This window comes from Thioclava sp. GXIMD2076, assembly GCF_037949795.1.
In the GTDB taxonomy this organism is placed as follows: Bacteria; Pseudomonadota; Alphaproteobacteria; order Rhodobacterales; family Rhodobacteraceae; genus Thioclava; species Thioclava kandeliae.
Genome location: NZ_CP149933.1, coordinates 57,672 through 171,373, shown reverse-complemented (window position 1 = coordinate 171,373; position 113,702 = coordinate 57,672). Strand labels below are relative to the sequence as shown.

103 protein-coding genes, 1 tRNA gene and 1 pseudogene (2 of these 105 cut by a window edge) are annotated in these 113,702 nt (G+C 63.2%); 64 read left to right on the top strand and 41 right to left on the bottom strand.

Annotated elements, in window-relative coordinates; translation table 11 throughout:
* The 6 genes from WDB91_RS14715 to WDB91_RS14690 form a co-directional block, all read left to right on the top strand.
* Window positions 1–29 carry the 3' portion of a transporter substrate-binding domain-containing protein gene (locus WDB91_RS14715; RefSeq protein WP_339114951.1) on the top strand. Its footprint begins 820 nt before the window's first position, so 29 of the gene's 849 nt are visible here — the last part of the coding sequence; the start codon falls outside the window, past its left edge; it ends in the stop codon at window positions 27–29.
* Window positions 30–103: 74 nt separating this feature from the next.
* Entirely contained in the window at window positions 104–781 is a 678-nt protein-coding gene (locus tag WDB91_RS14710; RefSeq protein ID WP_339114950.1) for an amino acid ABC transporter permease, read from the top strand.
* Between the two features lies 1 nt (window position 782).
* Entirely contained in the window at window positions 783–1,457 is a 675-nt protein-coding gene (locus WDB91_RS14705) for an amino acid ABC transporter permease (RefSeq protein ID WP_339114949.1), read from the top strand.
* Window positions 1,458–1,466: 9 nt separating this feature from the next.
* Window positions 1,467–2,489, top strand: a complete 1,023-nt coding sequence (locus tag WDB91_RS14700; RefSeq protein ID WP_339114948.1) for an NAD(P)-dependent oxidoreductase — start codon at window positions 1,467–1,469, stop codon at window positions 2,487–2,489.
* On the top strand, window positions 2,476–3,231 hold the full coding sequence (locus WDB91_RS14695; protein WP_339114947.1) for an amino acid ABC transporter ATP-binding protein: 756 nt from the start codon (window positions 2,476–2,478) through the stop codon (window positions 3,229–3,231). The genes WDB91_RS14700 and WDB91_RS14695 overlap by 14 nt, the downstream gene beginning before the upstream one ends.
* Entirely contained in the window at window positions 3,228–4,007 is a 780-nt protein-coding gene (locus WDB91_RS14690) for an SDR family oxidoreductase (RefSeq protein ID WP_339114946.1), read from the top strand. Before WDB91_RS14695 ends, WDB91_RS14690 begins: the two co-directional genes overlap by 4 nt.
* Before the next feature lie 69 nt (window positions 4,008–4,076).
* Here WDB91_RS14690 and WDB91_RS14685 read toward each other — a convergent pair whose 3' ends face one another.
* Window positions 4,077–5,447 (bottom strand): aminotransferase, encoded by a 1,371-nt coding sequence (locus WDB91_RS14685; RefSeq protein ID WP_339114945.1) that lies wholly within the window; start codon window positions 5,445–5,447, stop codon window positions 4,077–4,079.
* 284 nt (window positions 5,448–5,731) lie between these two features.
* Between WDB91_RS14685 and WDB91_RS14680 the strand changes: the two genes are divergently transcribed.
* From WDB91_RS14680 to WDB91_RS14670, 3 genes are all read left to right on the top strand, one after another.
* The gene (locus tag WDB91_RS14680) at window positions 5,732–6,799 is read left to right on the top strand and encodes an AbrB family transcriptional regulator (RefSeq protein WP_339114944.1); all 1,068 of its coding nucleotides are present in this window, start codon (window positions 5,732–5,734) and stop codon (window positions 6,797–6,799) included.
* Between the two features lie 71 nt (window positions 6,800–6,870).
* Window positions 6,871–8,355, top strand: coding sequence for an aldehyde dehydrogenase (locus WDB91_RS14675; RefSeq protein ID WP_339114943.1), 1,485 nt, complete (start codon window positions 6,871–6,873; stop codon window positions 8,353–8,355).
* Between the two features lie 18 nt (window positions 8,356–8,373).
* A complete protein-coding gene (locus WDB91_RS14670) occupies window positions 8,374–9,324 on the top strand; it encodes an NAD(P)-dependent oxidoreductase (RefSeq protein WP_339114942.1) in 951 nt (316 codons plus the stop codon).
* Here the strand turns inward: WDB91_RS14670 and WDB91_RS14665 are convergent.
* Complete coding sequence (locus WDB91_RS14665; RefSeq protein WP_339114941.1) at window positions 9,321–10,079, bottom strand: IclR family transcriptional regulator; 759 nt, start codon at window positions 10,077–10,079, stop codon at window positions 9,321–9,323. The two genes, WDB91_RS14670 and WDB91_RS14665, sit on opposite strands and share 4 nt — an antisense overlap.
* A gap of 180 nt (window positions 10,080–10,259) precedes the next feature.
* On the opposite strand from WDB91_RS14665, the gene WDB91_RS14660 reads away from it, so the two are divergent.
* The 7 genes from WDB91_RS14660 to WDB91_RS14630 all read left to right on the top strand — a co-directional run bounded on the left by WDB91_RS14660 (window position 10,260) and on the right by WDB91_RS14630 (window position 17,278).
* The gene (locus WDB91_RS14660) at window positions 10,260–10,877 is read left to right on the top strand and encodes a hypothetical protein (RefSeq protein ID WP_339114940.1); all 618 of its coding nucleotides are present in this window, start codon (window positions 10,260–10,262) and stop codon (window positions 10,875–10,877) included.
* A complete protein-coding gene (locus WDB91_RS14655; RefSeq protein ID WP_339114939.1) occupies window positions 10,792–11,427 on the top strand; it encodes an extracellular solute-binding protein in 636 nt (211 codons plus the stop codon). The genes WDB91_RS14660 and WDB91_RS14655 overlap by 86 nt, the downstream gene beginning before the upstream one ends.
* Window positions 11,428–11,510: 83 nt before the next feature.
* The gene (locus tag WDB91_RS14650) at window positions 11,511–12,626 is read left to right on the top strand and encodes an ABC transporter ATP-binding protein (RefSeq protein WP_339114938.1); all 1,116 of its coding nucleotides are present in this window, start codon (window positions 11,511–11,513) and stop codon (window positions 12,624–12,626) included.
* Entirely contained in the window at window positions 12,623–13,630 is a 1,008-nt protein-coding gene (locus WDB91_RS14645) for an ABC transporter permease (protein WP_339114937.1), read from the top strand. The genes WDB91_RS14650 and WDB91_RS14645 overlap by 4 nt, the downstream gene beginning before the upstream one ends.
* Window positions 13,627–14,493 carry an ABC transporter permease gene (locus WDB91_RS14640; protein WP_339114936.1) on the top strand — a complete coding sequence of 289 codons (867 nt, stop codon included), beginning with the start codon at window positions 13,627–13,629 and terminating at the stop codon, window positions 14,491–14,493. Before WDB91_RS14645 ends, WDB91_RS14640 begins: the two co-directional genes overlap by 4 nt.
* A gap of 32 nt (window positions 14,494–14,525) precedes the next feature.
* Entirely contained in the window at window positions 14,526–15,860 is a 1,335-nt protein-coding gene (locus WDB91_RS14635; protein WP_339114935.1) for an FAD-binding oxidoreductase, read from the top strand.
* Between the two features lie 176 nt (window positions 15,861–16,036).
* A complete protein-coding gene (locus WDB91_RS14630) occupies window positions 16,037–17,278 on the top strand; it encodes an FAD-dependent oxidoreductase (protein ID WP_339114934.1) in 1,242 nt (413 codons plus the stop codon).
* Between the two features lie 7 nt (window positions 17,279–17,285).
* On the opposite strand, the gene WDB91_RS14625 is transcribed toward WDB91_RS14630, so the two are convergent.
* On the bottom strand, window positions 17,286–18,674 hold the full coding sequence (locus tag WDB91_RS14625; RefSeq protein WP_339114933.1) for an MFS transporter: 1,389 nt from the start codon (window positions 18,672–18,674) through the stop codon (window positions 17,286–17,288).
* Window positions 18,675–18,811: 137 nt separating this feature from the next.
* On the opposite strand from WDB91_RS14625, the gene WDB91_RS14620 reads away from it, so the two are divergent.
* Window positions 18,812–19,744, top strand: coding sequence for a LysR family transcriptional regulator (locus WDB91_RS14620; RefSeq protein ID WP_339114932.1), 933 nt, complete (start codon window positions 18,812–18,814; stop codon window positions 19,742–19,744).
* Between the two features lie 4 nt (window positions 19,745–19,748).
* Here WDB91_RS14620 and WDB91_RS14615 read toward each other — a convergent pair whose 3' ends face one another.
* The gene (locus tag WDB91_RS14615) at window positions 19,749–20,324 is read right to left on the bottom strand and encodes a cupin domain-containing protein (RefSeq protein ID WP_339114931.1); all 576 of its coding nucleotides are present in this window, start codon (window positions 20,322–20,324) and stop codon (window positions 19,749–19,751) included.
* 121 nt (window positions 20,325–20,445) lie between these two features.
* On the opposite strand from WDB91_RS14615, the gene WDB91_RS14610 reads away from it, so the two are divergent.
* The 3 genes from WDB91_RS14610 to WDB91_RS14600 all read left to right on the top strand — a co-directional run bounded on the left by WDB91_RS14610 (window position 20,446) and on the right by WDB91_RS14600 (window position 25,824).
* The gene (locus WDB91_RS14610) at window positions 20,446–21,738 is read left to right on the top strand and encodes a 4-aminobutyrate--2-oxoglutarate transaminase (protein ID WP_339114930.1); all 1,293 of its coding nucleotides are present in this window, start codon (window positions 20,446–20,448) and stop codon (window positions 21,736–21,738) included.
* On the top strand, window positions 21,731–23,206 hold the full coding sequence (locus WDB91_RS14605; RefSeq protein ID WP_339114929.1) for an NAD-dependent succinate-semialdehyde dehydrogenase: 1,476 nt from the start codon (window positions 21,731–21,733) through the stop codon (window positions 23,204–23,206). The genes WDB91_RS14610 and WDB91_RS14605 overlap by 8 nt, the downstream gene beginning before the upstream one ends.
* Window positions 23,207–23,442: 236 nt before the next feature.
* A complete protein-coding gene (locus WDB91_RS14600) occupies window positions 23,443–25,824 on the top strand; it encodes a nitrate- and nitrite sensing domain-containing protein (protein WP_339114928.1) in 2,382 nt (793 codons plus the stop codon).
* A gap of 33 nt (window positions 25,825–25,857) precedes the next feature.
* On the opposite strand, the gene WDB91_RS14595 is transcribed toward WDB91_RS14600, so the two are convergent.
* Complete coding sequence (locus WDB91_RS14595; RefSeq protein WP_339114927.1) at window positions 25,858–26,193, bottom strand: hypothetical protein; 336 nt, start codon at window positions 26,191–26,193, stop codon at window positions 25,858–25,860.
* Window positions 26,194–26,406: 213 nt separating this feature from the next.
* On the opposite strand from WDB91_RS14595, the gene WDB91_RS14590 reads away from it, so the two are divergent.
* Both WDB91_RS14590 and WDB91_RS14585 read left to right on the top strand, forming a co-directional pair.
* Window positions 26,407–27,426 carry an LLM class flavin-dependent oxidoreductase gene (locus WDB91_RS14590; protein ID WP_339114926.1) on the top strand — a complete coding sequence of 340 codons (1,020 nt, stop codon included), beginning with the start codon at window positions 26,407–26,409 and terminating at the stop codon, window positions 27,424–27,426.
* 78 nt (window positions 27,427–27,504) lie between these two features.
* The gene (locus tag WDB91_RS14585; protein WP_339114925.1) at window positions 27,505–28,437 is read left to right on the top strand and encodes a glyoxylate/hydroxypyruvate reductase A; all 933 of its coding nucleotides are present in this window, start codon (window positions 27,505–27,507) and stop codon (window positions 28,435–28,437) included.
* A gap of 31 nt (window positions 28,438–28,468) precedes the next feature.
* Here the strand turns inward: WDB91_RS14585 and WDB91_RS14580 are convergent, their stop codons facing one another.
* The 4 genes from WDB91_RS14580 to WDB91_RS14565 all read right to left on the bottom strand — a co-directional run bounded on the left by WDB91_RS14580 (window position 28,469) and on the right by WDB91_RS14565 (window position 33,227).
* Window positions 28,469–29,491, bottom strand: coding sequence for an AraC family transcriptional regulator (locus tag WDB91_RS14580; protein ID WP_339114924.1), 1,023 nt, complete (start codon window positions 29,489–29,491; stop codon window positions 28,469–28,471).
* A 169-nt stretch (window positions 29,492–29,660) separates the two neighbouring features.
* On the bottom strand, window positions 29,661–31,025 hold the full coding sequence (gene eat / locus WDB91_RS14575; RefSeq protein WP_339114923.1) for an ethanolamine permease: 1,365 nt from the start codon (window positions 31,023–31,025) through the stop codon (window positions 29,661–29,663).
* 39 nt (window positions 31,026–31,064) lie between these two features.
* Complete coding sequence (gene eutC, locus WDB91_RS14570; RefSeq protein ID WP_339114922.1) at window positions 31,065–31,826, bottom strand: ethanolamine ammonia-lyase subunit EutC; 762 nt, start codon at window positions 31,824–31,826, stop codon at window positions 31,065–31,067.
* 9 nt (window positions 31,827–31,835) lie between these two features.
* On the bottom strand, window positions 31,836–33,227 hold the full coding sequence (locus tag WDB91_RS14565) for an ethanolamine ammonia-lyase subunit EutB (protein WP_339114921.1): 1,392 nt from the start codon (window positions 33,225–33,227) through the stop codon (window positions 31,836–31,838).
* Between the two features lie 284 nt (window positions 33,228–33,511).
* On the opposite strand from WDB91_RS14565, the gene WDB91_RS14560 reads away from it, so the two are divergent.
* Genes WDB91_RS14560 through WDB91_RS14540 form a run of 5 tightly spaced genes read left to right on the top strand, consistent with a single transcriptional unit; the run spans window position 33,512 to window position 38,550 of the window.
* A complete protein-coding gene (locus tag WDB91_RS14560) occupies window positions 33,512–34,642 on the top strand; it encodes an ABC transporter ATP-binding protein (RefSeq protein ID WP_339114920.1) in 1,131 nt (376 codons plus the stop codon).
* Entirely contained in the window at window positions 34,639–35,550 is a 912-nt protein-coding gene (locus tag WDB91_RS14555) for a sugar ABC transporter permease (protein WP_339114919.1), read from the top strand. The genes WDB91_RS14560 and WDB91_RS14555 overlap by 4 nt, the downstream gene beginning before the upstream one ends.
* Window positions 35,550–36,368: a carbohydrate ABC transporter permease gene (locus WDB91_RS14550; protein ID WP_339114918.1), complete on the top strand. Its 819-nt coding sequence runs from the start codon at window positions 35,550–35,552 to the stop codon at window positions 36,366–36,368. The genes WDB91_RS14555 and WDB91_RS14550 overlap by 1 nt, the downstream gene beginning before the upstream one ends.
* Before the next feature lie 38 nt (window positions 36,369–36,406).
* On the top strand, window positions 36,407–37,696 hold the full coding sequence (locus WDB91_RS14545; protein ID WP_339114917.1) for an ABC transporter substrate-binding protein: 1,290 nt from the start codon (window positions 36,407–36,409) through the stop codon (window positions 37,694–37,696).
* 53 nt (window positions 37,697–37,749) lie between these two features.
* Window positions 37,750–38,550: a phosphodiesterase gene (locus WDB91_RS14540; RefSeq protein ID WP_339114916.1), complete on the top strand. Its 801-nt coding sequence runs from the start codon at window positions 37,750–37,752 to the stop codon at window positions 38,548–38,550.
* A gap of 27 nt (window positions 38,551–38,577) precedes the next feature.
* On the opposite strand, the gene WDB91_RS14535 is transcribed toward WDB91_RS14540, so the two are convergent.
* From WDB91_RS14535 to WDB91_RS14525, 3 genes are all read right to left on the bottom strand, one after another.
* Complete coding sequence (locus tag WDB91_RS14535; RefSeq protein ID WP_339114915.1) at window positions 38,578–39,306, bottom strand: haloacid dehalogenase type II; 729 nt, start codon at window positions 39,304–39,306, stop codon at window positions 38,578–38,580.
* Window positions 39,307–39,417: 111 nt separating this feature from the next.
* Window positions 39,418–39,969 (bottom strand): hypothetical protein, encoded by a 552-nt coding sequence (locus WDB91_RS14530; protein WP_339114914.1) that lies wholly within the window; start codon window positions 39,967–39,969, stop codon window positions 39,418–39,420.
* Between the two features lie 39 nt (window positions 39,970–40,008).
* The gene (locus WDB91_RS14525; RefSeq protein WP_339114913.1) at window positions 40,009–40,821 is read right to left on the bottom strand and encodes a helix-turn-helix transcriptional regulator; all 813 of its coding nucleotides are present in this window, start codon (window positions 40,819–40,821) and stop codon (window positions 40,009–40,011) included.
* A gap of 149 nt (window positions 40,822–40,970) precedes the next feature.
* On the opposite strand from WDB91_RS14525, the gene WDB91_RS14520 reads away from it, so the two are divergent.
* From WDB91_RS14520 to WDB91_RS14510, 3 genes are all read left to right on the top strand, one after another.
* Window positions 40,971–42,395, top strand: a complete 1,425-nt coding sequence (locus WDB91_RS14520; protein ID WP_339114912.1) for an alanine/glycine:cation symporter family protein — start codon at window positions 40,971–40,973, stop codon at window positions 42,393–42,395.
* A 153-nt stretch (window positions 42,396–42,548) separates the two neighbouring features.
* Window positions 42,549–43,775, top strand: coding sequence for a putative DNA modification/repair radical SAM protein (locus tag WDB91_RS14515; RefSeq protein ID WP_339114911.1), 1,227 nt, complete (start codon window positions 42,549–42,551; stop codon window positions 43,773–43,775).
* Window positions 43,775–45,217, top strand: coding sequence for a UdgX family uracil-DNA binding protein (locus WDB91_RS14510; protein ID WP_339114910.1), 1,443 nt, complete (start codon window positions 43,775–43,777; stop codon window positions 45,215–45,217). The genes WDB91_RS14515 and WDB91_RS14510 overlap by 1 nt, the downstream gene beginning before the upstream one ends.
* Here WDB91_RS14510 and WDB91_RS14505 read toward each other — a convergent pair.
* Complete coding sequence (locus tag WDB91_RS14505; protein WP_339114909.1) at window positions 45,191–46,573, bottom strand: trehalose-6-phosphate synthase; 1,383 nt, start codon at window positions 46,571–46,573, stop codon at window positions 45,191–45,193. The genes WDB91_RS14510 and WDB91_RS14505 overlap by 27 nt on opposite strands.
* A gap of 240 nt (window positions 46,574–46,813) precedes the next feature.
* Between WDB91_RS14505 and WDB91_RS14500 the strand changes: the two genes are divergently transcribed.
* The 3 genes from WDB91_RS14500 to WDB91_RS14490 all read left to right on the top strand — a co-directional run bounded on the left by WDB91_RS14500 (window position 46,814) and on the right by WDB91_RS14490 (window position 51,400).
* Window positions 46,814–48,529 (top strand): thiamine pyrophosphate-dependent enzyme, encoded by a 1,716-nt coding sequence (locus WDB91_RS14500; protein ID WP_339114908.1) that lies wholly within the window; start codon window positions 46,814–46,816, stop codon window positions 48,527–48,529.
* Window positions 48,530–48,649: 120 nt separating this feature from the next.
* Window positions 48,650–49,672, top strand: a complete 1,023-nt coding sequence (locus WDB91_RS14495; protein WP_339114907.1) for a LacI family DNA-binding transcriptional regulator — start codon at window positions 48,650–48,652, stop codon at window positions 49,670–49,672.
* A gap of 321 nt (window positions 49,673–49,993) precedes the next feature.
* A complete protein-coding gene (locus WDB91_RS14490) occupies window positions 49,994–51,400 on the top strand; it encodes a sugar porter family MFS transporter (RefSeq protein WP_339114906.1) in 1,407 nt (468 codons plus the stop codon).
* A 262-nt stretch (window positions 51,401–51,662) separates the two neighbouring features.
* Here WDB91_RS14490 and WDB91_RS14485 read toward each other — a convergent pair whose 3' ends face one another.
* The 9 genes from WDB91_RS14485 to WDB91_RS14445 are packed head-to-tail and all read right to left on the bottom strand — an operon-like array spanning window position 51,663 to window position 63,519.
* Complete coding sequence (locus WDB91_RS14485; RefSeq protein ID WP_339114905.1) at window positions 51,663–52,364, bottom strand: GntR family transcriptional regulator; 702 nt, start codon at window positions 52,362–52,364, stop codon at window positions 51,663–51,665.
* 47 nt (window positions 52,365–52,411) lie between these two features.
* Window positions 52,412–53,824: an amidase family protein gene (locus WDB91_RS14480; RefSeq protein WP_339114904.1), complete on the bottom strand. Its 1,413-nt coding sequence runs from the start codon at window positions 53,822–53,824 to the stop codon at window positions 52,412–52,414.
* Window positions 53,821–55,431 carry a gamma-glutamyltransferase gene (locus WDB91_RS14475; protein ID WP_339114903.1) on the bottom strand — a complete coding sequence of 537 codons (1,611 nt, stop codon included), beginning with the start codon at window positions 55,429–55,431 and terminating at the stop codon, window positions 53,821–53,823. The genes WDB91_RS14480 and WDB91_RS14475 overlap by 4 nt, the downstream gene beginning before the upstream one ends.
* Before the next feature lie 24 nt (window positions 55,432–55,455).
* Window positions 55,456–56,868 carry an amidase family protein gene (locus tag WDB91_RS14470; RefSeq protein WP_339114902.1) on the bottom strand — a complete coding sequence of 471 codons (1,413 nt, stop codon included), beginning with the start codon at window positions 56,866–56,868 and terminating at the stop codon, window positions 55,456–55,458.
* Between the two features lie 3 nt (window positions 56,869–56,871).
* The gene (locus tag WDB91_RS14465) at window positions 56,872–58,401 is read right to left on the bottom strand and encodes a M81 family metallopeptidase (RefSeq protein ID WP_339114901.1); all 1,530 of its coding nucleotides are present in this window, start codon (window positions 58,399–58,401) and stop codon (window positions 56,872–56,874) included.
* A gap of 11 nt (window positions 58,402–58,412) precedes the next feature.
* Entirely contained in the window at window positions 58,413–60,032 is a 1,620-nt protein-coding gene (locus WDB91_RS14460) for an ABC transporter ATP-binding protein (RefSeq protein WP_339114900.1), read from the bottom strand.
* 12 nt (window positions 60,033–60,044) lie between these two features.
* Window positions 60,045–60,956: an ABC transporter permease gene (locus WDB91_RS14455; protein WP_339114899.1), complete on the bottom strand. Its 912-nt coding sequence runs from the start codon at window positions 60,954–60,956 to the stop codon at window positions 60,045–60,047.
* Window positions 60,957–60,977: 21 nt separating this feature from the next.
* Complete coding sequence (locus WDB91_RS14450; RefSeq protein WP_339114898.1) at window positions 60,978–61,919, bottom strand: ABC transporter permease; 942 nt, start codon at window positions 61,917–61,919, stop codon at window positions 60,978–60,980.
* Window positions 61,920–61,926: 7 nt separating this feature from the next.
* The gene (locus tag WDB91_RS14445; RefSeq protein WP_339114897.1) at window positions 61,927–63,519 is read right to left on the bottom strand and encodes an ABC transporter substrate-binding protein; all 1,593 of its coding nucleotides are present in this window, start codon (window positions 63,517–63,519) and stop codon (window positions 61,927–61,929) included.
* A gap of 220 nt (window positions 63,520–63,739) precedes the next feature.
* Between WDB91_RS14445 and WDB91_RS14440 the strand changes: the two genes are divergently transcribed.
* From WDB91_RS14440 to WDB91_RS14410, 7 genes are all read left to right on the top strand, one after another.
* A complete protein-coding gene (locus WDB91_RS14440; RefSeq protein WP_339114896.1) occupies window positions 63,740–63,958 on the top strand; it encodes a hypothetical protein in 219 nt (72 codons plus the stop codon).
* Window positions 63,959–64,066: 108 nt separating this feature from the next.
* Complete coding sequence (locus WDB91_RS14435; protein ID WP_339114895.1) at window positions 64,067–65,563, top strand: amidase; 1,497 nt, start codon at window positions 64,067–64,069, stop codon at window positions 65,561–65,563.
* Between the two features lie 9 nt (window positions 65,564–65,572).
* Window positions 65,573–66,931 carry a hypothetical protein gene (locus WDB91_RS14430; RefSeq protein ID WP_339114894.1) on the top strand — a complete coding sequence of 453 codons (1,359 nt, stop codon included), beginning with the start codon at window positions 65,573–65,575 and terminating at the stop codon, window positions 66,929–66,931.
* An 18-nt stretch (window positions 66,932–66,949) separates the two neighbouring features.
* Window positions 66,950–68,020 carry a phosphotransferase gene (locus WDB91_RS14425; RefSeq protein ID WP_339114893.1) on the top strand — a complete coding sequence of 357 codons (1,071 nt, stop codon included), beginning with the start codon at window positions 66,950–66,952 and terminating at the stop codon, window positions 68,018–68,020.
* Window positions 68,021–68,041: 21 nt separating this feature from the next.
* A complete protein-coding gene (locus tag WDB91_RS14420) occupies window positions 68,042–69,409 on the top strand; it encodes an aspartate aminotransferase family protein (RefSeq protein WP_339114892.1) in 1,368 nt (455 codons plus the stop codon).
* Between the two features lie 167 nt (window positions 69,410–69,576).
* Window positions 69,577–71,763: an excinuclease ABC subunit UvrB gene (uvrB, locus tag WDB91_RS14415; protein WP_339114891.1), complete on the top strand. Its 2,187-nt coding sequence runs from the start codon at window positions 69,577–69,579 to the stop codon at window positions 71,761–71,763.
* 129 nt (window positions 71,764–71,892) lie between these two features.
* Window positions 71,893–73,320, top strand: a complete 1,428-nt coding sequence (locus WDB91_RS14410; protein WP_339114890.1) for an alkaline phosphatase D family protein — start codon at window positions 71,893–71,895, stop codon at window positions 73,318–73,320.
* Window positions 73,321–73,662: 342 nt separating this feature from the next.
* On the opposite strand, the gene WDB91_RS14405 is transcribed toward WDB91_RS14410, so the two are convergent.
* On the bottom strand, window positions 73,663–75,069 hold the full coding sequence (locus WDB91_RS14405) for a PepSY domain-containing protein (RefSeq protein WP_339114889.1): 1,407 nt from the start codon (window positions 75,067–75,069) through the stop codon (window positions 73,663–73,665).
* Window positions 75,070–75,177: 108 nt separating this feature from the next.
* Complete coding sequence (locus tag WDB91_RS14400) at window positions 75,178–75,528, bottom strand: hypothetical protein (protein WP_339114888.1); 351 nt, start codon at window positions 75,526–75,528, stop codon at window positions 75,178–75,180.
* A 466-nt stretch (window positions 75,529–75,994) separates the two neighbouring features.
* Between WDB91_RS14400 and WDB91_RS14395 the strand changes: the two are divergent.
* Window positions 75,995–76,329 (top strand): annotated as a pseudogene (locus tag WDB91_RS14395) (transposase); the annotation flags it as partial.
* 851 nt (window positions 76,330–77,180) lie between these two features.
* On the opposite strand, the gene WDB91_RS14390 reads toward WDB91_RS14395, so the two are convergent.
* The 4 genes from WDB91_RS14390 to WDB91_RS14375 form a co-directional block, all read right to left on the bottom strand.
* Window positions 77,181–78,185 (bottom strand): aldo/keto reductase, encoded by a 1,005-nt coding sequence (locus tag WDB91_RS14390; RefSeq protein WP_339114887.1) that lies wholly within the window; start codon window positions 78,183–78,185, stop codon window positions 77,181–77,183.
* Window positions 78,186–78,429: 244 nt separating this feature from the next.
* On the bottom strand, window positions 78,430–79,449 hold the full coding sequence (locus WDB91_RS14385; protein ID WP_339114886.1) for an HWE histidine kinase domain-containing protein: 1,020 nt from the start codon (window positions 79,447–79,449) through the stop codon (window positions 78,430–78,432).
* A gap of 157 nt (window positions 79,450–79,606) precedes the next feature.
* Window positions 79,607–80,227 carry an SOS response-associated peptidase gene (locus WDB91_RS14380; RefSeq protein WP_339114885.1) on the bottom strand — a complete coding sequence of 207 codons (621 nt, stop codon included), beginning with the start codon at window positions 80,225–80,227 and terminating at the stop codon, window positions 79,607–79,609.
* 5 nt (window positions 80,228–80,232) lie between these two features.
* The gene (locus tag WDB91_RS14375) at window positions 80,233–80,403 is read right to left on the bottom strand and encodes a DUF2256 domain-containing protein (protein ID WP_339114884.1); all 171 of its coding nucleotides are present in this window, start codon (window positions 80,401–80,403) and stop codon (window positions 80,233–80,235) included.
* Window positions 80,404–80,809: 406 nt separating this feature from the next.
* On the opposite strand from WDB91_RS14375, the gene WDB91_RS14370 reads away from it, so the two are divergent.
* Both WDB91_RS14370 and WDB91_RS14365 read left to right on the top strand, forming a co-directional pair.
* Window positions 80,810–80,899 (top strand) — tRNA-Ser (locus WDB91_RS14370).
* Window positions 80,900–81,374: 475 nt separating this feature from the next.
* Complete coding sequence (locus WDB91_RS14365; RefSeq protein WP_339114883.1) at window positions 81,375–82,583, top strand: MFS transporter; 1,209 nt, start codon at window positions 81,375–81,377, stop codon at window positions 82,581–82,583.
* 33 nt (window positions 82,584–82,616) lie between these two features.
* Here WDB91_RS14365 and WDB91_RS14360 read toward each other — a convergent pair whose 3' ends face one another.
* The gene (locus WDB91_RS14360; protein WP_339114882.1) at window positions 82,617–83,507 is read right to left on the bottom strand and encodes a LysR family transcriptional regulator; all 891 of its coding nucleotides are present in this window, start codon (window positions 83,505–83,507) and stop codon (window positions 82,617–82,619) included.
* A gap of 281 nt (window positions 83,508–83,788) precedes the next feature.
* Here WDB91_RS14360 and WDB91_RS14355 point away from each other — a divergent pair, with 281 nt between their 5' ends.
* Genes WDB91_RS14355 through grxC form a run of 3 tightly spaced genes read left to right on the top strand, consistent with a single transcriptional unit; the run spans window position 83,789 to window position 84,887 of the window.
* Window positions 83,789–84,112 carry a thioredoxin domain-containing protein gene (locus tag WDB91_RS14355; RefSeq protein ID WP_339114881.1) on the top strand — a complete coding sequence of 108 codons (324 nt, stop codon included), beginning with the start codon at window positions 83,789–83,791 and terminating at the stop codon, window positions 84,110–84,112.
* A 34-nt stretch (window positions 84,113–84,146) separates the two neighbouring features.
* Window positions 84,147–84,584 carry an OsmC family protein gene (locus WDB91_RS14350; protein WP_339114880.1) on the top strand — a complete coding sequence of 146 codons (438 nt, stop codon included), beginning with the start codon at window positions 84,147–84,149 and terminating at the stop codon, window positions 84,582–84,584.
* Window positions 84,585–84,629: 45 nt separating this feature from the next.
* Window positions 84,630–84,887: a glutaredoxin 3 gene (gene grxC, locus WDB91_RS14345; RefSeq protein ID WP_339114879.1), complete on the top strand. Its 258-nt coding sequence runs from the start codon at window positions 84,630–84,632 to the stop codon at window positions 84,885–84,887.
* A 207-nt stretch (window positions 84,888–85,094) separates the two neighbouring features.
* Here grxC and WDB91_RS14340 read toward each other — a convergent pair whose 3' ends face one another.
* On the bottom strand, window positions 85,095–86,075 hold the full coding sequence (locus tag WDB91_RS14340) for an MDR family oxidoreductase (RefSeq protein WP_339114878.1): 981 nt from the start codon (window positions 86,073–86,075) through the stop codon (window positions 85,095–85,097).
* A 4-nt stretch (window positions 86,076–86,079) separates the two neighbouring features.
* Complete coding sequence (locus WDB91_RS14335) at window positions 86,080–86,751, bottom strand: TetR/AcrR family transcriptional regulator (RefSeq protein ID WP_339114877.1); 672 nt, start codon at window positions 86,749–86,751, stop codon at window positions 86,080–86,082.
* 239 nt (window positions 86,752–86,990) lie between these two features.
* Between WDB91_RS14335 and WDB91_RS14330 the strand changes: the two genes are divergently transcribed.
* The 6 genes from WDB91_RS14330 (at window position 86,991) to hydA (ending at window position 92,608) form a co-directional block, all read left to right on the top strand.
* Window positions 86,991–87,779: a glucose 1-dehydrogenase gene (locus WDB91_RS14330; RefSeq protein ID WP_339114876.1), complete on the top strand. Its 789-nt coding sequence runs from the start codon at window positions 86,991–86,993 to the stop codon at window positions 87,777–87,779.
* A gap of 151 nt (window positions 87,780–87,930) precedes the next feature.
* The gene (locus WDB91_RS14325) at window positions 87,931–88,326 is read left to right on the top strand and encodes a VOC family protein (RefSeq protein ID WP_339114875.1); all 396 of its coding nucleotides are present in this window, start codon (window positions 87,931–87,933) and stop codon (window positions 88,324–88,326) included.
* 49 nt (window positions 88,327–88,375) lie between these two features.
* On the top strand, window positions 88,376–88,906 hold the full coding sequence (locus WDB91_RS14320) for a hypothetical protein (protein ID WP_339114874.1): 531 nt from the start codon (window positions 88,376–88,378) through the stop codon (window positions 88,904–88,906).
* Window positions 88,903–90,483, top strand: coding sequence for a GMC family oxidoreductase (locus WDB91_RS14315; protein ID WP_339114873.1), 1,581 nt, complete (start codon window positions 88,903–88,905; stop codon window positions 90,481–90,483). Before WDB91_RS14320 ends, WDB91_RS14315 begins: the two co-directional genes overlap by 4 nt.
* 49 nt (window positions 90,484–90,532) lie before the next feature.
* On the top strand, window positions 90,533–90,916 hold the full coding sequence (locus WDB91_RS14310; RefSeq protein ID WP_339114872.1) for a ribbon-helix-helix domain-containing protein: 384 nt from the start codon (window positions 90,533–90,535) through the stop codon (window positions 90,914–90,916).
* 258 nt (window positions 90,917–91,174) lie between these two features.
* Window positions 91,175–92,608: a dihydropyrimidinase gene (gene hydA / locus WDB91_RS14305; RefSeq protein ID WP_339114871.1), complete on the top strand. Its 1,434-nt coding sequence runs from the start codon at window positions 91,175–91,177 to the stop codon at window positions 92,606–92,608.
* Window positions 92,609–92,719: 111 nt separating this feature from the next.
* Here the strand turns inward: hydA and WDB91_RS14300 are convergent, their stop codons facing one another.
* The 6 genes from WDB91_RS14300 to WDB91_RS14275 form a co-directional block, all read right to left on the bottom strand.
* Window positions 92,720–93,577, bottom strand: coding sequence for a peptidase (locus tag WDB91_RS14300; RefSeq protein ID WP_339114870.1), 858 nt, complete (start codon window positions 93,575–93,577; stop codon window positions 92,720–92,722).
* Window positions 93,578–93,731: 154 nt separating this feature from the next.
* Window positions 93,732–94,454, bottom strand: coding sequence for an SDR family oxidoreductase (locus tag WDB91_RS14295; RefSeq protein ID WP_339114869.1), 723 nt, complete (start codon window positions 94,452–94,454; stop codon window positions 93,732–93,734).
* Window positions 94,451–95,215 (bottom strand): amino acid ABC transporter ATP-binding protein, encoded by a 765-nt coding sequence (locus tag WDB91_RS14290; RefSeq protein ID WP_339114868.1) that lies wholly within the window; start codon window positions 95,213–95,215, stop codon window positions 94,451–94,453. The genes WDB91_RS14295 and WDB91_RS14290 overlap by 4 nt, the downstream gene beginning before the upstream one ends.
* Window positions 95,212–95,931: an amino acid ABC transporter permease gene (locus tag WDB91_RS14285; RefSeq protein WP_339114867.1), complete on the bottom strand. Its 720-nt coding sequence runs from the start codon at window positions 95,929–95,931 to the stop codon at window positions 95,212–95,214. Before WDB91_RS14285 ends, WDB91_RS14290 begins: the two co-directional genes overlap by 4 nt.
* 62 nt (window positions 95,932–95,993) lie before the next feature.
* Entirely contained in the window at window positions 95,994–96,803 is an 810-nt protein-coding gene (locus tag WDB91_RS14280; protein ID WP_339114866.1) for a transporter substrate-binding domain-containing protein, read from the bottom strand.
* 229 nt (window positions 96,804–97,032) lie between these two features.
* A complete protein-coding gene (locus WDB91_RS14275; RefSeq protein WP_339114865.1) occupies window positions 97,033–97,986 on the bottom strand; it encodes an NAD(P)-dependent oxidoreductase in 954 nt (317 codons plus the stop codon).
* A 63-nt stretch (window positions 97,987–98,049) separates the two neighbouring features.
* On the opposite strand from WDB91_RS14275, the gene WDB91_RS14270 reads away from it, so the two are divergent.
* Window positions 98,050–98,832 carry a GntR family transcriptional regulator gene (locus WDB91_RS14270; protein ID WP_339114864.1) on the top strand — a complete coding sequence of 261 codons (783 nt, stop codon included), beginning with the start codon at window positions 98,050–98,052 and terminating at the stop codon, window positions 98,830–98,832.
* Between the two features lie 1,036 nt (window positions 98,833–99,868).
* Here the strand turns inward: WDB91_RS14270 and WDB91_RS14265 are convergent.
* Together WDB91_RS14265 and WDB91_RS14260 are read right to left on the bottom strand one after the other, a co-directional pair.
* On the bottom strand, window positions 99,869–100,681 hold the full coding sequence (locus WDB91_RS14265; protein WP_339114863.1) for a sugar phosphate isomerase/epimerase: 813 nt from the start codon (window positions 100,679–100,681) through the stop codon (window positions 99,869–99,871).
* A complete protein-coding gene (locus WDB91_RS14260) occupies window positions 100,678–102,360 on the bottom strand; it encodes an FAD-dependent oxidoreductase (RefSeq protein WP_339114862.1) in 1,683 nt (560 codons plus the stop codon). The genes WDB91_RS14265 and WDB91_RS14260 overlap by 4 nt, the downstream gene beginning before the upstream one ends.
* Window positions 102,361–102,474: 114 nt before the next feature.
* Between WDB91_RS14260 and WDB91_RS14255 the strand changes: the two genes are divergently transcribed.
* From WDB91_RS14255 to WDB91_RS14235, 5 genes are all read left to right on the top strand, one after another.
* On the top strand, window positions 102,475–103,395 hold the full coding sequence (locus tag WDB91_RS14255) for a LysR family transcriptional regulator (protein ID WP_339114861.1): 921 nt from the start codon (window positions 102,475–102,477) through the stop codon (window positions 103,393–103,395).
* Between the two features lie 116 nt (window positions 103,396–103,511).
* Window positions 103,512–104,516, top strand: coding sequence for a tripartite tricarboxylate transporter substrate binding protein (locus WDB91_RS14250; protein WP_339114860.1), 1,005 nt, complete (start codon window positions 103,512–103,514; stop codon window positions 104,514–104,516).
* A 106-nt stretch (window positions 104,517–104,622) separates the two neighbouring features.
* On the top strand, window positions 104,623–105,198 hold the full coding sequence (locus tag WDB91_RS14245) for a tripartite tricarboxylate transporter TctB family protein (RefSeq protein WP_339114859.1): 576 nt from the start codon (window positions 104,623–104,625) through the stop codon (window positions 105,196–105,198).
* Window positions 105,198–106,694, top strand: a complete 1,497-nt coding sequence (locus tag WDB91_RS14240; protein ID WP_339115102.1) for a tripartite tricarboxylate transporter permease — start codon at window positions 105,198–105,200, stop codon at window positions 106,692–106,694. Before WDB91_RS14245 ends, WDB91_RS14240 begins: the two co-directional genes overlap by 1 nt.
* Entirely contained in the window at window positions 106,691–107,521 is an 831-nt protein-coding gene (locus tag WDB91_RS14235) for a shikimate dehydrogenase (protein ID WP_339114858.1), read from the top strand. Before WDB91_RS14240 ends, WDB91_RS14235 begins: the two co-directional genes overlap by 4 nt.
* Window positions 107,522–107,741: 220 nt before the next feature.
* Here WDB91_RS14235 and WDB91_RS14230 read toward each other — a convergent pair whose 3' ends face one another.
* Both WDB91_RS14230 and WDB91_RS14225 read right to left on the bottom strand, forming a co-directional pair.
* On the bottom strand, window positions 107,742–108,200 hold the full coding sequence (locus WDB91_RS14230) for a hypothetical protein (RefSeq protein WP_339114857.1): 459 nt from the start codon (window positions 108,198–108,200) through the stop codon (window positions 107,742–107,744).
* Window positions 108,201–108,336: 136 nt separating this feature from the next.
* Window positions 108,337–108,519 carry a hypothetical protein gene (locus WDB91_RS14225; RefSeq protein ID WP_339114856.1) on the bottom strand — a complete coding sequence of 61 codons (183 nt, stop codon included), beginning with the start codon at window positions 108,517–108,519 and terminating at the stop codon, window positions 108,337–108,339.
* A 310-nt stretch (window positions 108,520–108,829) separates the two neighbouring features.
* Here WDB91_RS14225 and WDB91_RS14220 point away from each other — a divergent pair, with 310 nt between their 5' ends.
* The 6 genes from WDB91_RS14220 to WDB91_RS14195 all read left to right on the top strand — a co-directional run.
* The gene (locus WDB91_RS14220; protein ID WP_339114855.1) at window positions 108,830–109,708 is read left to right on the top strand and encodes a LysR family transcriptional regulator; all 879 of its coding nucleotides are present in this window, start codon (window positions 108,830–108,832) and stop codon (window positions 109,706–109,708) included.
* Window positions 109,709–109,797: 89 nt separating this feature from the next.
* Window positions 109,798–110,613, top strand: a complete 816-nt coding sequence (locus tag WDB91_RS14215; RefSeq protein ID WP_339114854.1) for a putative hydro-lyase — start codon at window positions 109,798–109,800, stop codon at window positions 110,611–110,613.
* A gap of 68 nt (window positions 110,614–110,681) precedes the next feature.
* Window positions 110,682–111,716, top strand: a complete 1,035-nt coding sequence (locus WDB91_RS14210; RefSeq protein WP_339114853.1) for a TRAP transporter substrate-binding protein — start codon at window positions 110,682–110,684, stop codon at window positions 111,714–111,716.
* A 14-nt stretch (window positions 111,717–111,730) separates the two neighbouring features.
* Window positions 111,731–112,273 carry a TRAP transporter small permease gene (locus WDB91_RS14205; protein ID WP_339114852.1) on the top strand — a complete coding sequence of 181 codons (543 nt, stop codon included), beginning with the start codon at window positions 111,731–111,733 and terminating at the stop codon, window positions 112,271–112,273.
* On the top strand, window positions 112,270–113,553 hold the full coding sequence (locus tag WDB91_RS14200) for a TRAP transporter large permease (protein WP_339114851.1): 1,284 nt from the start codon (window positions 112,270–112,272) through the stop codon (window positions 113,551–113,553). The genes WDB91_RS14205 and WDB91_RS14200 overlap by 4 nt, the downstream gene beginning before the upstream one ends.
* A gap of 12 nt (window positions 113,554–113,565) precedes the next feature.
* A protein-coding gene (locus WDB91_RS14195) for a DUF2848 domain-containing protein (RefSeq protein WP_339114850.1) crosses the window boundary here: on the top strand, window positions 113,566–113,702 show its start. It continues 532 nt past the right edge of the window; 137 of the gene's 669 nt are visible here — the first part of the coding sequence; it begins with the start codon at window positions 113,566–113,568; its stop codon lies beyond the right edge, outside the window.

The following is a 113,702-nucleotide window of genomic DNA, read 5'->3' as shown; positions in this document are numbered from 1 at the left end:
AGAAACCCCACGAGCTGGACTGCAAGTAATCGCGCAGACCTTATGGCCAGAGCCCGTCAGGCTCTGGCCCTCCCCCCACAAGACTGGCGACGACTGAAAACCAATGGATAAACTCGCGCAAAATTTCTTCAATACCGAGGTGATGCTCGCGGCGCTGCCATCGGTCTTCCAGGGCTTCCTCATCACGATCGAGGTTTCTTTCGCCATCATCGCCATCGGGCTTGTGCTCGGCATGGCGCTGGCCCTGTTACGTCTGACCGGATCGCGGCTGCTGAGCGCGCTGGTTACGGCGTGGATCGAGATCTTCCGCACCCTGCCGCAGCTCGTGATCCTGATCTTCCTCTTCTTCGCGCTGCCCTATGCGGGGATCGCGCTCTCGCCCTTCGTGGCTACGGCCTTTGCGCTCGGCTTCGTGCTCTCGGCCTTTTGCGCCGAGATCTTCACCGCCTCCATCATGGCGCTGCCCAAAGGTCAGTGGGAGGCCGCCCATGCCTTGGGCTTCGGCACCTTCCGCACGCTCTGGCTGATCATCCTGCCGCAATCGGTGCGGCTCGCCACGCCGCTTGTGACGAACCGCGTGATCGCGGTCACCAAAGGCTCGGCGCTCGGCACGGCGGTCTCGCTCAATGACACGCTGGGCTCGGCCGAGAGCATCATGTCGATCACCGCGAACCCCTCCCCGCTGATGCTGGCCGCCGCCTTCTATCTGGCGTTCTATATACCGCTCGTCGCCTGTTCCCGCTGGCTCGAACGCCGCGCCAGCTCGCACAAAGGAGCCTGATATGGAACTCTTCCTCGCGAATTTCGCCAATATCGACTCCCTGAAACAGACATGGCCGCTTCTGGCCCAGGGCCTTGTGGTGACCATGCAGCTGGTGCTTGTCTGCCTGCCGCTTGCCGCGCTATCGGGTCTTCTGGTGGGGGTGCTCTATTCCTTCGCCCCGCCTGCCGCCCGCCGTATTCTGGTGATCGTGATCGACCTTCTGCGCTCGTTCCCCGTGCTGGTCCTGCTGATCGTCATCTATTACAGCCTGCCCTCGGTCGGCATCAAGATCTCGGCCTTCTCTGCCGTGGTGCTGGCACTCGTGCTCAACAATACTGGCTATTTCGGCGAGATCTTCCGCGCGGGGCTTGTCTCACTCGACAAGGGCCAGACCGAGGCCGCGCAGGCGCTCGGTTTCGGTCCGATCCGCATGATGATCTGGATCCTGTTGCCGCAGGCCCTGCGCCGGGTGGCTGCCCCTTGCGCCTCCAACGCGCTCGAGCTGGCCAAAGGCACCTCGATCGCCTCGATCGTGGCGCTGCCGGAACTCCTGCGCTCGGCCAATGTGGCCCAGCAACAGGTCTATAACCCGACGCCGCTCACCGCGACCGCGATCATCTTCTTCGTGCTCCTATGGCCCTTCTCGCGCTGGGTGTCGGTGCTCGAACGCCGCGCGATCATCCGTCGGGGCTGAGCGATGTCTATGCCGATAACGCCCCGGACACCGGCCATTGCCATCATCGGCGGCGCAGGCTTCATCGGCCTCGCCTGTGCCGAGGCGGCACGCGCCATGGGCTGCCGCGTGGCCCTGCTGGATCTGGCGCCGCCCCCCGCCGGATGGCTGGCCCATCCCGCGCTGGCGGGTGCCAGCTTCCATCCCTGCGATCTGCACGACCCGGCCTCCGTGCAGACGGCGTTGGCCGAGGCACAGCCCGATCTGGTGCTCCATCTCGCGGCCCTCACCCCCGATGCGGCCCAGATCCGCCAGAGCGCGGACCGGATCGTGGCGCTCAATGTCGCGGGTATCGCCACCGCGATGACGGCGGCCGCCGATCTCGGGATCCCCCGCTTCGCAATGACCTCCTCCGTCGCGCTTTACGGCACCAAAGGCCCCTGGCCCGAACAGAGCACCCTCACGGAAGACGGCCCGCTCTGCCCCGACAGCCTTTACGGGCTGACCCGCGGTGCCGCCGAGGATCTGGCCCGCCTTCTGGCGCCCGAATTCGGCCTCTCGCTGCAGATCCTGCGGCTCGGTCCGGTCTTCGGGCCTTGGGAACGGGCGGGGGCCACGCGCCCCAATCTCTCGCCCCATGCCCAAATCGAGGCGCTGGCACAGGACGGCCTCCCCGCCACGCTGCCCCACGAGATGCGCGCCGACTGGCTCTATTCGCGCGATGCGGGCGAGATCATTGCCGGCCTCCTGTGCCTCTGGCCCGAAACCGGAACGGACGGGACCGTCTTCAATATCGGCGCGGGCCAGCTCTCGAGCCCTGCCGACTGGGCGGCGCTCACCGGCCTGCCGCCCGTGCGGATCGATGCGCATGCGCCCAGCGTGACCGCGCGCATGGCCCAAGGCCGCCCGCCCCTCGACACCGCCCGCAGCCTGCGCGCCCTCCAGCGCCCCGCCGCGAGCCGCTCCCTTGCCGCCGCCGCCGAGGATTACCTCCGTTGGCGCGCGGACTTCCCCGACACCGACACTCCGGAGACCGTATATGCCCGCTTCTGATACCGCGACAGACCCGCTCATCAAGGTTCAGGGCCTCTCGAAGTTCTATGACAAGTTCCAGGCCCTCAAAGAGATCACCCTCGACGTCCCGAAAGGCCGCAAGGTCGTTATCTGTGGCCCCTCGGGCTCCGGTAAATCGACACTGATCCGCTGCATCAACGGGCTCGAGAAATTTCAGGACGGGCTCATCCGCGTCGGCGATAACGAGCTGACATCTTCGGGGCGCGGCGTCGACAAGGTGCGCCGCCGCGTGGGCATGGTGTTCCAGCATTTCAACCTCTTCCCGCATCTGAGTGTGCTCGACAATCTCACCGTCGCCCCGCGCCGGATCGGCAAGGTGCCCAAAGCCGAGGCCGAGGACCGCGCGATGTATTATCTCGAACGCGTCCGCATCGCCGATCACGCGTATAAGGTTCCGAGCCAGCTTTCGGGCGGCCAGCAGCAGCGTGTGGCCATCGCCCGCGCCCTGTGCATGGAGCCCGAGGCGATGCTGTTCGATGAGCCGACTTCGGCGCTCGACCCCGAGATGATCGGCGAGGTGCTCGATGTGATCACCGATCTGGCCGCGGGCGGGATGACCATGATCTGCGTCACCCACGAGATGGGCTTTGCCCGCAAGGTCGCCGACGAGATTGTCTTCATGGATCAGGGCGCCATTCTCGAACGCCGTCCGCCCGAGGATTTCTTCACCGCCCCGCGCCATCCCCGCGCGAAGGCCTTCCTCGAACGGATCATCCGGTGAGCCGCCTGAACGGGCTGACCGCCCTTGTGACCGGTGCCTCATCGGGGATCGGTCGCGCCATCGCGCTGCGTCTGGCCTCCGAAGGCGCCACCACCATCGCCGCCGATGTGACCGAGCATGTGGTCGAGGGCGGCGATCCCGTGCGCGCGCCCCTGCGCGCCCTGTCACCGGCCAATGAGTTCGCACGCCTCGATGTGCGCGATCCCCTGGCCACACAGGATCTGATCCGCGGGATTGCCGCGCGTCACGGACGGCTCGATATCGTGGTGACCTCGGCCATGGTGCCGGGGGGACGGGCGCTGCCCGATACCGATCTGGCCGAGTGGGAGCGGGTCACCTCGGTCAATCTGACGGGTGTCTATGTCACGCTGCAGGCCAGCCTGTGCCAGATGCTGGCGCAGGATCCGCGTGGCCCCGAGGGCGAGCGTGGACGGATCATCAATATCGGCTCGCAGCACGGGATGATCGCCTCGCCGCGCTCCTTCGCCTATGGCGTCTCGAAAGCGGCCGTGCTGCAGATGACCCGCCAGATCGCGGCCGATCATGCCACCGACGGCATCGTGTGCAACGCCGTCTCGCCGGGCAAGATCCTGACCGGCAAGAGCGGCCCTGCGGTCAGCGAGGAGGCGATGGCCTATTCGCGCGCCCGCACGCCCTCGCCCCGTCTGGGCCAGCCGCGCGATGTGGCCGAGGCCGTGGCCTTCCTCGCGGCGCCCGAGACGCAATTCATCAACGGGCATAACCTTCTGGTCGATGGCGGCTGGATGGCCGCCTGACCCCCAACGGTTTCTCCGTCATCCCCTACGCCCGCCGCACGGGCGGGCGTAGGGGCGTTTCCTGTGCGCTCAGAGCGCGGCATGCGCCTCGTCGAGCGCGGCCTTGAGACGGGTAAACATCTCGCCCACCTCGGCTTCGGTGATGATCTGCGGCGGGGCGAGTGCGATCCGGTTGCCGATCAGGCGGGTGATCAGCCCGTGTTTGCGGGTCAGCCGGTCGAGCATCGGCATCACAGCCAGCGCCGGATCATGTATCGCACGGGTCTTCTTGTCGGCCACCACCTCGAGCGCACCGATCAGGCCGACACCATCGATATTACCGACCAGCGGATGGTCTTCCAGCGCCTTGAATCCGCCAAGGAAGGCGGGCTCGAGCGATTTCACATGGGCCACCAGATCCATTTCCTCGTAGATCGTCAGCACCTCATGGGCCACGGCGCAGGCCACCGGATGTCCGCTATAGGTATAGCCATGGGTGAAGCTGCCACGCTTGTCGGACTGGGCCATCATCCCCTCAAACACGCGCTCGCCCACGATCACCGCCGAGATCGGGATTACCGCCGCCGAAAGCGCCTTGGCGCAGCAGATCAGGTCAGGCTTGATCCCGTAGGTCTGGCTCCCCCACATCTCGCCTGTGCGGGCAAAGCCGCAGATGACCTCATCGGCCACGAAAAGCACTCCATATTTGTCGAGAACCGCCTGAACCTTCTCGAAATATCCGGCGGGCGGGGTGATGGCGCCGCCCGAGCCCATGACCGGCTCCGCCCAGAAGGCCGCTACCGTCTCGGGGCCCTCGCGCAGGATCAGCTCCTCGATCTCGTTGGCAAGGCGGGTGGAAAACTCCTGCTCGCTCTCGCCCTCTTCGGCCTTGCGGTAGTAATAGGGTTGGGTGACATAGTGGAACTCGCTGAAGGGCAGCCCGTAGCCCTCATGGAACTTCACCTTGCCGGTCAGGCAGGAGGTCAGCGTGCCAGTGCCGTGATAGCCCTCGTGACGCGAGATGATCTTGCGGCGCTGCGGGGCGCCCATCGCATCCCAGTAATACCACACGAGCTTGAGTGCGGTGTCATTGGCCTCCGTGCCCGAGGATTGCAGCAGGATCTTGTCCATGCCGTCGGGCGCGATATCGGCCAGTTTCGAGCAAAGCTGGGCCGCCTGCGGCGTGCCTGAGCCGCGGAAGTTGTGGTAATAGCCCAGATCGGTGATCGCCTGCTTGGCCACCTCGGCCAGACGCGCGTTGCCAAAGCCCAGCGACGAACACCAGAGCGCCGCGGCCCCTTCGATATAGCCCTTGCCCGTCTCATCAAAAACCTGAATGCCCTCGCCACGCACCAGCAACTCGTTCGGGCCGGTTTCCAGATGTTTACGCAGGTTGGTATGCGGGTGGATCTGATGGGCCGCATCCATCGCGGCCACGGAATTCAGCAGGGGTTTATTCATCAAGACAGCCTTTCAACACTGTGCCGGAATCGGGGGCGACGCGTCAGGATATGGCGCGAAAACGTTTAGTATTATTCTATTGGGCAGAACACTATTTCCATAAATAGAACATCGCCCTTTTCGTTCGTCAAGCAGCATGGCGCCTTTCCGGTGCAGGATATTCGTCACTGCCTCGAAGTTAGGCTCTTGTCAGCCCAAGGGAATATTGTTCTATTTAACATAACTAAGTTCTATCTAGTAGAATATTTCCAGTAACGACGCCCGCGCGGCGCAGGAGACGCTTCGTGGTGACATTCTGGAAGATCCTTCTGGTTCTGACGGCTGCAGGTGGCGGCGGCGCATTGGCGACCGCCGCCCATATCCCGCTCGGCTGGCTGATCGGCGCCTTGCTTGTCAGCACGGGATTCACGCTGGCGGGGATGACGATCCGCATCGACCGTATCCGCGCCTACGGGCTGGTGGTGCTGGGGCTCTCGCTGGGTCAAAGCTTCACTCCCGAGATCATGGCCCAACTGATTGCCTATCTGCCGCTGATCCTCGCCTGTGGCCTCTTCACGCTGCTCTCCGGCCTGCTGTTCACGGGCCTGTTCACAAAGGGCGCGGAGCTTGATGCTTCGACGGCGTTTTTCTGCACCATACCGGGGGGCGTCGTGCTGATGGCCGTGCAGGCACAGCGGGCGGGCGCATCGGAGGCGCATTTGGTGCTCGCACAGACCGTGCGGCTCGGCGTGGTCGTGCTCAGCTATCCGGTGCTGCTGCATGTCTTCCTGCCCGATCACACCCGCGACGCGGTTGCGGCCGCGGTGGGCGGAACACAGGCCTACACACCGGCCGATCTCCTCTGGGTCGCCCTCCTGCTGGCAGGCGGGGTGGGCGTGGCGCATCTGGCGCGCCGCAGCTTCCTGCCCAACCCGTGGATGATCGCGCCCTGCCTCTTCGCCATCGCGCTGCAGCAGACGGATCTCGATCCGGTGACCCTGCCGCATTGGATCGTGACCGTCTGCCAGATCATTCTCGGTGTCTCGCTGGGCGCGCGGATGGTCCCCGATTTTCTGCGCCGCTCCTTGCGGCTGGTGGTGGTCTCGGCGGTCTCCACCCTCTGTCTTACCGTGCTTCTGGTCCTGGCCGCGCTGGCGATGGCGCGGATAAGCACCATGGACGAGGCCGCGCTGCTCTTCGGCATGTCCCCAGGCGGCATGCCGGAAATGACGGTGGCCGCGCGCGCCATGGGGGTCTCGGTGCCACTGGTGCTGAGCTTCCACCTCACCCGCATCCTGCTGGCCAATCTCATGCTCGAACCGTTCTGGCACATACTGAGCCGCCTTCTGGCACGTTGTGGCGCTAAGCCCTGACCCCGTTTGACATTCCGCTCTTGCACGGAGCCTCACATTCCTGCCCCATAGGGCACATGAAGGACGATGACATGACCCTGCTGACCGTTGAGAACTTTATCGATGGCGCATCCTGCCCCGCGCAATCTGGCGCGTGGCTCGAATGCGACAATCCCTATGAAGCCGCGCCTTGGGGTCGCATTCCGCGCTCGGATGCGGCGGATGTGGAACTGGCCGTGGCCGCCGCGCACCGAGCGTTCAAAGACCCCGCATGGGGCGGGCTGACCGCCACGAAGCGCGCGGCACTCATGAACCGTATGGCCGATGTGATCACCGCCCATGCCGAGGAACTGGCGCGCATCGAGACCCGCGACAACGGCAAGACCTACAAGGAGATGCTGGCGCAGCTCAGGCGCATCCCCGAATGGTATCGCTTCTATGCGGGGCTCTGCGACAAGATCAACGGCGCGGTCCTGCCCACCGAGAACCCCGATATGATGAACTATACCCGCCACGAGCCGCTGGGGGTCATCGCGATGATCACGCCGTGGAATTCGCCGCTGATGCTACTCAGCTGGAAGCTGGCACCGGCGCTGGCGGCGGGCAATGTGGCAGTGGTGAAACCGTCGGAATATACCTCTGCCTCTGCCGTGCGCTTTGCCCAGATCGTGACCGAGGAGGCCGGGCTTCCGGCGGGCGTGCTGAATATCGTGACGGGTCTCGGGGCCGAGGCCGGTGCCGCGCTGACTCGCCATCCCGGGATCGCCAAGGTGGCCTTTACCGGCGGCATTGGCGGCGGGCGTCAGGCCTATATGGCCGCCGCCCATAACCTGCGCCCCGCAACGCTGGAACTGGGCGGGAAATCCCCCAACATCGTCTTCGCCGATGCCGATCTCGAGCAGGCCGCCCGCGGCGTGGTGCAGGGCATCTTCGGCTCGGGCGGGCAAAGCTGTGTGGCGGGCTCGCGGGCACTGGTGCATGTGTCGGTCTATGACCGCGTCCTGACACGCATCACGGAGTTGGCGGACAAGATCCGCCTCGGCGATCCGATGTCGCCTGACACCGATATCGGCCCTGTCGCCAACAGGGCGCAATTTGACCGCATCATGACCTGTATCTCTTGGGCAAAGGAAGATGGCGCCCGCCTTCTGTGCGGGGGCGGGGCGGTGGCCGACCCGAAGGGCGGTGCGGCGCTGTTTGTCGCCCCCACCATTTTCGCCGATGTCGATCCCGCCTCGCGCATCGCGCAGGAAGAGGTCTTCGGCCCGGTCCTGTCGGTGATCCCCTTCGAGACCGAGGCGCAGGCGGTCGAGATCGCCAATGGCACGGCCTTCGGTCTGGGCGCCGGCCTCTGGACCCGCGATATCGCACGCGTCCACAAGATCGCCGCCCGGATCGAGGCTGGCACCATCTGGGTCAACAGCTATAAAGGCGGCTCGCATATCTCGCCCTTTGGCGGCTTCAAAGCCTCCGGCATCGGTCGCGAAGGCGGTGTCGAGATGATCCATGACTATCTCCAGACCAAGAGCGTTTGGATCAATCTCGCCGATGAGGCGCCCTACCCTTTCCCACTCTGAACCCTTGAAAGAAAATCCATGACAGCCGATCGCCACCCCGTTATCGCCAACCAGATCGATGCCGAATTCGGCCGCTTTCTGGCCGCTCTGCCGCAAGCACCACAGGTGATCGATTGTCTGGATGCCGACCGCCCCTTCGATGTGCCCACCGAGGCGGAAATCCTCGTCACGCGCAATATCCCAGGCTGGAAACAGGCCCCCGCCCACCTGGACCTGCCCGCACTGAAATGGGTGCAGACCTTCTCGGCGGGGGTCGAGGTCTATCCCGACTGGTTGAAAAAGGACCGGATCGTCAGCTGCGGGCGCGGGCTGACCGCACCCCAGATCGCCGAATATGTAATGGCGGCGATGCTCCTGATGGTGAAGGATCTGGCCGGTGCGGTGGTGCATGGCCCATCCGACTGGGGGCCGCGCAATCTTGGCACACTCGAGGGCGGCAGTGTCGGTATCATCGGCTACGGCGCTATCGGCTCGGAGATCGCGCGACGCGCGCTGGCCTTCGGCATGGAGGTGCGCGCCTGCCGCCGTGGCCCGTGGGACAGCCCCGAGGAAGGGGTTATCGCCTGTGCCTCGCCACAAGAGGTGGCGCAAGCCTCCGATCATATCGTGCTGGCCGCGCCACTGACGCCCGAGACGGAAGGCATGGTCAACGAAGCCTTTCTGGCAGGGGCCAAGAGAGGCTGTCATATCATCAATATCGCACGCGGCGGGCTCGTCGATGACGCAGCCCTTCTGGCCGCGCTCGGGGATGGCACGGTTGCGCGTGCCACGCTGGATGTGACCACGCCCGAGCCCCTGACGGATGGCCACCCCTATTACGGCCATCCCAATGTGCTGCTGACCCCGCATCAATCCTTCAGGGGCGGGTCCGAGCGTGCGCGGTTCGAGCGCAAGATGGCCTTCAATCTGGCGGCCTATCTGTCAGGAAACCCGATGAGGGATGTGGTGGATCTGGTGCGCGGCTATTAGAGCCGCCCTTCCCAGAGTTCATAGAACCGCGCGCCGAGCGAGGCGCAGGCCGTGGCGGCCCCCGCCATGAGGATCGGCTGGATCTCGTCGATCTTGGCCTCGGTCAGCCGCGCGGCGGGCCCCGAGACCGTCATCGCTCCGAGCATCGCCCCGTCCGCCCCGAAGATCGGCACCGAGAGCCCCGCGATCCCCGGCCCGCGCTCGCCCACCGAAACGGCAGGCAGCTCGTTGAGGATATCCAGAGGCGCGGGCTCGTCGCCGCGCATCATGTCATAGTCGATGAAAACATGGCTGGGAGCGCCCTTGCCGATATCCACCGCATCGCCCTCCGCGACATGTTCGCGCAGCAGTTCATTGCAGTCCTCGCGGAACAGACAGACCCGCTTCTGCCCCTCGCGCCGGAAGAAGGAGGCGCTCTCTCCTGTCACTGCCACGAGCTTTTGCAGGACCGGACGGATCTCGCCCTCGAGGCTGAAGGTCGACTGGTAGATCCGCCCGACGCGGAAGGCCTCGGGACCGATGACATAGGTCTTGTCGGCGCTGATACGCAGATAGCCCGCCGATTGCAGCGACACCAGAAGCCGCAGCACCGAGCTTTTCACCAGCCCCGTGCGAGCGCTGATATCGCCCAGAGACAGGCGCTTTGTCGTCGAGTCGAAGAGGCTGAGGATACGCAGCGCCTTGTCCACCGCCTCCACGCCTTTCGTCTTCAGCTTGGCGGGTGCCTGATAGCCACTTTTTTGATCCCCTGACACTTCCGATCCTCCGACATGAGAGAAATTGCCGATTTCGCTTCCGGCAAACTTGACGTGCTCACTTCCATTTTTCATCATTCTATTAAGCAGCAAGACATTTCACCAGATAGAATATTATAATACCGCAAAATAATCGCCCTCAACGGCTCCGGTGCTTGCTGTTCCAACATGGAGATATTGATGACCAAGACGCACACTCCCACCAGCACCTCCCTCACCGCCGCCGCCGCGCGCAGTTTCAACCGCCGGACCCTCCTGAGCACGGCGCTTGCCGCAGGTGCCGCCACGATAGCCGCGCCGCTTTACGTCAAACGTGCCTTTGCCGCCAGTGGCGAGCTGAACCTTCTGTGCTGGTCCGACGAGCTGCCCGAGGAGGTGATGTCGGGCTTCACGGAAGCCACCGGCATCAAGGTGAACAAGACCCCCTTCTCCTCGAACGAGGAAGCCATCAACAAGATGCAATCGACCTTCGGCGAAGGGTTCGATCTTGTGATGCCGTCGTTCAACCGTGCTTCGGAGTTCAAGTATATCGAAGCGCTTCAAGCCTTTGATGAAGATCGCATAGATCTGTCGGCCTATCAGCCGTCGATCCTGAAAGCCTCGACCGGTCTGTGGACGTGGGACGATGGGCTTTATCACATCCCCCATGTCTGGGGCACCGAGGGGCTGTCCTTCAACACTTCGACCGGCATCGATTACGCGCAAGCGAGCTATGGTCTGCTGTGGGAGCCCGACTTATGCGGGCAAGGCGCAGGTTCGCCCGACCTCGGCGCTTCTCGGTCTGGGCCTGTGGCTTGATGCGACAGGCCAGGTGCCCTCGAACCGCATGCTCGATTGCTACAAAGATCAGGAGACGATGCGCAAGATCTACGACCAGATCTTCGCCTATGCGGTCGAGCGCAAGGGGAATTTCAAGCAGTTCTGGGACAGCGCGGACAGCATTCGTTCGGGATTTGCGCAAAATGGCTGCGTGATTGGCCAGACATGGGATGGTCCGGTGAAATCCATGGCCAAGGATGGCGAGCCGGTGGTATTCATGGCGCCACAGGAAGGCGCACTGACATGGATGGACGGCTTCGCGATGTCGGCTGCGGCCCGCAATATCGACGAGGTCTATGCCTTCTTCGACTATATCCTGAAACCCGAGACTGCAGGCAAGATCGCCTCTGATGGCGGCTACAGCCCCTCGGTGGCGGGCGCGGATGAATATATGACCGCCGAGGACAAGAAGCTGTTCCAGGCCGCCTATCCCGAGGACGCACTCGACAAGCTCTGGTGGTATCCGGCCAGCCCCGAATGGTTCAACCCGATCCGCAACGACTATGCGGAACGCTTCAAGGTCTCCTGAGCCACTCCCCGTCCCCAGACTGGCCGATCCGTCGCAGACCCTGCGGCGGGCCGGCATCTTTTTCCTCAAAGAGAGCAGACCCCATGACGAGTGCAATCGAACTCGAGCAGGTGGAGATCACCTTCGGCAGCTTCACCGCCGTCCATAAAACCGACCTCCAGATCCATGATGGCGAGTTCTTTTCCTTCCTTGGTCCGTCGGGCTGCGGCAAGACCACCCTGTTGCGCACGATCTCCGGTTTCGTGCAGCCGACCTCCGGTCAGGTGCGGATCGGCGGCAAGGATATGGCCGGGATCGGCCCCAACAAACGCCCGACCGCGCTGATCTTCCAGAACCTCGCGCTCTTCCCGATGATGACCGTGGCCGAGAATGTGGCCTATGGCCTGCGGGTGCGCGGTATGGGCAGATCCGAACGCGAGGCGCGGGCGCTGAAGCTTCTGGATCAGGTCGCCCTTTCGCCCCACGCGCATAAGAAGGTCAGCGCGCTTTCGGGCGGGCAGAAACAGCGTGTGGCGATCGCGCGTGCGCTTGCGGTCGAGCCGAAGGTGCTGCTGCTGGACGAGCCGCTTTCGGCGCTGGACCTGAAGCTGCGCCAGCATATGCGCCGCGAGCTGCGCGAGATCCAGCAGCGCGTGGGCATCACCTTCATCTATATCACCCATGATCAGGGCGAGGCGCTAAACATGTCCGACCGGATCGCGGTGATGAATGCAGGCCGGATCGAGCAGGTCGGCTCGGGCCGCGAGATCTATGCCAATCCGCGCAGCGCTTTTGTTGCTTCCTTCGTGGGCGAGAGCAATATGATCCCCGGCCGCGTGGCCGCGGTCTCCGATGGGCTCGTGCATGTCGATACGCAGGTGGGCCAGCTGACGGGCCGCATCGGTCTGGGCATGGATGGCGTGACCCCGATTGCGCTGGATGTGGGCGATCAGGCCTCGCTTTTCGTCCGCCCCGAACAGCTGAGACTGGTGCCCGCAGGGGCCGCGCGGCCCAATTGCGGTTTCGGCGCCAGGGTGCGCGATCTGTCCTTCGAGGGCTCGATGACCCATCTGGAACTCGATGCGGGTCTGCCCCGCAAATGCGATGCCACCATCATGACCTCGAATGCAGGCACCCTGCCCGAGATCGGCACCGAATTAACGTTGCAATTCGATCCGCTCGATGCCGTGGTTCTCAAGCATGAAGGGGTGGCCGCGTGAACAACCTGCCGATCACCTTTATTGTAACGGCGCTGATGCTGGCGCTGTTTTTCTTCCTGATCCGCTATGATCGCCTGCGCGCAACAACCGGTCATATCGGCTTTTTCAAGCGCAATGGCGGCATGGTCGGAACCTATCTGATTGTCGGCGTGGGCTTCTGGATGCTGATGACATTCCTGATGCCGATGGTGTTCATGGTGGATCTGTCCTTCCACCACAAGCTGCCGCCCTCCAAGGTGGGCGGGCCGGAAGATGTCTACACACTCGACAATTACCGGATGTTCCTCTTCGGCTCGAAGACCAGCATGGACAGCCTCAACTGGCTGCATCTGCGCAGCTTCTTCATGACCATCGGGATCTCGATCCTGCTGACGCTGCTGACCTTCGCCATCAGCTATCCGCTGGCCTATTATATGGCGCAGGCGGCACGGATGCAGGTGCTGCGCCTTTTGTTGCTGCTTCTGATCATCCCTTACTGGGTCAATGACATCCTGCGCGCATTTGCCTTCCGCATTGTGATGGCCGAGAACGGATTTCTCAATACGCTGCTGCAGGGGCTGGGACTGACGGGCGGGCCGATCGACTTCCTCGGCCAGAATATCGCACTCTATGTGGCGCTGTGCTATTCGCATCTGCTGATCATGATCTTCCCGCTCTATAACGCGATCGAGGCGCAGGATCACAACCAGATCGAGGCCGCGCGCGACCTTGGCGCGCCGTGGTGGCATATCCACCTCTTCGTGGTCATGCCCCATGCCAAACCGGGCATCGCCTCGGGGATGACGCTGACCTTCATGCTGACGGCGGGTGCTGTTGCTACACCCATGGTGCTTGGCGGGCCGAATTCGCTGTGGTTCACGCCCATCGTCTATGACCGTTTCTACCAGCTCTTCGACTGGCCGCAGGGGGCCGCCTACGCCATCGTCCTGCTGATCGCCTGTATGACCTTCGTCTTCGGTGTGTTGAAGATTTCCGGTCTCAAACTCGGGGAGATCACCAAATGAACCAGCAGAAAATCAATTCCGCTCTGGTCGGCATCTATCTTGTGGTGTTCTTCATCTTCCTGCTCGGGCCGCTTCTGGTGATGGCTGTCTCGGCCTTCAACACCCCGAACTACCCGCAGGTCTGGCCGATAGAAGGCGTCACACTGGACTGGTTCAGGGAGCTACTCCACGATCAGGAGATGCTCGAGGGCCTGCGCACCTCGGTGATCATCGGGATCAGCGTCTCGATCCTGTCGGTGGCAATGGGGCTGGCCGGCGCGCTGGTAATGACCCAGCTCTTCGGCACATCGCGCGCCTATTACTATTTCCTCGTTGTGGCACCGGTGCTTATTCCGGGGATCGTGCTGGGGATCGCAACGGTCGTCTTCTGGCGCGATTTTACGGGGCTTCTGGGGCTGCGCAGCCTGCTTTACAACGGGACAGTTCTGACCATTCTCGCGCAATCGAGCTTTGTGTCTTCCTATTGCATGCTGATCATTCTCGCGCGGCTCCAGCGGTTCGATATGTCGCAGGAGGAAGCGGCGCTCGATCTGGGGGCCAGCTATCCGCAGGTCTTCCGGGATGTGCTCCTCCCCTATCTGCGGCCTGCGATCCTGTCCTCGATGATGCTGGGGTTCCTCACCTCGTTCGAGAACTATAACGCGACCACTTTCGCCATCCTCGCCGACAAGACCCTGACCACCGTGCTGGCCTCGCGCGTGCGGATGGGCTCCTCGCCTACCATCTCGGCGCTGGCAACCGTCATCGTCGTTCTGACGATCATCGCGGCGCTGATGTTCGAATGGGTCAAACGCCGCGAGCAGACGCGCCAGTGGAAGTTGCAAAAGGACGCACAGGCCAGTGACCAGCTGGAAACGGCCTGAAGCCTCTTCACAAGGAATGGAAGGAACGGGACATGTCTCCCAAGGTAGATCGCGTCACCACCTCTGACGTGCTTCCCGAAAGCGCCGATGTGGTGGTTGTCGGTGCAGGGATTGTCGGCGTCACAAGCGCGCTGTTTCTGGCAGAGCGCGGCCTGAAGGTCGTGGTGCTCGAGAAGGGCCGCGTGGCGGGCGAACAGTCGGGCCGCAACTGGGGCTGGGTGCGCGAGCAACTGCGCTCGCCGGTCGAACAGGAGCTGGCGATCCTGTCGCTGCGGCTCTGGCGCTCGATGGACCAGCGGATCGGACAGGATGCGGGCTTCCGCAAGACCGGCATGATGGTTGTGTCGAAAGACCCAGGGGAACGCCAGCGCTGGGAGGCATGGGCGCGCAGCATGGCCCATCACAACCTCCCCGGCGGTATTCTGGAGGCCGATGAGGTCAAAGCCGCCCTGCCCGACACGGCCGAGGACTGGCATCATGCCATCCACTCTCCCGAGGATGGCTGGGCCGAGCCACAGATCGCCGTGCCCGCGATGGCGCGTGGCGCGCAGGCCAAAGGCGCCATCATCGTGCAGAATTGCGCGGTGCGCGGCTGGGAAACCTCTGCGGGCCGGATCTCGGAGGTCGTCACCGAGCGCGGCACGATCCGCTGCGCGAAGGTGCTGGTTGCGGGCGGGGCATGGTCGTCGATGCTCCTGCGCCCTCAGGGCATCCGGTTCCGCCAGTCGGGTGTCTTCGGCACCGCCTTCCGCACCAATGCAGGGGCCGAGCTCTATGCAGGCGGGGTGGGCAGCCCGCTCTTTTCCTATCGCCGCCGCGATGATGGCGGCTATACGGTGGGGCTGCGCGGACGTGGCCGGATCGAGCTGTCCCCGATGGGGGTGCGCGATGCATGGGCCTTCCGCAACCTCTTCTTCCTGCGCCGCGACCAGCTGACCTTCGCGCTGACGAAATCGACGCTGAACGGGCCTTTCGCCTTCCGGTCATGGAAGAATTCCGGCCCCTCACCCTTCGAGGAAGACCATGCCCGCATCTATGATCCCCCCGCCGATCCCAAGCTGGTCGCGGGCGGAATGGCGGCGTTCGAGGCGGCCTATCCGGTGCTCAAGGGCGTGGGCGTGGCCGAAAGCTGGGGCGGTGTGATCGACGCCACCCCCGATATGGTGCCGGTGATCGGCGCCGTGCCGCAGCAGGCGGGTCTCTTTGTCGCCAGCGGTTTCTCGGGGCATGGTTTCGCCATCGGTCCGGGGGCGGGCTATCTGATGGCGCAGATGATCGCGGGCGAGCCCCCCGAGATCGACATAACAGGCTTCCGCTTCGAGCGCTTCGATCAGGGCCGCGCGCATCCGGTGCATCACTGGATCTGACACCGTCGCGATCTGCGGCCCCTGACACCCCCTCGGGCCACAGATCGGGTCTTACCATTGCGCGCCCGAGCTGGCATCCTGCGCCGACAAACAGACAGTTTTACCGGATACTGATCGCGCATGGCCTCCTCTCTCGCACCCTGCCCTGACACAAACGGCCCCAAGAGGCCGCACCCATGAGCCCCACAGCCATTGTCCTCGGGGCCGGAATGGTCGGCACCGCCACGGCGCTGGCGCTTCAGGCACGCGGTTGGGAGGTCACGCTGATCGACCGGCGGCCTGCAGGACAGGAGACCAGCTTCGGTAATGCAGGCATCATCGAGGCCGAGGCCGCCGAGCCGTTCGCCATGCCGCGCGATCCGGCCAGCCTCTGGGCCATCGCCACCGGCCGCAATAACGAGGTGGCATGGGATCTGCGCGGGGTTCTGGCGCAGGCGCCCGCGCTCTGGCGGTATTTCCGCGCCTCTGCCCCCGCACGCCATCTTGCGCTCTCGCGCCATTACGCCGCCCTGACGCGCCGCGCCACGTCAGATCACGCGCCCCTGATCGCCGCTGCAGGCGCTGACCCCCTGATCCGGCGCGACGGGTTCTATATGGTGATGCGCGATCCGCGCGCGCTCGAAACCGCCTGGACGGAGGCGCAGCGCCTGCGCGAGAGCTACGGGGTCGCCTCGGACATTCTCGACAGCACGGCCCTGCGCGCCGCCGAGCCGGTTTCCGCGCGGGCCGCAGGGGCGATCCTGTGGCCGGAGGCGTGGTCCTGCCGTGATCCGGGAGCACTGGTGAGCGCCTATGCCGCTCTCTTCACCGCGCGGGGCGGGCGCATGATGCACGCGGATGCGACACAGCTGCAGCGCAAAGGATCGGGCTGGGAGCTTGGCGGGGCTGAAGCCCAGCATGTGGTGCTGGCCCTCGGCCCGTTCAGCAATGCCCTTCTTGCGCCCCTGATCGGGCTGTCCCTGCCGATGGTGCTCAAACGCGGCTATCATTGCCATATGGAGGGGGCGGCGCTCCCCTCGCGTCCGGTGCTGGATGCCGATTACGGTGTGGTTGCCGCACCAATGGTCCGCGGCCTGCGGCTCCTGACCGGTGCCGATCTCTGCGCGCATCCCGCCCGCGCGCCGCGCCAGCTGGCCCGAGGCGAGGCGGCGCTGCGGCAGCTGCTCGATCTCGGGCAGCGCAGCACGGATCCCGTCTGGACCGGTCAGAGGCCCTGTATGGCCGATATGCTACCGGTTCTGGGGCCGGTCACCGGCCAGCGGGGAATGTGGATCCATACCGGCCACGGGCATCAGGGCTTCACGCTGGGGCCGACCACCGCCGCATTGCTCGCCGATGCCATGACCGAGGGGCGCCCCCTGCCCGACGCGCTCTTGCTCTCACGCGCGCGGGGCCATCGGTGGCACGGTGCCCGCTGAGCGCCCCTCAGCCCGCGATAACAGAACGGGCCACAGCGCTCCGGCGCAGGCTCATCAGCCCGCCCGCAATCGCGGCAATGGCGGCAAAGGCCAGCCCGAGCTGCGGCACCTCTCCCTCGGGCAGCAGCGCGAACATGATCGACAGTGCCAGCCCGCCAACCGTCTGGCCGAGCAGCCGCGCCGTGCTCTGGCAGCCCCCCGCCGCCCCTGCCCGCACCCGCGGCGCCGTCATCAGCATATTGCGGTTATTGGGCACCTGCACGAAGCCGAAGGCCGCCCCCGAGATCACCATGCCGAGGATCAGCGGCACCAGCGATGTCGACCAGACCGAGGCGATCGCGAACCCGAGCGCCATGACGAGCGCCCCGATAGCACAGAGCCGCGCGCCATCGATCCGGTCGGCCATCCGCCCCGCCCATGCGCCGGTCGTCGCCAGAGCCAGCGGCCATGCGCTCATCGCGAGCCCCATTTCCAGAGGCGACATCGAGAACCCGCGCATCAGCAGGAAAGGCAGCGCCACGAACCCCGCCATCTGGCCCGCGAAGATCGTCACGGAGACGATGATCGATAGCCGGAATGCGGGACGGCGCAGTAGATCGAGCGGGATGACGGGGGTCTCCTTGTGCCATTCGCGCCGGATCAGCGCGGCAAAGACCAGCACGCTCGCCGCCAGCATCGCCCAGCCCTGCCACGGCACGACCGCCACCCGCCCTGCCCCGAGGATCAGCGCGGCAAACCCCAGCGCATTCATCACCATCGCCGGAATATCGGCGCGGCGCCCCGTGCCCCGCGGCCCGATCAGCGCCACCGATGCCACAAGCGCCACGATCCCCACCGGCACGTTGAGCGCGAAGAGCCACGGCCAGCCGGTCACCGACAGGACCGCCGCGCCAAGCGCGGGCCCCGCCGCCGTCGCCAGCGCCACCACCATCGAGTTGAACCCGATCACCCGCCCCAGCATTCCCGCAGGCAGGCTGTAGCGCAAAAGTGCGATGGTCAGCGACATGATGGGCGCCGCGCCGATCCCCTGCAGCACCCGCGCCGCAATCAGCCAGTCGATGCTGGGCGCCAGCGCACAGAGCCCCGAGGAGAGCGTGAACAGGATGACCCCACCGGTAAACAGCCGTTTGGGACCGATGGCCTCGCCCAGAAACGCCATCGGCAGGAGCCCCATGACGAGGGTCAGCTGATAGGCGGTGACCACCCAGACCGTTTTCGAGGTCGAGGCATTCAGGCTCTCGTGGATCGCCGGAAGCGCGACATTGGCGATGGCCCCGTCGAGCACCACCAGCGTCAGCGTCACCAGCAGAGCAAAGAGCGCGAAATAGCGGCGCGGCACGGGCAGGCCGTCCTCGTAAACGGTGGTTTGCGTGGCCGCAGGATCGGCATGGGTCATCGGGATCATCCTTTCGTCATGCCGCCAGATCTATCATCTCTGGCGAAATGCAGAAGACGCAGCCATTGCATTTAATAGTTGCACCAAACGCCATGCCACGGCTGGCGCGCGCGCGGCAGGTGCCTTAGGCTGGACCGATGGATATGCGTGATCTCAACCTGCTGCGGGCGCTCGATGCGCTTCTGGCCGAGGGGAGTGTGGCTGCGGCCGCACGGCGGCTGGGGCTGTCGACCTCGGCCATGAGCCGGACGCTTGCGCGTCTGCGCGAGGCCACGGGCGACCCGCTTCTGGTGCGGGCGGGGCGCGGAATGGTGCTGACGCCGCATGCCGAGGCCCTCAAGGAGCGCGTGCCGCATCTGGCCGCCGAGGTCGAGACCGTACTGAGGCCGGCCGAGACCCTCTTGGACCCCGCCCATCTGCAGCGTGATTTCGTCATCCGTGCCAATGACGGGTTCATCGCCGCCTATGGCGCGACATTACTGGGGCTGGTGCGCGAACGCGCCCCCGGTGTGCGGCTGCTCTTCGCGCAGAAAGAACCCAACCCCGCGCGGGCGCTGCGCGACGGGCTGTGCGATCTGGAGCTGGGTATCCTGCGCGACACCGCGCCCGAGCTGAAAGTCCAGCGCCTGACCCGTGATTATTTTGTGGGGGTGACACGGCCCGGACACCCTCTGGCCGCGCGACCGATCACCGCGCGCGATTTTGCCGAGAGCGACAGCATCGTCTCCACCCTGCACCAGCCGGTGAATTTCACGCATGTGGTGGATCGGGCACTTGCCGAGATCGGGCTGAAGCGCCGCCGGACCTTTCAGGTGCCATCCTTTCTGGTGGCGCTCTCCATTTCCCAGCAGAGCGATCTGGTGGCGATCCTGCCCCATTCCTATGCCATGATGGAAAAGCGCCGCCTGATGGCGCTCGGCCTTGAGGGGCCGGAGATCTTCGATCTTCCCTTCGAGACGGGCGAGATCGTGATCTCGCTGATCTGGCACCCGCGGATGGACCGTGATCCGGCCAACCGCTGGCTACGCGAACTGGTGCGCGAATGCACGCGGATGGTGGGCGCGGGTTGAGCGCTCAGAAGGTCGGCGGCGTGCAGGCGCTGAACACCACACAGGGCTCGGCGCCCACTTGACGGAACCGGTGCGGCAGTCGGCTGTCGAAGTAGTAGGCATCGCCCGGGCCGAGCACCTTGCGCTCCTCGCCCACGGTGATCTCCACCCGCCCCGAGAGGACGATCCCGCCCTCCTCGCCCTCATGGCCATACATCACGCGGCCCGTATCGGCGCCCGGCCCGTAGGTTTCCTGCAGGATCATCATCGCGCGGCCAAAGAGCGTGCCGCCGATCTGGCGCAGCGACAGCTTCCCCTTGCCGATCTCGGTCAGCTCGTCCGCGGCATAGAAAATCTGGCGCTCGGCATCGGGCTGGAACTCGAAGAAAGCCGAGAGACTGATCGGGATACCATCAAGGATCTTGCGCAGCGCCCCCACCGAGGGGTTCATCTTGCCCGATTCAATCAGCGAGATCGTCGAATTGGGCACGCCCACCTTCTTGGCCAGTGCGCGCTGCGACAGCCCCGCCCGCTCGCGAATCACGCGCAGTCGGTGTCCCAGCTCCTTGTCCTGGGAGGTCGTGTTATGAGTGTTCACCATAGATCAAACACCTCCATTCCATGACGCTTATACAACGACTTACAGCCAATAAGAAACAGACTATTTAACTTTCCAAATCCCGCTAGGCTTCTCTCAAATCAGCTCTTCAGGGATACTCCTCATGGCAAATGCAGATATCGAAACCCGCCGCAAAGCAGCCCTCGCCCGTGGCGTCGGCGTCCTCACCTCGCATTACGCAGTCCGCGCCGAGAACTCGGAAATCTGGGATGCCGATGGCAACCGCCTTCTTGATTTCGGCTCGGGCATCGCCGTGCTGAACACCGGCCACCGCCATCCGAAAGTGGTCGAGGCGGTCAAGGCGCAGCTCGACGCCTTCACCCATACCTGCCATCAGGTCGTGCCCTACGAGAACTATGTCCGTCTGGCCGAGCGTATCAACGAACTGGCGCCCGGCGATTTCGCCAAGAAGTGCCTCTTTGTCACCACCGGTGCCGAAGCGCTTGAAAACGCGGTCAAGATTGCCCGTGCGCATACCAACCGCTCGGCTGTGATCACCTTCCAGGGCGGCTTCCACGGCCGGACCTTCATGACCATGGCGATGACCGGCAAGGTTGCGCCCTACAAGATCGGCTTCGGCCCGCTGATGGGTGATGTCTTCCACGCGCCCTACCCCTATGAGGCGCATGGTGTTTCGGTCGATGACAGCCTGAATGCGATCGAGAAGCTGTTCAAAGCGGATGTCGATCCGGCCCGTGTCGCGGCCATCGTGCTGGAACCCGTGCAAGGTGAAGGCGGCTTCGTGCCCGCGCCGAAAGAGTTCACCGCCCGTATCCGCGCGCTGTGCGACAAACATGGCATCGTGATGATCGCCGATGAAGTCCAGACCGGCTTCGCCCGCACCGGCACCGTTTTCGCGATGGAGCAACATGACGCCCATGCCGATCTGATCACCATGGCGAAATCGCTGGGTGGTGGCTTCCCGATCGCGGGTGTCGTTGGCCGCGCCGAGATCATGGATGCGGCAGGCCCCGGTGGTCTGGGCGGCACCTATGGCGGCAACCCGCTGGCGATTGCCGCGGCCAATGCCGTGCTCGATGTGATCGAGGAAGAAAAGCTCTGCGCGCGCGCCAACACGCTGGGCGCCAAGCTGAACACCAAGCTCGAAGAGCTGAAAACCCTCGTGCCGGAACTGGCCGAGATCCGTGGTCCGGGCTTCATGGTCGCGGCTGAATTCATGAATGCCGATGGCACCCCCGCGACCGAGCTGACCAACAAGATCCGTCTGGCAGCGCTGGAGCGTGGCCTGCTGCTGCTGACCTGTGGCGTCTATGGCAATGTGATCCGCTTCCTCGCGCCGATCACCATTCCGGAGGCACAATTCGACGAGGCGATGGATATCCTGACCGCCGCGATCAAAGAGGTCAAAGGCATCAAGGAACTGGCCGATGCTTGATCACACCGATCTGGCTGCCAAACTCAAAGACGCGTCTCTTCTGGAGACGCGCGCCTATATCAATGGTGAATGGGTGGGGTCGGAGACGCGTTTCGCGGTCGAGAACCCCTCGACCGGCGAGACGCTGGCCGAGGTGCCGGACCTGACCGTTACCGATACCAATCGCGCGATCGACGCGGCCTATGCGGCCAAAGCCGCTTGGGCTGCCAAGACCGGCAAGGAGCGCGGCGCGATCCTGCGCAAGCTCTATGATCTGATGGTTGCCAACGCCGATGATCTGGCCACTATCCTTACCGCCGAGATGGGCAAGCCCTGGGCCGAGGCCCGTGGCGAGGTGCTTTATGGGGCCTCCTATGTCGAATGGTTCTCGGAAGAGGCCAAGCGTCTTTATGGCGATTTCATCCCCGGTCATGCGACCGACATCCGCATGGTTGTCGTCAAGCAGCCGGTGGGTGTGGTCGGCGCCATCACACCGTGGAACTTCCCCAATGCGATGATCGCGCGCAAGCTAGCGCCGGCGCTCGCGGCGGGCTGCACCATGGTCGCGCGTCCGTCCGAATTCACTCCTTTGTCCGCACTGGCGCTGACGGTCCTGATCGAGCGCGCAGGCGTGCCCGCAGGTGTGTTCAACATCGTGACCGGCCTCGATGCGGCAGGAATCGGCAAGGCGCTATGCGATAGTCCCAAGGTCGCCAAGATGACCTTCACCGGTTCGACCCGCGTGGGCAAGATCCTGATGCGTCAGGGCGCCGATACGGTGAAGAAGATCTCGCTCGAACTGGGTGGCAATGCGCCCTTTATCGTGTTCGACGATGCCGATGTGGATGCGGCGGTCCAGGGCGCGATGATCGCCAAGTTCCGCAATAATGGTCAGACCTGTGTCTGTGCCAACCGCATCTATGTGCAGGCCGGTGTCTATGACGCCTTTGCCGAGAAACTGGCCAAAGCCATGGGCGCATTGACCTTGGGCGATGGGTTTGCGGAAGGCACGACCACCGGCCCGCTGATCAACGCGGCAGCGCTGGCCAAGGTCGAGGACCATATCGCGGATGCTGTGGCGAAGGGCGCGACCGTTCTGACAGGCGGTAAACGCTCGGCTCTGGGCGGAACCTTCCACGAGCCCACCCTGCTGACCGGCGTTACGCAAGAGATGAAGGTGGCCTCCGAAGAGACGTTTGGCCCGCTGGCGCCTCTGGTAAAGTTCGAGACCGAGGCCGAGGCGATCGCCTTTGCCAATGACACCGAATTCGGGCTGGCGAGCTATTTCTACACGGGCGATCTCAAGCGCGCATGGCGCGTGGGCGAGGCGCTCGAGACGGGGATGGTCGGCATCAATACCGGTGCCATCTCCTCGGAAATCGCGCCGTTCGGCGGGATCAAGCAATCGGGACAGGGGCGCGAGGGCTCCAAATACGGCTGCGACGACTATCTCGAGATCAAGAATCTCTGCTTCGGCGGGATAAGATAATGCCAGATGCCTCCGGTTAGGCCGGAGGCATTTCCCTTTATACGGCTTTCCCGATTTACCCTAGATTTTACGCTAAATTTCGGTGCATCGCGGATAATCGGAATTTGCCCCAATATTTCATAAGGATGCGGCTGCAGAAATAATTTCTGCATATGAAAATACACGCCTTGAGGGAAAGTAGCTCTTAATAAATCACGCTTAAGACTATGCTCACTGTCAATAAGGTGAGCCGCACAATGTCCGCACCCTCGCGTCCTGTCTTCCTGCATCAGAAGGTCTCGCGCCTGATCATGGTTCCGCTTTTCGCCGTGGTCGTGTTCTCAGCCGCAATGATCACACAGCGGATCTCCAACGCGCTCGATGCGCAGACCCTGACCCATCTCATGCGATTTGCCTCCTCTCTCTCCAATCTGGTGCATGAGCAGCAAAAAGAACGCGGCGCGACAAGCATCTATCTCAGCAGCAAGGGCGCGACCTTTGCCGAGGAACTGGCCGCACAACGCGCCTTGACGGATGAGCGGGTGCGCGAGGTCGCACAGGTCGGGTCCGCCGTGGCAGATGGCCTGCCGCCCGAGCTGGCCAGCTCCTATGCCGAGATCCAGGCGCAGATCGCGAAGCATGATGCGGTGCGGGCGCAGGTCGATGATCTCGCCATTCCGGTGCCCGACGCTTTGGGACATTATACCAAGATCAACGGCGACACGATCGCGATGCTGGGCCAGCTCACGGAAATGGGGCTGAACGCAGATATGGCCAAACGTCTGAGCGCGTTCACCTCCTTCATGGCGGCCAAGGAACGCGCGGGTATCGAGCGGGCTATCGGCTCGGGCGGCTTCGCGCTCGGGCGCTTCGATACGGCACGGCTGGGGACATTGCACCGGCTGATCTCCCAACAGGATATGGGGTTTGCTTTCTTCCGCCAGTTCGCAACACCGGAACAGGTGGCGGCCTTCGCGACGCTGGAAAATGGCTCTGCATTTACCCGCGTGAACGAGCTACGCGCGATCGCCTTCGCCTATCCGGATACGGGTTCGGTAGAGGGCATCACTCCCAAGGAGTTTTTTGACGCGACCACGACCCGCATCGGCCAACTCAAGACCTTCGAGGACAGTCTGGGGAGCAATATCAACGAGGTCGCCACGGCATATCGCAACCATCAGCTATGGCTGCTGCTGCTCAACACGCTCGCCATGCTTGCCGCGACAGCTGTGATCCTCGTTATTGCCCGGCGCATAACGAGAAGTATGGTTCAGGAGGTTACCAACATATCGCAGCGGGCGGCAAAAATGGCGACCGGCGATCTCGAGAGTGACATGCCGATGACAACCATCGTCGAATTCGACCGCATCAACGAAGCGATCGAGGCCTTCCGGAGCAGTATCCTCACGGCACGGGCCAAGGAAGAGACCCATGCCAAGGAAGAGCTCGCCCGCGAACATGCCGAGCGCGAGAGATCCGAGGTCCTGCGCCTTGAAGAGCGCCGCGCCTCAGAACAGGCTTTGGCCGAAACGACCGCCAAACGTGCGGCCGATGAGGCGATTGCCAAGGACGTTAGGGATGTCGTCAATGCCTGTGCCAGCGGAGATTTCACCAAACGCATCCCGCTCGAGGGTAAGGACGGCATCATGGCCGATCTGTGTCAGGGCCTGAACGAGATCGGCGCCAGCGTCGAACAGGGTCTGGGCGAGGTCGAGAGGTCGATGCAGACTTTCGCACGCGGCGATTTTACCTATCGTATGCCCGAAACCCTTCGCGGCAGCTTCCGCCGCATCGCCCAGTCAAGCAATCAGGCGGCAGAGGCCCTCTCGGCGACAATGCAGAGCATCGCAGCCTCGTCGCAGCGCATCGAAAGCTCGACCCGCGAGATTTCCGACGCCTCGGCGGATCTGGCCCGCCGGTCCGAGAAGAATGCCGCCGTGCTGGAAGAAACCACCTCGGCGCTGACCGAAATGTCGGCCTCCGTCAGCAGTTCGTCACGGGAGCTGGACGAGACCCAGAAAACCGTCACCGATATCAACGAACGGGCCGAGCGCGGGCACGAGGTCGTGGTCGATGCGATCGCCGCCATGAGCAGCATCGAGAACTCCTCGGCCAAGATCGAACGTGTGCTGCAGGTGATCGATGATATCGCCTTCCAGACCAACCTTCTGGCGCTCAATGCCGGCGTCGAGGCCGCGCGGGCGGGGGAAGCGGGCCGTGGGTTTGCGGTTGTGGCCTCCGAGGTGCGGGCTCTGGCGCAGCGCTCCGCCGACGCCTCGCAGGAAATAGGCACCATGATCTCGACATCCAGCGCCGATGTGCAACGTGGGGTCTCGATGGTCAATTCCACCGGTAGGGCACTCGAGGAAATCGTGCAAGGCGTGCGTGACATACGCAGCCGGATCGAGGGGATTGTGGGCGCCACCCGAGAAACGACAATCGGCATCAAGGAAATCTCGAACGCCACGCTGGAACTGGATCAGACCACCCAGAAGAATGCCGCGATGTTCGAAGAGACAAATGCCGCGATCACGACCCTGCGCAACGAGACACAGGCGCTTTCCGCCGAGCTCGGAACCTTCAAGATCGATACGGGAGACGTCGAGCTTTTCGACGAACCGAACCGGATGGCGAGCTAGGGGAGAGGCGGCAACAACGCGCCGCCTCTGCTGTCATTTCAGCGCGACATAGGTCGCGGCATCGAGATGCGAGATCCGCACGGCGACCTTTGGTCCGGTCACCTCCTCGATCCGCGCCTTCAGCACTTCCGCCAGTTCCGTAAGCTTTTCGCGCGTCCGCTCGGGCTTCGGCAGGATCGCCAATTCGCAATTGACCACCGGCTGGTCCGGAAGGCCCGTGACCGGCAGCCATGCCAGCTGGCAGGCCGCCTCTGCCGAGGACAGTCTCTCGCAAAGGATTGCACGCAGATCGACAAGCAGGGTCCGGACCCCCTCCGGATCGATGCGTGCGTCACATGTCCTGTCGACATGGAGTTTCAGAATGGGCATATGTTCCTCCCCGACTTACAGAATACATTGAATGACCGTGCAAGCGGCCCCGAATTCGAGTGGCCCGATCACTGCTGCAGACGATGGCAGATCCCCGTCCCCGCCTCAATCCCGATCCTTGTGCACATCGCCTGCGCCTGAGGGAACAGCCCGCGCCCTTGCAGCCCCCCCGCCGGCATCCCTAGATGCGAAGGAACTGAAAGGATCACTTGTATGAAAAAGATCGGCTTTCTCTCTTTCGGCCACTGGGCGGATGACCGTGGCTCGCAGGTGCGTTCGGCCTCGGATGTTCTGCTTCAATCCATCGACCTCGCTGTTGCGGCGGAGCAGATGGGCGTCGATGGTGCCTATTACCGTGTGCACCATTATGCCCGCCAACTCGCCTCGCCTTTCCCGCTTCTGGCTGCGGTGGGCGCACGCACGACAAGTATCGAGATCGGCACCGGTGTCATCGATATGCGCTACGAGAACCCGCTTTATATGGTCGAGGATGCCGGCAGCGCCGATCTGATCTCGGGCGAGAGGCTGCAGCTCGGTATCTCGCGCGGATCGCCCGAACAGGTGATCGACGGCTGGAAGCATTTCGGATACCAGCCCGCCGAGGGCGAAAGCCCTTCCGATATGGCACGCCGCCATACGGAGGTTTTCCTCAGGATGCTCGACGGTGAGGGCTTTGCCCAACCCAATCCGCGCCCGATGTTCCCCAACCCGCCCGGCCTGCTGCGGCTCGAGCCCCAGAGCCCGGGCCTGAAGGAACGCATCTGGTGGGGCGCGGGCTCGAACGCGACGGCGATCTGGGCCGCGCAGCTCGGGATGAACCTACAAAGCTCGACCCTGAAAGATGACGAGACCGGCGAGCCCTTCCATATCCAGCAGGCCAAACAGATCCGTGCCTATCGCGAGGCCTGGAAAGAGGCGGGTCACGCGCGCAGCCCGCGGGTTTCGGTGTCGCGCTCGATCTTTGCGCTGACCAATGATCAGGACCGGATGTATTTCGGCAACGGCTCCAAGGATCAGGACCAGATCGGTTTCATAGACCAGACCCGTTCGGTTTTCGGGCGGGGCTATGCTGACGAGCCCGATCGCCTGATCGAACAGTTGCGTCGGGACGAGGCGATTGCCGAGGCCGATACGCTACTGCTGACCGTGCCGAACATGCTGGGCGTCGATTATAACGTCCATGTGCTGGAAAGCATCCTGACCCATGTGGCTCCCGCTCTGGGCTGGCGCTAACCAAATCCCTGAAACCACGCCTTGCACCGGCGTGGTTTTCTTGCTCTGATCCGGCAAAATTATACTACAGGGATCATCATGAGCATCGTCGTTTACCTCCCCAATCCGAAAACCTCCGCCAAATGGGTCACCCGCCTGCAGGGCGTGCTGCCCGAGGCCGAGATCGTTTCCGCTCATGAGCCCTTCGATGCGCAGGCCGTGACCTATGCCGCGGTCTGGCAACCCGCGACGGGCTTTCTGGCAGGGCTGCCCAATCTGAAGGCCATCATCTCGCTCGCGGCAGGGGTAGACCATATCGCTGCGGATGCAGAACTCCCGCGCCATATCCCGGTGATCCGCACGGTGGGCACCGATCTGACCCAGCGGATGCGCGAATATGTGGCGATGCAGGTGCTGAACCTGCACCGCTACATGCCCGAGATGCAGCTCGCGGCGGCAAAAGCCGAATGGAAGGCGCTGGTCGCGCCGGTTGCAGGGCAGCGCACGGTCGGTGTGCTGGGTCTGGGCAATCTGGGGGCGGCGTCGGCGGCCCTGCTGGCGCAGATCGGCTTTGAGACGCGCGGCTGGGCGCGAAGCCCCAAAACCATCGACGGCGTCACCTGCCATCATGGCCCCGAGGGTCTGAAGGCGTTTCTGGAGGGCTGCGAGATCGTGGTGAACCTCTTACCGCTGACCCCCGAGACCCATCATATCCTGAATGCCGACTTTTTCGCGCAATTGCCCAAAGGTGCCCGCCTGTTGAACGCCGCCCGCGGCGACCATCTCGACGAGGCGGCCCTGCTGGAGGCGCTGGAGAGCGGCCAGATCGCCCATGCCATCCTCGATGCTTTCCCGCTGGAGCCCTTGGCCAAGGACCATCCGTTCTGGACGCATGAAGGGGTGACGGTAACCCCGCATATTGCCTCACAGGTCGACCCCGAGACCGGCAGCCACATCATGGCCGCCAATATCGCGGAATTCGAGGCGCAGGGCCATTGCAAGGATCAGGCCGATATGCAGCGGGGCTACTGATCCAGCCCGATATCGCTCCGATGCCGCACCCCTAATGTCGCAAGGCGTTGAATGCCTTGCGATATTGCGAGGGCGAGGTATTTTCCCAGCGTCGGAAAGCGCGAACGAAGGCGCTGGGTTCGGAATAGCCCAACTCTTCCGCAATCAGCGAGATCGACAGGCCCGAGCCTTCAAGATAGCGGCAGGCCTGCTCGCGGCGGGTCTCCTCGACAAGCCGTGCGAAGCTGGTGCCACAATCCTGAAGGCGGCGCTGGAGCGTCCAGCGCGGCATCCCCATCCTGTCCGATAGAAGGTCGAGATCCAGCGTGGTATCTTTCAGATGCAGCCGGATCACCTCGGCGGCCGCCTCGGTCACGCAAGGCCCCGTCTCGCGCAGGCTGAGCGCCTGAAGATTACAGCGCAACAGCTGCTGGAGCGTACCATCGGCCTTGGGCATAGCAAGTCCCTGATCGGCAGACCGGAAGACCAGCGCATTGGTCGGGCGGCCGAAACGCACAGGCGCCCCGAAGGCGGCCTCGATCTCGGCGCGGGTGCCGTTATCGGCTTGCTCCAGCTCGATCAATTCGGGCGCCCAATCCTCGCCGCCCGCATGGCGCAGGACATTGCGGAACATCCCCAATGTCACCAGCGCGTCCTGATCACGCATCCGCACACGATCCGGGGCCACACGGTAGCTGATCCAGCTCAGATCGTCCTGTGCGCGGAAGCCGGTCGCAGTGCCCTGCTGGTGCCACGGGAAATAGGCCGCCAGATTTTGCGCGGCATCGCCCAGACTGGCCGAGTTGATCGCGATATAGCCGATCAGCCCCAACATCTCTGGTGTAAAGGCCTGCCCGTAGGCCAGCCCGAAATTCACATCGCCCGAACGCTCGGCGCCCAGTTCCATCATCCGGCAATACAGGTCGAGATCCATCCGGCTCATCGGCTGGGCCGCGGTCTCGGGCGCAAAGCCAAGGCTGCCGAAGAAACTGTCAGGGCACAGCCTGTAACGGCGGATGAATCCGTCGATACCGGTCGCGGCTGCGGCGAGAACCTGCGGTGTCTGGGCCTGCATGGGAATCCCTCCATCTCTGGGAGATGGGGATGAACGCAACCATCGCTTATAGCAATTCGCGCCGCCTTCGGTTGCCTTGTTTACAAGGGTGGAACATGGAGTATGATTAAAAAATAAACCACCCGCCTAATTAAGGGGCGGGTGGAAAATCAGATATGGCGAGGCCTGTTTACTCGCCCGGCGTGGCGGTCGCGTCGACCTTGCGGCGCAGCAAGGCGGCCACACCCACACCGAGGATCATCAGGATCGCGAAGATCACGAAGATCTCGAAGTTGTAAATGATCATCGCCAGCATCGCGAGGCAGGCAAGCCCCAGCGCGATTGCCGGAAGGACCGGGAACAGGGGCGCCTTCCACGGGCGGTCCAGATCGGGCTCGGACTTGCGCAGACGGAAGAGCGAGGCCATCGACATGATATACATCACCAGCGCGCCGAACACGGCCATCGTCACGATAGTGGCGGTCAGCGACATGCCGGCGACCGAGATCAGGCTATCCGAATAGATCGCGATGATGCCTACGACACCACCCGCGATGGTGGCCACATGCGGCGTGTGGAAGCGCGGATGCACCTTCGAGAAGACCTCCGGTAGAAGACCTGCGCGCGACAGGGCGAACATCTGGCGGGCATAGCCCATGATGATGCCGTGGAACGACGCCACCAGACCGAAGAGACCGAGCCAGACAAGCATATGGGTCCAGCCGCTGCCTTCACCCACCACACGGATCATCGCCTGCGGCAGCGGGTCATTGAGGTTCGACAGCTGCGTCCAGTCGCCCGAGCCACCTGCCATGATCATCACCCCGAAGGCGAGGAACACGAGCGTCAGAATACCGGCGATATAGGCTTTCGGAATGGTGCGGCGCGGGTCCTTGGCCTCTTCTGCCGCCATAGCGACGCCCTCGATGGCGAGGAAGAACCAGATGGCAAAGGGGATCGCGGCAAAGATACCGCCGATGGCCACGGGCGAGAACTCGCTGGCGCCAGCCCAGCCATTGGCCGCGAAATTGGTCACCGAGAAGGCAGGGGCGACAACACCCATGAAGACCAAGAGCTCGAAGACCGCAAGCAGCGTCACCAGCAATTCGAAGGTCGCCGCGATTTTCACACCCGCGATATTGAGTGCGATGAAGATGATATAGGCGCCTACCGCCGCCAGTTTCGGGTCAAGCCCGGGGAACTGGACGTTGAGATAGGAGCCGATCGCCAGCGCGATGGCGGGCGGGGCAAACAGGAACTCGATCAGCGTGGCAAAGCCCGCGATGGCGCCGCCCGTCGGGCCGAAGGCGCGGCTGGCATAGGCAAACGGCCCGCCTGCGCGCGGAATGGCGGTGGTCAGTTCGGTGAAGCTGAAGATAAAGGCGGTATACATGGCCGCCACGATGATCGTGGTGATCAGGAAGCCCAGCGTGCCCGCGCTTTCCCAGCCATAGCTCCAACCGAAATATTCACCCGAGATCACGAGGCCGACTGCGAGACCCCAGAGATGGAAGGCGTTGAGGCTTTTTGACAGCCCCGCTTTGCCAGTTGACATGATGTTTTCCCCGTTTTGTTTTTCGATGCCCCTTAGGGCCTATTCCTTTGGAATTGCGGTTGTTTCCGAGGCCGCCAGCGTGGGAGCCTCTTCTTTCAGCTTGGTGCCGGTCAGACCCAGCCTGCGCGCCTCGCGCACCAGCCATGCCAGTTTGCTTGCCGCCTGAGCGGGCGTCTGACCACCACTGAGGTGAATATTGGACAGGCAGTTCCGGTCGCTATCGGGGCAACCGGGACGCGGGTTATAGGTGAGATAGATGCCAAGGCTGTCGGCCACGGTCAGGCCCGGACGCTCGCCGATCAGCACGGCCACCATGCGGGCCCCCAAGCCCTGCCCGACCTCGTCGCCCACAGCCACGCGCCCCTGGGTGACAATCGCCACCGGCGCGATGGACAGATCCGGAAGCGCCTCATGGGCCGCGCGCAGGGTCGCGCCCGCATGTGCCGCAACAGCCGCCGAGGACAGCCCGTCACAGATGACAAAGGCCAGATCATAGTCGCCCTTTGCCAGCCCCGCGCGATCCTCTTCGGCCAGTTTGCGCCCCAGATCGGGGCGGCGGAGATAGATGGAGCGGTCGGCCGCAGCCGAACGGAGCGCCAGCGTCTCGAACTCGGAAAGCTCGGCCTGCAAGGCCGCCACATCCAGCGGCGCATGGACCGCATCGCGCGCCCGCGCGGCATCGAGCCGGAAGGACGCGAGCGCCGGCGTGGGCAGCCCCGCGCCCGAACGCCCGAGCCCAATACGGGCGCGGGTGGCTTGGCGAAGGCGGGCGAAGGGGTCGCGGGTCAGATCATCGCTCATGGTATCCCCTCACGCGCTCAGGGCCGGGCGGGTCATCGCCGCCAGCAGCCGGTCCGGCGCAGGCGCGATACGCCCGCCCTCATCCACAATCCCCTGTGCCGAAAGCCAGCTCTCGAATTCGGGCGCGGCCCGCAGCCCGAAGCTTTCGCGCAGATAGAGAATGTCGTGATAGGAGAGCGACTGATAATTGAGCATGATGTCATCCGCGCCCGGCACGCCGATGAAATACCGGCAGCCCGCATCCGACAGAAGCGTCAGCAGACCGTCCATATCATCCTGATCAGCATGGGAGTGGTTAGTGTAGCACACATCACAGCCCATCGGCACGCCCATCAGCTTGGCGCAGAAATGGTCCTCGAGGCCCGCGCGGGTGATCTGCTTGCCATCAAACAGATATTCCGGCCCGATAAAGCCCACGACCGTGTTCACCAGAAGCGGGTCAAAAGCGCGCGCCACCGCATAGGCGCGGGTCTCGACGGTCTGCTGGTCCATCCCGAAATGCGCATCGGCTGACAGAGCCGCGCCCTGCCCTGTCTCGAAATACATCACATTCTGGCCCACGGTGCCGCGCTTGAGCGACAGCGCCGCGTCCTGCGCCTCGGCCAGAATCGCCAGATCCACCCCGAAGCCCCGATTGGCCTTCTCGGTGCCCGCAATCGACTGGAACACCAGATCGAGCGGCGCACCGCGATTGATGATCTCGATAGAATTGGTCACATGGGTCAGCACGCAGCTTTGCGTGGGGATCGCGTGACGCTCGCGGAGTTCATCCAGCAGATGGATCAGGGCCATTGCCTGCGGCACGTTATCGGTGGCGGGGTTGATGCCGATCATCGCATCGCCAATGCCGTAAAGGAGCCCGTCGATGATGCTCGCGGCCACGCCTGCCGGATCATCGGTCGGATGGTTGGGCTGGAGCCGGCTCGAGACGGTGCCCGACAGGCCCATAGTGGTGCGGAAGGCGGTGATGATCTCGATTTTGCGGGCCACCGCGATCAGGTCGCGGTTGCGCATCAGCTTGGAGACGGCGGCGACCATCTCGGGCGTCAGCCCCGGCGCCAACGCCTTGAGCGAGGACGCGTTGGCCTCGTTCGACAATAGCCAGTCGCGGAACTGGCCCACCGTCATATGCGCCACGGGCGCGAAGGCCGCGCGATCATGGCTATCACAGATCAGGCGTGTGACCTCGTCGTCCTCATAGGGCACAAGCTGTTCTGCCAGAAATTCGGTGAGCGGCAGATCGGCCAGCGCCATCTGGGCGGCCACTCTTGCGATCTCGCTCTCGGCGGCAACGCCTGCCAGCTCGTCTCCCGAGCGCTGCGGGCTCGCCGCCGCCAGCAATGCGGTCAGGCTGTCGAAACGGAAGATTTCGGAACCGATCATATGGCGATAGCTGGGCATGGGGCCTCCGATAGATGTCTGCAGCAAGGATAGCGCATCCTGCCCCGCCAAGACTTGACCGCATATGACAATCGCACCGGCGCCACTGTCATGATCTGTCAAGTTTGGCGATCTCCCCCGAAACCGGCAGCCCTGCCTGAAGGACGGGCATCCGGCGAAACCGCCCCATCGCGCTGCATGCCTTGCGGCGGTCAGGGCGCTGTCGGAAATCTTTCATAAAAGCTAAGCCTGATTGTTACCTTGCCGCTGCATCTGGAGCCCGAACAGATGCGAAGGAAACTGACATGACCTCCCAATCCGTGACACTTGCCGGTATCGGCAAGGGGTTCGGCACGACGACCGTGCTCAAGGGGATCGATCTCGAGATCCGTGCGGGCGAATTCCTGTCGCTGGTAGGGATGTCGGGCTGCGGGAAATCGACGCTGTTGCGGATCATCGCAGGGCTCGAGACTGCCGATACCGGCTCCGTGCGGATCGATGGCGAGGATGTTACCGGCACCGATCCGACAGACCGCAATCTGGCGATGGTCTTCCAGTCCTATGCGCTCTATCCGCATATGAGCGTGCGCCAGAATATCGCGACGCCTCTGCGCATGCGCCGTCTGCGGCTGATCGACCGGCTGCCGCTGCTGGGGCGGCTGACCGCGCCGCGCGATACCCTGCGCGAGATCGAGATCGCCGTCGAACATGCCGCCGAGCTGCTGCAGATCTCGGCGCTTCTGGACCGCAAACCGGCGCAGCTCTCGGGCGGACAGCGCCAGCGGGTGGCGCTCGCGCGGGCCTTGGTGCGCAATCCGGCAGCCTTCCTGATGGACGAGCCGCTCTCCAATCTCGACGCCAAACTGCGCGCCCATATGCGCGACGAGCTGGCCGCCCTGCACAAACGCCTTGGCGCGACCTTCATCTATGTCACCCATGATCAGGTCGAGGCGATGACCATGTCCGACCGGATCGCGCTGATGTCGGAGGGCCGGATCGAACAGCTGGGAACACCCGAAGAGCTCTATCGCCGCCCCGCCAACCTGACGGTGGCACGGTTTATCGGCGCGCCCACGATCAACCTTCTGCCCGCCGAAAGCATGGCCGATGGCCGGCTGCGCCTGATGGGCGAGGTGCTGGATCTGCGGGTGCGGCAAGCGGGGCCGCTGACGCTCGGTCTGCGCGCCGAGGATCTGCATCTGGCGGCAACAGGGCTTCCTGCGCGGGTCACCCGTATCGAGACCCATGGCGCCGACCGCTATGTGAGCTGTGCGCTTCTGGCCGATGAGACGCTCTCGCTTACCCTGCGCCAGAGCGCCTCGGGCCCCGCCCCAGCCGGGATCATCCATCTGGGCTTTGCACAGGACGCGCTGCATGTGTTCGGCCCCGATGGGCAGCGCCTGACCGCGCGCCTCCTGCAAAAGGTGGTGGCATGAGCGCGCTCGATTTGCCCCATGCCCCCGCCCGCGCGCGCGCCCGCACAGGTGCCAAAATCAGCAAGGGTATGCTTTTTGCCGCCCCCGCCGTGGTGCTGCTGCTGGCGATTTATATCCTGCCACTCCTCACGCTGGCGGGGTTCTCGCTGACCGACTACCAGCTTGGGGCGATCCGCTGGAACTTCGTGGGGCTCCAGAATTTCACCAAGGCGTTCCATGACGCGGTCTTCCTGCGCGCCTTCTGGAACACGGTGCTCTATGCCGCCATCGTCATCCCCTGCGGCATCTTTCTGGCGCTCGGCGTGGCACTTCTGGTGCATGGGCGGAGCCGCACGCGGGGCCTGTGGGAAGTGGCCTATTTCCTGCCCGTCACCGCCACGCTGGTCGCCATGGCGACCGTCTGGCAGTTCCTGCTGCACCCCACCCTCGGGCCGGTGAATGCCGTGATCACTTGGGCGGGCTTTGATGCGGTGCAGTTCTTGGGCACACCGTGGCTTCTGATCCCGACCATGGCGCTGATCGGCGTCTGGCAGGTCGTGGGGTTCAATATGGTGCTGTTTCTTGCAGGGCTGACTGCCATCCCGCAGGACCTGCACGAGGCCGCACAGCTGGACGGCGCGAAATCCCCGATTGACCGTTTCCTGACCGTGACATGGCCGATGCTGGGGCCGACGACGATGTTTGTCACGGTGACCACCTCGATCTCCGCCTTCAAGGTGTTCGAGACCGTGGCTGTGCTGACCAAGGGCCGCGCAGGCTCCGAGACACTGCTCTACGCGCTCTATCTCGAGGGCTTCGATTACTCGAACACGGGCTATGCGGCGGCGCTGACGCTGATCTTCCTCGGCCTCGTTCTGGTGCTCTCGATCGGCCAGACGCTCCATCTCGAAAAGAAGGTCCATTACTGATGCGCGCCTCGAAATACCTCCCCCATCTCGTGCTGGGCCTTGGCGCTGTGGTGATGCTTTTGCCCTTCTACTGGATGGTGCTGACCGCGATCCGCTCGCCTTCCGAAATTTTCGACATCTCGCTCTGGCCGATCCCGAAAGACTTCGCGGGCGGTGAGAATTTCCATCAGGCGGCGACCTCGGTGCCGATGGCGCGGTTCATGCTCAACGGGGTGATCGTCTGCGCGGGCATCCTGATCGTGCAGGTCCTGACGGCGGTGCCCTGTGCCTATGCGCTGGCCAAGCTGCGGTTCCGTGGCCGCAAGATATTGCTATCGGTGATTGTGGCCGCGCTTTGCGTGCCGATGCAGGCGCTGGCGCTGCCTTTGTTCGTGGGGCTTGCGAAGGCGCAGATGCTCAACACCTATTTCGCGATGATGGCGCCCTTCTTCCTGTCGGTCTTCGCGATCTTCCTCTTCCACCAGTCCTTCCGCTCCTATCCCGACGAGATCATCGAGGCCGCGCGTCTGGACGGGTTTTCGGAAATGGAGATCTGCTGGCGGCTGGTCCTGCGCGCCTCGCTGCCCTCGCTTGCGGCCTTCGCGGTATTTTCCGTGGTCGCCCATTGGAACGACCTCTATTGGCCGATGATCGTCGTCAACCGCACCGAACTGGCACCGCCGCCGCTTGGCATGCTGTTCTTTGCCGATGCCGAGACCGGCACCAATTACGGCGCGCTCATGGCGGGGGCCTGCCTGATCACCGCCCCCATGGTCGCCTGTTTCCTCCTTGCCCGCCGCCAGTTCATCGCGGGCATCACCATGACGGGCGTCAAATGACCCGTCCGCCTTCCTCCCAACCGAACCGGAGTTTTCCCATGTATCCCACCCGCCGCACCGTTCTGACGGGGCTTACCACCTCTGCCGCTTTGCTGATGGCGCTTCCCGCCATGGCGCAAGAGGTCACGCTGAATGTGCTCTACAACATGCCGGGCTTTACGAAATTCCATCAGCCGCTGGCCGAGGAATTCGAGAAGAACAATCCGGGTGTGAAGATCAACTTCCTAGCACCCGCCGCCAATTATACCGACGGTCAGGCGCAGGTGCTGCGCTCGGCGGTGACGGGCGATCTGCCGGATGTCTATTTCTCGGGCTATAACCTGACCGCCGAGCTGGTCCATACGCTGGAGCCGCGCGGCCAGATCACCGACCTGGGGCCCTTCATCGAAGCCGAGGGCGGTCAGTCCTTCCTCAACAAGAACTACTCGCCCAATATGGCGGCGCTTGGCCAGATCGATGGCAAGCAATATGGCCTGCCGGTCAATGCGTCTTCGCCGATCCTCTATATCAATTCCGAGCTGGTGAAAGAGGCGGGCGCCGATCCGGCGCATATGCCCGACACCATGCCCGAGCTGATCGCGCTTGGCGCCAAGATCCACCAGATGCACCCCGATATGGCGGGCATGGCCTATGATATCGCGGGCTGGCCGGATGACTGGCTCTGGCAGGCGCTGATCTTCGAGCAGGGCGGCAAGCTGGTCGATGAGACCACCGGCAAGGTGGCTTTCGATAACGAGATCGGGCTGAACGCGCTGAAGATGATCCGCCAGATGGCCGCCGAGGCCGGTGCGCCGACCTTCGACTGGGATCAGGCGCGCCAGCAGTTTGGCGCAGGCAAGACGGGCTTCATGGTCTCGACGCCTGCCCATGTGCAGACGATCGAGGGCCTTGTGGGCGACCGGTTCGATCTGGCCACCGCGACCTTCCCGCTGGATGACAAGACCAATGGCGGCGTGCCCACGGGTGGCAACTCGGCCGTCATCCTCACGCAGGACAAGGCCAAGCAACAGGCCGCGTGGAACTATCTCAAATGGATCACCGGCCCCGAGGCGCAGAACGTGATCGTGCGCATCACGGGCTATCTGCCCACCAACAAGAACGCCACCGGCGAGGCCTATCTGGCGCCTTATTACGCCGAGCATCCCAACGTAAAAACCGCCTCGCTGCAGGCCGACAAATCGCTGCCTTGGGCGGGTTATCCGGGTGGCGACTCGGTCCGTATCTGGCGCACCCAGCGTGACATCATCGGCACGGTCATGCGCGGCGAGGTCTCGCCCGAGGACGGGCTGAAGCAGATCGTGGAACAGACCAACGCCCTGATGGAATGACCCAAACCATGCGGGGGGCTCTGGCCTCCCGCATGACCTTTGAAAGCAGAGCCATGAAGATCATCCAGCTGACCGACACCCATCTGATGCCCGCGGGCCAACTGGCCAACACGGTGGACCCCGAGGCGCAGATGCGCGCGGCCATCGACGATATCCTGAACCGCCATAGAGACGCCGATCTGATGGTGATCACCGGCGATCTGTGCAACCACGGCGACCCCGAGGCCTATGACCTTCTTCGCGAGATCCTGGCGCCTGTGCCCTTCCCCGTGCGGCTGATGCTGGGCAATCATGACGACCGGCCCAATTTTATCGCCGCCTTCCCCGAGCATCCGCTCGACGCCAATGGCTATGTGCAGGGGGTTCAGGACACAGATTTCGGACGGCTGATCTTTCTTGATACCCATGAGGCGGGCGTGATCGGCGGCATTTTCGGGCCCGACCGGATGGAATTTCTGGACAAGGCCCTGCAAGGCGCAGGCCCGCTGCCGCCCACGATCTTCATCCACCACCCGCCGATGGATGACGGGATCGGCCATTTTACCAATATCAGCCTGCATGACGAGGGCCGCGTGATGGCGCGGTTGGCCGCCCATCCGCAGGGCATTCGCCATATCGTCTTCGGCCATATCCATATGCCGCTCACGGGCACCTCGCCCGAAGGCATCGCCTACAGCGCGGGTCAGGCCTGCGCGCATCGCTTCATCACCGAGATCGATCGCCCCGATCCGTGGTGGACCAAGGGCCACGCCCATTACCGCGTGATCTTCCTCGACGGGCTGGGGTTCCGCGCCTTCATGGCCGAGGCTGGGCAGGTGCCCACGGTGCAGGCCCCTGTCTGCGTCGGTCCCTGACTTTGGTCAGGGACTTCCCGCCCCGCCTCAGGCCATTGCGGCAACCGCCTCTTTATGCGCCTGCGCCAGTTCCGCCATCGAGTTGAAGCGGAAATCATAGCTCGGCATCTCGCCCGGATTCATCGTGGCACCAAAGCCTTCCTTGTCGTGGCGGCGATAGATCCACGCATTGGCCAGCCCGTGACGGTTTGCGGGCTGGTGGTCATGGAACATGCTCTCGGCCGTATGCAGGATCTGGTCCTTGGCTATCCCGACCCGCGCCAGATGCCCGATCATATAGTCGAAATTCCGGTCCGAGGGCTTGTAGCTGCCGATATCCTCGGCGGTGTAGACATGATCGAAGGTCACGCCCAGCTTCGCATTGGAATGTTTGAACGAAGCCGCATCCACATTGGAGAGCACGCAGAGTTTGTAATGCTGCTGTAGGTAACGCAGCGCCTCGGCGCTATCGGGGAAGGCGGGCCAATGTTCGACCGACCGGCCATAGGTCTCGCATTCTTCCCATGTCACGGGGATCTGCCATTCCTCTGCCAGACGGCGATAGACGGTGGCCAGAAGCCGGGTATAGGGCATGGCCGGCGTCCAGGCCTGCTGGGTGCTTTCGTGATAGGCATGCGCCTCGAGGACCTGATCGCGGCTCAACGGGGTTTTCAGCTGCGAGGTCAGTGGCTTGAGCCCCTCGAACATGCCGCTCTCCCAGTCGATCAGCGTGCCATAGACGTCAAACGTCAGGATCTTGAAATCGGTCAAATTCATCGGGCCACCTTTACGCGATATCTGTCGGTTCGCCCTATTGCTAAAGATCATGACCGCGCGGACAAGCGCAATCGCCCGCGCGAGAGACGCAGAAAGATGACGGGTCAATTTTTAGGCAGACGCCTGCGCCAGAACCCGCATCCGGCCCGCCTGCGCCTCCCATGCCAGACGCCATGTGCCAAGCGGGCCGGATTTGTTCTTGCTCAGATGCCACTCCACCACCATGCCCTGCCCCAACGGGTCGAAGACCGGCTCCGCCCGCCAGCGGGTCTCGGCGGCGTTTGAACCCATACCTTCGGGAATGATGCACAGCCCCAGACTGTTTCCGGCCTTGGCCGCCAGCTGCAAACGACGGCCTTCGCGCAGGTTCAGCGGGCGCGTGACCTCCAGCACCACAAAAGGCAGCGCACCATCCTTCAGCGCCTCCTCGGCCACGGCCAGCGCATCGGTCTGGTCGGACGGACGCGCCAGCAAAAGCCCCTCGGGCGGGCGGAAGCGGATCAATCCCTGCGGGTCCAGCCCCTCGGCCCGCCATGCCTCGCGGATCCATAATACAGCAGCACTACGTGTCGTGATCAGGGCAAAGGCCATGGCTCCGGCGCCATGGACCTCATGCACCCGCCCGCGGCGCAACGCGATAGATGTGTGGAAATCGGCGACCATGTCAGGAACATATCAAGAACATACGGATTCGCCAATGGGTTATGGCAGGGGCGCCTCGACCAGATGGCTTCCCGGTCGCAACCCGTTCGAGAGCATCAGCCGCACCTCTTCGGGGATCAGGCTGTCATCTGGCGCATAAAGCCCCGAGCGCCGCATCATCGCCCGCAGATCGACCGATTTGCCCAGATATTCCATGACCATCTGCGTGGCCGAAGGCGGACGCGGCGCACGGGCCGCCACCCCCGAAACCACCCCGCTCAGATAGCGGATGCGATTGTTATAACTGGGATAGAGGATGATCTGCATCACCTCGTTACGGGTCAGCGTCTCCATCACCGTCATGAACAGACGATCGCCCAGCAGGAAACAGGCGCCCTCGTATTTGCAGGTAAACTTGCGCGCCCCCACACGGCCCACGCTCTCGACACTTTTGACATTCACCCCGAAAGGGGTCTCGTAGAGCCTGGTCAGCGCGCAAAGCACCTGCCCCGGATGGGACATGGAATTATACCATGTGAGGTAGTGACCCAGATAAGGCATCAACGCCTTGGCCGAACCCGCCCGCAAATCGGTGGCTGTGCGGGCCACCGTATCGAGCTCGGTGCGCAATCCGGTGCTTTGCGGGCGCAGCCGGACGATCTCGGCGAATTGCGCATGCGACAGCAGCAGCTCGGCCTCTTCCACCCCGAAGAAGTCGCAGATCCGCCGCATGGAGCGCAGCGAGGGAAAGGTCTCCCCCGTCAGGTAGCGATTGAACTGCGAACGATTCACCCCCAACTGCTGGCAGACTGATACGATCGAGCTATGATAACTACATAGTAGTCGTAGATTTCGTGGCAGATCCTGGGACACCCGCCCACCTCTTGATGCTAGTTGACGCTACTTATGTATCCGGTCGCGTCTGCCTGATGCAAGATAGACCATGGTATTCCGTAACTGCATCCCTAGTTTGCACCGAATTCGCGACAACAAAACCAAACGCGACAATAATGGGGGATATCATGGATTTTCTGGAGCTGATCTTTAGCAAGATCGGCGATCTGACTTGGGGTTGGTCGCTGATCCCGATTCTCGTCGTCTTCGGCGTGTTCATCACTCTGGCAACCGGCTTTGTGCAGTTCCGCTTTTTCGGACGGATGTTCCGCGTTCTGCGCAAATCGAACAACGCGGCCGACAATGACAAGATCTCGGCGCGCGAGGCGCTTCTGGTCTCGGTCGGCGGACGCGTAGGCGGCGGCAATATCGCAGGCGTTGCCGTGGCGATCACGCTGGGCGGTCCGGGGGCCGTATTCTGGATGTGGGCCGTGGCGCTTGTTGGCATGGCCACCAGCCTTGTCGAATGCTCGATCGCACAGCTGTTCAAGCGCCGCACGGGCGAACACAGTTTCCGTGGTGGTCCCGCCTATGCGATCATCCATGGTCTGGGCCCCGAATACAAATGGCTTGCAGGGCTCTACGCGGTCTGCCTCATTGCGGCCTTCGGCTTCGGCTTCAATGCGTTCCAGGGCAATACCGTGGCCGGCGCGATGCAGGACAGCTTCCATATCGACCGTCTCTGGACGGCAATCGGCCTGTCGATCATTTCCGCCATCATCATCTTTGGCGGTATCCACCGCATCGCGAAAGCCTCTGACGTGATCGTGCCGATCATGGCTGTGGGGTATCTGCTGATGGCGCTGGTGGTCATTGCGCTCAACATCACCGAAGTGCCGCAGGTCTTCTCGATGATCGTCAAGAACGCTTTCGGCATCGAACAGGCCGTCGGCGGCGGTATGGGCGCGGCCATCATGCAGGGCATGCGTCGCGGTCTCTTCTCGAACGAGGCGGGTCTGGGCTCCGCGCCCAACGTGGCCGCCACCGCAGAGGTGCGCCACCCGATCAGCCAGGGCATCACGCAGTCCTTCTCGGTCTTCATCGACACCATCGTCATCTGCTCGTGCACGGCTTTCGTGATCCTCTTGAGCGATGTCTATGTCCCCGGTGCCGAAGGGATCGACGGTGTAGTCCTGACCCAGCAATCGGTCACCAGCGAGCTGGGCAACTGGGCGCAATACTACCTGTCCATCGCGGTGCTGCTCTTTGCCTTCTCGTCCATCATCTACAACTACTATCTGGGCGAGAACGCGCTTTCGGTCTTTAGCGAGAGCCCCGTAGCGATCCTGATCCTGCGCATCGCGATCGTCGCTATTGTCTTCATCGGTGCGCTCGCACCCGGGGCAACGGCGGTGTTCTTCTTCTCGGACCCGCTGATGGGCGTCCTGGCGCTGGTGAACCTGTTGGCGATCATAATGCTGTTCCCCGTGGCGATGCGCCTCTTGCGCGATTTCCGCGCCCAGTTGAAGGCGGGCGTGGAGCGTCCGGTGCTCGACCCCGATATGTATGCGGATCTCGATATCGACCGCAGCGCATGGGACAAGAAACTCTGAGCGACAACCGATCCATAGGGCGCATAAGAACGCCCGAGGAGACCACTCGAAGGGCTGCCGCAAGGCGGCCCTTTTTTCATGCCGCCAAACTGTGATGGGCGGGCCGTGAAAAATCCCTTGCCCGTTAACATGCGTGAACATATGATGAACACCATGGTCAAACGCACAATATCAGACAAGCTGGCAATCCTCGCCGATGCCGCCAAATATGATGCCTCCTGCGCCTCTTCGGGCGGGCAGAAACGGTCGTCGAAAGACGGCAAGGGCCTTGGCTCCTCGGGCGGGTCGGGCATCTGCCATGCTTATGCGCCGGACGGGCGTTGCATCAGCCTCCTGAAGATCCTGATGACCAATTTCTGCATCTATGACTGCGCCTACTGCATCAACCGTGCCTCCAGCCATGTCGAACGCGCTCGTTTCAGCGTCGAGGAAGTGGTCAGCCTGACGGTCGAGTTCTACCGCCGCAACTATATCGAGGGGCTGTTCCTTTCGTCGGGCATCATCCGCAGCCCCGATGATACGATGGCCGATATGGTGCGCATCGCACGCACGCTGCGGCAACAGGAGAACTTCCGCGGCTATATCCATCTCAAGACCATCCCCGATGCCGCCCCCGAGCTGATCGACGAGGCGGGCAAATGGGCGGACCGCCTATCGATCAATGTCGAGCTGCCCACCGATAAGGGGCTCTCGGATTACGCCCCCGAGAAAAGCGCCCAGCAGATCCGCACCGCGATGGCCGAGGTCCGCAACCGCCGCGAGGCCGCAAAGGAGCGCAGCCATAAAGGCCGCCGTGCGGGCCGCTTTGCGCCTGCGGGGCAGTCCACGCAGATGATCGTGGGGGCGGATGCGGCGCATGACGGCGATATCCTGCATTCGGCCTCGCGGCTTTATTCGGGCTATCACCTGTCGCGGGTCTATTATTCGGCCTTCTCGCCGATCCCCGATGCCTCGAAGCTGCTGCCCCTCAAACGCCCGCCCCTGATGCGCGAGCACCGGCTCTATCAGGCCGACTGGCTGATGCGGTTTTACGGATTCGAGGCGGGCGAGATCGCGCCACCCTCGGGGATGCTGGACCTTGAGGTGGATCCCAAAATGGCATGGGCGCTGGCCCATCGCGAGCAATTTCCGGTGGATGTGAACCGCGCGCCCAGGGAGCTGCTCCTGCGGGTGCCTGGCTTCGGCACCCGCTCGGTCGAACGCATTCTGGCGGCGCGCAAACATGGCGCGCTGCGCTATGAGACGCTGGTGAAGATCGGCTGCGTGATGAAACATGCCCGCCCCTTTATCACCTTACCGGGCTGGACGGCGCGCAGCCTCGATGCGCAGGATTTGCGGGCCCGCTTTGCCCCGCCCCCCGAACAGCTGAGCCTCTTCTGATGGAAGAGATCGCCCTGCCCCGCATCGGCACGGTGGCCGCATGGCGCGAGACGGCGCGAGGGCTGGCCGCGCGCGGTGTGCCTGCCGAGGCCGTCCTCTGGCGGGTGGGAGAGGCGGCCCCCGATCTGTTCGGCGGCAGTGCCGCGCCCAAGGGTGCCCCCGTCACCCTGACCCTTCCCCGCGCAGCCCTTTCGGAGATCGAATGCGCGCTCCACCATTCCGACCCCGAGCGCTTTGCCCGCGCCTATGGCCTCGTGCTGCGCCTGTCGCGCGGGGCCCTACGCTGGGGCGACCGCAGTGATCCGGCGCTACACAAGCTCCTCGCACAGGCCAAGCATGTGCGGCGCGATATCCACAAGATGCATGCTTTTGTCCGCTTCCGCGAGATCACCGCCCAAGGCGCCAACCGCCGCGCCTTTGCTGCGTGGTTCGAGCCGGACCACCCTATCGTCGAGCCTGCGACCCCGTTCTTTGCCAAACGTTTCGGCGATATGGATTGGGTGATCGCCACACCCTCGCTGACCGCGCGGTTCGAGGGCGGCCGGTTGAGTTACACCGAAACCGAAGATCGCACTCCACCCCCCGAGGATGCCACCGAAGAGCTGTGGCGGACCTATTTCACCCATATTTTCAACCCCGCGCGGCTGATGGTGAAGGCGATGACCTCCGAGATGCCGCGCAAATACTGGAAGAACCTGCCGGAGGCACGGCTGATCCCCGAGATGATCCGGCAAGCGCCCGAACGCGCCCGCGCCATGCAGGAGGCCATGCCCCTGCCCGCCGCCGCCATCGCCGAGAAGCTGCGGCCCGCGCCGAAAGACCTGCCCGAGGATGTGACGCTTGCAACGATGAAACCAGCGCTCGATGCCTGCCGCCGCTGCGCCATCGGCCCCTGCGCGACCCAAGGGGTGGCGGGCGAAGGTGCAACCGCGGCCCGCGTGATGGTGGTGGGTGAACAGCCGGGGGAGCAGGAAGACCTGAAGGGCCGCCCCTTTGTAGGGCCAGCCGGCCAACTATTTGACCGCTGCGCGCAGGCAGCAGGGCTTAAGCGTGAAAAGATCTGGCTGACCAACGCGGTGAAACATTTCAAATTCGCGCCACGCGGCAAGCAGCGGCTGCATCAGGCCCCGAATGCGGGAGAGGTGCAGGCCTGCCGCTGGTGGCTAAATCTCGAACGCAAGCTGGTCCGTCCCGATCTGGTAGTGGCGATGGGGGCCACCGCTGCCGCGTCATTGACCGGCACGGGCAAGGGGCTGGTCCAGCGCGCGGGACAGGTCGAGACCCTGCCCGATGGCACGCCCTGCCTGATCACCTATCACCCCGCCTACCTTCTGCGCCTGCCCGACCGCGCGCTAGCCGAGGCGCGGCAGGCAGAGTTCACCAGAAGCCTCGGCCTCGCCGCAGGCTGGCAGTCATCAGGCGCTGGCTCTGGGCGCCAGTGACAGGGTCGGCACGCAGCTTGCCAGCCGCGCAAGATAGCGATCCGTCCAGACCGAGATCCGGCTGTCGCGCACCACCTGCAGGCAATCCTCGAAACGGCATTTGCGCTCGGCCAGCGGCATCGCTAAGGCCAGCTCTACCGCGCCCGCCGTCTCGTCCAGATCATGCGGATTGATCAGGAGCGCACCTTTCATATCCTCCGCCGCCCCCGCAAAGCGCGACAGCACCAATACTCCCGGATCTTCGGGGGCCTGAGCCGCGACGAATTCCTTGGCCACAAGGTTCATCCCGTCGGCAAGAGGCGTGACCAGTCCCACCTCGGCACGGCGCATGAGCCCGATCAGCCGCTCGCGCTCGACCGAGCGATGCACGAAGCGCAAGGGCTGCCAATCCAGCTCGGAATACCGTCCGTTGATACGGCCCGAAATCGCCTGCAATTCGCTGGTGATCTGCTGATAAGCCGCAACATCGGCGCGACTGGGCGAGGCGATCTGCAAGAGCGTGGGCCGCGCCTGCGGATCGATGCGCCCCTGCAGGAGACGCCCGAAGGCCTCGAATTTCTGCGGCAGGCCTTTGCTGTAATCCAGCCGGTCGGCACCGATGATCAGCTCGCGCGGGTCGGCCGCCCCGAAAGGTCCCGTGTCGGCGCGCGCGGCAATTCCCTCGATCTGCTCGCTGTCGATCCCGATCGGGAACGACGCCACAGAGACGATATTCTCCTCGAATTTCACCGTCCCGTCGCGCAGGAACTCGGCCCGCGGATCGGCGCGGAACATCTCGAACGCACGCGCTACATCGCGGCGCGTCTGCAGCCCGACGAGATTATAGCCCGAAAGCCAGCGCGCGAAATCCTCGGGGCGCGGCAACACATCGAGATCGGTGATGTTGGGGAAAGGAATATGCAGGAAGAAACCGATCCGGTTGGTCACCCCGAGCGAGCGCAGCATCGTGGCCAGCGGCAGAAAATGGTAATCATGCACCCAGATCACATCCTGCGGGCCAAGCTCCTTGGCGATAAGCCGCGCCAGACGCAGGTTCACCGCCAGATAATCGGCGCGGTATTCGGAGCGGATTTCGACCAGATCGGTGCGGCGATGGCAGACAGGCCAGAGCACCGAATTGGCGTAGCCGCTGTAATAATTGGCGCGCTCGGCGGCACTCAGACGGAAGGCGCGCTTCTGGTAGGGCACATTGCCCAGATCGTGAAGCCTGTCGCGCCCTTCCTCGGACGGGTCGGGATCGGCGCCGATCCATGTGCCGCCGCGCGCCAGAAGCGCGTCATGCAGCGCCACAACCAGCCCTCCGGAAGGATCGCCCGTGGGGATCCTGTTTGAAACAACGATCAGCCGCCCTGCCATTATAGCCTCCTCAAAACCCGCACATGGGCGGGCCCGCCATTTCCATGAAGTCTACGCGGTAACGCAGCGGCGGAGGCGCTGTTCCTTGATATGAGATCAATTTCTGCTTTCGGGCTCTCTCTCGTCGCGTCATGCCCCGCCCTCACACTCTTGTGCGCGCGCGACAGGATCCGAGCTGCCCGCCAAAACGTTGCAGGGACAGACGTAAAAACTCAGATTTCAACTCCGAAAGGCTGCGATATGTCCAAATCCGTTGCAAAAATCATTACCGAGACCCTTCAGGCCGCAGGGGCCAAGCGCTGTTACGGTGTGGTCGGCGATACAATCAACCATTTCACCGACGCATTGCGCAAATCCGAGATCGACTGGGTGCATGTACGCCACGAGGAGGCGGGCGGATTTGCTGCCGGCGGCGAGGCGTATATGACAGGCGAGCTGACGCTATGTGCGGGCACCTGCGGGCCGGGATCGCTGCATTTCGTGAATGGCCTGTTCGAGAGCCACCGCAACGGCGCGCCGGTCGTGCTGATTGCCTCAAATGTGGCGCGTAACGAGGAAGGTCTGGGCTTTCCGCAAGAGGTCGACCAGAAAGCGATCTACGAACAGGCATCGGTGTTTTGCGAGCGGATTTCCCATCCCGATCAGGCGCGCCGGATCACCACCCTTGCCGCACAGGCCGCGCTGACCAAGAAGGGGCTCGCGGTCATCATCGTCAATGGCGACATGTTCACCGAGAAAACCGATGACGCGCTGGCATGGTCGGTGCACCGGCCTGCGCCCGTTGTGACCCCCGCACCTACCGAACTGGCGCGACTGGCGCAGATGGTGGATCAGGCGCAGCGCCCCGTGATCTATGCAGGGATCGGTGCCCGCGATGCCCGCCCAGAATTGATCGCGCTGGCCGAGAAGATCCGCGCGCCTATCGTGCACTCGACCCGCGCGAAGGAGTTCATCGAGCCCGACAATCCGTGGCAGGTCGGCATGACCGGCATTCTGGGCAATCGCGCGGGCATGGAGGCCGTGGCGAATTGCGACCTCATGCTCTGTCTCGGCACCGATTTCGCCTATACGCAGTTCTATCCCGAGAAAGCCAAAATCGTGCAGGTGGATATCGACCCGATGGCGATCGGCAGGCGTTCCCCTGTGGATCTGGGGCTAATCGGCGATGTGACGGCCACCGTTCAGGCGCTCCTGCCCCAGCTCGCACCGCATTCCGATACCCGCTGGCTGAAAAAGGCCGTGGAGCAATATCACAGGGATCTCGAAGGCTATGGCCGCGAGGCGCGCGAGCCCGACCCGAGCCTGATCCATCCGCAGGCACTGACCATGGCGATCAACCACCATGCAATGGATGATGCGGTCTTCACCGCGGATGGCGGCTCTCCCATGGTATGGATGCTGCGCCATATCCGCGCGAAGGGCCAGCGCCGCTTCCTGACCTCGCTCCTGCATGGCACGATGGCCAATGCCTATCCGCAGGCGATGGGGATCGCCAAGGCCTATCCCGACCGTCAGGTGATCGCGCTTTGCGGCGATGGCGGGCTGTCGATGCTGATGGGGGATCTACTGACGCTGAAGCAGGAAGACATCCCTGTAAAGATCGTCATCTATAACAACGAGACTCTGGGCTTTGTGGAGATGGAACAGCGTGTCGAGGGGCTGCTTGACGCCTTCACTGGCCTGAAGAACCCCGATTTCGGCGAGGTTGCCCGCGCGATGGGCCTCTGGGGGCGCAGAGTCGAGACCGCAAGCGACCTGCAGGCGGCGGTGGCCGACTGGCTGGCCCAGCCCGGCCCTGCAGTGCTCGATGTGCGCACGAGCCGGATGGAATTGGTCATGCCCCCCAAAATCGCGGCCTCGCAGGTCGCCTCCACCGCGCTTTTCGGTGCCAAGGCGGTGGCGAAGGGGCGCAGCAAGGAGGTCGTCGATCTCCTGGCCGATAACTTCCTGCGTTAAACGGGTGACAGGTCGCGCTGGAACGTCGTGGGACTGCAAAGACAGGTGCATATACCCGATTTGCGATATACACTGGGGCTTGCCCGATAGGGCGTTACAGACATCCGTGCAGGCCAGCCCATGACGATGAAGAAGCGACCCAAGATGAAGGATGTGGCCGAGGCGGCAGGCGTCAGCCTTTCGACCGTGGACCGCATCCTCAACCGCCGTGGCACCGTGAGCGCGGCCACGGTGGCCCATGTGCTGCGCGCTGCGGAACGTATCGGCTATCACGGGGTGCCGACCATTCTGGGCCGGTTGACCGAAGGTGCGCCGGAAGCGAAGTTCGGCTTCATTCTCAACTCGCGGTCGCGGGAATTCTATGCGGAACTTGCGCATATCCTGCAGATACGCTGCGACGGCTCCACACAGCTCGACATCACACACGAGATCATCCATCTCGACAAGCCCGACGATCGCGAGACGGCGGAGGCGTTGCGCGCCCTGAGCCGGACCTGCAGCGCCATTGCGATCGTGGCGATTGACGGCCCGGCAACGCGACAGGCCATTGCCGAGGCGAATGTGCCGGTCTTTGCACTCCTCAGCCCGCTTCGTTGTCCCGAGATCGCGGGGTTCATCGGCGCTAATGGAGAGAAGATGGGCCGTGGCACCGGCTGGCTGATGCGGCAACTATGCCGCAAGCAAGGCGTGGTGGCGATTCTGCTGGGCTCGATCGACTATGACATCCACCGCGCCTATGATGTGGGCCTGCGCGACTATCTGGCCGAGAGCGAGATGCTGACCGTCCTGCCCTATATGGAGACGCGGGAATCCGACCAGATCGCCTACGAGATCGTCTCGAAGCTGCTGGCAACCGAACCCGATCTGGCGGGGCTCGCGGTTCTGGGGGGCGGGCTGCGCGGCGCGGCCGATGCGCTCGCCAATTTTGCGGGGCCGCGCGTGCCTCTGGTCGGCACCGAACATTGCGATGCGGGCGATGCCGAACTCCGGTCGGGCCGTGTCGATGCTATTATCAGCCACTCGATTTACGAAATCGCCGAAAAGGTTGTCCGGCAGATGGAAGAAGCCACGCTCTATCCGGAGGCGCGCCTCCTCGATACGCTCGACATCCGCATCGATATCCGGATTGCAGAGACAATCTAACCAAAAGCAGGCTCATAACCTTGCCGGAATATCTCATAATGAGAAAATATGGCTATCTGGGATGAAACATTTCCCATAATATCTCTCATTTACCAATATTTTTGGCACTCAAGAGAGATGGTTGCTTTGATACGTCAAATCAGATGGTTAGCACAGCCGTCGGGAACGCGCTCTGGCAAGAAAGCATCCCCCTGGCCCGTATCATGGCAAGTTTAACAATCATTTCTTCCAGAAAAAACATGATGATATCAGATCAAACCCTGCGCTAGGATATGCCTGCCCGGGAGGGGATGACTTAATTTAATCTGGAGGGGATTATCTTTGTCGCATATTCAAACCAACAATGATGGTGATGCAGGCGCGTCAGACGCTGCCGGATCACATACCAAGCGCCTGGGGTCGATCATCATCGTCTCGACCTTGGGCGGGCTGCTCTTCGGATATGACACGGGCGTCATCAACGGCGCGCTCGAGCCGCTCCGTCATGATCTCGGCCTGTCGGCGGCGCGCGAAGGGTTCGTCGTGTCGATTCTGGTCTTCGGCGCGGCGATCGGCGCGATGATCGGCGGCAATCTGGCCGACCGTTTTGGCCGCCGCAGCTGTATTCTGGCGCTGTCGGCCCTGTTCATCATTGGCACGATCGGAGCGGCGACTGCGCCCAACTGGGAGATGCTTGCGCTTTTCCGCTTTGTGCTGGGCACCGCCGTGGGGGGCGCATCGGCCATCGTCCCGATCTACATCGCCGAAGTGGCGCCGCATGACCAGCGCGGCAGCCTCGTGACCCGCAACGAGCTGATGATTATCATCGGTCAGGTCGCGGCCTTCGTGATCAACGCGATCATCTACAATTTCTGGGGTCATCATGCCTCTGTCTGGCGCTATATGCTGATCATCGCAGTGCTTCCGGCCTTCGCACTGATGATCGGAATGCTGCGCATGCCCTCCAGCCCGCGCTGGCTGTCGTCGCAGGACCGCCATGACGAGGCGCTCGATGTGCTGCGCCAGATCCGCCCCGAGCATCAGGCCCGCGCCGAAGTGCGCGAGTTGAAGGAGCTGGGAAATGACGAAGCCGATGTCACCAGCATGTGGCGCGAGCCCTGGGTCCGCCGGCTGATCGTGATCGGGGTCGTGCTGGGGGTATGCCAGCAATTCACCGGCATCAACGCGATCATGTATTACGGCACGCAATTGCTTCAGGATTCGGGCTTCTCGGCACAGGCCGCGATCATCGCCAATATCCTCAACGGGCTCATGAGCCTTGCAGGGATCATCGTAGGCCTGATCATCATGAACAAGATCGACCGCCGGACCATGCTTCTGGGGGGCTTCGGGCTGATCGCCGTCTTCCATCTTCTGGTGGGGCTAGCCGCCCTGTGGATGCCCGAAACCGCGTTCAAACCCTATGCAATCATGGTGCTCGTCGCCGCCTTCGTCTTCTTCATGCAGGGCACGATCGGACCGCTGGTCTGGCTGCTTCTGGCCGAGATGTTCCCGCTGCGCATCCGCAGTTTCGCGATGGGCATATGCGTATTCTGCCTATGGATCGCCAACGCGATACTGACCTTCGTCTTCCCGCCTTTCGTGGCGGCCTTCGGCATCGCTCCGGCCTTCTTCATCTTCGCGATCATCGCGGTGGGATCGTTCCTCTTCGTGCATCGCTGGGTACCCGAGACACGCGGCCTATCGCTCGAGGCCTTCGAGGAGAAGATCCGCGCCGGCACCCTGTAAGGCCCGCCCCGGTTCCCGGACGAGCGTGCGCACCTGCCTTCGGGCGGGTGCATTTTTATGGCGAACATGGTCAGAAAGAAACAGGCAGAGATGTTGCCGGCCGACTGGGGGCAAGGGTGTGGGGTGGTGCGCCGGCCGGCAACGAATGCTGCTTGCGAGGAACAATATGCGAACAAAAACCGCCGCTTTCAACCGATTCCATGCGCACCCGGGTCGGCAAATATCTAAAATGCCGCGAGAATAATTAATGCTTTCATAGGAGCTAACCCTTGTGAGTATTGGCGGGCGGGGTTTCATTGGCCATCAGCCAGGCAATCAGCCGTTCGCCCTCGGACTGGTCATGCGCCCATGCGGCATCGGCAGCGGCCTTGGCGTCGCGGGCACGGAAGGCCACAATGAGCGGTTCATGCTGGGCGATAATATCCTCGGGGCCGGTCGCGACATGCAGGTTGCTGGTTGCGATGAACACCCGCACCTGCTGCTCGACCACACGGTATTGCGCCGCCAGCCGCGCATTATCGGCCCCGTCGATGATCACCTGATGCAGCGCGAAATCGGCGGCGCTGATGGCACGCATGTTTCCCCGCGCACAGGCCGCCTCCAGCTCGGCATAGGCTTCTTCGATCGCGGCAAACACCGCCTCATCCCCACGGCTGACCGCCAACCGCGAGGCAAGGCTTTCCAGCGCCCCGCGCAAGGTCCAGATTTCCCAGATATCCTTTGTCGACAGCCGCGCCACCTGCCAGCCGGTATAGGGGATCTGCTCGATCAACCCTTCCCCCGCCAACCGGTGCAGCGCCATCCGCAATGTGGCGCGCGACACGCCCAGCTGTTCGGACATGGCCGCCTCGGTCAGCCGGTCGCCCGGGCCGATCTCGCCCGACAGAATGAAAGAGCGCAGATTGTCGATCACGATCGCTTCGGTCGATTGCCGCGTAACGGGGCGCAGGTTCTTCAGTGTCATACCGTCTCTCTCCAAACACGGTCTGCGCCCTTATAGACCGACCTCTCTTAAGGAAGCGCCACCCTCACCTGCGGGCCGCGCGCCTCGATGGCCTCGGCGCAGCCAAGCGCCACATCCTCGCGGAATTTCGGCGCCACGATCTGCACCCCCACCGGCGTGCCATCCTCCAGAAGTCCGGTATTCAGCGTCAGCGCCGGAAGCCCCGTAACAGGCAGGCCGATCATCGACATCTGGGCCGTCCAGACCCGCCTATACGAGGCCTCATCGGCCAGATCAAGATTGTCGGCAAAGGGCAGCTCTGCCGAGGGCGGCAGCAGCACCACCGGATAGCGCGCCATGAACAGCCCCCAATCGCGCGCAATCGCCATCCGTTCGGTCAGGGCTTTGGCAATCGCATCGGGACCCAGACCTTTTACAAACTCCGCCTGCCCGCGCAGCGCGGCCAATGCACCCGGATCGCCCTCGGCCTCGGCGCTGGCCAGAAGCGCCTCATAGCCATCCCCCATCCACAGCGTAAGCTGCAACGGCACGGCGCTTGCCAATGCAGGAAGTTCAACCTCATCCACCTGCCAGCCCGCCTCGCGCAGCCGTTCGGCTGCCGCATGAAGCGCGGCCACCAGCTCGGGCGCGGTCTCGGACCCGTCGGGATGGGTGCACAGCGCCGCGCGTTTGGGCAGATCCGCCCCGTGGAACGGCGCAGGCACCGCCCAGGGGTCACAGGCATCGGGTCGCAGCATCGCCTGAAACGCCAGCCGCAAATCCCCTACCGTCCGCGCCAGAGGGCCGGAGACCGCCATGATCTGCCCGCCAATCGTGCGGTCGGGGCCGGAGGCGTTCCACGCCGCCACCCGCCCGACCGAAGGACGCAGCCCGTGCACCCCGCAGGCATAGGCCGGATAGCGCACCGAGCCCGCGATATCGGTGCCATGGCCGATCGCGCCCAGACCGGCGGCCACAGCCGCTCCCGCACCGCCCGAGGATCCGCCCGGCGTCAGCCCTTTCTTGCGCGGATTGTGCGTGGCCCCATGCAACAGGTTATTGGTGAACCAGCGATAGCTGAAGGCAGGCGTATTGGTGCGCCCCAAAGGCACGGCATCAGCTGCCAGAAAGCTCTCGACCACCGGATTATTACTTCGGGCGATCAGGTCTTTCTGTGCCTTCAGGCCATTGGTCGTGGCATAGCCCGTCTGGTCGACATTGACCTTGATCGTGACCGGCACACCGGCCAGAGCCCCCACCGCCGCGCCGCGCGCACGTCTGGCATCCACCGCATCGGCGGCGGCCAAGGTCTTTTCGGGCTGGAAATCGACAATGGCATTGATCGCGGGGTTCGTGGCCTCCACCCGTGCGATATGGGCCAAAGCCACCTCGCGTGCGCTCAGATCGCCCGACTTGATTGCCGCGGCCAGACGGGTCGCGGGCCATGCCCAGAGGGCATCCGGCGTTTGGGTATCCTTCATGTCAGATCTCCTTGCATCGGCATCAGCGCCTCACCTTCGACCACCGCATCGGCCCAGAGGTGCCACGGCTCCACCATGCCCTCGTTGACGGGGCCCTCCTTCATGGGGTTTTCCACCCGCCGCACGGCCCCCAGAGTGGTGAAACTGTTGGGCTGGATCTCGCGGTCGGTCATCACCACGTCAAACTCCCCGGACAGCGTGGTGATCACCTCCTGCCCCAGCCGCGCATCCGCCACCAGAACGGGCGGTGCCGACAGATCATAGCGCGGCGCGGCAATCGCCTCCTCGAGCGACATGCCGCGATCTACCAGATGGATCAGCGCCTGATAGATTGCGGGCAGGATCTTGCGACCGCCCGAACCGCCAATGGCCACCGTCTCGCCAGCGCCGGTCATCATCATCGGCGCGTAATTGGCCAGCGCCTTGGTGGCGGGCGCGATGCAGTTGATCCGTCCCTGTCGCGGGTCGAACCAGTTCACCCCGTTATTGAGGAGGATCCCCGTCGAGGGCGACACCACTGCCGAGCCAAACAGTGACAGAAGCGTCTGGGTCATCGACACGCACATGCCCTCGGCATCGACCACCGAGAAATGGGTGGTGCAGCTGGGCAAGGACCGCTCGGCCCCGTCGCCCATCCGAGTAAAGCGATGCTCCCACGCCTTGGCCAGAGCGCGGGCGCTGGTCAGGCAATCGGCTGCGGGCGTTTTATTGAGATGGCGCAGCGCCAGGGCCACTGTCACGCCGCCATTGAGCACAGGAACAAAGTGCAAAGCGCGGTCACGATAGGGTTCGGAGGCGGCGGGCGTGACCTCGGCTTTGAACCCTGCCAGATCATGGCTGCTCAGATAGCCGCCCAGAGCCTGAATGTCGTGGGCAAGCCCCTCGGCAATCGCGCCGTGATAGAGCGCATCGGCCCCATCGCGGGCAATCACCGCAAGCGTTTCGGCCAAGGCAGGATTTGCCAGCCGCGCGACCTTGCCCGCCACGGCGGCAGGCGCCACGGGCGGCAGACCATCGGGCAGAAACCACGCGGCCATCGCCTCGTTGCGGCGGATCCGCCCCATCTCCTGCGCCGCCCAAGCGGTGACATGGGCATCCACCATCAGCCCCTCGCGGGCAAGCGCCACGGCAGGCGCCACCAGATCGGCCCAAGGCAGGCGGCCAAAGCGGGCATGTGCGGCCTCGAGCCCCCGCAAAAGCCCCGGAATACAGACCGATTTCGCACCGATCACATTGCGGTCCTCAAGCACATTGGGCCAGCCGAAGAGATCGCCATCCTTGCCCTCGACCACCGGAAAATCATCCGGGTCCAATGCGGCGGGCGAGACCGCCCCCGCATCGATCGCCGTAACCTCGCCTCCTTCGGGGCGCACAAGGATCGCCCCCACCCCGCCGATCCCGCTCATCCATGGCTCGAGAACCCCCAGCGCGAAGGAGGTCGCCACCGCGGCATCCACAGCCGAGCCGCCTTGGGCCAGAATATCCGCGCCGATCTGGGCGGCATGGCGGTTCTGGGCGGTCACGATGCCACGCGGGCTGCGGGCTGCAGGTTTGGTCAGGGATAGGTTGCGCGACACATGGGTCGAGCGGATATCGGTCAGGGTCATTTCAGGTCCGTATCGGAAAACAGGTTACATAAAATCAGGGGTGATCGGCGCGGCGGGCACCCCACGCGCCTCGATCGCCTCGCCCGCCTGCAGGCAGGTTTCCTCGCTCCCCCGGGTCGAGAGGATCTGCACACCAACGGGGATATTGTCCCCCACGACACCGGTCGAGACCATCAGCGCGGGCATCCCGATAGCGGGCAGGCCCGCCATGAAATACTGGTTCTCGGTCAGTGACTTGAAGCCACCTTTCAGGTCTTCGTCCACGGGGAAAGGCAGCCGCGACGAGGGCGGCAGTAACAGCACCGACCACTGCTCGAGAAAGGCCAGCCACTCACGCACAAGCGCCGCACGGCGGGTCAGCGCATCGGCAAACTCGGTCAGGCCGACGGGACCGACCCAGTCTATGGCACCCTGCATGGCAAAGATCCCGCCCGGATCGCCCTCGTCGATGGCCGCCTGCAGGATACGCTCGGGCGCATCCGCCACCCAGAGCATATGCATGATGCGGCTCGCCTCCTTGAGCGGCGGGATCGCGTCCAGCTCGGTCACATCCCAGCCCGCATCGCGCAGACGGTCTGCGGCATCGCGCAGCGCGGTTTCTACCTCGGGGTCGGTCCCGATCCCCTCGGGATGGGCGCAGAAGGCCGCGCGTTTGGGGTTGGGCTGCGGGGCCTCGCCCCCGAACCACCACGGATCGCGCAGATCCCGCCCCGCCATCGCCCCGAAGCCCAGACGCACATCATGGACCGTGCGTGCCAGAGGCCCCTGCACCGACATCAGCTGGAAGCCGATGCTCCGGTCGGGCCCGCTGGCATTATAGGTCGCCACCCGCCCCAGACCGGGGCGCAGCCCGTGGACCCCGCAGGCATAGGCCGGATAGCGCACCGAACCGCCGATATCATTGCCATGCGCAATCGCACCAATCCCCGCCGTCACCGCAGCGGCCGCCCCGCCCGAGGACCCTCCCGGCGTGAGCGCGGGGTTGCGCGGGTTGCGGGTCGCGCCGAACAGCTGGTTATCGGTGAAATAACGCGCCGAGAAGGCAGGCGTATTGGTCCGCCCCAGCAGCACCGCACCGGCCTTGAGGAACCCATCGACCACCGGGTTATTCTCGGTGGCAATCAGGTCCTTCTTGGAGCGCAAGCCGTTCGAGGTAGCGTAACCCTTCTGGTCGAGATTGATCTTGATGGTCACCGGCACACCAGCCAGCGGCGGCAGATCTGCGCCACGCCCGCGCAGCTGATCGATCCGGTCCGCTTGGGCCAGCACATCGTCGGGCCGGTGATCGACTACGGCATTGAGCGCGGGATTCACCGCCCCGATCCGGTCCAGATGCGCCTGCGCCACCTCCCGCGCCGAAACGCGCCCCAGCCGGATGGCGCTTGCGGTCTGCGCCGCCGACATCTGCCACAGCGCGGTGCTTGTATTATCTTTCATGGATCAGGCTTCCTCATGGGTGGCGGCATGGTGTTCGGCCTGCGTCGGGCCGTCGGGCATCAGCCGCAGATCATCGCGCAGATGCGCCCAGACCCAGTCGGTGGCGCGCATCATCATCGCTCCGGGAGCGGTGGCGGTGATGATCTCACCCGCAATCGGGGCAAAATCGGCACGGAAATGGATGGCGCTTTTAGCGACGAGGATCGGGGTCGTCTCGGGGATGACGCCGGCAAAGCGGAACATCTCACGATCGGCCATCTGCGCCTTCTGGCTTGCCACGACAATACGCACACCGCCAAGACGCAGGCAGGCGGCGGGGCCAAGGTGCATATCGCGCGTGCCATAATAGGGACCAAGCGTGCGCAGATGCCCGTCCGAGAGCCGCTCGACTGTAAAGACCGCCTCAAGGGGGCTGTCGCCCTCCACATCACTATGGCCACCAAGCGAGAGAGGGAGCTGCGCCCCCTCGCCCGCCCGATGGGCCAGCGCCACGGCCTGCGGATCCCACAGCACACCGACCGCCGCCTCGGGAACATTGGCGGCCACCAGCGCCTTGATCAGGCCGGTGGTATCCGAACTGCCGCCCGCACCGGGATTGTCCTGCGCATCGGCGATCACGACAGGCGCGCAGCCTTCCGCATTGCGCGCAAGTGCATGGGCCACGGCCTCATCGGGAGTGTAGAGCTTGCCCCGGAAGGCGCTCTCGGCGTCATTGATCTTCGATAGGAGCGCTGTCACGGCAGCCTCGGCCTCGGGTGTGGCCTCGCCATAGGCCCAGATGAGCTGGCCGCATTCGTCGAAATCGGCAGCCGGAAAGCCCATCGCATAGGAGAGGCTGATCGCGCCGGTCTGGGCCTCAATCTGCGGCAAGGCGGCATAAAGCCCGTCGGCGGGCGCGTTCATCGTGGATTGCCAGCAGATCGGGATCATGTAATTGACCCGCGCCATTGCCCGTGCAAAAGGCCGCCCCAAGGCCAGCCGCTTTTGCAAGAGATCGAAGGCCGCCGCCCCCGTCTCGGCGCTATCGACATGCGGATAGGTCCGGTAGGCCACCAGCGCATCGGTCAGATCCACCATCCGGCGGGTCACATTGGCATGCAGATCGAGGCTCACCACCAGCGGCAGATCCGGCCCGATGATCTGGCGGATCCGCTCGATCAACTCGCCCTCGCCATCAGGGAGATGCTCGGCACACATCGCACCATGCAGGTCCAGATAGACCGCATCGGCCGGCAGCCCCGCCCTGACGAGATCACAGATCTCGCCCGCGATGCTCTCGTAGCAAGCTTCGCTCACCGGCCCCGAGGGCACTGCCATCGCCCAGAGGAGAGGGTCCACCTCTACCCCCGCCGCTTTAGCCGCACGCAGGAAGCCCGCCGCGGGGAGGTTGACCGTGGGCGTCATTACCTCGGCAATCGCGGCCCCACGACACAGCGCGGGGAAGCCGCCGCCATGTTCGAACGCCGCCATATCGGCGCGATCCTTGGCGAATGTATTGGTCTCATGTTGGAAACCGGCAAGCAGCACACGCATGTCTTCTCCTCTCACACGGCCCGCAAGAGCGGGCGGAAGTTTTGGAAATCCCACTCGGGCGCGGGGGCGGCATCGATCAGCGCGCGGGTATAGGGATGCGAGGGGTTCATCAGCACATCACGCGTGGCACCCTGTTCGACGATCTGCCCCTTCTGCATCACAACGAGCGCGTTGCAGATCTGCGCGGCCACCCGCAGGTCATGGGTGATAAACAGCACCGACACACCGGTGCGGTCGCGGATATCCTCCAAGAGATCGAGCACCTGCGACTGCACCGACACATCGAGCGCCGAGACCGCCTCGTCGGCGATCAGCAGATCCGGCTCCATCACGATCGCCCGCGCGATGGCGATCCGCTGGCGCTGCCCGCCGGAAAACTGGTGCGGATAGCGGTCCATCACCGAGGCCGGAAGGTTCACCAGCTCCAGCGTCTCGGCAGCTTTCCGGCGGGCCTGCGCCTCCGGCATGCCATAATTCAAAAGCCCCTCCATCAGCGATTGCGCGATGGTCCGGCGCGGATTGAGCGAGCGGTAGGGGTCCTGGAAGATATATTGCACCTGTTTGCGCATCTCGCGCAGGTCGCGCATCGGCACGATATCTTTGCCCTGCAGACGCACCGCACCGTCACTCGGGTCGGTCAGCCGCATCACACAGCGCGCCACGGTGGATTTACCCGAGCCGCTTTCACCGATGATCCCCGTGATCTCGCCCTTGCGGACGGTGAAGGTGATGTCTCGCGCGGCTTTGACCTCGTTCCTGCCTTTGCCATAGGTCTTGGCGAGGCCGATCACATCGAGCACCTTGGGCTCGGCAGGCAGCGGCGCAAAACGCGGCAGCATCGAGGGCACCGAGGAAATCAGCATCCGCGTATAGTCCTGTTTCGGGCGGGCGAGGATTTCATCGCGTGTGCCGGTTTCCACCAGATCGCCGCGGTTCATCACCACGATCCGGTCGGCAATATCCGAGACCACCCCGAAATCATGGGTGACGAACACCACCGCTGTGCCTTCCTCTTCCTGCAACTCCTTGATCAGATTTAGGATCTGCTTCTGCGTGGTCACATCGAGCGCGGTGGTGGGTTCGTCGGCCAGCAGGAGACGCGGACGCAGGATCAGCGCCATGGCGATCACGATCCGCTGGCGCTGCCCTCCCGACAGCTGGTGCGGATAGCTGGCATAGATGCGTTCCACATCGGGCAGATGCACCCGCTCCATCATCTGCAAGACCGATTTGCGGCGCGCAGGTTTGGAGAGCTTCGTATGGATGCGCAGAACCTCGTCGATCTGCTCCCCCACCGTCTTCACCGGATTGAGTGCGGTCATCGGCTCTTGGAACACCATCGACACCTTGGAAGCCCTGAGAGCGCGCATCCGTGCGGGCGAAGCTTGCAGCACATCCTCGCCATCCAGAAGGATACGCCCCGTGGTGACCTGCAGCGCGTCTTTCGGCAACAGACCCATCACCGCCATCGAGGTGATCGACTTGCCCGAGCCGCTCTCGCCCACCACACAGACCGTCTCTCCGGCCTTCACGGTAAAGCTGATATTGCGGGTGATGGGGCGGGCGCCCTTGGGACGGGTGTCGATGCTGACATCCTCGACCGAGAGCACGACCTCTGCATCATCTTTCATAGCATGTTCCTTTCAGAGGCGTTTCGCCATGCGCGGGTCCAGCTGGTCGCGCAGCACATCACCCAGCATGTTCACGCTCAGCACCGTCAGCGACACCATGACACCGGGGAAGAAGATCAGTTCGGGCTTGAGCAGGAAGAACTTGCGCCCATCGGCCATCATATTGCCCCATGAGGGAATTTCGGGCGGCACACCCGCGCCGAGAAAGGACAGGATCGACTCTGTCATGATGGCGGCGGCGAAGATATAGGTGCCCTGCACCAGTAATGGAGCGACCGTATTGGGCAGCATATGCCGCCAGACCATCTTGCCCATGGAGGTGCCCAGAACAGAGGCCGCTTCGACATAAGGCTCGTTACGCACACCCATGATGACGCCCCGTACCATCCGCGCCACGCGCGGGATCTCGGGGATGGAAATCGCGATCAGCACCGTGGTCAATGTGCCGCCCGAAATGGCGACCAGCGCCACCGCCAGAAGCACACCCGGAATGGCCATCAGCCCGTCCATCACGCGGCTAAGGATCGCATCGACCCATTTGAAATAGCCGGTCAGCACCCCGATGAGCATCCCGAAGAGGATCGAGATCACCACCGTGCCCGCTCCCACCAGAAGCGAGATCCGCGAGCCGTAGACGATGCGCGAGAACATATCGCGGCCATAGCTGTCGGTGCCAAGGATATGATCACCCGAGGGCGGCTGGAGCCGCACCGAGGGGTCTAGCTGGATCGGGTCATGCGCGGTGATCAGAGGCGCAAAGACCGACATCAATACGATGATCAGCAGCACCGCGCCGGAGATCCGCGCAGGCCAGCTGGAGAAGATGCCGCCGATCAGCGCGAAAAGACCGGAACTCGAGCGGTTTCCCTCCATCTCCGGCAGGGTGACAGACGCATCATCAAGGGCGGACGTATCGGATTTCATGAAAGATCTCCTGAGCTTGGGTCAGTGACGGATGCGCGGATCGAACACGCCATAGAGCAGGTCGACGCAGAGATTGATCACCACATATATGGCCGAAAACAGGAGGATCACGGCTTGGATGACGGTGTAATCCCGCGCCAGAACGGAATCGAGGACGAGCCGCCCGAGACCGGGGATGTTGAAGACCGATTCCGTCACCACCACACCGCCGATCAGCATGGCGATCGAGACACCGATGATGGTGATGATCGGCACGGCCGCATTGCCAAGCGCATGGCCCATCAGGACCGACCTTTCGCGCAGGCCCTTGGCGCGGGCGGTGCGGATGTAATCCTCGTTCATCACCTCGATGACATTGGTGCGCACGATGCGGGCAATGAGCGCGATATAAGGGAAACTGAGCGCGACGGAGGGCAGCACGAGCCGCTCGATAAACCCGCCGAAGCCATTGGCCAGCGGTTGGTAGCCCTGCACCGGAAACCAGTGGAGGATGCGGGCGAAGACAAGGATCAGCACATAGCCGATGATGAAGACCGGCACCGAGAAGCCCAGAACCGAGCCCGCCATCACAAGCCGGTCAAGCCATTTGCCCTGTTGCCACGCCGCGATCACGCCCAGCGGGATCGAGACGGCAATCGCCAGCACCACGGTGCACAGGCTCAGCGCCAGCGTGGGCCCGAACCGGTCCATGATGAGCGCGGTCGCGGGCTGGCCGGAAATCAGCGAGGTGCCCATATCGCCATGGGCCATATTGCCCAGCCAGATCACGAGTTGCTCGAGCAGGGGCTTTGTCAGCCCCATGCTCTCGCGTAGTTGCTCAAGCTGCTCGGGGGTCGCATTGGGCCCCGCAATCATCACCGCCGGATCCCCCGGCGACATGCGCAAAACAAGAAACACGATGATCGCGACCATAAACAGCACAGGGATGGCCGACAGGATTCGTTTGGTGATGAAAAGCAGCATGTCAGGATCACTCCGACTTGGTCACGTTCCAGAAGACGGGGGCTTCAGCCTCGGGCATGCCCTTCAGCTTGGAGGAGACCACGTTGATATTGGCGAATTCCCCCATCGGGATCATCACGACATTATCGATGGCCAGCTGGTCGATTTCCTTGGCGATCTTGACCTGGGAGGCGGTATCGGGCGCCTCGGCAAAGGCCGAGCGCAGCTTCTCGATCTCGGGCACATCCGGCCAGCCGAACCAGGCGCTATCGCCGCCTGCAGCCGTGCCGATGAAGCCCACCGGATCGCCCACATCGGGCAGCACATTGGTGGTGGAGAAGATGTTCCAGCCGCCCTCGGCCACCGGTGCCTTAGACGAGCGGCGTGCCACGACGCTGGCCCAGTCCATCGCGACCACATCAACCTTGAAGCCGCCATCGCGCAGCTGCTGGGCGATCACCGGGCCCTGCGGCGCAAGCGAAGCCAGATCGGTGGCCTGCATCAGCATGATGGGCGAGCCGTCATAGCCTGCCTCTTTCAGCAGTTCCTTCGACTTCTCGGGATGGGCGTCGATGACCTCATCGGCCTTGTAATCGGTGGCATAGGGGCCGGAGCAGCCGAACACGGCGGCACAGGTGCTCGAGCTGTCCTCGCCCGTGCCCACCTGCGCGTTCAGCATCGGCTTCTGACCAAGGGCTTCCATCGCCGCCTGACGGTATTTCAGGTTGTCGAAGGGCGGCTGGGTCCAGTTGAGGCGCACGAGGTTCTGGCTGCCCTGTTTGGCAAAGGCCTGCGTGTAGAAATCGGGATTGCCATCGACCAGCGGCAGAAGATCCTGCTGCACCTGCTCGATAAAATCGACCTCGCCCGACATCATCGCGCTCATGGCCGTCATCGGGTCGGGCATCGTGGTCCAGACGACCTTGTCCACATTAACGACCTTGCCACCGGCCATGCCGCTGGAGGGCTCGTCACGCGGAACGTAATCGGTGTTTTTCAGGAAGACGGCCTTCACGCCCGGCTGATAGGCATCCGCGTCGAACTTGAACGGGCCAGAGCCGATGGTCGAGGTGATCGGCGTGGAAATCGGCGTTTCGGCCACGGCCTTCTGCATCATGAAGGGCGCGATGCCGGACGGTTTCGACAGCGCCAGAAGCGCGATACCGGTCGGCTCGCCAAAGGTCAGGGTGAAGGATTTATCATCCACAACGTCCATGGATTTCATCAGCTTGGCCATCACCTGACCGGTCTTGTCGACCTGATCCCAACGCGCAATCGAGGCCACGCAATCCGCCGCCGTCACCGGCGTGCCATCATGCCATTTCAACCCGTCGCGCAGCGTGAAGGTGTAGGTCAACCCGTCATCGGAGACTTTCCAGCTGGCCATCTGCGGCTGGACCTTGCCCGCCTCGTCACGCGCCAGCAGCGTATCATAGATCATATAGCCGTAATTGCGCAGGATATAGGCCGTGCTGATCGCCGGATCGAGCGCCCTGAGCGGCGCGTTCATGACGGCGGTAATCGTGGTTTCGGCATGGGCCGCGGTCAGGGAGCTGGCGCCAAGAAGGGCTGAGAGCAGCGCACCTTTGAGCAGCCCCGAAGAGGACTTCGGAAGAAACATGATGATCTCCTGTTGGACGTCGTGCTTTGGATTGTTGGGGATTGTCGACAATCACTCATCCAGCCTAAGGGCAGATCTTCCGCGCAGGCAAGCTTGTGTTCCGCAAAGCCCGTAATTTGCCCCGATCACGCGCTGGTTGCAGACTTTTGACGGAAAAATTCCGGAATGATATAAGAGGCTTACTATCCTAATGATGATTTTTTAATCGTCTGAAATTTATATGGATTTCGTCATTCGTGCAGAAAATTCCGTCTATAACGGGCAGCTATTGATCTCTAAAATCAGTGGCTTGGCGCAAGCACCGGCGCTTGGCCCATTCTGCAGGACGGAACGTATTCCTTCTCGTAAACGTCAAAAAAATTCAGCATTGATAATTGTCGACAATCCAGTAGCGTTGACCCGAAAGCAGGAGTTTTCACGGCGTCATCCGCCTGCGTGATCAAAGCCCGCCCAGATGTTCCGGCGGGATCCTCCTGTATCCCACGCCACTGGCGCATCCTCTCCCGACCGGACAGGCGGGACCGGCGCGCCGAACAGGAGACACCGCATGACCGACACTCTGGATAAGCCGCAGGTAATGAGCTGGGATGAATGGTTCGCCCATGACGGGCTGGGCCTTGCCGCGCGCATCAAGGCGGGCGAGATCACCGCCGAGGAGGTCGCATCGCAAGCCGCCCGTGCCATAAATGGTGTCAATTCCGAGATCTCGGGGGTGATCGAGGTCTTCGAGGATGCGGTCGCCGACAGCACCGTCAACGGGGCCAATCCACAGGGCGCCTTCGCGGGCCTGCCCTTCCTGATGAAGGACCTTGGCCCCACCGTGGCGGGCCGCCTGCAAGAACAGGGCTCGTTCTATCTGCAAGGCAACCGCCCGCAGAGTGATGCCTTCCTGACCACAAGGATCAAGGAGGCCGGTCTCAACATCATCGGACGCACCACAACGCCCGAATTCGGCTGCTGCAGCTCGGCCGAGAACCCCGCGATGTATGTCACCCGCAACCCGTGGGATACGGGCTTTACGAGCTGCGGCTCCTCGGCGGGCTCGTCGGTGATGGTGGGCGCGGGCGTGCTGCCGCTTGCGCATGGCACCGATGGCGGCGGCTCGATCCGTATCCCTGCGGGCTGCTGCGGGGCGATCGGGCTAAAATCCTCGCGCGGGACCTTCTCCATCGCGCCGGTCAATTCCGATTTCACCTCTGTCGTGTCGACCCAGGGCTGTATCTCGCGCACGGTGCGCGACACGGCGGCCTTTGTCGATAATTGCCGCGGCGGTGCGCCGGGCGAATTCATACCCTTCTGGCATCCCGAAAAGCCCTTCCTCGAGCAGATCAAGGCCGACCCGAAACCGCTGAAGATCGCCGTCTCGCATGAATGGGGTCCCTATGCGGCCACGCCCCATATTGCCGCCGAGCTGACCCGCGTGGCGGAATTTTTCGAGAGCCTCGGCCATCATGTGGAATTCGTCACGCCAGAGGTCAATTTCGAGAAAGCCTATGCCGCGCAGACCACCTGCTATATCTCGAATTTCGCGCAAGTGGTGAATAACCTGTTGCGGATGAAGGGCTTGGAGACGCCGCCCGAGGATCTCTTCGAGCCGATGAATATCCGCATCTGGGAACAGGGCAAGGATATCAGCTACACCACCCGCGCCGATATGCAGCTCGATTTCAACACCACCGCCCGTGCCTTTGGCGCGGTCTATCAGGACTGGGACATCCTGCTGACGCCCACCACCGCACGCGAGACCCCCGCGATCGGCACCACCGAATATCTGACGATCACCGAGACCCCCTCGGCGCTCGACTGGTTCCAGAACCTCTGGGGCTTCTTCGCCTATACGCCGCTCAACAATCTTTGCGGCACGCCGGGCATGTCGCTGCCGCTGGCCGCCCATGCCAATGGCCTGCCACTGGGGATGCAGATCCATGCCGCCATCGGCAATGACGGGCTGCTGCTGCAACTGGCGGCACAGGTCGAGCGCGCCATCGACGGCAAATGGAACCAAGGGCATCTGCCCAAGGTCCATGTGACCAAGCTCGGATAAGGCCCTGCCATGTGTGATACGATGCTGGTGCTGGGCTCCCTGACCCGAGACGGGCGCAGCTATTTTGCCAAGAACTCGGACCGCGAGCCGAACGAGGCGCAATATCTGACGAGGGTCGAGGCCGCGACCCATGCACCAGATGCCCGAGTGCGCGCGACCTATATCGACCTGCCGCAGGTGGGCCGCACCCATGCCTGCCTCGGCTCGCGCCCGTGGTGGATCTGGGGCTTCGAGCATGGAGTGAACGAGCACGGACTGACTATCGGCAACGAGGCGGTCTGGTCGCGCCTGCCTGCCGGTGCCGGCCCGAACCTGCTGGGGATGGATCTGTTACGCCTGACGCTCGAACGCGCCTGTGATGCCGATGAGGGGCTGGAGGTGCTGACCGGCCTGATCGAGGCGCATGGTCAGGGCGGGGCTGCCGCGCTGACCCGCGAGATGGTCTATCACAATGCCTTCCTTCTGGCCGATGGCCGCACCGGCTGGGTCGTGGAAAGCGCAGGCCGCCACTGGGTTGCCAAGCGGGTGACGGGGTGGGCCACCATCTCCAATGTCTATTCCATAGGGTCCGATTATGATCGGATCTCGGATCGGGCCGAAGCCTTTGCCACAGCGCAAGGCTGGCACGAGGCTGGCACGCCCTTTGACTGGGCGCGCGCCTATACCGATACCACCCGCGCCAATCTGCCCAGCTGCCGCGCGCGGCTGGCCATGTCACGCGCGAAAGTGGAGGGCCTGCCCAAAGGCGAGATCGGTCTGGGCGAGATGATCGAGGTTTTGCGCGATCATGGCGATGCCGCTGACTGGTCTCCGGGCGGCGATGGTCAGGCCTGTGTCTGCATGCACGGGGTAAGAGCTGATCTCGGCTCGGAGACCGCCGCCTCGATGATCGTGGCGCTGCCTGCGCAACCTGATGCCCCGCGCGAGATCTGGGCAAGCCTTGCCTCGCCTTGTCTGTCGGGCTTCATTCCGCTCTGGCTTGATTGCGACCTGCCGCATGACTGGACCCAACCCGAGGAGATCACCGATCCCGATCAATGGTGGGATATCGAGCGTCTGCAACGCCTGATCGAGCCCGATTACATCTCCCATGCCAGCGCCTTGCGCGCCCAGTTCAACGGTATGATCCACAAGGCGAGGGCCGAGCTGGCTCTGGCACAGAACGCCGATAGCGCCACGCGTAACGTCATCACCCAGCGCACCGCCCGCGCCTATCGGGAGATCGTCGATGCGGCACTGCAGGACCACGCCGACCGCCCGCAAAGCCCCGATGCGCGCGGGCCTTATCTGGCGGATCTCAACCGCGCGATCCCGCGCACCACCCGAAGCGTGCGCGAGGCACTCGCTTTGCACCCCTCCCATCCCTAACCCAGAACGGAGGCCCGTTTGCCCCCCGCCACCGACTCCCGCATCACCGAGCAACCGCAGATCGACCTCGGCGCGCTTTCCGCCGCCTGCACGCGGATCGAAGCTTCGAAGGCCGCCAAACTGGCGCAGGAGATCTGGGGGATCGAGGGCCAGCTGACGCGGCTCGATACCGAGAAGGATGACACTTTCGCGCTTATCTCCTCGGGCACCAAGCTGATCTTCAAGATCGCCAATCCTGCGGAAAGTGCGCAGGAGCTGGATCTTCAGGTGAAAACGCTACTGCATCTGAAGGCCCGTGCCCCCGATCTGCCGGTGCCGCAGGTGCTGCCCGCGCGTGATGGCCGTGCCTTGGTGGCACTGCCCGGCCCCGATGGGCCACGGCTTGCACGGATGATGAGCTATCTCGAGGGCGATGTGCTCGATACCCTCCCCCCCGTGGCCGCAGAGCAATACCGGATCGGCGAGATCAACGCGCGGCTGCGGTTGGCCATGGCCGATTTCCGCCACCCCTTTGCCGCCCGCCAGATCGCATGGGATGTGCGCCACCTGCCGGCGCTTGCGGGGCTCCTGGACCATGTGGACGACCCGTGCCAGCGCAAACCGCTCACCATGGCCTTCGACCAGATCACCGCGATGGCAGACCGGATCAACGCCCTGCCCCGCCAGATCCTGCATAATGATTTCAGCCGCTCCAATCTCCTTGTGGACCGCACCCGGGCGCAATCGCTGACCGGCATCATCGATTTCGGCGATGTGGTGGAAACAGCCGTGGCCATTGACCTCTCGACCGCGATGCTCAACCAGCTGCCGCGCGACGAGACAGAACTGGGCCATGAGGAGATGTTCACCGGCGCCACGCGGCTCTTCGAGGGCCATATCGCCCATGCGCCCCTCGGCCCCACCGAGCGCCAGCTGCTGCCGCATCTGGTCTTTGCCCGCGTGGTCACCCGCGCGCTGCTGACCCTCTGGCGGGCCAAGAAATTCCCCGAGAACCGCACCTATATCCTGCGCAATACCAATCAGGGCTGGGCCCAGCTCGACTGGTATCTGTGTCAGGACCCCGCCAAGCTCTCCACTCGCCTTCTGTAAAGCCACTCCAAGGACCTTCCCATGAATGTCGTCTCCCCCCAGCCCCCACAGATGCCCGCACAGACGGGCGGCAAAATGGTCAACGCTTTCGATCCAAACAGTCTCGACCATCTCGACCCCGCGCTCCGCCACGCGATCAAGCGGCGCTCGCGGCTGCTCGGCCCCGCCTACCGGCTCTTCTATCAGGAGCCGGTCGAGGTCTGCCGTGGTCAGGGCACGCGGCTCTGGGACAGTCAGGGGCGCGAATATCTCGACGCCTATAACAACGTGGTCTCGGTCGGCCATTGCCATCCGCATGTGGTGGAGGCGGTGCATCGCCAGATGTCCACGCTTTGCACACATACCCGCTACATACAGGAAGGCATCCTGACCTATGCCGAGGCGATGCTGCCCAGTTTCGGCGGGCGGATCGGGGCGGAAGGGCATATGATGTTCGCCTGCACGGGATCAGAGGCCAATGATCTGGCGCTGCGCATCGCCAAACACCATACGGGGCGGCGGGGGATCATCGTCACCGAAGAGGCCTATCACGGCAATTCGGAATTGACGGCGGGCTTCTCGCCCTCGCTGGGCGAGAATGCACCCTTGGGCACATGGGTGCGCCGCATCCCCGCCCCCGACAGCTACCGCCACGACCCCGCCACACTGGGCCGGATGATGGCCGAGGCGATCACCCGCGAGGCGCATCTTCTCAAACGCCATGGCGACGGGCTGGCGGCCTTTGTCGCCGATAGCCTGTTTTCCTCCGACGGCGTCTATGCCACCCCCGAGGTGCTCAAGCCGGTGATCGAGGCGGTCCATGCCGCGGGCGGGCTGTTCATTGCGGATGAGGTGCAATCGGGCTTTGGCCGCTCGGGCGAGGCGTTCTGGGGCTTCCAGCGCCACGGGATCGACCCCGATATCATCTCGATGGGCAAACCGATGGGCAACGGCTTCCCCGTGGCGGCCATTGCGGTGGCCCCCGAGGTGGTGGCCGAGTTTGGCCGTGATATGCGCTATTTCAATACGTTCGGCGGCAATGGCGTGGCCATGGCTGCGGCCAATGCCACCCGCGAGGTGCTGATTGGCGAGGGGCTGCAAGAGAATGCGCGCAAGATCGGCGCGGTGCTGCGCGAGGGGATCGCGGCTATGGCCAAGACCCATGACAGCATCGGGGATGTGCGCGGCGCAGGCCTCTATATCGGGGTGGAGATGGTCAGCGACCGCGCGGCAAAGACCCCCGATGCGACGAAAGCGGCGACCATCGTCAACGAGATGCGCAAACGCCGCGTGCTGATCTCGGCCACCGGCCCCGCGGCCAATGTGCTCAAGATCCGCCCGCCACTGGTCTTCTCGCAAGCCGATGCCGACTGGCTTCTGGACACGCTGGAAGAGGTTCTGGCCCTGTAACGGCTGCTCCTATGCGCAAGAAAGGTCCGGTTCGCGCGATCCGGACCTTTTGGCATTGACCCGCGCGAGAAAATATCGTGAACATCCGCCCAGACGGCAAGCAGCACCTCTTGAAAGCCGCCCCCCTCGGGCCACATCTAAGGCGCAGCCCCGATAGGTAGAGGTTCATGCCCCATAACAACACCAATCTTCCCACCGAACGCCCCGATGTGCTGACCAAGCCCAAGCTGGAAGGCGGGCGGCGTTTCGTGATGCATTCGGAATTCTCGCCCGCAGGCGACCAGCCAACGGCAATTGCCGAGCTGAGCCAGGGCGTGCGCGACGACGAGCGCGATCAGGTGCTTCTGGGGGCAACGGGGACCGGCAAGACCTTCACCATGGCCAAGATCATCGAGGAGACGCAGCGCCCCGCGATCATCCTTGCGCCCAACAAGACGCTGGCCGCCCAGCTTTACGGCGAGTTCAAGGGCTTCTTCCCAGAGAATGCCGTCGAGTATTTCGTATCCTATTACGATTACTACCAGCCCGAGGCCTATGTCGCCCGCTCGGACACCTATATCGAGAAGGAATCCCAGATCAACGAACAGATCGACCGGATGCGCCACTCGGCCACCCGCGCCCTTCTGGAGCGGGACGATGTGATCATCGTGGCCTCGGTCTCGTGCATCTACGGTATCGGTTCGGTCGAGACCTATTCGGCCATGACCCAGGATCTGAAGGTGGGCGAGCTTTACGAGCAGCGCAAGTTTCTGGCCGATCTGGTAGCACAGCAATACAAGCGTCTCGACGCGGCCTTCGTGCGCGGATCGTTCCGCGTGAAGGGGGATACGGTGGATCTCTGGCCGGCCCACTTGGAAGACCGTGCATGGCGGTTCTCCTTCTTTGGCGAGGAGCTGGAAGCGATTACCGAATTCGATCCGCTGACCGGTGCCAAAGCCGACAGTTTCGAGCAGATCAGGATCTATGCCAACAGCCACTATGTGACGCCCCGGCCCACCCTCAATCAGGCCACCAAAGGCATCCGCAAGGAGCTGGGGCTCCGGCTCAAGCAGCTCAATGACGAGGGCAAGCTCCTCGAGGCCCAACGGCTGGAGCAGCGCACCAATTTCGACCTCGAGATGCTCGAGGCCACAGGCGTGTGCAACGGGATCGAGAACTATTCGCGCTATCTCACGGGCCGTGCACCGGGCGAGCCGCCGCCCACGCTGTTCGAGTTCATCCCCGATAATGCCATCGTGTTTGCCGATGAATCCCACGTCACTGTGCCGCAGATCGGCGGCATGTATCGCGGCGACTACCGGCGCAAGTTTACACTGGCCGAACACGGGTTCCGCCTGCCATCCTGCATGGATAACCGCCCCCTCAAATTCGAGGAATGGGACGCGATGCGTCCGCAGTCGATCTTCGTCTCGGCCACGCCCTCGAAATGGGAGATGGAGCAGACCGGCGGGATCTTTGCCGAACAGGTGATCCGCCCCACCGGCCTTCTGGATCCGGTGATCGAGATCCGGCCCGTCGACACCCAGGTCGATGATGTGCTTGACGAGATCCGCAAGGTTTCGGCCAAGGGGTTGCGCACGCTGGTCACCACGCTGACCAAACGCATGGCCGAGGATCTGACCGAATATCTTCATGAACAGGGCGTGCGGGTGCGCTATATGCATAGCGATATCGACACGATCGAGCGGATCGAGATCCTGCGCGATCTGCGGCTCGGGGCGTTCGACGTGCTGATCGGCATCAACCTCCTGCGCGAGGGACTCGATATCCCCGAATGCGGGTTGGTCGCGATCCTCGATGCCGACAAGGAAGGCTTCCTGCGTTCGACCACCTCGCTGATCCAGACCATCGGGCGCGCCGCGCGAAACTCCGATGGCCGCGTTATCATGTATGCCGACAAGATCACCGGCTCCATGCAGGCCGCTATGGACGAGACCGAGCGCCGCCGTGCCAAACAGATCGCCTATAACGAGGCGCATGGCATCACGCCGCAGACCGTGCGCAAGAATGTCGAGGATGTGCTGGCGGGGCTCTATCAGGGCGATACCGACATGTCGCGCGTTACCGCCAAGGTCGACAAGGTCAAGCCGGGTGCCAACCTGCAGGCGCATCTCGACAGTCTGCGCATCGAGATGCGCAAGGCCGCCGAGAACCTCGAATTCGAGGAAGCTGCCCGCCTGCGCGACGAGGTCAAGCGGCTGGAGGCTGTGGAGCTTGCCGTCTCGGATGATCCGATGGCACGGCAATCGGCGGTGGAGGAAGCCTCCGATGCCGCCACCAATGCCCGTGGCCGTTCGACCGCCGGTCGCCCCGGCCAGCGCGGCGGCAATGTGCAGCGTCGCAAGAAGCGCTGAGCCCGCAGCCACACGGCGGCTAGCGCCGGCCCGCCACCGCCGGCCCGCATCCGCCGCGCATCCGGTTAGGCCGGTGGATTTCGCGGGGCCCTCTCTGGAGTGGCGCGCATCAGTGCTTATATAACCACAATGAGCATAACTCCGATCACTGGCCCCATTCTCTTTCTGGACGAGATCACCGAGACCTCGTGCAAGATCGCGGCCCTCTTCATCGCGCCCGAGGGCGTTACCGTCCCCGATATCTATGTCGGAGACACCGCCATAAAGGCGACGCCCTTGGCGCATTTCGCCAAGGCGGTGGTCTGGCGGGCGCGGTTCGGCCTGCCTTTGGGAAGCCGAACCGGCTATGAGTGGAACGGCACCCGATATCCCGTCTCATGCGAGTATTCGGATGCGCCCCGCATCGGTTATGTGTCCTGCAATGGCGAAGAGATCGGCGATCTGCTGCGGGAAGGCTCCGAACGCAATGCCATGTGGGCCCGTCTGCGGGAGGATCATCGTGCACGCCCCTTCGTGCTTTTGCTGCATGGCGGCGATCAGGTCTACGCGGACGAGGTTACCGATGGCCATGCCCTGACCGAGCGCTGGCCGGAGGAGGTGCCCGAAGATCCGTCAGAACCCGAGCTGGCGGGCCTGCGGGACCATCTTAAAGAGGCGTTCTTCGAACGCTATTCCACGCTCTATGCCGCGCCGGAATTCGCCTGGATCGCGGCCCGCGTGCCCTCTCTCATGCAATGGGATGACCACGATATCTGCGACGGCTGGGGCTCGCTTCCTGCGGCCAAAACACATTCGGCAATTGGCCAGACACTGTTCTCGGCCGCCCGCGAGAGCTTCCTGATCTTCCAGCAGGCTGCCGCGGACGGCGATCTGCCGCGCCGCTTTAGCGACCCCCTCGGGCAGCATCTCGGCTGGCGCGTCGAGACCAAAGGACTACGCATCATCGCACCGGATTTGCGCTCCGAGCGCAGCCGCCGCGCGATCATGGGGCAAGGCGGCTGGGCCATGATGGAGGAGGAAGCCGCCCGCAAGATGCGCGGGCACACGTTCCTGATGTCGAGCGTCCCGCTTCTGGGGCCGAGGCTTTCGGTCCTCGAGGCGCTGATGGTTCTGACGCCCAGCATGCAGAAATACGAGGATGATCTGCGCGACCAGTGGCAGAGCCGCGCCCATCGCGCCGAGTGGCAGCGGATGCTCCGGCTCGCGCGGTCGATGGTGCTCGAGGACGGGCATCGCCTGACGGTGCTTTCAGGCGAGATCCATCTGGCCACGAGAGGCCGCATCGATTTCGCGGCGGGGAGATCACTGCAACAATTGGTGGCCTCGGGGATCGCCCATCGCGCCCCGCCCCGCGCCTGGGCCAACCTGCTGGGTGCGCTCGCATGGCTGGGCGAGGCCCCGCTGGAGGGCCACCCGATCCGCATAACGCCACCGCCCGGACAGGCGCGCCGCTATGTCGCACAGCGGAACTATCTTCGGCTGGAGGGGCGGGAGAAGACGTGGTCTGCCTCGTGGGAATTCGAGGAGAGCGGCCCAACCGAGCCTCTGGCGCTCTGATCCGTCCGGCAGGGCCGGAAGGCTTGCCCCCCCGCAGGCGGTTTGCTGCTCTGCCCATATCTCGCCGACCGGCAGCGCCAACCGGTCCGCTCCCTCCAAAAGGCCGCTGCTGCCTCTCCGCTTATCACTCGGGCTTTCGGCTTATACCGAAAGACGCACACCGCTCTCACGAACGATGTATGGCGCGCTATCGATAAGCTGACTTGAGGCAAATCAAGCGTTGCGGCCTGTCATGACCGCCCGAGCCGTCATCCGGCCAACCCGGACGCGCTGCCGGAAGAGGCACCACCGGGAGCCCGATGAAGGGCCAGCCCTCCATCGGTCGCATCGCGGGTTTTCACGTCAGCTCGGCACGATCCGTCTGCGCGCGACATAGGCCACGAGTTCGACCGCCACGAGCACCAGCATCGACAGCCCCACCAGCGGAAAGAAGATCCCAGCAGCAAGCGCCATCACCAGCAGCACGCGCGGGATGCGCCCGTCATCCGGCAAAGCGGGCACACCGAGCCCACCGACCGGACGGCGTTTCCACCACATGACTGCGCCCGAAAGACACAGCCCGATCATCGCAAGACAGGCGAGCGCCAGCACGATCTGGTTGGCCAGCCCCCATTCCTGCCCCATATGCACGCTGATCCCCCATTCGGCCCAACGCCCCAGCCCCCCGAGATCCGCGAAACCGGCATCATAGAGCACAGCGCCCGAATACTGGTCGAGATGGATCACCCGCTCGTCCTGGATGGTATCGGGATAGACCGAGGCCGAAAAGACACCTGTCGGTCCTTCCGGCATCGAGAGCGAATAGCCCGGCACGAGCCCGAGCGCCTCGACCTCGGCCACCACCTGATCAAGGCGCATCGGCACGCCACTGGGTCCCTGCGCCGCCACTCCGGTATGGTGGCCCGCATGGGCACCCGTTGCCTCGGGCAGCGGTGATTGCGGGATCGGCTGGCGCTCCATGATCCAGGGCGCGCGCTCGACAGCCTCTCCGGTAGGGACGCTCGAGCGGGGCAGATCGGACCAATAGCCATCAGGCATGCCCAGCCCGAGGGCATAGGCGAACGTGTAGAACTTGCCGCCCCAGACGCCCGACCAGGGCAGGCCGGTCAGTGCCAGAAACACAATGAAGATACCGGTATAGATCCCCGTCACCGCGTGCAGATCCCGCCACCACGGACGGCCACGGCGGGCCCTGATCCGCACGGTCCCCACATGTTTGCGCCCGCGCGGCAGCCAGAGATAGACGCCCGACCCCACCAGCAGGATCATCCAGCCTGCCGCCGCCTCGATCAGCCGGTTCCCGAACCAGCCGACATAGTCGAGCGAATGCAGCCTGCGCACGAGCGACATTACGGGGCTGCCGGAGGCGCCCCCGTCCCAGAGCGTGCCCAGCACGGCCCCGTCATGGGGGTTGACATAGATCGTGTCGCGCAGCCCGTCCGCGCCCATTATATCCACCTCGGCGCTACGGTCGGCGGCAGGGGCAGGCGCATAGGCCTTGAGCGTGCCCGGATGGGCATCGAGCGCCGCCGCCACGATCCGCGAGGGCGACAGTGCATCTTCGGCCGGTGCCACAAAGCGCAGCTTGTGATAGGCCGCGTTGTTGATCTCGTCCTTGAAGAGATAGATCCCGCCCGTCACCGCGAGGATCAGCACGAAGGGCAGGACGACGAGCCCCGCGACGAAATGCCAGCGCCACACGGCGCGATAGAGTGCGGAGCTACCCGCACGCGAAGAGAGTTCGGTCATCTGGAATATCCATAGAGTCCGCCGGACGCCACGACCGGGCAGTCCTGTTCTGCGGACATGCAAAAGGGCACCCCGCACGGGCCGCGCGGGGGAGAGACATCTGATCAGTCAGACGCTCCCAGGGGGTGCCCTGATGCCATGGGCGGACCTCTGTGCCGAACCGGTCCCGCGCAGTCCCTCACCCGCCCGCCACCTGTCCTGCGCCACGAACCGGCCTTCGACCGTTACGAATTCGGGGCGCGGAGCATCGGGCAAACTGTGGCAGAACGGGCAGTGATATCCCGCCCCATGCGGGGTCTCGCCGCAGATGCCGCCCGCGAGCGGATCGTGGAGAAGCGCATGGGCCTCCCGCGCGAGACTGTCTTGCGTGGGCGCCATCATTGCCGCCGAAAGAACGCTCGCCCATGCAAGGCACAGGCCAAGGATCAGCGCGGCGAATGTCGGCATACGAACGGTCATGTCCCCCTCTGCCACGGTTTTATTCACATGAAAAGCATTACTCCGCTTCAAATGCGTGCCGCTACGACGACGCACAGGTGACGACCTCGTGCACAAGCCTGAAGATCGGTGGCAGACCGCCTTCGGGCGCCCCGCCAACGGCGCACCGCAGTGCCTGAGGCAGCAGCGGCTAGAATGTCCTTCTCTTCGGGGGAGGCGACAAGCGGGCGCGGCAACAAGACCTGAACGATGAAACATGCCTTACTGGCGTTGCGCCGCGCGAATGGAGCGGCTCGAGCCGTTCTTTCCGAAGAACCGCCGAAAGGCCCGCACCGCTGATCGACGCGCCCTAGCGGCACAATCTTCCTCAACCACGATGGTGTGCGATGGTGCGGATCGAGCCGCCATTGATGATAAGGCAGGCCCCACAACAGCATCGCATTGTGCCAAGGTGGGTCTGGTTACAGCCATCCGGGAGGCGCCATCCATGGGACGGCCTATTATGATCGGCATCGATCTGGCCAGGAATGTCTTTCAGGTCCGCGGCCTCGATGCGAAGGGCAAGGTTCTCTGTCGCCGCCAACTGCGGCGCACATAATTGCCGCTTTGCTTCTCGCGCTTGGAGCCGTGTCTCGTCGGGATGGAAGCCTGTGGTAGGGCGCATCATCTGGGGGCGGGAAATTGCTGACCCAAGGACATGAGGTCCGGCTCATACCACCGGCTTACGTGAAGCCCTACGCGAAGAAAGGAAAGACGGATGCGGTCGATGCCGAAGCAATATGCGAAGCGGTGACGCGTCCGACCATGCGCTTCGTTCCGGTGACGCGCTGGCGCGGCGGTTGGCGACGCTACCTGGGCCAAGCCCTATCTCGTCCGGTGCATTTGCCGCAACGACGCCCGACATGAGCGCATTCGGGAGCGAAAGCCTCTGATGCAGGACCTGACTGGCTGGACAAAATGCTTGAGCGCAAACCGGTAAAGGTGGTCGCGATCCGCGCTGGCCAACCGCATGGCCCGGACGATCCGGGCGCTGATCCGAAACGGCGAGAACTATCCGGCCGCGCAGGCATAAAACAGAGAACCGTCGTCGGCGTCAGGTCGGCAGGCTCAGAGACGGTGAGGCGCAATGTGAGGTGATGGCACAGGGAAGGTGATACGCCTCCGTTCGGCGGCATGCTCGAACACATGGCGTATCCCCACCTCACCCCAGTTCGGACCGAGACGTTTTTGAACGCGTACCATTGATCGGGAGCCGTCCGCCGGCTGACTTCATCAAGACGGGCAGCCACAATGCAGCAGATTGACGCCGTATACCTGGCCGCGACCGACCAGACTGCCACAAAGCTCTAGCCAAGGGGCCATCCATACAAGGTCCGAGGCCGGTCCGAACACAAGACGGGCCGGATTGAAAGCAGTAGGCCAATGCCAAGCGTTCGAGAAAGCCTGCGCAAGTATTTCAGAATACACCGCACGGCATAGAGCCCGAAGGTCAAGACGGGGCCGCGCATGCCAGATCGGCGCTGTGATGCCCGATGAATCTGGAACTCACGTTACGGGGAAGCCCGCCACGGAACAGGCGTCGCCATTCCGTGACAAAAGATCAGGCTCCTCGACGGCTCGCCCTGTCCGGACGGCCCGTATCAACCCGCCGAGACAGCTGTCGTCCCTGCCGCTTATGCAGGTGTCGGGGCGTCCGGATGGATGAGCCCCGCGGACCGCAAATCGCTCCAGAAGGCTGGCGGAATCGGCGTATCCATAGCCACCAGATCGTTGATCGCCTCATCGGGACGCGCCATCCCGACGACCACGGCCTGCGCCACATCGGGCGCATGGGCAAACTGGAGAGCTGCCGCCAGAAGATCGATCCCGTGATCATAGCCAATTTCGGCGAGACGGCGGCGCTTGTCGAGCCGCTCCTTCGCGATCACGCCGCTTTCGGGGCCATAATGATAGCGATGGACCCCCGCCAAGAAGCCCGCATTCAGTGCCGAGCCGATAACGAAGCTATTGCCTCGCTCGCGCGCCTTGGGAAACACCGTCTCGACCGGATAGTCATGCTCGATCAAGGAATACTGGCTCGCCATCAGATGCAGATCGGGGTCGCTATCCTCCATTGCTTTCAGGATCGGTTCGGGGCTGTTGACCCCCATGCCCCAGGCCTTGATCACGCCCTGATCACGCAGGTCACATAGTGTGGCGAAACATCCCTCCACCGCTTCGGGCCAAAGCTCGAGCCACGGTTTAGGCAGGGCGGACTCGTTGTCGGGAGAGAGATCATGCACGAAAACCACATCGATACAGTCAAGCCCCGTGCGCTGGAGCGTATCCTCGATCGAACGCAGCGTCCCGTCACGGCTGTAGTCGTAGATCTCGATATTGGGCGACGGCGAGTAGGGCATCAGAGTCTGGTTGCGATATGCCGGACCCGCCTTCAACAGCCGTCCCACCTTGGAACTAAGCACAAAACTGTCGCGCGGCTGATGATGCAGGAACTGACCATAGCGTCGTTCCGCGACACCCAGACCGTAATGCGGCGCGACATCGAAATAGCGGATACCGGCTTCCCACGCCGTGCTCAGCGTGTCTGCCGCCTGCCGGTCGGTCGTGACGCGGAACTCGTTTCCAATGGGCACACCGCCCATACCGATGCGATGCGGGAGAGTATATCTTTGGGTCAAGAGAGCACCTGTTCTGTTACATGCCAATGCAACGATGCCCATAAAACGAAGTTCCACCCGCGGCGCCCGCTCGGGGAAAACATGTCAGGATGCAACGGAAAGAGGCTCAAGCCCGAAACTCGTGACGTCGTGGCCCGCAGCAGATCACAGCGCCGCCCAAGTTCTCGGGGGGCTGTGACCAAAGGCGGCCTGCCCTACCCGCAGGATGTGGTCCGTCATGGGCCGGCTTTATTCCGGGACGCGATTACTCGAGGGTCTGCCGGCTCGAGCGCAAAACGTAGCGGGTGCCTTCGGGCGCGTAGGTTACGCTTGCCTTGCCGATGAAACTCGCCGGAACGATGCGTTCGAGAAGTTTCGAACCGAAGCCTGATCGCTCTGGAGCCGCCACGGGCGGACCATCGCGCTCGCCCCATGCAAACACGAACTCTTCGCCCTCGATGCCCCAATCGACAGAAACCTTTCCGTTCTCGACCGAGAGTGCCCCATATTTCATGGCATTGGTGATCAGCTCATTGACCGCCAGCGACAGCGCAGTGGCCTGACGGCTGCCGATGACGACCGGAGGGCCGCTCATGACCAGAGCATCGGCAGTCACCACACGACCGTCGCAGATGCGTTTCACCAGCGCCTCGACGGTGGTCGCATTTTTGGCCCCATGCGCCAAAAGACTCTGCGCCTCGCTCAGCGCCGCCAGCCGCTCGCAGAAGGCGCGCGACATCGCCTCGATCTCGGGGCTGCCGCGCAAGCTGTGGCGGGCCATACTACTTATAATGGTGATCATATTGCGCATGCGGTGGCCAAGCTCGGCATTGGCGACCTCGGCTTGTGCCATCGCATCAACGGATTTCGAGGTCTCGACAACCGTATCCAGCATACCCAGCACCTGTCCGTTCTCGGCGCGGATCGGGCTATAGCAGAAGGTGAAATGCGCGTCCTCGGGATACCCGTTGCGTTCGATCCGCAGCTTGAAATCCTCGATGAACGTCGCCTCGCCCGCCATCGCGCGTTCCCAGATCGGCCCGATCTCGGCCCAGGCTTCCGACCATATCTCGTGAAACCCCCGCCCGATGCCCAGCCCCTTCTCGCCGAGGATCGGCGTGAAAGCGGAATTGTGAATGGTTATCCTCTCCGGCCCCCAGACGATCGCTTTGGGGAAATTCGATGCGAGCATCATGGATACGGCGGTGCGCAATTCGGGCTGCCATTGATGTATCGGTCCCAAAGGGGTCGATGTCCAGTCGAACGCAGCAATGACATCCGACATGGGATCGTCAGGTTGCAGAAATTGTGCCCTTGGATACATTGCGATGAACCTGCTCCTTTTACACCGTCGGACAATTACAGGGATCAGGGGACGATACAATCGCTGATCCGATCTTGCGGATAGTTTCCGGCAGAAAATAGGTCCGCTTAACTTACGGTCAATTGAAGGGCTCGAGAAGCTCCGGCCCGTCCGCCTCCAGCGCGAAGGGCGCGACCGGACGGTACCGGAAGCGGGGCGCCGCCCCAAGATCCGGATCACCAGCGCCCGAAAGCCAGAGCTCGCGCTCTCTGGCATCAAGCATCAACGGCATCCGGTGATGGATGGGCGCCATTGCGGCATTGGCCGCGCGGGTCATGACGGTGCAGGTCAGAAGATCGCCCCAGCGGCTCGCGAGCCCCGCTAGGTAGAAATTCTCCTCATTACCGGAGGGCAGGACAACAGTCGGCCGTCGCGCCCCTTTGGGCCCGCTCCATTCGTAGAACCCGCCCACGGGGATCAGACAGCGGCCATGGCGCCAGACCTGCCGGAAGCTCGGCTTGTCCCGCGCCTCCTCGATCCGCGCATTGAAAGTCGTGGCTTTCCAGTCCTCCAAGACACCCCTGTGCCACGAAGGCACCAGCCACCACCGCGCCTGCATCGCCACAAGCGGGTCTTTCCCCAAAATCACAACGTCCTGCGTCGGCTTGACGTTGTAGCGACGCTGGATCGGGTCGATCTTGAGCTGGGTGAAATCGGCTTCCGTATTACGGAGATTGGGGTCGATGATCCGTCCGCACATGGGCGTCACCCCGCCTCCTGAGCGGTTGCCGGCTTGCCCTTGGACTGTCTCCGGCAGCGCTCCGAGCAATAGAGCACATGCTCCCAGTCACGCTCCCATTTCTTCCGCCAGACAAAGGGGCGCTGGCAGACAGGGCAGATCTTGCTCGGCAGATCCGTCTTTTTCTTCATCCGCATATGCGCGCCCTCAGATCGAACCTGAGTCAGACATAGCGCGGCCGTGTAGAAATCCATCTCCCACCCGTTTGGTCTTTTGCACCTTATGCGTCTTTCCCTGATCTTTCCGCCCTCACCTCCCGAGCGATGGAGATGTCCCGCAAGGAAAGCAGCACATATCATCCGAACCGAGACTGCATCTCGATCACGGCAACCACACAGCCGGCTCCGCCACAGCGAAATCAACTTCTGGCACCAGAACAGATCGAAACCCGGATGGGAAGCGCAGACAATCTTCTGTCAGGATACGTTCGGGCCTGATGTGTTTTCGGCTCTTTTCAGGAGCTTGCAGGCGCTTTTGTTTTTTTGTCCAAATTCTAAAACTTGCTCTTGTATGTCCGTTAGTTGGTCGGCTATACGGGTCGACGGAGACGTGGCCGAGTGGTCGAAGGCGCTCCCCTGCTAAGGGAGTATACCGGGAACGGTATCGAGGGTTCGAATCCCTTCGTCTCCGCCACATACCATTTTGATTAAATGGCCTTGGGGCGCCCACCTATGTACAAGTCATAGGGCTTGCACACTCCGTGGCGACAGTATGTCCGATGCTCGGCATCCCCATACGAGCTGACTTCATATCCACCGCCCGATTATGCGCCCGATAGAGAAGGATGACATGCTGGCCCCTGCACAAACCTGAAGTGAGGCCGCTTATCGTGATCCCGACCCTTGCTCCGGAGCGGGGCCCCTCTGCCGCGAGCGAACCCGAAACATATCCATACCTGATTTCCCGCCCTCTCCCCAAGAGCGGCTACCTGCCTGGACGGGAGGGCGAAAAGCTATGGCAGAGAACGGATATCATACACGGCTGTATTAATTACGCTTCCGATGTATTTTTATTTCCGATGTAGAATTTATCAAACGCGCTTCCTTCCCCTATCTCTCCGGGTATCCGCCCGCCTTGCCGCGGGCTTCCAATCTATTCGGAGTTACTCATGCCTATCGGAGTCTGGGCTCTTACGGCTGCGGCGCTGGCTATCGGGATGGCGGAATTCGTCATTGTCGGGATCCTGCCGCAGATCGCCCGCGATACAGATGTCAGCCTTGCCACCGCAGGTCTGACCGTCAGCATCTATGCCCTTGCCGTGGCGGTTGCAGCACCGCTGCTGACCGCCCTGACGGGGCGGTTCGACCGCAAGAAGCTGGTGCTTGGCCTTATGGGGCTGTTCATCATCGCCAATACGCTCTCGGCCCTTGCGCCGAGCTTTAACATGCTCCTTCTGGGCCGCATCCTTTCGGGTGTCGTACAGGGGGTGTTCTATTCGGTGGCCACTGTGGTTGCCGCCCAGCTGGTGCCCAAGGAAAAAGCCGGGCAGGCGATTGCCACCATGTTCACCGGCATTACGCTCGCGCTGATCTCGGGGGTGCCGCTGGGCACGTTCATCGCCAATTTCTTCGGCTGGCGCGCGACCTTCATCGCGGTGACCGCCATCGGGGTCATCTCGATCCTCGCCCTGGCGCGCCTTTTGCCGAATAATATCGAGCGTCCGGCACCTGCCTCGTTCCTTGAACAGATGTCGGTGGTGCTCAAGCCGCGCTTGGCGCTTCTCTTCGCGATCACACTGGTGGGTTATGGCGGCTCGTTCGTGGCCTTCACCTATCTTTCGCCGATCCTCGAGACATTTACCGGCATGACGCCCAATGGGATCGGCACGCTCCTGTTCTTCTACGGGGTGGCCGTGGCGATCGGTAACCTGATCTGTGCGCGCCTTGCCGACAGGACCGGCGCGATGCCGGTTCTTCTGGGGATCTATGGCGTGATGGCCGTGGCGCTGTTGCTTCTGATCCCGTTCTCGGGCAGCCTCTGGACAATGGTGCCTCTGGTGATGGTCTGGGGGATCGTGGCGTTCGGGTCGGTCTCCATCCTGCAGCTCTACGCCGTCAATCAGGCCAGCATGATCGCGCCGCGTGCGGTCAATGCGACCTCGAGCATGAATATCTCGGCCTTCAATCTCGGGATTGCCCTCGGTGCGGGGGGCGGCGGCTGGGTTGTCGACCATCTGGGGCTCGGCATGACGGGGCCGGTTGCGGGCATCGTGGTGCTGGTAGGGCTCGCGCTGGCTGTTGTCAGCGCAGGGATCGACCGCCGCCATTGTGCCAGCCTGCGCGCAGGAAATGGCGGGGAGTGCCCCGAAGCCGCCTGAATGCCCGAAGACGAATAATAAAACGGGAGGCGGTCAGATGACCGCCTCTTCCAGTGCCAGATCGCGGATCACCTGCAACAGCGCCGAAGGGTCATCCTTGCGCCATGCCAGAGCCACGCAAAGCGAGGGAGCCGGATCTTCCAGATCGACGATCCGCATATCATCGCTTGCCGCACAATCGATGCGGTTGGTCACAAAACTGACCCCCATGCCCGCTTCCACCAGACACAGGCAGCTGCGGCCCTCGGTGCAGTCCTTGACCTTGGGCCGGAAGCCCGCGACCGAACAGGCACGGATGATCTCGTCATGCACTCCGGGGTTCTGCGCGCGCGGCGGAATGATGAAGGTCTCGCCCGCAAAGGCCGAAAGCGGCAGCGGCGCATTGCCAAGCGTTTTCAGATGGGGATGGCTCTTGGGAACAGCCAGACGCATCTGCTCGGTATGGATCTCCTGCACCTCCAGCGCCGGATCAGCGGCGGGCAGCAGCAGGAAGGCCGCGTCGATCTCGGCAGCCAGAAGCTGTCTGACCTGCGCATCGCTGGGCATCTCGTGGATCTGGAGGTCGATCTCGGGATGGCGCGCGCGGAAGCCGCGCATCACCGCAGGAAACACCGTCTGCATCGCCAGGGGCGTCACGCCGATGGCAAAGCGTCCGCTTTCCTCGGCAATCGCATGGCGGACCGAGCGCTGCACCTGATCGAGATGGGCCAAGAGCCCGTCCGCCTCACGCCTGAGCACAACCCCCGCCGCCGTCAGCGCCACACGCCGCGTGGTGCGCTCGAAGAGCTTCACCCCCAGCCTGTGCTCCAGCTGGGCCACGGTCTTCGTGACCACCGGCTGGCTCATATTCAGCATCTCCGCGGCACGGTTGAAATTGAGCGTCTCGGCCACCCGCAGAAAACAGCGCAGTTCCTTGATTTCCATTCGATACTCCATTTATTTCTATTTAGAATATATAATGATGCCGAATAAGAAATTAAACTCCCGCATTAAAAGCATATATGCTGAAAACAACCGAGAATGCAAGTAAAGGGGCACACTAGGAATGCACCGAAAGCTTACCACCTCAGGGTCGATGCCCGGGAGGGCATCGATCCATATGGCCCATGCAGGGCTGCCAGGCGGCGCCACATGCGGACCGCCATCCGATGCGGCGTCCCATTAAGGCGTCCCACCCGTTTGTCACACATCAGAAGGAGACAGAAATGTCGAAGGATGTAACCAGCCTCAATATCGCTAATTTTGCCGAGTTCATGGACACCCCCGGCCGTGTGAAAGTCCTGCGCTTCTGGGCCACATGGTGCCGCCCCTGTATCGCACTCGAGCCGGTCTTTAACGAGGTCGCCGCCGAGATGAAGGACAGCGCCGGCTTCGCCGAGATCGATATCGACAAAGCGCCCGAGATCGCAGGCACCTTCGGCATCCGCTCGGTGCCGACCGTCGTGATCATGAAGGACGGTCAGCCCGTCGATATGGTTGTCGGGCTGAACCCCAAAGCAAAATATGTCAAGGCCGTGAACGCGGCCTGAATACCCAACCCGCATATAGATAAGGAAATAGACCATGAGCGACATCACCCTGAGCGCCACCTGGCAAGGCGGCTTTGACGGCGAAGGTAAGATCACCGGCAAGAACCTCGAAGCGGGCATCGGCATCCCGACCGAATACGGCGGTTCGGGCGCGGGCACCGATCCCAAGACGCTGTTCACCTCGTCCACGCAGGCCTGTTTCACCCTGACCCTGCGTGCAATCACCGCCAAGCAGAACATCCCCGTCCAGACCCTTGCGGTTGACACGCAAGCCAAGGCATCGGGCGAGGAATTCGCGATCCATCACACTGCCAAGCTGGTTCTGAGCGCCAATGCGACCGAGGATGACCGCAGCGCAGCGGAAGCCGCGATCGCCCGTGCCGACAAGGTCTGCATGATCGGCAATCTGGCCAAGAAGGCGGGTGTCACCATTGACGTTACGCCCGAGATCACCGTCGAAGCGACGGCCTGACAGCGTGGGGGCGAATGCCCCCACATCCAGCAAGAGGGCTGCGTGATGGCCAAAGTCGAAATCTACACCACTCCCTATTGCGGCTATTGCTCGCGGGCGAAGTCAATCCTGAAGAGCAGGAAGGTCGCCTATACCGAGATTGATGCGGTTTCCCGCAGCAAACGGCAGAAGATGATCTCGCGCGCAGGCGGTGCGCATACCGTGCCGCAGATCTTCATCAACGGCATCCATATCGGCGGCTGTTCGGAGCTGATGACTCTCGAGCGCAATGGCAAGCTGACCCAGTTGCTCAAACTGGAGTAATCGGCCTCTTCCGCTTTGGCAGAGGGTCGGGTTTCCCAGTAGATCGGGCGGGCATGTCTATCGCCTGTTCCAGAGGCCATAGCACCAGAGAACGTGCGACAGAAACAATCTTTTCCCGCAGCCCCGACCGGGCATATGGTCCGAAGACGCGCACCGGCCAGACCCTGACGGCACCGTTATACGTCCGTCAGGGTCGGCGGTCGCGCCTCAGGCCCGGACCGGAATGACGATCCGGCCGCGCACCCCGCCATCGAGGAACTTCGAGGCCGTGGCAATCACCTCCTCAAAAGGAAGCTCGGTGGTCATCTCCTCGAGCTTGCCCAGATCGAGATCCTGGGCCAACCCCGCCCATGCCGCAAGACGGCGGGCTTTGGGGCACATCACGCTATCGACCCCCGCAAGTGTCACACCACGCAGGATGAAGGGGGCGACAGATGCCGGCAGATCCATGCCCGCCGCCAGCCCGCAAGCCGCCACCACCCCGCCGTAGTTGATCATCGACAGCATATTGGCCAGCACCGTACTGCCTGCAACATCGATACCCCCAGCCCAACGTTCCTGTCCCAAAGGCCGCGGCTTGCCCGTCAGCTCCGCACGGTCGATCACCCTGCTTGCCCCGAGACCGCGCAAATATCCGGCCTCCGAGGCACGGCCCGTCACTGCCGCGACCTCGAACCCCTTCGCCGCCAGAAGCGCGGTTGCCACGCTACCGACCCCGCCGGCCGCCCCGCTGACCACTACCTCGCCCTGCGCGGGCGTCAGACCATGACGTTCCAGCGCCTGCACACAAAGCATGGCCGTGTAGCCCGCCGTGCCGATGGCCGCCGCCTGACGCAGATCGAGCCCCTCGGGCAAGGGCACCAGCCAGTCCCCGCTGACCTGTGCGCGTTCGGCCAGACCGCCCCAGTGTTTCTCGCCCACACCCCAGCCATTCAGGATCACGCGGTCGCCCGGCTTGAAACCGGCATGTCCGCTTTGCACGACGGTGCCTGTAAAATCGATGCCGGGCACCATCGGGAAGCGGCGCACGACCGGTGCCGTGCCGGTAATCGCCAAGGCATCCTTATAGTTCAGCGTCGTATAGGCGACTTCGACCAGCACATCTCCTTCGGGAAGCTGCGCGTCGGCGATCTGCGTCAGCGAGACGGACTGACCGTCACCGGATTTGTCGATGACTATGGCTTTCATTATTTTATCCTTTGGTGAAACACGGCGGAGCGCCGCCAAGCATGTGAAGGAAGGTATCGGTAAAATTGCGTAGGGGATCAGGACGCAATTCGAGTTTGGCGCGCAGCACCGCCCCTTCCCAACCGATCCAGAACATCTCGGCCAGAGCCTGCGGGTCATGCCCGTCGGCCAGTTCACCCGCACTCTGCGCCTCGGCAAAAAGTGTCGCCGTGCGCGCCTGCCAGCGTTCCAGCACCGCCACGAGAGCGCCTCTGAACATATCCGGCAATGCGCCCATCTCCTGTCCGAGATTTCCCACAAGGCACCCGCGCCGAAATCCGTGGCGGGCCATCCCCTCTTCGGCCAGCTCGGCAAATACCCTGATCCGTTCGAGCGGCGAGCTGTTCGCACAGGCAAAAGCGCGCTCCAGCAGCGTGACGAAATAGGCGTCATAGGCCGCGATCAGTGCTAGACCGAAATCGGCCTTACTACCGAAATAGTGGTAGAAACTGCCTTTCGTCACCTTTGCGGCCTGCAGGATCTCGTCGACCCCGACTGCAGAATAGCCTCTTTCGGTCAGATGCTCGAGCCCTGCACGGATCAGGTTCTGGCGGGCCACCGAGAATTCCGGCGCATTTCGGGGACGACCGCGGCGGGGCTTAGGGGCGGGGAGATGCGGGGTGTCAGTCTGGTGCATGGATATTTTATAGACGATTCGGTCTAGAAAATAAAGCACCCGCGTGGACCACCTCTCCCCAGACCATCCCGCGGGGGTTAGGGCAGGCTCCGAGCCGTCTCGCAGCCCCACGGGATCGTGAAGAGAGGTAGTATCCCCATGTTACCCGCTGCCCCTCGCGCCGTCGCAGACTGACCGTCCGGTCGGCGCAACGCCTCGAAGGCCCGCCCCGCCGGAACAGATCAGGAGGAGGACCAGACATGCGCAAGACAACATCACGCGCGATACTCGTCACCGGTGCCGCCCGCGGGATTGGCCGCGCCATCGCGCTGCGGCTCGCCGAGGATGGCCATGATGTCGTGATCAACGATATTCCGGCCAATGAAGAGGCCGCAGAGGCCGTGGCGCAAGAGATCCGTGGTCTCGGCCGCACATCCGGCACCGCCATCGCCGACGTCTCGGAGCCCGAGGAGGTGCACCGCATGGTCGCCGATACTGTGGCCGCGCTCGGACGCCTTGATGTCATGATTGCCAATGCCGGTATCGCCCATATCCAGGGGCTTCTGGATCTCGATGTCGCGGATTGGGACAGGGTCATGGATGTCAATCTGCGCGGGGTCTTCCTGTGCTATCAGGCGGCGGCGAGGCAGATGATCGCGCAAGGCGGCGGAGGCAAGATCATCGGTGCAGCCTCTATCGTGGCCTATCGGCCCTTCGCGCTTCTCGGGCCGTATTCCGCGTCCAAATGGGCGGTGCGCGGGCTGACGCAGGCGGCGGCTATGGAATGGGCCAAACACGGGATCACCGTGAATGCCTATTGTCCGGGGATTGTCGGCACAAATATGTGGGATCTGATCGACGAGAAACTGGGCGCCGAAGAGGGCCTGGCCAAGGGCGAGGCGATCCGCAAATATGCGGGCGCGATCATGCTGGGCCGCGTCTCGGAGCCCGAGGATGTGGCCAAATATGTCTCCTATCTCGCCTCGGATGATTCCGATTACATGACCGGCCAATCGGTGATGATCGACGGCGGCATCCAGTTCTCGTGATGCGCCGGCGGTCAAACCGTTGAGACGGGCGCCATCCGCCTTAGATCAACCTTTGCGGGCACAGGTAGCATGGAGGTAATACCCGTTCCCGCAGATCGGCTGATAGGCTGGCGCTCTGGATATATCATCCGAACACCCCAAGGGAGGTTACATGGCGAAATTCGTCCATAGCATGATCCGCGTGAGAGACGAGGCGCGCTCGGTCGCGTTCTACGGCAAGGCCTTCGGTCTGACCGTGGCAGAGCGGCTGGACTTCGAGGATTTCACCCTCGTCTATCTGTCCAATGACGAGAATGATTTCGAGCTGGAGCTGACCATCAACAAGGGCACCGAGGCACCCTATGAGCTGGGCAATGGCTATGGCCATGCGGCCTTTGTGGTCGATGATCTCGAGGCCGAACATGCACGTTTTGAGGCCGAAGGCTTTGCGCCGCGCAAGATTGTCGATTTCAAGAACGGGGGCGAGCGGGTTGCGCGGTTTTTCTTTGTCGCGGACCCTGACGGCTATCAGATCGAGGTGATCGGGAAAGGAGGCCGCTTCAAATAAGACGCGACGACCGGCGTAGGAGGCGCCGGAATTCGGGAGGAGGACCCCAATGAAGACGAGAAACAAGAACGTGCTGCTGGGCAGCACGTCGACGGCGCTTGTCGCCGCGGTGTTCGGCAGTGCCGCACCGGCCAATGTCGGTCTGGGACTGGGCCGGCATGAATCCAGCCGCATCATCCTGATGCGCATGTTGCGGGTGATGTTCCCGCACCCATCCTTCAGCGATGCCCCTTACGAGCGCTGCGCCAAGGCGCTGATCGACGATGCGCGCCAGACACCCGGCCAGAAGATCTCTTTTGCCGCAGCCCTCGACAATCTGGCCGATGAGGGTTTTGCCGATCTGGGCGATGACGCGGCGCTGACCTATCTGCGCGGGATCGAGAAAACGGGCTTTTTCCAGCTCGTCCGTGCCAAGGCCGTGGTCACGCTCTATGACGACGAGGAGGTCTGGCAGGCGCTTGGCTATGAGGGCGCGAGCTTCGATCAGGGGGGCTATATCCACCGCGGCTTCAATGATCTCGACTGGCTGCCCGAACCACGGATCGAGGAATATGACGGGCAAGAGGGAGCACAGCCATGATAGAGCCGCGCATGAAACAGATCGCATTGGATGAAGAGGCCGTGGTCATCATCGGCTCGGGCGCGGGCGGCGGCACGCTGGCCTATGAGCTGACCCGTCAGGGGATCGCATGCGTGGTCCTCGAGGCCGGCCCGCATCTCAAGCCCGAGGACTGGATCAATAACGAATGGGAAGCCTTCAACCAGATGGCTTGGCTCGACCCGCGCACCACATCGGGCTCATGGCGGGTGGCACGCGATTTCCCCAACCTGCCTGCATGGATCGTGAAGGCCGTGGGGGGCACCACCACCCATTGGTCGGGCGCCACACCGCGTTTCAAGGCGCATGAGTTCAAGGCCGCCTCGACCTATGGCGCGGTCGAGGGCGCCTCGCTTCTCGACTGGCCGATCACGCTTGAGGAGATGGAACCCTATTACGACCGCGCCGAGAAGGCGATGGGCAGCACGCACCGGCACGGGCGCCCTGCCCTGCCGGCCAACAACAATTACAAGGTCTTCGCCAATGGGGCCGAGCGCGTGGGCTACAAGATGTATGCCACCGGCCCCTATGCCACCAATGCCGAACCCTATGACGGGCGTCCGGCCTCGGTGCAGGACGGGTTCAACTTTCAGGGCGACAAGAACGGCTCCAAATGGTCGACCCTTGTGCGCGAGATCCCTCGCGCGCTTAAGACAGGGCTGTTGGATCTGCGCCCCGACAGCACCGCCATCCGCATCACCCATGGCAAGGACGGGCGCGCCGATGCGGTGATCTATATCGATGGCGAGGGCAATCTGCAGCGGCAGGCGGCGCGAGTGGTCTGTGTTGCGGGCAACTCGATCGAATCCGCGCGGTTGTTGCTTCTGTCGGACAGTCCGCGCTTTCCGACGGGGCTGGCCAATGGCTCCGATCAGGTGGGCCGCAACTATATGCGCCACCTCACCGGCTCGGTCTATGCGCGCTTCGACAAGCCCGTGAAGATGTATCGCGGCGAGACAATGGCGGGGATCATTGCCGATGAAAGCCGCTTTGACCCCGCGCGCGGCTTTGTGGGTGGCTACTATATGGAGACCATCGCGCTCGGGCCATCCTTCCTTGCGGCCTTTGTCGAGCCGGGGGCCTGGGGGCCGGAATTTGCCGCGATCATGGAGGCTTATGCCAATACGGCGGGCATGTGGATCGTGGGCGAGGACATGCCGCAGGCCAGCAACCGCGTGACCCTTTCCGATACGGTGCGCGACCAGTGGGATCTGCCCGTGGCCAACGTCCATTTCGACGATCATGCCAATGATGTCGCCATGCGCGAATATGCCTATGCCCATGCCGAGAAGCTCTACGAGACCGTGGGGACCACCGGCACGCATCGCACGCCGCCCTACCCCTCGACCCATAACTTGGGCACCTTGCGCATGAGCGCACGGCCCGGAGATGGCGTGGTGGACCGCAATGGCCGCGCGCATGAGGTCGCCAATCTCTTCGTCTCGGACGGGTCGCAGATGACAACGGGGGCTGCGGCAAATCCCACGCTTACCATTGTCGCGCTGGCCATGCGTCAGGCCGACCATCTGGCAGGCGAGCTGAAACGCGGCACCCTGTGACGCGGGTCGGGCCTTCCGGCCCGCCCCTATCACCAAAGGAGGAAATGATATGTGTAGACTTTTTGTCGGAGCCCGATCCGATCTGTGGGAAAGCCAGACGCGCTCGATCCGAATGGATGGCATGGTGACATCGGTCCGGCTGGAGAAGTCGTTCTGGATGGTGCTGGAGGAAATCGCCGAGCGCGACAGCATGAATGTGCCGCAGCTCCTGCATCAGCTCTATAATGAAAGCCTCGATGAGGGCCATGATATCGGCAATTTTACCTCGTTCCTGAGGGTCTGCTGCATGCGCTATATCGATCTGCGATTACACGGGCTTGTCCATCAGACCATTGCGGGCTCGACCCTACCCGTCGAGGAGGTGCTCAGCCGCGAGGGCGAGATCTATGCTCGCCGCACGGCCAGACAGAGCGGTGCCGACCGCTCGCATTGAGCGCCCTGTCTCCCCTGCATGGGGGTGGCAGGTTCCGGCCGCCCGCAGAGCAGAAAGAGCGGCAGGTGCCTGCTGGCCCGGACCCGCGCAGGGCCTTCCCGTGCGCGGGGCGATCCCCACGAAATATATCTCCCCCCCGTTCACGTCGGCGTTTCAGGGCCAAGCCCGACTGGCAACCCAGCCGTAAACTGGATAGAGTGCGGATCAGCATCCATGTGAATGTCAACAAACGAAAATCATTCGGAATTCCAAAGATCCATGACCGCATCTGATCTCGTCATCCGGAACGGAGTCATCGTCACTTCGGCCGATATGCAAACCGCCGACATCGCCGTCACCGACGGCCGCATCACCGCCATCGGCAAAGACCTTCCGTCCGGCCGTGAAACCATCGACGCCACCGGCCTGTGGGTGCTGCCAGGCGGCGTCGACAGCCATGTCCATGTCGACCAACCGCTCTCGTCGGGCGCGGAAATCGCTGATGATTTCGCCTCCGGCACGGCCTCGGCGCTTGCGGGCGGCACCACCACGCTGATCGGGTTCGCGGTCCAGAAACAGGGCTCTGCCCTGCGCGGGGCGGTGGAGGAGATGATGGCGCGTGGCACCCGCTCGCGCTGCGATTTCGCCTTCCATATCCAGGTGACCGATGCCTCGGACGCGGCATTGGCCGAACTCGGGCCGCTCGCCGAGGAAGGGCACCGCTCCGTCAAGATCTTCATGACCGGCGGCAACCGGCTGGATGATGCGGCCTGCCTGCGCACGCTGGCCGCTGCCAAGAGTAATGACATGCTCTGCTGTATCCATGCCGAGAACCACGACCTGATCGCCTATCTCACCGAGGCACTGCTGCGTCAGGGCAACACGGCCCCCGCCGCCACGGCGCTCGCGCGTCCCGAGATCGGCGAGCGCGAGGCTGCCCACCGCATCCTGACGCTGGCCGAGGCGCTGGATGCGCCGCTGCAGATCTTCCATGTCTCGGGCGAGGCCACAGCGGCCGAGATCGCCGCCGCCCGCCATCGCGGTGTGCGGGCATGGTCGGAGACCTGCACGCAATATCTGGTCTTCACCGAGGAGGATTTCGACCGCCCCGGCATGGAAGGCGCGAAATTCCTGTTCTCGCCCTGCCCGCGCGGGCCGGACGCGCGCGAGGCGCTCTGGGCGCGGATCCGCGACCATACGATCGAGACCATCACCTCGGATCACTCGCCGACCTCTTTTGGCGGCGAGAAAGGCAAGCTCCACGCCGGCGAGAATGCGCCGTTCAACAAGGTCCCGAATGGCATCCCCGGCCTGGCGGCACGTCTGCCGATCGTCTTCAACGAGGGCGTCACCAAGGGCCGGATCGACCCGATGCGTTTTGTGGATCTGGTCTCGACCGCACCGGCAAAGCTCTTTGGCCTCTGGCCGCAAAAGGGCACGCTGGTGGTGGGCAGTGATGCCGATATCGTGCTGTGGGACCCCAAGAAACAGCGCATCCTGACCAACGAGATGCAGCAGCATGGCGTGGATTACACCCCCTATGAGGGGATGGAGACCACCGGCGCGCCGATCGCAGTCTGGCTGCGCGGGATCCGCGCATGGGAGGCGGGTGAAGTGCTGGCCGCCCCCGGCACGGGGCGGTTCCAACCCCGCGCGCCCTTCCCCAAGGCGGCGGTGCCACGCCATCCGGCGGGCTTCGACCCGCTGGCCTGAGGCCGGATACAAACCATGCGCCCCGACCGGTCGGGGCGCATGTGCCGAAATAGTCCCGAGGATGTCTGTCAGGCCCTAGGGTTGAGGCCAACGGGATTAGGCCGGCAGGATTCAAGCCCGCAGGGGGATCAGGCGGCTCAGGCGGCTCGGATTGGTCTCGGCCAGCAGGATCTCTCCGCTCCGGCCCTCGCTGAACCCGTGTGGACCATTGAGAGAGCCGCGCCCGCGCCCGAGCACCTCGCCCCGATCGTTGATCCGCGTCAGGGTCGGGATCGCATCGGTCACGAAAATCGTATCCTGCGCATCCACAAATACATCCATCGGGCGGCAGAAGACATCGAAGACCCCGAGAACCTCCCCCTCACGCGAGAAGATCTGCACACGGTCATTCTCGCGATCGGCCACAACGATCCGGTCCCCCGAGAGCACCGCCACGCCATGTGGCACGATGAACTGGCCGGGGGGCCGTCCGAGGCTGCCAAAGGCACGGATCCTCTCGCCCTCCGGCCCGAAGACATGCACCTGCGCGCCGGCATAGCCATCGGTCACGACAAATCCGCCATCCGACAGGAAGGCGACATCGGTCGGGTGGTTGAACGGCTGGCCCGGCCCATGGCGCTGCCCGATGGCCATCAGCTCCTGCCCCTGCATGTCGAAGACCACCACCTCATGGGCATCGCGGTCCACGACCCAGACCCGCGATTGCGGATCGATGGCGATCTTATGCGCATCCGTAATCCTCCCCGCGCCCCAGCTGCGCAGAAGCGCGCCGTCGCGGTCGAGCACATGGACGCAATCGGCGGGCGCGCTCACCCGCGGATCACGGCGCGTCAGCAGACAGATGCTCCCGTCCGGCGCACCCGCGACATCGGACACGGTGCCAGTATCCGCAGGGAGCGCCCCGAAGGGCGACTCGATCCGGTAAAGCTGCTGGCCGATGGCCAATCTCAATTCGGAACTGCTGTTCATGGGGCTGTCTTTCCTGTTCGACCCTGAGCGCCCGCCATCCGGACACTCCGTAAGCCTGTCTGAAGGCCGATCCCGCGCCATCCGTCGCACTACCCTCGGCACGAAATAGGGCGAAGAGACGCACGCCACTCCGCACGCCACTCCACTGGCCAGCCTATAGCGCCAGCCAGCCGCCTTCCACCGCAAGCACCGAGCCCGTGGTGAAAGATGCCTCGTCCGACGCAAGAAACAGCGCGGCTTTGGCCACCTCTTCGGGCCTTCCGAACCGTTTCATGGCATGGCGTCCGCGCGAGGCGGCCTCCTTGGTCACCGGATCGGGCGCACGCGCGAAGGAACGGCGCAGCATCGGGGTCTCGATCGCCCCCGGTGCGATACAGTTCACCCGCACGCCCTCTTCGGCATAATCCACCGCGAGGTTGCGCGTAAGCGCCATCACCGCGCCCTTGGCCGCAACATAGGCCGCGTTTCCGGCTCCACCCGCCAGTGCGATCTGGCTGCCCACCGTCACGATGGAGCCTCCGCAGGCACGCATCCCCGGCAGCACCGCCTCGATCCATGTCACAGTGCCCATCAGGCTGACATCGAGAACCTGCGCCCAGCGATCCCGCGTGGTCTCGTGCAGCTTGCCCCCGAAGGAAACCGCCGCATAGGCCACCAGCGCATCCACCGGACCGAATTCGGCCACGGCATCTCGAGCGGCGTCGATATCGGTGACATCCGCGGCCAGAGCCACAACGCCCGGACGGGCCTCGACCGGATCGCGGTCCACGGCCAGCACCGTCGCCCCCTCGGCCACGAACAGGGCGACGGTCGCCGCCCCCAGACCGCTCGCCGCGCCGGTGATGACGCAGCGCTTCCCTGCAAGCCGACCGGTCACAGGATCTGCCCCAGAAAATGGCGCAGACGTTCGCTTTTGGGCGTGTCAAAGAGCGTTTGCGGATCGGCGGCCTCGACATCCCTGCCATCGGCCATGAAGACGACCTTCTGGGCCACGCGACGCGCAAATCCCATCTCGTGGGTGGCGACCATCATGGTGATCCCCTCGGCCGCGATCTGCTCCATCGCATGCAGCACCTCGCCCACCAGTTCGGGATCGAGCGCCGAAGTCGGCTCGTCAAAGAGCATGACCTTGGGGCGCATCGCCATGGCACGGGCAATTGCCACACGCTGGCGCTGGCCGCCCGAGAGATGATCGGGATAGGCACCGGCTTTTGCGGCCAGCCCGACCTTGTCAAGGAGCCGGTGCGCCTCGGCCACGGCCTCCTCCTTCGACTGACCCAGAACCGAGATCGGACCGGCAATGATATTCTCGATCACCGACAGATGCGGCCAGAGATAGAAATGCTGGAACACCATCCCGATCCGCGCGCGCAGCGCCGCCAGTTCGCGCCCGTTCATAGCGCGCTTGCGCCCACCCGCCTCGACAAAGCCCACCGGCGCACCATCGACACGGACCTCGCCGAAGCTGGGCTGCTCCAGATGGTTGACGCAGCGCAGGAGCGTGGATTTGCCCGAGCCGGACGGGCCGATCAGGCAAACTACCTCGCCGCGCGGCACGGACATGGTGAGACCCTTGAGCGCCTGCACCTGACCGAAGGTTTTCTTCAGATCGCGGATATCAATCATGGCTTGGGTCATGCGCGGGGCGCCTCCGGGGTCGTGATGCCCAGACGGGCGCGTTTGCGGGCGGACATCGGGCGCTTCTCGACCTGGAGCACACGCTCGAGCCAGAGTTGCAGGCCGGTCAGACCGCTGGTCAGGGTCAGATAGATCACACCGGCAACCGAGAGGATCTCGATGGCATGATAGGTGCTGGAATAGATCATCTGCGAGGTGAGCATCAGCTCCTGCACGGTAATGACCGAGGCCAGCGAGCTGTTCTTCGTATGTGTGATGAAATTGCTCATATAGACGGGCAGGATCACGCGGACCGCCTGCGGCAGAACGATCTTCAGGACCATTGTCGGGTAGTGCATGCCAACGGCCTGTGCGGCCTCGACCTGCCCGGGATGCACGGCCTGCAGGCCAGCACGGATGATCTCGCTGTTATAGGCGGCGGAGCTGACCGAGAAGGCGATGATCGCGGCCGGAAATGCCTCGAGCGTGATACCGAAGGTGGGCGCGGCATAGTAGATGAAGAACAGATGCAGCAGCACGGGCGTGCCGCGGAAAATCCAGACATAGGCGATCACCGCCCGCTGGAGCCACACATATTTCGACATCCGCGCCAGCGCCAGAAGGAAGCCGAAGACCGTCCCGATCGCCTGACTGAGAACGGCGATGAGGATGGTCATCAGCGTGGCTTGCGCCAGCGCGGGGATATAGCTGAGAACGATGGAATAATCGAGCTGCATGGCAGGCTCCGCAAATCAGGAAGGGCCCCGGCGCGCGCTGCATGCCGGGCTTTGTAAGGCGATCAGTGGGGGACTTCATCAATCAGCTGATCGCTGAAATGCTCGATGCCGAAGTATTTCTTGGCCAGCGCGTCGAGCGTGCCGTTCTCGCGCATCTCGCGGATCGCGCCATCGATAGCCGCCTTCAGCTTGTCCGAACCGGGCTGCATCGGCACACCGACATAGACCACCGAATAGGGCTTGCCCACGATCTCGGCGATACCGGGATTCTCGCGGATGAAGTTGGCCGAGGCCAGCTCAGGCGCGATCACCGCGTCGATACGGCCCACCTGAAGATCCCGGAACATCTCGGTATAGCCGGCATATCCGGTGAACTTCTTGAAATCGCCATATTCCTTGGCAATGGCGCGGGCCGGGATCTCGCCGTCATTACCGCCGGCGATACCACCGACCCGCTTGCCGACAAGACTGTCATAACCGTTGATATCCGCGGCTTTGGTGCTGCGCACAACCACGATGGCCGAGCGCGAATAGGGGATCGAGTATTCGAACATGCCCAGACGTTCGGGGGTCATGTTCACATTCGAGAACACCGCATCGAAACGGCCCGCCTGAAGGCCGGGCAGGATGCCCTTCCAGTCGAGCCGGCTGATTTCGATCGGCACACCGATCTTCTTCTCGATGTAATGGGCGACATCGATGTCGAAGCCCGTCAGTTCGTTATTCTTGTCCACATAGGTATTGGGCGGCAGGTTGCCGGTCGTCACGGCGATCAGCTTGCCACGTTCGCGGATGGCATCGAGATCGGCGGCGGAAGCGAGGCTCGGAAGGCAGGCGGCCAGAAGGGCGGCCGAAATCAGGCTGCGTAGCATGGGATAGCTCCTGTTGGAATGGGCTGGGCGCGGCGCGCATTGATTCTTGGTTTCTTGGTGGGATACCACGTTCACCGACCATTGGTGCCGAGGTATATCCTGCGCAACCGCTTTCCCGAAGTTCTACCCACCCCCTCCATGACTGCCTATGATTTGTGCGGTTATAATGGACATAGTCGCATTTTTAACCTATGCGCAGACCCCCTGAGAGCCGAGCCGCCCTATTCTGTCACAGTGCCGCAACCTCCGCGAGCCAGCGCTGATGATCGCGACAGGCCGCCTCCAAGCCCCGCGCGCCCGCATATCCGATCCGCGCTGCCAGACGGGAAATATCGAGCGGCGGGCGACCGTCGGAGACGCGCGCCGTAATGGTCGCCGCCTCGGGCGAGACGACCTCGCCCTTAAACCCCATGCCTGCAGCCCAGTCGAGCGGGCTGGAAACATGCCCTGCACCGAGGTTGAAGATCTCTGACCCCTCCGGCGGGGGTGCCTCTATCAATGCGGCGATTGCGGCTCCGACATCGCGGGAATAGACCCAGTCCGTGACCATTTCGGATGGCAGAAGGGGCATCTTTCCCGCCTTATGCAATGCCAGCATCTGCCCCTGCGCCGAGAGCCCGGGCCGGGACGAACCCTGCATCTCCCAAGGCCCAAACACAGGCCCGAGACGCAGGATAGATACTTTTATATCATTGCCTTGCGCGATCATAGCCGCGAGCCTTTCGCTGGCTTCTTTCGTGACCCCGTAAAGCGAATTCGGCCGCAACTCGGCATCCTCGGGCAAAGTTGCCCCCGCGCGGGGAGAGCTGCCATAGATCGCCGCCGACGAAAGATAAATCAGACGCCGGATGCCGGATGCCTGCACGGCCTGAAGCATATTGGACGTGCCTGTCAGATTCACCTCGATCACCCTCGCTGCCTGCTCCCGCTCCATCTGCGGGCTGGGTGTCAGCGCCGCCGTATGGACCACAATATCGGGGCGGTTATGCGCGAGGGCCGCCTCAATCTCCCCGGGGCACGTCACATCGCAACGATGATATACGGCACCGCACAGGGAGGGATGCGCGGCCAGCGGCGTGGGCGCCAGATCGAGCAGATGCGGCACATGCCCCCGGGCAAGAAGGCTCTCTGCCAGGGCCAGCCCCACAAAGCCACAGCCGCCCGTAATTGCAATCGTCTTCATATCTGTCCTTCCCTCTCTGCGGCAGACCTCCATGGACCGGACCGAAAATGGCAAATCCGGCTCATGGTTTTGCCTGATAAAACCATGATTGGTTTTAGATTGGTATCCCAAAAGGAATCCGCTATCAGCTTGCGTGTCCAGGCTATTTTTGACACACTCGCCCGGGCGCGCATCATGATTGCCGAGAGAGGCCCAAGCTTGACCGGAACGGACGAGAAATTCAGTGTAACCGAACGGGCCTATCAAATCGTCCGCGCCAAGATCCTCGCGGGCGATATGCAACCGGGTCGCTTCTTTACCGAGCGCAAACTGGCCGAGGATCTCTCCACCTCGCGCACCCCGTTGCGCACCGCGCTGACGCGCCTTACGAGCGAAGGCCTTCTCGAGCGCGCCGCGAACGGCACAGTCGCGGTCCGCCAGTTGCCGCTCGAAGAGTTGTTGCAGATCATGGTGATCCGCCGCCAACTCGAGAGCGAGGCTGCCGCGCTCACAGCACTAAAATCTGCCACGGGCAGCACAGACGCTCTGATTGCGGAGACGCGCACGCTCATCGCCGCTCCCGATGTGGATCTGGAAAGCTTCTGGCTCTACGATGACAAGGTGCATGAATGCATCGCGCAGGGCAGCGGCATGCAGGTTCTTGCGGACCTGATCCGCAACATGCGCGACAAGTCGCGGATGTGCCATATGGTTCATCTCGAACCCGATTTCCTCGCGCAGGCAGAAGAGCATATGGCGATCCTGACCGCCATCCGCGACCGCGATGCCTCTGCAGCGCGCGAAGCCATGATCCTCCACATCGATCACGTCAGAAATCGCTTTGTTAAGTGGTTCACCGGCGGCTGACCAACACCCGTTCAGACAGTCCGGCTTCCCCTCGCCATCGACCTACCAACCGTCCTGAAAATTGATGAAGGCGCGGGCCCTGCACCGCCAAATCGCCCGGTCTTGCGGGAAAGCTTACTCCGTATCGGCTCCACCTCCGTTGTCAGAAAGCTGCACCGGATCGTTTTCTGGCTCTTTTACCAAGGAACGTGACGGAGTTCCCGCTGAAGCCCTGACCGTCAGACCGAGGGGCATCCATTTTCCGGACAGTTTTTCCGCTGGTGGCTCAAGCATAGCTATTGGTCAAGCACCACCCCGAGATCGAGGCCTTGAGGAGTGCAATTCCATAAGCGTCGGGTGGGGGGGCTTGCTGGTGCGAAAAATCATGCGATTTCTGATGCAGTTGCGGGGCTTCTTCCAAAGCCTTTAAGTATAAAAGGCGCGCTCCCTCGGCGTTCGTCGCGACGATGCGCGCTATGTTCGAACTGTGCGTCGGACGCTCCCCCAGGAACGCCCCCGCGCCATCATAAGGGCGTGCGCCCCGCCAATCCTTGGCATGCCAATATGTCGCCGGGAGCCGATATATGTGCCTTTTCCACACGCGGCACGGCACATCAGGCCATTTTTCACCGACACGCACACCGTCCCTGCATTCAATGCGCCGCGCACCTCGACCCCACTTCCTCCCCCGCTGGAATGCGCGAACTTCATACCCTAACGCAGCAATTACCGCGGTCCCAACTGGCGGCAGAACATTACGCGCCCTTGCGTGAACACCCTGCACCTGAACCCGTTCCTGCACAGGTCAAGACTGTCCGGTGGATGGCCCCTTACGATGATCCCCTTGAGGCCCGCCCATTCCTGCAACTACCGTGCGGGACGCGCCATCCGCGTCCAGGTACTGCCGTCCTCGGAGGCACCCCTTGACTCCGGTGCCCCTTCGCGCCCGAATGGCCATCGGTGCGCCCAATACCTCAGGGACGGCTAAAAGACGGAACCGGCCAACCTCCGGGGCCTGAATGAGCTGGCGGGAAAGAGGACCAGACAGGCGCCCCGCTCACAGATCCTGAGCCGCGAGCCAACTCCGCGTCTGGCCGGCCACATGGGTCAGCACGGCCTGCGAACCTTCCGCCTCTTCCAACGCCTGCATCGGCACCTCCAGCGTAATCGGGATGGCTGCAGGCAAGGCGCGCAGGAACCGCGCCAGATCGATCTCCCCCTCGCCGGGCGGGCTCCGGTCCTCGCGGGCGGTGCGCAGCAGCTCGTCTGTGCTGTAATACGGCCGAACAGGCGCATCGCAGAGATGGATAAAAGGCAGACGGTCAGGATCGATCCGTTGCAGCTCCGCCAGATCCGACCCCGAACGGTCGAAATGCAGACTATCGACCAGCAGACCTGTCGCGGGGCCCGCCGCTTCGACGACGCGCTGCGCCACACCTAGATCGGGGACAGAGGTCCACGGGAAAAATTCAAGCATGACCTTGATCCCCAAGGGCGCGGCCAGCTCCCCCAGCGCGTTCAGACGCGCAGCCAGACGATCGAGATCGGGATCATAGGGCGCAGTGATCAGATGGCGCGCACCAAGCGCCGCGCCCGCCTCCAGAAGCGGCAGATACTCCTCTGGGCGGGTCTCGGGGGTCAGCTTGAGAAATTCGATATCCCCCACCCCCAGCCCCGTCTCGGCCAAAGCCGAAAGGGTCGCGCGCAGCATCTGGGCATCCTCGTGCAACGGATAGCCGGGCGAGGTCTCTGTCACCCGCAACAGGCGCAGCCCCACCCCGTCAAATCCCGCGCGGGCCGCAGCATGAATGAACTCGGGCGGCGCGAGCCCGATTGCCGTCAGATGGGCCACCGAAAGTCTATGTGTCATGCGCGTTCCTCCTGCGCCGCGTGGCGCCCCGCAATAAACCCGAAGGTCAGGGCGGGGCCGAGATTGATACCGCCTGCCGGATAGAACCCGCCAAAGACCGAGGCATTGTCGCCTCCTGCCGCATAGAGCCCGCCGATCACCGCGCCTTCCGCATCGAGCACCCGTGCCCGACCATCCGTGCGTAGCCCCGCAAAGGTCCCGAAACTGCCCGGCACGACTTTCACCGCATAGAACGGGCCGCGCTCGATCGGAGCGAGATTGGGGTTAGGGCTCTGTTCGGGGTCGCCCTGCAGACGCATATAGGGCGTGGTGCCGCGCCCGAAGAGCGGGTCCTCCCCGCGCCGCGCCTGCGTGTTATAGGTCTCGACCGTCGCAGCCAGCCCTGCCGGATCGATCCCGCAGGCCTGTGCCAGATCCTCCAGCGTTTTCCCGCGCTGTAGATAGCCCGATTTCAACCAGTAGCCGAAGGGCACCGGCGCGGGACGCACGATCCCCAGCCCGAAGCGGCGCAGGAACCGGTGATCGCAGACCAGCCACGAGACGGCGGGCTGGTCCTCCGCGACCGCTCCGAGCAGCGCCGTGACATAGTCATGATAGCCCAGACCTTCGTTGCAGAACCGCCGCCCGTCCGCCAGCACCCCGATCACCCCCGGTTTGCCGCGATCGATGATATGCGGAAACACCCCGCGCCGCCCGTCAGGCCAGAGCACCTGCGAAACCGGACAATAGGCTGTCACATTCGCCAGATCGAGATCGAGTGCCCCGCCTGCGGCCTGTCCGAGCCGCATCCCCGCCCCCTTTGCCGAGGGCACCGCAAGGGCGAGGTTCTCCTGCGGACGCGTCATCAGGTCAGCCCGCAGCTGGGGGTCCTGTCCGAACCCGCCCGTCGCCAGAACGACACCACGCCGTGCGGCGATCCGGCTGCCATCCGCCAGAATGACCCCGTTGACCCGTCCCTGATCGTGCTCGAGCGCCTGCACCTGCTGGCCGGTGCGCAGATCCACCCCCGCCTGCCGCGCCGACAGGAGCAGCCGCCCCATCAGTGCCGCTCCGTTGCGCAGATCCATCCCGCGCCCGTGCAGTGCCAGATCGCGAAAATGGCGCAGCACCCGCTTAGTCACATGCACAAACGCGCGCGGCGAGCGCAGCATGGTCATAAAGGCCCGCAGGTCAGGGCCGGACTGGATGGTCATCCCCTTGAAGGTCGTTTCAGGCATGGGTTTGCGCAGAAGCGCCAGATCCGCCCCCAACGCGCGCGCATCGAAGGGCGCGGCGATGACCGAGCGTCCGCCCTGCCCCGCATCGGGCAGATGGCCATAGGTATCGGGAATCTTGAGCCCGGCCTCGAAGCAAAGCGCCGTCCGGCTCTCGAAGAACTCCACCATCTCCGGCGCCGCCGCCAGAAACGCATCGACCTTTTCAGGTTTGAAGTAATTCCCCGCCACGGCTTGCAGATAGCGGCGCGGGGCGCCGTCGCGTTCGGTTATTCCCGCACGTCTGGCCAGCGGATTGCCCGGCGCGAAGATCCACCCGCCCGACCATGCGCTCGTGCCGCCCATCACCTCCGTCGCTTCCAATACGATAACCCGCAATCCCGAAACCGCGGCACTGACTGCCGCAGCCAGACCGCCCGCCCCCGATCCGATCACGACCAGATCGGTCTCCTCCCTCTCGGCCATGCGCTTTTCCTCCCGCGTCCGCTACCTTGTCGGGCGGGAAATTCGACCCTTGCACGATTAACGTCAAGTATCCTATCATTCACCCTGTTAACCTCATGTTATGCGAGAGACGCTATGAGCGACATCACCCTGCGCCAGATCGAGGTCATCCGCGCCGTCATGCTGCGCGGCACGATCCAGGGCGCCGCCGAGCATCTCAACGTCTCGGCCCCGGGCATCAGCCGCCTGATCAAACATACCGAGGAAACGCTTGGGCTGCGGCTGTTCGAACGGCGCGCGGGGCTGTTTGTGCCTTCGGTCGAGGCGCAGGCCGTGTTCGACCAGATCCGCACCGTCTACAAGGATGTCGCCAATCTGCAACTCGCGCTCGACAGCCTCAAGAAGGGCGAGAATGTCGCGCTGGCCTTCGGATCAGCCCCGTCGGTCGCCCAATTCGTCGCGCCCCGTGCGATCCGAGATGTCCGCAAACGCTTCCCCGACCTCTATGTCGATCTCAACATCCTGAAGATCGAGGAAACCGTCGATTACCTGCTGCTTGAACGCGGCGAGTTCGTGATCATGAGTTCCAGAGTCGACAATCCGGGCGTCGAGACCGAGGAGGTGGGTCAGGCGGCGCTGATCTGTGCGCTGCCTGCCGAGCATCCGCTGGCGGCACAGGAGGTTATCAGTATCGAGACGCTCGCCCGCGAGCCCCTGATCGGCATCGACCCCGCGGATCCTTATGGTGAAATCCTCATGCGTCCGTTCCGTGCGGCGGGGATCGAGATCCGCCAGAGCCTGCGTGGACGGTTCTCGCAAACGGTGATCGGGCTCGTGCGACAGGGCTTGGGCGTTGCGGTGGTCGACCGGTTCTCGGTGGCCGATGACTGGCTGCCCGGCATCGTTTTGCGCCCGCTTGAGACGCGGCACTCGATCCATATCTATGCCGTGCGCAAACAGGGAAGGGTGCTGTCATCTTTTGCGGAATATACTATCGCGCGGTTCCGCAAAGAGCTGGCACTGGCCGCACAGATGCCACTATGTCGCGAGTCATGAAATAACATTATGTTAATAGACAGCAAGTTTCTGCATTTGACGTTATGAGATCATCTAGGCATCATATCCTGTATCCGGGCCTGAGGAGCGCCCAGTGGAGTTTTGGGAGGAACACCATGAAACATATTCTGATCGGTGCCGTGTCGGCGCTAAGCCTGATGGCATCCGCAGCCTTCGCGCAGGACTATCCCGCGAAAGAGATCCAAGGCATCATCCAATGGGGTGCGGGCGGCTCGACCGATACCGTGATCCGTGCGGTCACGCCACATGCCGAAGACGTGCTGGGCGCCAGCGTCGTGCTGCAAAACATCACGGGCGGGGTGGGTGCGATCGCGCTCAACAAGGTCGAGAAAACCAAAGCCGATGGCTACACCATGCTGATCGGTGCAGAAAACCCGTTGCTTTACAAAGTTCTCGGCCTTGGCAAAAAGGATTATTCGGATTTCACGCCGATCAGCATTCTGGCCCGCGGCACGCCGATCCTTGTGGCAAATAACGACGCGCCCTTCAGCGATTACGCCGGCATGATCGCCTATATCAAAGAGAACCCGGGCAAGCTGCGCATCGGATCGACGGGTCCTGGCGGTCTGCCTTCGGTGGTATCCGCGATGCTCGAGGCGGCAGAAGGCGATCTCGACTTCATCTCCGTGCCCTATGATGGCGACGGTCCGGCGCTGACCGCGTTGCAGGGCGGGGCCATCGATGTAATGCCCGCCGTGCTCGGTGCCTCGATCGAATCCATCAAGGCAGGCAATATGAAGCCGCTGGCCGTCATCGATACCCAAGCCAGCCCCTTCCTGCCCGATGTGCCGCCCGTGACGCAGTTCAACGACGCCTATGCGCAATATCTGCCGTGGGGTCCGTTCTTCGGGATCTTCGTGAAGAACGGAACGCCCGAAGAGGCCATCACCAAGCTGCAGACGGCCTATCATGAAGCCGCCGAGCAGCAGGGCTTCAAGGACCTGATGGACAAGCGCGGCTATACGCTCATGAACATCTCGGGTGACGAGGCGCAGGAGTTCCTGACCAAATGGCAGCAAAATACCGCATGGCTGCTGCAGGATGCCGGTATCGCCAAGAATTCGCCCGAAGAATTCGGCATAAGCCGTCCGTCCAAGTAATCCCGCGCGGATCACGGGGCCGGACCTTCGGGTCCGGCTTTTTCCTTGGGGGCAGTGCCCGCGTTCAGGCGCGCCCGTCTCGTTTGCCAAACATTCCGGAGGAAAGATGAAAGATCATCTTCACCACCAGCATGACGCGTCACTGGACGGGTCATCCGATGCGACACCGGGAGGCGATGCCACCCATCGCCGACCGGGCGAGCGCATCTTCACCGCCATTCTGGTCCTGTTCAGCGGCGCCCTGCTTTGGAACGCCTATGGTATCGCGGGCTTCGACAGCCTCTCGAGCGCGGGCGCGGTGCCCATGGCCACCGCGGCCGTGATGCTGGTGAGCGCCCTCGTGATCGGCTGGAAAACCGCCCGCCTGCCGAAAACCGAGACCGAAACGCTTACGGGCGATATCCTGCCGCCCTTGGTGCTGGTGCTGGCGGTGTTTCTGGTGCTCTACGGAATTGTGCTTGAGCCTCTGGGCTTCCTGCCGACATCGGCATTATTTCTGATCGCCGCCATCAAGCTCCTCTCCCGTCGCGGCTGGGGCTTCACGCTGGCGGTGTCGCTAGGCACGCTCGCGGTGATCTATCTGGTCTTCCGCATCGTCTTCACCGTGCTTATGCCCGCAGGCATCGTGCCCGAGGCCGAGATCCTGCAGGCCGTCCGCACCCTTATTAGTGGAGGCAAATGATGGAGACGCTCATGGCATTCCTGACGGTTTTCACCCAACCCGAGCTGCTCTTGCTGGTGGGGGTCGGCACTTTCGCAGGCGTCTATATCGGCGCCATTCCCGGACTATCGGTCACCATGGCGGTGTCGATCCTGATCTCCTTCACCTTCTCCTGGGACGTGCTGCCCGCGATCTCGCTGATGATCGGCATCTATATGGGCGGGGTCTATGGCGGCTCGCGCACGGCGATCCTGCTCAACATCCCCGGTGCACCCTCGGCCATTGCCACCGCGATGGATGGCTACCCGATGGCGCAGCGCGGTGAGGCGGGCGAGGCCATCGGCATCACCACTGTCATGTCTTTCTTCGGCGGCTTCGTGGGCATTGCCGTGCTGGCCCTTCTGGCGCCCTCGGTGTCGAAATTCGCGCTGACTTTCCAGCCGCGCGACTATATGCTGCTGGCTGTTCTGGGCATCCTGCTAGTGGGCTCGCTCTCTCAAGGCTCGCTCATCAAGGGGATCTTTGCCGGTGCCTTCGGCATCGCGATCGGCGCGGTGGGCATGGACCCGCTGACCTTCGACGAGCGCTTCACCTTCGACATTCCGCTGCTGACCGACGGGATCTCCTTCATTCCGGTGATGATCGGGATGTTCGGCGTGTCCGAGGCGCTGATGCAGCTCCACCATGTCGATAGCAAAGCCATGCGCCAGACGCTCTCGCGCATCGTGCCCTCCTTCGGCACCATCCGCAAGCATCTGCCGCTCAGCCTGCAGACCTCCACCATCGGCGTGTTGATCGGCGCACTTCCGGGCACCGGCGGCGATATTGCGGCGCTCATGGCCTATGACCACGCCAAACGCGTCACCAAGAAACCCTCCCGTCCCTTCGGCCAAGGCGCCATCGAGGGGCTTGTCGCCCCCGAGACCGCCAATAACGCCGCCGTGGGCGGGGCCTTCATCCCGATGATGACGCTGGGCATTCCGGGCGATGCGGTGACCGCGATCATGATCGGGGCGCTCTTCATCCATGGTCTCAATCCCGGCCCGATGCTGATGGTCGAACAGCCCGATATGTTCTGGTTCATCGTTGGCGCTCTGGTCACGGCCAATTTCTTCATGTTGCTCTTCGGCCTGACGGGGATCAGGATCTTCACCAAGATCGTCGAGATGCCGCGCTCGGTGCTGATACCGCTGATCCTGCTGCTGTCGATCGTGGGGGCCTATGCGGTGAACAACTCGGTGACCGATGTCTACTGGATGCTGGGCTTCGGGATCGTGGGCTATTTCATGCGCCATTACGGTTATCCGTTGGGTCCGGTGATCCTCGGTGTGATCCTGTCGCGTCTACTGGACGACAACTGGCGCCGCGCGATCATCTCGGAACGCGAGGATCTGGGCCAGTTCTTCATGGGCATTCTGACAAGCCCGCTCTCGCTGACGCTGTTTGTCGCCGTTATCGTCATATTCCTGAGCCAGACGCCGATCTGGACCAAGCTGCGGAAGAAAGGCAAAGCATGAGCACCACACTACTTCTGGGGCTGATTGGCGATCATATTGCGGCCTCCTCCTCGCCCAAGCTGCATAGGTTCGCGGGCGCGCAGGCAGGGATCGAGGTGCGCTATGACCTGCTCGTTCCACAGGAGATGGGCCGGAGCTGGGACGAGATTTTCGCATCCCTCCCCGCTCTGGGCTATCGCGGCACCAATATCACCTATCCCTACAAGGAATTGGTGGTTCCACAACTGACCATCGAGGACCCGCTGGTGCAGGCAATGGGCGCCTGTAACACGGTGCGTTTCGACAGTGACGGGCCGCGCGGTTTCAACACCGATTATACCGGTTTCATCCGCGCCTACCGCACCATCCGCGGCGAGGCCGCACCCGGTCCTGTGCTGATGGTCGGCACTGGCGGCGTGGGTCGGGCCGTGGCCTTCGGATTGCTGGCGCTCGGTGCGCCCGAGATCCGGCTGGTTGATCGCGACCGCGCCAAGGCCGAGGCGCTTGCCCGCGTTCTGCGCAGCACCCGCCCCGACACGGAGATCCGCGTGGAGGACGATGCAGCCTCTGCCGCAAGCGGCGCAGAGGGGCTGATCAACTGCACTCCGCTGGGCATGTCGGGTCGCGGCGGCACGCCTTTGGCGCGCGCAGCGATGGAAGGCGCGCAGTGGGCCTTCGATGCCGTCTATACTCCGCGTGAGACCGAGTTCATGCAAAGTGCGGAAGCTCTCGGACTGGTCCGGATTTCGGGCTGGGAGCTCTTCTTCTATCAAGGCGTCGATGCCTGGCGCATCTTCTCGGGCAAAGATGTCGACGAACCCCCTCTGCGCACGGCTCTCGGCGGCTGACACCTCCAACCGGCCTGAGAATGCCGCGATCGAACCGATACGCACGGACCTTTGCCACGGCACCCGCCATTGGCCCGCCGTGATCTTGGGGCCATGCGCCCCGCCTGCCTAGAGCCACCTGACCACGCAGGCCTTGCGCGCCTCGCAAGGCACCCGCGACCGTTTGGATCGCTGCATGTTGCCCGTGACAACGCAGTCGGGGCCCGTTCGGGGCTTCGGTTCAGTTTGCCTGCGGTTTGGGAAGAAGGCCCGCCACCCGCGCGGCGGCTTTGACGAGTTGGTCGGGGCCATTGGCCTCGGAGAGGAAGAGCGCGAAGCCTTCGGCCTGTGTGGGTTTGCCCGCCCACTGCGCCGCAATGACATTGAGCAGATAACCCTCCAGAGGGTTGATCCGGTTCGCGCAGCATTCGCAATCGGGGTTACCGTAGCCCATGGGCGAGCGACGGGCCGTCATCACGCGGTCCATCAATACAGCCATTTCAGAGAATACCTGTGCGCCTATCGGCCGTCCCCAGACCTGCTGCGCATAGGCAAGCGCGCGCATCCAGCCGTGTTTGGCTGGCACATCAATGCTTTGCATCTGAAGCCGGAATACGCGCAGAAGCGCGCTCTTGGGAAAGCCGGTGGTCAGGATGCCCGATCTGTCAGGCTGGATCTGCGCGTTTCGCGTCTGGGACATAGGTATCTCCTTGCTTCGGAAATTAACTTGACAAAAATACTCGGAAAAAGCAAGAGGCCCCTAATCATTGTCTTCAAGAAAAAAGAGGGCGCTCCAGTGGAGCGCCCTCTTTGCATGGTATCCGAGAGCGAAAAGCTCATTCAGCCTCGAAATGGCCGCACCAGTCATCGGTCTTCACCACCGGCCACAAGCCATGGGCCGAAGCGTCAGGCTGCGAAACGGGCGGGTTGAAGCGGCACAGGCCCGCATCATCCGCGGCGGCCGCTGCGTTGGTCTTGTGGTCCTCGAAGAAGGCGCAGTCGGAACAGGTCTTGGTCATGTTGTTTCCTTTCGGGTGTGATCTCGACAGATCGGCGGGCGGGATAGCCCTCTTGCCGGTGATTGAGAGGAAGATAGCCCCAAAGAAGATATAAGTCAACAAAAACAAATAGTTGATACATTCTGTCAGGGATTTTAACCTGACTAAAACGCTTGGCATAGAGACATCCGGGAGCCGCCAAACCGGAGCGGCCGGCCATCCCCGCGCGACCCTGTGGCGCAGAATCGATCATCCCGATGGACCGGAGCCCGCGCCTGCTCTAGTTTCGGGCGGATCCAGACAACTGCCCCCTACCCACCGGAGCCCTGCCATGTTCGAGTTTCGCGATATCGAAATGATCCGCGCGATCACCCGCCATGGGGGGTTCCGTGCCGCATCCGACCAGACGGGGATCGCGCAATCGGCCATCTCGCGCCGCATCCACCATCTCGAGGACAGGTTGAAGATCTCGATCTTCGAGAAAGCCGGACGTGGGGTACGGCTCACCGCGGTCGGGCGCAGGCTCCTCGACGAGGCAGAGACGCTTCTGGAAAGCCGGGAGCGCATCCTCAACGAACTGACACAGGGTGTCATGGCGGGGGTGGTGCGCCTTGGGGTAGCCGAGACGATGACCCACACAATCCTGCCACGCATGCTGACCATGCTGCGCAGCCGTCACCCCCTTCTACGCTTCGAGATCTCGATCGATACATCAGACCATATGAGCGAGGCGCTGCTGGCGGACGAGCTTGATATCGTCATCCTCTTGCGCGATCTGGCTCCGCGCGGGGCCGACCTGACTCCGCTGCCACCGGTCCGCCACGGCTGGTATGTCTCGCGCCAACATTTCGACCTGCCCGAGCCCGCGACCCTGCGCGATCTGGCGCGCTTGCCGATCGTCTCCTTTCCGAAATCCACGCTGCCCCATCGCGCCATCGTTCAACTTCTATCGCCTTGGGCGCACGAGGCGCTCGCCGTGCATGGCTCCGCCTCGCTGGCCACAGTCCTGCATCTTGTGCGGCAGGGATTCGGCATCGGCACGCTTCCCCATGACATCGTGGCGACATGGCCGCATGCCGACATCCGTGAGCTTCGTGTCACCGAAGACGCCCAACTCCCCGATCTCGAATTCGCGATCTGCCATCTGCCCGAACGCGCCGGAAAAATTGGCAAAGAGGTGACGCTTGCGGCTGTCGCGGCCGCAGACTGATCTCATAATTAGATCGGAACTGAAGAAATAAACGTCGTTGATAAAATCAGTTATGCGTTCAAAACTGGGGTCAACAACAGGGAAAAATCATGACCGATCTGCAAAATCCGCGCATTCTGCGCGCCGAAATCCGTGCGCAACGTTTTACCGGACCCACCTCCGGCGTGGGTGGGGATGCGCTACAGGCCAATCTGGTGATCCTGCCCGAGGCCGAGGCCGCTGCGTTTCTGCGATTTGCCCAAGCCAATCCGCAACCGATCCCGCTGCTGGCCGTGGGCGCACCGGGCGACCCCTCCCTGCCCAGCCTCGGCAACGGAATCGACCTGCGCCACGATCTCTCGCGTTACCGCGTCTGGCATGATGGCGCGCTCGTCGGGGAGCCTGCCGACATCGCCGATCTGTGGCGCGACGATCTGGTGAGCTTCGCCATCGGCTGTTCGTTCAGCTTCGAGGACGCGCTGGTGCAGGCGGGCCTGCCCGTGCGCCACCAGAGCGCGGGTCGCAATGTGCCGATGTACCGCACCAATATCCCGACGCGCCCCGCTGGCCCCTTCGAAGGCCCGGTGGTCGTGTCGATGCGCGCCATGCCCGCCGCTGCCGCCATCGAAGCGGTGCAGATCTGCGCAAGCCTGCCGCTGGCCCATGGCGCACCCGTGCATCTTGGCGATCCGGCCCTGATCGGCATCTCCGATATCATGACCCCCGATTACGGCGATGCTCCGGTGATCGAAGAGGGCGACATCCCCGTCTTCTGGGCCTGCGGCGTGACCCCGCAAGCCGCGATCCTTGCCGCAAAACCCGCTTTCGCCATCACCCATGCTCCGGGCTACATGCTCGTGACCGACATCCCCGCAGGGCAGGCCGAGCGCCGCCTGCGCGGGGTCCATGCCCGCCCGGGGGCCTGACAGCCCCCCACCAACCAACCAACCAACCAACCAACCAAAATAAAGAATATCCCAACAGGAGACACTCCATGAAAACCCTAACATCCACCCTGATCGCGGCCACCCTGCTGGCCTCCCCGACATTTGCCGAAACGCTCAATGTCGTCGGGAGCTGGAGCAACCTGCCGCTCTACAAGAATTTCGAGACCCCCTTCTGGACCGACAAGCTGCCCGAGCTGTCCAAGGGCGAGTTCGATGCGCAGCTGACGAGCTTCGATCAGATGGGCATCCAGGGCGCGGATGTGTTCCGCATGCTGGGCGATGGCGTCTTCGATATCGGGGCGACGGTGGGCGATTATACCGTGGGGGATGCGCCCGAGCTCGAAGGGCTCGATGTGCCGCTCCTGGCCACCGATGCCGCCGACGCGCAGAAGATGGTCGAGGCCGCGCGCCCGATGGTCGCCGATATCATGCACCAGCGTTTCGATGCCGAGCTGCTGGGCATCGCCCCCTATCCGCCGCAGGTCGTCTTCTGCAAGGGCGAGGTCAACTCGCTGGCCGATCTCAAGGGCAAGAAGGTCCGTGGCTCGGGCCGCATGACCACCAAATTCCTCGAGGCCCTTGGTGCGGAAGGCATCAATATCGCCTTCTCCGAAGTGCCGGGCTCGCTCGAGCGCGGTGTGATCGATTGCGCCGTCACCGGCGCGGGCTCGGGCTATTCGGCTGGCTGGGCCGAGGTCTCCGACCACCTCCTGACGCTGCCCCTCGGTGGCTGGGATCCGGTCGTGATCGCCATGAACAAAGACAAGTTCGACGATCTCTCGGCCGAGCAGCAGACCACGCTGAAATCGGCTGTGGCCGAAGGTCTGGAAGCACCGGCATGGGCGGCCGCACAGGGGGGGCTGGAAAACGACATCGCCTGCCTGACCGGCAAGGGCGAGTGCACATCGGGCGAGGCGCAGCATATGATCCTCGTCGAGCCCTCCGACGCGGATAAGGCCGAGGCGCTCAAGATCCTGACCGATGTCGTGCTGCCCGACTGGGCATCGCGCGCAGGCAGCGAATGGGTCACCCGCTGGAATGACAGCGTAGGCGCCACCTTCGGCGTCAAGATCGACGGCTGATCGGAGCATTCCCCATGCTGGACAAAATTGATGGCGCGCTCCGGCGCGCCAACCGGATCGTTGCGCTTGTCTTGGGGGCGGTTGTGGTGATCACCGTCCTATTCATCCTCGCCGATGTGGTCGCCCGCAAGCTGAGCCATTCGCTGGGCGGATCGGACGAGATCTCGAGCTATGTGATGGCAGCGCTGTCCAGCTGGGGTCTCGCCTGCGCTCTGGTCGATCGCGCCCATGTGCGCATCGATTTCATCCGCCAGAAACTGGCCCGTGGCGGACAGGCCGCCATGGACCTGTTCGCGCAGATCGTCACCAATGGTGTGGTTGTGCTGATCGCGGTCCATTGCTGGCCGGTGCTCGAGAAGACCCTCAGCCGCGGCTCGCGCGCCAATACCCCCCTCGAGACGCCCCTATGGATCCCGCAAGGCATCTGGTTTGCGGGCTGGATGTGGTTCGCGCTGACCACGACCGCGCTCTCGCTCATCGGCATCGCCTATCTGTGGAACCGTAACCGCGCGGGCTTTGACGCCACCTTAGGCCTTGGATCGGAGACGGACCTATGATCGGCAGTGTCGCAATTTCCCTTCTGGGGCTGATGGCCCTGTCGATCCCCGTAGGGATCGTGCTCTTCATCCTTGGCATCGGCGTGGGCGAGATCTTTTCTGCCTTCCCGCTCCTGCGCGGGCTGGGTCAGGTGGTCTGGTCCTCCTCGGCCTCCTCCACCCTCATCGCCATTCCCTGTTTCGTTCTGCTGGGCGAGATCCTCGTGCGCGGAGGCGTCGCCGCCCGCACCTATGGCGCGCTCGACAAATGGCTGTCATGGCTGCCGGGCGGGCTGGTCCATGCCAATATCGCCACCGCCACCATGTTCTCGGCCACCTCCGGCTCCTCGGTAGCCACCGCCGCCACCGTGGCCACCGTGGCCATGCCGCAGGCCGAACGTCTGAACTATGACCCGCGGCTCTTCTCCGGCGCCATCGCCGCAGGCGGCACGCTGGGCATCCTGATCCCGCCGTCCATCAACCTCATCGTCTATGGCTTCCTGACCGAGACCTCAATCCCGCAGCTCTTCTCCGCCGGTCTCGTGCCCGGTGTGCTGATGGCGCTCGGCTTTGTGGTGGTCACCGCGATCATCTGCGCCATCAGACCCTCGCTTGGCGGCCCGTCGCGCAGCTTCAGCTGGGCCGAGCGGGGGAAGAGCCTCTTGGAGCTGATCCCGATCGCGATCCTCTTCACGGTGGTGATCGGCTCGATCTATGCGGGCTGGGCCACGCCCACGGAATCCGCCGCCATCGGGGTGGTGATCGCCACGCTGATCGCCATGACACTCGGCACCGGCCTGACCACCAAGATGGTCACCGAGGCGCTGACCGGCACCGTGCGCATCACCGCGATGATCATGCTGGTGATCACCGGCGCCTATTTCCTCAACTTTGCCATGACCTCGGCAGGTCTGGGGCGCGCGCTGACCGATCTTCTGTCGAATACGGGCCTCTCACCCTTCGGCACGCTCCTTCTGGTGATCGCGCTCTATCTGGTTCTGGGCTTCTTCATCGAAACGCTCTCGCTGATGGTCGCCACCATTCCGATCATCGTGCCGGTGATCGCGGGGCTCGGCTATGACAAGGTCTGGTTCGGCGTGCTGATGATCGTGCTGATCGAGATGGCGCTGATCACCCCGCCTGTCGGCCTCAACCTCTTTGTCGTGCAATCGGCACGCAAATCCGGTTCGCTCAATCAGGTCATCATGGGCGTGATCCCCTATGTCTGCGTGATGCTCGTCATGATTGCCCTTCTGGTCGCCGTGCCGCAACTGGCGCTCTGGCTCCCCTCCCTTCTCTGATCAGGATATATCATGCTGTTTTCCGTCAACGGGCGCACCCTGCCTATCGCATTTTCCAATCTGATCGTCGCGGGCTGGACGGGGCGCAATGCCGATGCCATCGCCCATCATATCGAGGAACTGGCCGCCCTTGGGGTGGCGCCGCCCTC

What these genes read in the sequence shown, in the direction of transcription:
- WDB91_RS14710 (WP_339114950.1), top strand. Translation starts at nt 104, where the DNA reads ATGGATAAACTCGCGCAAAATTTCTTCAATACCGAGGTGATGCTCGCG.
- WDB91_RS14705 (WP_339114949.1), top strand. Translation starts at nt 783, where the DNA reads ATGGAACTCTTCCTCGCGAATTTCGCCAATATCGACTCCCTGAAACAG.
- WDB91_RS14700 (WP_339114948.1), top strand. Translation starts at nt 1,467, where the DNA reads ATGCCGATAACGCCCCGGACACCGGCCATTGCCATCATCGGCGGCGCA.
- WDB91_RS14695 (WP_339114947.1), top strand. Translation starts at nt 2,476, where the DNA reads ATGCCCGCTTCTGATACCGCGACAGACCCGCTCATCAAGGTTCAGGGC.
- WDB91_RS14685 (WP_339114945.1), bottom strand. Translation starts at nt 5,447, where the DNA reads ATGAATAAACCCCTGCTGAATTCCGTGGCCGCGATGGATGCGGCCCAT.
- WDB91_RS14675 (WP_339114943.1), top strand. Translation starts at nt 6,871, where the DNA reads ATGACCCTGCTGACCGTTGAGAACTTTATCGATGGCGCATCCTGCCCC.
- WDB91_RS14670 (WP_339114942.1), top strand. Translation starts at nt 8,374, where the DNA reads ATGACAGCCGATCGCCACCCCGTTATCGCCAACCAGATCGATGCCGAA.
- WDB91_RS14660 (WP_339114940.1), top strand. Translation starts at nt 10,260, where the DNA reads ATGACCAAGACGCACACTCCCACCAGCACCTCCCTCACCGCCGCCGCC.
- WDB91_RS14655 (WP_339114939.1), top strand. Translation starts at nt 10,792, where the DNA reads ATGGTCTGCTGTGGGAGCCCGACTTATGCGGGCAAGGCGCAGGTTCGC.
- WDB91_RS14650 (WP_339114938.1), top strand. Translation starts at nt 11,511, where the DNA reads ATGACGAGTGCAATCGAACTCGAGCAGGTGGAGATCACCTTCGGCAGC.
- WDB91_RS14640 (WP_339114936.1), top strand. Translation starts at nt 13,627, where the DNA reads ATGAACCAGCAGAAAATCAATTCCGCTCTGGTCGGCATCTATCTTGTG.
- WDB91_RS14635 (WP_339114935.1), top strand. Translation starts at nt 14,526, where the DNA reads ATGTCTCCCAAGGTAGATCGCGTCACCACCTCTGACGTGCTTCCCGAA.
- WDB91_RS14630 (WP_339114934.1), top strand. Translation starts at nt 16,037, where the DNA reads ATGAGCCCCACAGCCATTGTCCTCGGGGCCGGAATGGTCGGCACCGCC.
- WDB91_RS14625 (WP_339114933.1), bottom strand. Translation starts at nt 18,674, where the DNA reads ATGACCCATGCCGATCCTGCGGCCACGCAAACCACCGTTTACGAGGAC.
- WDB91_RS14620 (WP_339114932.1), top strand. Translation starts at nt 18,812, where the DNA reads ATGGATATGCGTGATCTCAACCTGCTGCGGGCGCTCGATGCGCTTCTG.
- WDB91_RS14615 (WP_339114931.1), bottom strand. Translation starts at nt 20,324, where the DNA reads ATGGTGAACACTCATAACACGACCTCCCAGGACAAGGAGCTGGGACAC.
- WDB91_RS14610 (WP_339114930.1), top strand. Translation starts at nt 20,446, where the DNA reads ATGGCAAATGCAGATATCGAAACCCGCCGCAAAGCAGCCCTCGCCCGT.
- WDB91_RS14605 (WP_339114929.1), top strand. Translation starts at nt 21,731, where the DNA reads ATGCTTGATCACACCGATCTGGCTGCCAAACTCAAAGACGCGTCTCTT.
- WDB91_RS14600 (WP_339114928.1), top strand. Translation starts at nt 23,443, where the DNA reads ATGTCCGCACCCTCGCGTCCTGTCTTCCTGCATCAGAAGGTCTCGCGC.
- WDB91_RS14595 (WP_339114927.1), bottom strand. Translation starts at nt 26,193, where the DNA reads ATGCCCATTCTGAAACTCCATGTCGACAGGACATGTGACGCACGCATC.
- WDB91_RS14590 (WP_339114926.1), top strand. Translation starts at nt 26,407, where the DNA reads ATGAAAAAGATCGGCTTTCTCTCTTTCGGCCACTGGGCGGATGACCGT.
- WDB91_RS14585 (WP_339114925.1), top strand. Translation starts at nt 27,505, where the DNA reads ATGAGCATCGTCGTTTACCTCCCCAATCCGAAAACCTCCGCCAAATGG.
- WDB91_RS14580 (WP_339114924.1), bottom strand. Translation starts at nt 29,491, where the DNA reads ATGCAGGCCCAGACACCGCAGGTTCTCGCCGCAGCCGCGACCGGTATC.
- eat (WP_339114923.1), bottom strand. Translation starts at nt 31,025, where the DNA reads ATGTCAACTGGCAAAGCGGGGCTGTCAAAAAGCCTCAACGCCTTCCAT.
- eutC (WP_339114922.1), bottom strand. Translation starts at nt 31,826, where the DNA reads ATGAGCGATGATCTGACCCGCGACCCCTTCGCCCGCCTTCGCCAAGCC.
- WDB91_RS14565 (WP_339114921.1), bottom strand. Translation starts at nt 33,227, where the DNA reads ATGCCCAGCTATCGCCATATGATCGGTTCCGAAATCTTCCGTTTCGAC.
- WDB91_RS14560 (WP_339114920.1), top strand. Translation starts at nt 33,512, where the DNA reads ATGACCTCCCAATCCGTGACACTTGCCGGTATCGGCAAGGGGTTCGGC.
- WDB91_RS14555 (WP_339114919.1), top strand. Translation starts at nt 34,639, where the DNA reads ATGAGCGCGCTCGATTTGCCCCATGCCCCCGCCCGCGCGCGCGCCCGC.
- WDB91_RS14550 (WP_339114918.1), top strand. Translation starts at nt 35,550, where the DNA reads ATGCGCGCCTCGAAATACCTCCCCCATCTCGTGCTGGGCCTTGGCGCT.
- WDB91_RS14545 (WP_339114917.1), top strand. Translation starts at nt 36,407, where the DNA reads ATGTATCCCACCCGCCGCACCGTTCTGACGGGGCTTACCACCTCTGCC.
- WDB91_RS14540 (WP_339114916.1), top strand. Translation starts at nt 37,750, where the DNA reads ATGAAGATCATCCAGCTGACCGACACCCATCTGATGCCCGCGGGCCAA.
- WDB91_RS14535 (WP_339114915.1), bottom strand. Translation starts at nt 39,306, where the DNA reads ATGAATTTGACCGATTTCAAGATCCTGACGTTTGACGTCTATGGCACG.
- WDB91_RS14530 (WP_339114914.1), bottom strand. Translation starts at nt 39,969, where the DNA reads ATGGTCGCCGATTTCCACACATCTATCGCGTTGCGCCGCGGGCGGGTG.
- WDB91_RS14520 (WP_339114912.1), top strand. Translation starts at nt 40,971, where the DNA reads ATGGATTTTCTGGAGCTGATCTTTAGCAAGATCGGCGATCTGACTTGG.
- WDB91_RS14515 (WP_339114911.1), top strand. Translation starts at nt 42,549, where the DNA reads ATGGTCAAACGCACAATATCAGACAAGCTGGCAATCCTCGCCGATGCC.
- WDB91_RS14510 (WP_339114910.1), top strand. Translation starts at nt 43,775, where the DNA reads ATGGAAGAGATCGCCCTGCCCCGCATCGGCACGGTGGCCGCATGGCGC.
- WDB91_RS14505 (WP_339114909.1), bottom strand. Translation starts at nt 46,573, where the DNA reads ATGGCAGGGCGGCTGATCGTTGTTTCAAACAGGATCCCCACGGGCGAT.
- WDB91_RS14500 (WP_339114908.1), top strand. Translation starts at nt 46,814, where the DNA reads ATGTCCAAATCCGTTGCAAAAATCATTACCGAGACCCTTCAGGCCGCA.
- WDB91_RS14495 (WP_339114907.1), top strand. Translation starts at nt 48,650, where the DNA reads ATGACGATGAAGAAGCGACCCAAGATGAAGGATGTGGCCGAGGCGGCA.
- WDB91_RS14485 (WP_339114905.1), bottom strand. Translation starts at nt 52,364, where the DNA reads ATGACACTGAAGAACCTGCGCCCCGTTACGCGGCAATCGACCGAAGCG.
- WDB91_RS14480 (WP_339114904.1), bottom strand. Translation starts at nt 53,824, where the DNA reads ATGAAGGATACCCAAACGCCGGATGCCCTCTGGGCATGGCCCGCGACC.
- WDB91_RS14475 (WP_339114903.1), bottom strand. Translation starts at nt 55,431, where the DNA reads ATGACCCTGACCGATATCCGCTCGACCCATGTGTCGCGCAACCTATCC.
- WDB91_RS14470 (WP_339114902.1), bottom strand. Translation starts at nt 56,868, where the DNA reads ATGAAAGATAATACAAGCACCGCGCTGTGGCAGATGTCGGCGGCGCAG.
- WDB91_RS14465 (WP_339114901.1), bottom strand. Translation starts at nt 58,401, where the DNA reads ATGCGTGTGCTGCTTGCCGGTTTCCAACATGAGACCAATACATTCGCC.
- WDB91_RS14460 (WP_339114900.1), bottom strand. Translation starts at nt 60,032, where the DNA reads ATGAAAGATGATGCAGAGGTCGTGCTCTCGGTCGAGGATGTCAGCATC.
- WDB91_RS14455 (WP_339114899.1), bottom strand. Translation starts at nt 60,956, where the DNA reads ATGAAATCCGATACGTCCGCCCTTGATGATGCGTCTGTCACCCTGCCG.
- WDB91_RS14450 (WP_339114898.1), bottom strand. Translation starts at nt 61,919, where the DNA reads ATGCTGCTTTTCATCACCAAACGAATCCTGTCGGCCATCCCTGTGCTG.
- WDB91_RS14445 (WP_339114897.1), bottom strand. Translation starts at nt 63,519, where the DNA reads ATGTTTCTTCCGAAGTCCTCTTCGGGGCTGCTCAAAGGTGCGCTGCTC.
- WDB91_RS14440 (WP_339114896.1), top strand. Translation starts at nt 63,740, where the DNA reads ATGGATTTCGTCATTCGTGCAGAAAATTCCGTCTATAACGGGCAGCTA.
- WDB91_RS14435 (WP_339114895.1), top strand. Translation starts at nt 64,067, where the DNA reads ATGACCGACACTCTGGATAAGCCGCAGGTAATGAGCTGGGATGAATGG.
- WDB91_RS14430 (WP_339114894.1), top strand. Translation starts at nt 65,573, where the DNA reads ATGTGTGATACGATGCTGGTGCTGGGCTCCCTGACCCGAGACGGGCGC.
- WDB91_RS14420 (WP_339114892.1), top strand. Translation starts at nt 68,042, where the DNA reads ATGAATGTCGTCTCCCCCCAGCCCCCACAGATGCCCGCACAGACGGGC.
- uvrB (WP_339114891.1), top strand. Translation starts at nt 69,577, where the DNA reads ATGCCCCATAACAACACCAATCTTCCCACCGAACGCCCCGATGTGCTG.
- WDB91_RS14410 (WP_339114890.1), top strand. Translation starts at nt 71,893, where the DNA reads ATGAGCATAACTCCGATCACTGGCCCCATTCTCTTTCTGGACGAGATC.
- WDB91_RS14405 (WP_339114889.1), bottom strand. Translation starts at nt 75,069, where the DNA reads ATGACCGAACTCTCTTCGCGTGCGGGTAGCTCCGCACTCTATCGCGCC.
- WDB91_RS14400 (WP_339114888.1), bottom strand. Translation starts at nt 75,528, where the DNA reads ATGACCGTTCGTATGCCGACATTCGCCGCGCTGATCCTTGGCCTGTGC.
- WDB91_RS14385 (WP_339114886.1), bottom strand. Translation starts at nt 79,449, where the DNA reads ATGTCGGATGTCATTGCTGCGTTCGACTGGACATCGACCCCTTTGGGA.
- WDB91_RS14380 (WP_339114885.1), bottom strand. Translation starts at nt 80,227, where the DNA reads ATGTGCGGACGGATCATCGACCCCAATCTCCGTAATACGGAAGCCGAT.
- WDB91_RS14375 (WP_339114884.1), bottom strand. Translation starts at nt 80,403, where the DNA reads ATGCGGATGAAGAAAAAGACGGATCTGCCGAGCAAGATCTGCCCTGTC.
- WDB91_RS14365 (WP_339114883.1), top strand. Translation starts at nt 81,375, where the DNA reads ATGCCTATCGGAGTCTGGGCTCTTACGGCTGCGGCGCTGGCTATCGGG.
- WDB91_RS14360 (WP_339114882.1), bottom strand. Translation starts at nt 83,507, where the DNA reads ATGGAAATCAAGGAACTGCGCTGTTTTCTGCGGGTGGCCGAGACGCTC.
- WDB91_RS14355 (WP_339114881.1), top strand. Translation starts at nt 83,789, where the DNA reads ATGTCGAAGGATGTAACCAGCCTCAATATCGCTAATTTTGCCGAGTTC.
- WDB91_RS14350 (WP_339114880.1), top strand. Translation starts at nt 84,147, where the DNA reads ATGAGCGACATCACCCTGAGCGCCACCTGGCAAGGCGGCTTTGACGGC.
- grxC (WP_339114879.1), top strand. Translation starts at nt 84,630, where the DNA reads ATGGCCAAAGTCGAAATCTACACCACTCCCTATTGCGGCTATTGCTCG.
- WDB91_RS14340 (WP_339114878.1), bottom strand. Translation starts at nt 86,075, where the DNA reads ATGAAAGCCATAGTCATCGACAAATCCGGTGACGGTCAGTCCGTCTCG.
- WDB91_RS14335 (WP_339114877.1), bottom strand. Translation starts at nt 86,751, where the DNA reads ATGCACCAGACTGACACCCCGCATCTCCCCGCCCCTAAGCCCCGCCGC.
- WDB91_RS14330 (WP_339114876.1), top strand. Translation starts at nt 86,991, where the DNA reads ATGCGCAAGACAACATCACGCGCGATACTCGTCACCGGTGCCGCCCGC.
- WDB91_RS14325 (WP_339114875.1), top strand. Translation starts at nt 87,931, where the DNA reads ATGGCGAAATTCGTCCATAGCATGATCCGCGTGAGAGACGAGGCGCGC.
- WDB91_RS14320 (WP_339114874.1), top strand. Translation starts at nt 88,376, where the DNA reads ATGAAGACGAGAAACAAGAACGTGCTGCTGGGCAGCACGTCGACGGCG.
- WDB91_RS14315 (WP_339114873.1), top strand. Translation starts at nt 88,903, where the DNA reads ATGATAGAGCCGCGCATGAAACAGATCGCATTGGATGAAGAGGCCGTG.
- WDB91_RS14310 (WP_339114872.1), top strand. Translation starts at nt 90,533, where the DNA reads ATGTGTAGACTTTTTGTCGGAGCCCGATCCGATCTGTGGGAAAGCCAG.
- hydA (WP_339114871.1), top strand. Translation starts at nt 91,175, where the DNA reads ATGACCGCATCTGATCTCGTCATCCGGAACGGAGTCATCGTCACTTCG.
- WDB91_RS14300 (WP_339114870.1), bottom strand. Translation starts at nt 93,577, where the DNA reads ATGAACAGCAGTTCCGAATTGAGATTGGCCATCGGCCAGCAGCTTTAC.
- WDB91_RS14290 (WP_339114868.1), bottom strand. Translation starts at nt 95,215, where the DNA reads ATGACCCAAGCCATGATTGATATCCGCGATCTGAAGAAAACCTTCGGT.
- WDB91_RS14285 (WP_339114867.1), bottom strand. Translation starts at nt 95,931, where the DNA reads ATGCAGCTCGATTATTCCATCGTTCTCAGCTATATCCCCGCGCTGGCG.
- WDB91_RS14280 (WP_339114866.1), bottom strand. Translation starts at nt 96,803, where the DNA reads ATGCTACGCAGCCTGATTTCGGCCGCCCTTCTGGCCGCCTGCCTTCCG.
- WDB91_RS14275 (WP_339114865.1), bottom strand. Translation starts at nt 97,986, where the DNA reads ATGAAGACGATTGCAATTACGGGCGGCTGTGGCTTTGTGGGGCTGGCC.
- WDB91_RS14270 (WP_339114864.1), top strand. Translation starts at nt 98,050, where the DNA reads ATGGTTTTGCCTGATAAAACCATGATTGGTTTTAGATTGGTATCCCAA.
- WDB91_RS14265 (WP_339114863.1), bottom strand. Translation starts at nt 100,681, where the DNA reads ATGACACATAGACTTTCGGTGGCCCATCTGACGGCAATCGGGCTCGCG.
- WDB91_RS14260 (WP_339114862.1), bottom strand. Translation starts at nt 102,360, where the DNA reads ATGGCCGAGAGGGAGGAGACCGATCTGGTCGTGATCGGATCGGGGGCG.
- WDB91_RS14255 (WP_339114861.1), top strand. Translation starts at nt 102,475, where the DNA reads ATGAGCGACATCACCCTGCGCCAGATCGAGGTCATCCGCGCCGTCATG.
- WDB91_RS14250 (WP_339114860.1), top strand. Translation starts at nt 103,512, where the DNA reads ATGAAACATATTCTGATCGGTGCCGTGTCGGCGCTAAGCCTGATGGCA.
- WDB91_RS14245 (WP_339114859.1), top strand. Translation starts at nt 104,623, where the DNA reads ATGAAAGATCATCTTCACCACCAGCATGACGCGTCACTGGACGGGTCA.
- WDB91_RS14240 (WP_339115102.1), top strand. Translation starts at nt 105,198, where the DNA reads ATGGAGACGCTCATGGCATTCCTGACGGTTTTCACCCAACCCGAGCTG.
- WDB91_RS14235 (WP_339114858.1), top strand. Translation starts at nt 106,691, where the DNA reads ATGAGCACCACACTACTTCTGGGGCTGATTGGCGATCATATTGCGGCC.
- WDB91_RS14230 (WP_339114857.1), bottom strand. Translation starts at nt 108,200, where the DNA reads ATGTCCCAGACGCGAAACGCGCAGATCCAGCCTGACAGATCGGGCATC.
- WDB91_RS14225 (WP_339114856.1), bottom strand. Translation starts at nt 108,519, where the DNA reads ATGACCAAGACCTGTTCCGACTGCGCCTTCTTCGAGGACCACAAGACC.
- WDB91_RS14220 (WP_339114855.1), top strand. Translation starts at nt 108,830, where the DNA reads ATGTTCGAGTTTCGCGATATCGAAATGATCCGCGCGATCACCCGCCAT.
- WDB91_RS14215 (WP_339114854.1), top strand. Translation starts at nt 109,798, where the DNA reads ATGACCGATCTGCAAAATCCGCGCATTCTGCGCGCCGAAATCCGTGCG.
- WDB91_RS14210 (WP_339114853.1), top strand. Translation starts at nt 110,682, where the DNA reads ATGAAAACCCTAACATCCACCCTGATCGCGGCCACCCTGCTGGCCTCC.
- WDB91_RS14205 (WP_339114852.1), top strand. Translation starts at nt 111,731, where the DNA reads ATGCTGGACAAAATTGATGGCGCGCTCCGGCGCGCCAACCGGATCGTT.
- WDB91_RS14200 (WP_339114851.1), top strand. Translation starts at nt 112,270, where the DNA reads ATGATCGGCAGTGTCGCAATTTCCCTTCTGGGGCTGATGGCCCTGTCG.